This window comes from Streptomyces sp. NPDC014907, assembly GCF_055562975.1.
In genome coordinates, this window is sequence record NZ_JBVHEG010000013.1 from 57,672 (window position 1) to 173,014 (window position 115,343).

Here is a 115,343-nt window from a genome sequence, read left to right on the forward strand (position 1 = left end):
CGACCCGGAGGGCTGGCCGATCGGCGGCCGCTACCGCGACAACCAGGGCTACTACTTCCGCGAGTCCCACCGGAGCGAACTGGAGAGCCGCCTCCCCGGCATCGGCGCCGAGAGCGACACCTTCGTCTCCGACCAGGTCACCGACGAGCGCTTCGCCTACTACCTCGGAATCAACAACGTCCTGGGCCTGATCGGCGCCTTCGGCTCCCAGCACCTCGCCGACGAACGCGTCCTGCTCGCCGCCTTCCGCAGCTTCCTCACCTCCGCCACCGGTCTGGGCTCCCCCCTTCCGCACCGGCTCCTGGAGGCCGCGACCCTGCGGAGCAAGGCCAACCTCCTCACCCGTCTGCACGGCCTGGACGAACTCGTCGGCCCCGTCGACACCCAGTCCGTCTACGTCACCGTCACCAACCCCCTCCGCACCTGAACCCGGCCGCCGTCCCGCGACCCGCACCCCGACCGTCCCGCCGAGAGGAGAGCGACACCGTGTCACCCACCCGCCCCCCGGCCGATCCGTCCGGAGGCGACATCCTCGCCCCGGGAGCCGAAGGCCTCGTCGCCCTCCTCACCGGGGAAGCACCGGACCCGGCCCCCGGCATCCCGGCCGACACGGCCTTCGCCGGTGTCCTTCCGCCGCGCCGCGGCCCCGCCCCCACCGACCGGCCGGTCACCGACCGCCTCACCGCCGGCCCTTTCCGCGCCGGCCGTCCCACCCCCGGCCTCCGGGCCCCCGGCCTCCCGGCCACGGACCTTTCCACGGGACTCTTCGGCCACCGCCCCCCGGACGGCGCTCCTCCGGATGACGACCCGTCGAACGGACTCCTCGACGGCGACCTGCTCGACGCCGTCGCCACCTGGGGCCCCGTCGCCACCCCGGCCGGTTCCTTCCGGCTCGCTCCCGTCCGGCTCGAACGGGACCTGTCACTCCTCACCGGGTGGATGAACGACCCCGCCGTCTCCGCCTTCTGGGAGCTGGCCGGTCCCGCGGCCACGACCGCCCGTCACCTGCGCGCCCAGCTGGAGGGAGACGGCCGGAGCGTCCCCTGCCTCGGAGTGCTCGGTGCGACGCCCATGAGCTACTTCGAGGTCTACCGCGCGGACCTCGACCCGCTCTCCCGGCACTACCCGGCCCGCCCCCACGACACGGGTATCCACCTGTTGATCGGGGGCGCCACGGACCGGGGGAGAGGCATCGGCACCACACTCCTGCGCGCCGTCGCCGACCTGATCCTCGACCACCGTCCCCACTGCACCCGCGTCGTCGCCGAACCCGACATCCGCAACACCCCTTCCGTCTCGGCCTTCCTCGGCGCCGGCTTCCGCTACGCGACGGAAGTCGACCTCCCCGACAAGAGAGCGGCGCTCATGATCCGCGACCGCGCCCTGCGCCACGTCCTGTGACCACCCCTCCGTCCCGCACGCACCGCTGACCCACAGCGGCTTCCATCCCGAGGAGTCCCCGTGTCGACGTCCCCTGCACCCCACGGCTCCGCACGCCCCGCCCCTCTCGCCAGGCCTTCCGAGAGCATCCCGGCCCAGCCCCCCGGAGAGACCCCGCCGGCGCCTGCCCCGGTCTCCACCTCCGTTCCGCCCCCCATTCCCGCCCCGGCCCCCGCGTCCGAACCGTTCCCCCCGTCCGGCCCGCTCGCGTCCCCCGGCCTCTCCACGCCCCCCGGCCCGTCCACGCCCCCCGGCCTGTTCGCGCCCCCGGAACTGAACGCCGCCGCCTGGACCCGGGCGTCCTCCCGCCTCCTCGCCAAGGCCCTCGCCGAGTTCGCGTACGAGGAGATCCTCGAACCCGTCCCCGTCCCTGCCGAAGGCGCTGCCGTCCCCGTCGAAGGCGGTGCCCCCGGCCAGTACGCCCTGCGCCTCGACGACGGCACGACCCTCACCTTCCGGGCCCGCCGCGGCGCCTACGGCGGCTGGCGCGTCGAAGCCGACTCGATCAGCCACGAGGGCCGGCGGACGACCGATCCGTTCGACTTCCTGGTCCGTGCCCGCGGCCTCCTCCGGCTCGACGGCGCCACCCTCGGCCACCTCATCCGTGAGCTTTCCGCCACCCTCGCCGCCGACACCCGCCTGGACCACACGGCCCTCACCGCGGACCGGCTGGCCGACCTCTCCTACGCGGAACTCGAAGGCCACCAGACCGGTCACCCCTGGCTCGTCCTCAACAAGGGGCGCGTCGGTTTCTCCGCCGCCGACGCCGCCCGCTGGGCACCCGAGGCGCGCCGCCCCACCCGGCTGCCGTGGATCGCCGTCAGCAACCGCCTCGCCGCCTACCGGGGCGTCTCCGGCCTCGAAACCCCCGGCCGCCTCTACGCCCGCGAACTCGACCCCGAGGTCCACGCCGCCTTCCGCGAGGCACTGACCGCGCGCGGTCACGAAGCCGACGACTACCTCCTGCTGCCCGTCCACCCCTGGCAGTGGGACGAGATCCTGCTCCCGCTCTACGCGCCGGCCGTCGCCGCCGGAACCATAGTCCCGCTCACCACCGACGGCGACCTCCGTCTGCCGCAGCAGTCCGTCCGTACGTTCCTCAACACCGACCGTCCGGACCGGCACACCGTCAAGCTCCCGCTGTCGGTGCTGAACACCCTCGTCTGGCGCGGTCTGCCCACCGAGCGCACCCTCGCCGCCCCGGCCGTGACCGCCTGGGTGCACGGTCTGCGCGACGCCGACCCGTTCCTGCGGGACGAGTGCCGTGTGGTCCTCCTCGGCGAGGTCGCCTCCGTCACCGTCGAACACCCCCTGTACGACCGGCTGCCCGAAGTGCCGTACCAGTACAAGGAACTGCTCGGCGCCATCTGGCGCGAGCCCCTGACACTGCCCCCGGGCGAGCGCGCCCGCACCCTCGCCTCCCTCCTCCACACGGACCCGGAAGGCCGGGCGTTCGTCGCCGAACTGGTCGAACGCTCCGGGCGCACCCCCGTCGTCTGGCTCCAGCACCTCTTCACCGCTCTGCTCCCCCCTCTGCTGCACTTCCTCTACCGGTACGGCACGGTCTTCTCCCCCCACGGGGAGAACGCCATCGTCGTGTACGACGACGAGGACGTCCCCGTGCGTCTGGCGATCAAGGACTTCGTCGACGATGTGAACATCAGTGCCCAGCCGCTCCCCGAACACGCCACCCTCCCGGATGATGTCCGCGCCGTCCTGTTGACGGAGGAACCCGGGTTCCTGACCCAGTTCATCCATTCGGGACTCTTCGTGGGGGTCTTCCGCTACCTGGCACCCCTCTGCGAAGAACAACTCGGGGTTTCCGAGCGGGACTTCTGGGCCCTCGTCCGCGCCGAGATCCTGCGCCACCAGGCGCGCTTCCCCGGGTTGAAGGAGCGGTTCGAACTCTTCGACCTCCTCGCCCCCCGTATCGAACGGCTCTGCCTCAACCGCAACCGTCTGCATCTGGACGGCTACCGGGACAGGCCGCGGCGCCCCCACGCCGCCGTCCACGGGACGGTCCCCAATCCGCTCGCGTGACCGGGCTGTCGGTGCCGCCCCGTAGGGTGGGAGGGCTATGACGAAGCCATCCCTCCCCGACCTCCTCCACGCCGCCGTCTCCGCCGTCGGCGGCACGGAGCGGCCCGGCCAGGTCGCCATGGCCGAGGCCGTGGCCGAGGCCATCGACGACAATTCCCACCTCCTCGTCCAGGCCGGCACCGGCACCGGCAAGTCGCTCGGCTACCTCGTGCCGGCGCTGGCCCAGGGAGAGCGGGTGGTGGTGGCCACGGCCACCCTGGCGCTGCAGCGCCAGCTCGTCGAGCGCGACCTTCCCCGGACGGTCGACGCGCTGCATCCGCAGCTGCGCCGGCGTCCGCAGTTCGCCATGCTCAAGGGCCGGTCGAACTACCTCTGTCTGCACCGGCTCCACGAGGGAGTGCCGCAGGACGAGGAGGACGGCCTCTTCGACCCGTTCGAGGCGGCCGCGCCCACCAGCAAGCTGGGGCAGGACCTGCTGCGCCTGCGGGACTGGTCGGACGAGACGGAGACCGGTGACCGGGACGACCTGACGCCGGGGGTCTCCGACCGGGCCTGGTCCCAGGTGTCGGTCTCCTCCCGGGAGTGCCTGGGTGCGAGCAAGTGCGCGTACGGGGCGGAGTGCTTCGCCGAGGCGGCCCGGGAGCGCGCCAAGCTCGCGGACGTCGTCGTCACCAACCACGCCCTGCTCGCCATCGACGCCATCGAGGGCGCCCCCGTGCTCCCGCAGCACGAGGTGCTGATCGTCGACGAGGCCCACGAGCTGGTCTCCCGCGTGACCGGCGTCGCCACCGGGGAACTCACCCCCGGTCAGGTCAACCGTGCGGTGCGGCGGGCCGCGAAACTGGTGGACGAGAAGATCGCCGACCAGCTCCAGACCGCCGCCGAGGGTTTCGAGCGGGTCATGGAGCTGGCCCTGCCGGGCCGCCTGGAGAAGATCCCGGAAGACCTCGCGTACGCCCTGATGGCGCTGCGCGACGCGGCCCGCGCCGTGATCACGGCCCTGGGCTCGACCCGTGACCGGGCCGTGCAGGACGAGGACGCCGTGCGCAAGCAGGCCATGGCCTCCGTGGAGACCGTCCACGGCGTCGCCGAGCGGATCACCCAGGCGTCCGAGTACGACGTCGTCTGGTACGAGCGCCACGAGCCCCGGGGCGGAGCCGCCCCCCGGTACAGCGGCGCCTCGCTGCGGGTCGCGCCGCTCACCGTCTCCGGCCTGCTCCGGGAGAAGCTGTTCGCGGAGCGGTCCGTGGTGCTCGCCTCGGCCACGCTCAAGCTGGGCGGTGACTTCAACGGCGTCGGCGCCTCGCTCGGTCTGGCCCCCGAGGGCACCACGGGCGACGACCTGCCCGTCTGGAAGGGCATCGACGTCGGCTCTCCGTTCGATTACCCGAAGCAGGGCATCCTGTACGTCGCCAAGCACCTCTCCCGTCCCGCGCGCGACGGGGAGCGGGGCGACATGCTCGACGAGCTCACCGAACTGATCCAGGCGGCCGGCGGCAGGACCCTGGGCCTCTTCTCCTCCATGCGCGCGGCACAGCAGGCGGCGGAGGAGCTGCGGACCCGCATCCCGGAGCTGCCGATCCTGCTCCAGGGCGAGGACACCCTGGGCGAGTTGATCAAGAACTTCGCCGCCGACCCGAGGACCTGTCTCTTCGGCACCCTCTCGCTCTGGCAGGGTGTGGACGTCCCGGGCCCCAGCTGCCAGCTGGTCGTCATGGACAAGATCCCGTTCCCGCGTCCGGACGATCCGTTGACGAGCGCCCGGCAGAAGGCGGTCGAGGAGGCGGGCGGCAACGGCTTCATGGCGGTGGCGGCGACTCATGCGGCCCTGCTGATGGCCCAGGGCGCGGGCCGGCTCGTACGGGCCACCGGCGACCGGGGGGTCGTGGCGGTCCTCGATCCCCGGCTGGCCACGGCCCGGTACGGCAGCTACCTCAAGGCCTCGCTGCCCGACTTCTGGTACACCACGGACCGCAATCAGGTGCGGAAGTCCCTGGCGGCCATCGACGCCGCCTCGAAGGCGGCGGAGGCCTGAGGGGCCCGCCCCGCCCCGTCCCTCCGGACACGGCAGGACCCCGGAACCGGCGCAGTGGGTTCCGGGGCCCGGTCAGGACCGGCGGGGTGGGTCACACCCGCCGCAGCACCGCCACGACCTTGCCGAGAATGGTGGCCTCGTCGCCGGGGATGGGCTGGTAGGCCGCGTTGTGCGGCAGCAGCCAGACGTGGCCGTCCTCGCGCTTGAAGCGCTTGACCGTGGCTTCGCCGTCCAGCATCGCGGCGACGATGTCACCGTTCTCCGCGACGGGCTGGCGGCGGACGGTGACCCAGTCACCGTCGCAGATGGCGGCCTCGATCATCGAGTCGCCGACGACCTTCAGGACGAACAGCTCGCCGTCGCCGACCAGCTGCCGGGGGAGGGGGAAGACGTCTTCGACCGACTCCTCGGCCAGGATCGGGCCGCCGGCGGCGATCCGGCCGACCAGCGGGACGTAGGACGCGGCGGGCTTGCCGGTGGTGTCCGTGGGCTGGGTGCTCGGCTGGTCGGAGCCGCGCACCTCGTACGCCCGGGGGCGGTGCGGGTCGCGACGGAGGAAGCCCTTGCGTTCGAGAGCCATGAGCTGATGGGCGACCGAAGAGGTGCTGGAGAGGCCCACCGCCTGCCCGATCTCGCGCATCGACGGCGGGTAGCCGCGTCGCTGGACCGAGTCGCGGATGACTTCGATGACCCTGCGCTGCCGGTCGGTGAGGCCGGAGCTGTCGGCCCGGATGCCAGGAGGTCGCCCGGGAAGGGCGCGGGCGGGTCGCCCGGCCTCCTCACCGTTCATGCTTGCGTCACTCATGGCGTGCACCGCCTCGAGTCGGCCCTGGGAGCGGTCCTGGGCGGTGATGGTGGCACTGTCTGCGGTGGTGGTCACGTCGTCGGCCCCTCTCGAATGGTCTCCCTGGCTGGCACAACGGTAGTAGCTTTCGAAAGGTTGCGCCAAACACACGTTCGAGTGAAAATTCGCAGATTGCCCTACGTCCGTACGGGGAGAGGTGTATGCGCGCCGCCGTTCCGGCGCCGTGAACCGGCCGCTCCGGTAGCCTTCGCCGCTGGGCCGTGATCATCCGGCGAGCCCCCTCGGTGTCACACCCGCCGAAGCGGAATCCCGGCAACGGGGGCGCCGCGACACGCGGAAGGTCCGGAAGTACAGCCAACCCAAGATCTAGTGGTTGTATGTCACCGGCCACCCAGGGGTAGTGGTCCCCGGTCTGCCGGGGGTGCCCGTATCGCCTATGCTGGTGGTCGCTTCGCGGGGCCCTCACGGGCAGTGCGAGGCCCGTCAGTCGTGCCGCGAGGGAGGCTCTGGAACCAATGCACTGCCCCTTCTGCAGGCACCCCGACAGCCGTGTCGTCGACAGCCGCACCACCGACGACGGGACGTCGATCCGGCGCCGTCGTCAGTGCCCCGAGTGCTCCCGTCGTTTCACGACGGTGGAGACCTGCTCGCTCATGGTCGTGAAGCGTTCCGGCGTCACCGAGCCCTTCAGCCGCACCAAGGTCATCTCCGGCGTGCGCAAGGCGTGTCAGGGGCGGCCGGTCACCGAGGACGCCCTCGCCAAGCTCGGCCAGCGCGTCGAGGAGGCGGTGCGCGCCACCGGCAGCGCCGAGCTGACCACGCACGACGTGGGACTGGCCATCCTCGGCCCCCTGCGGGAGCTCGACCTCGTCGCGTACCTGCGCTTCGCGTCCGTGTACAAGGCCTTCGACAGCCTCGAGGACTTCGAGGCCGCCATCGCGGAACTCCGCGTGCGGCCTTCCGCCGAGGATTCCGGGAACGGGGCGACCCCAGGGGTCCCCGTTCCCGCCACCGCCGCCGACTGACCGGCGGTGGGGGGGGGGGGGGGGCCCCCCCCCCCCCCCCCCCCCCCGCCGGGCCCCCCCCCCCCGGGGCCCCGGCCCCCCCCCCCGCCGCCGCCGGCCGGGGGGGCGGGGCGGGGGCCGCCCCGCACGACCCGGCCGCCGTCGTGCGGCCCGGCAGACGTGCCCCGAGGCTCCTCCGCGGTCCTCGTGGCAGCAGTACAGAACGACGTACAGAAGACGGTGCCCTGGGACTATCTGGGCGCCAAAGTGTGTTTTGCCCGTATATGGGAGGCGGCATGACAGAGACGGCGAGCGGCCCGGCACGTGGTTCCCGCACCAAGGGAGCCAAGTCGGCGAGCAAGGGTCTGCGCATCGAGCGCATCCACACCACCCCCGGCGTGCATCCGTACGACGAGGTGACGTGGGAGCACCGGGACGTCGTCATGACCAACTGGCGCGACGGCTCGATCAACTTCGAGCAGCGTGGCGTCGAGTTCCCCGACTTCTGGTCGGTGAACGCGGTCAACATCGTCACCAGCAAGTACTTCCGCGGTGCGGTCGGCACCCCGCAGCGCGAGACCGGTCTCAAGCAGCTCATCGACCGGATCGTGAAGACCTACACGAAGGCCGGCGAGGAGCACGGCTACTTCGCCTCGCCCGCCGACGCCGAGATCTTCGAGCACGAGCTGGCCTACGCCCTCCTGCACCAGATCTTCAGCTTCAACTCGCCGGTCTGGTTCAACGTCGGCACGCCGCAGCCCCAGCAGGTCTCCGCCTGCTTCATCCTGTCCGTCGACGACTCCATGGAGTCCATCCTCGACTGGTACAAGGAAGAGGGCATGATCTTCAAGGGCGGCTCCGGCGCCGGCCTGAACCTCTCCCGCATCCGCTCCTCCAAGGAGCTGCTCTCCTCCGGCGGCAACGCCTCCGGCCCGGTCTCCTTCATGCGCGGCGCCGACGCCTCCGCGGGAACGATCAAGTCGGGCGGCGCCACCCGCCGCGCGGCCAAGATGGTCATCCTCGACGTCGACCACCCCGACATCGAGGACTTCATCCAGACCAAGGTCAAGGAGGAGGAGAAGATCCGCGCGCTGCGCGACGCGGGCTTCGACATGGACCTGGGCGGCGACGACATCACGTCCGTCCAGTACCAGAACGCCAACAACTCCGTCCGCGTGAACGACACCTTCATGAAGGCCGTCGAGACCGGCGGGAAGTTCGGCCTCACGTCCCGCATGACCGGCGAGGTCATCGAGGAGGTCGACGCCAAGGCGCTCTTCCGCAAGATGGCCGAGGCCGCGTGGGCCTGCGCCGACCCGGGCATCCAGTACGACGACACGATCAACCGCTGGCACACCTGCCCCGAGTCCGGCCGCATCAACGGCTCGAACCCGTGCAGCGAGTACATGCACCTGGACAACACGTCCTGCAACCTCGCCTCGCTGAACCTGATGAAGTTCCTCAAGGACGACGGCCGGGGCAACCAGTCCTTCGAGATCGAGCGCTTCGCCAAGGTCGTCGAACTCGTCATCACCGCGATGGACATCTCCATCTGCTTCGCCGACTTCCCCACCCAGAAGATCGGCGAGAACACCCGCGCCTTCCGCCAGCTCGGCATCGGCTACGCCAACCTCGGCGCCCTCCTGATGGCGACCGGCCACGCGTACGACTCCGACGGCGGCCGCGCCCTCGCCGGCGCCATCACCTCCCTGATGACCGGCACCTCGTACAAGCGCTCCGCCGAACTCGCCGCCGTCGTCGGCGCGTACGACGGTTACGCCCGCAACGCCGAGCCGCACCAGCGCGTCATGAAGCAGCACGCCGACGCCAACGCCCGGGCCGTCCGCATGGACGACCTGGACTCGCCGATCTGGGCCGCCGCCACGGAGGCCTGGCAGGACGTGATCCACCTCGGCGCCAAGAACGGCTTCCGCAACGCCCAGGCCTCGGTCATCGCCCCCACCGGCACCATCGGCCTCGCGATGTCCTGCGACACCACCGGCCTCGAGCCCGACCTCGCCCTGGTCAAGTTCAAGAAGCTCGTCGGCGGCGGTTCGATGCAGATCGTCAACGGCACCGTCCCGCAGGCCCTGCGCCGCCTGGGCTACCAGGAGGAGCAGATCGAGGCGATCGTCGCCCACATCGCCGAGCACGGCAACGTGATCGACGCTCCCGGCCTCAAGACCGAGCACTACGAGGTCTTCGACTGCGCCATGGGCGAGCGCTCCATCTCCGCGATGGGCCACGTCCGCATGATGGCCGCCATCCAGCCGTGGATCTCCGGCGCCCTCTCCAAGACCGTGAACCTGCCGGAGACGGCCACGGTCGAGGACGTCGAGGAGGTCTACTTCGAGGCCTGGAAGATGGGCGTCAAGGCGCTCGCGATCTACCGCGACAACTGCAAGGTCGGCCAGCCGCTCTCCGCCAAGAAGAAGGAGAAGGAGAAGGCCGAGGTCACCGCGAAGTCCGAGGCGACGATCCGCGAGGCCGTCGAGAAGGTCGTCGAGTACCGTCCGGTCCGCAAGCGCCTGCCCAAGGGCCGCCCGGGGATCACCACCTCCTTCACCGTCGGTGGCGCCGAGGGGTACATGACGGCCAACTCCTACCCGGACGACGGTCTCGGCGAGGTCTTCCTGAAGATGTCCAAGCAGGGCTCGACCCTCGCCGGGATGATGGACGCCTTCTCCATCGCCGTCTCCGTCGGCCTGCAGTACGGCGTTCCGCTCGAGACCTACGTCTCGAAGTTCACCAACATGCGCTTCGAGCCGGCCGGCATGACGGACGACCCGGACGTGCGGATGGCGCAGTCGATCGTCGACTACATCTTCCGCCGCCTGGCGCTCGACTTCCTGCCCTTCGAGACCCGGTCCGCCCTCGGCATCCACTCGGCCGAGGAGCGCCAGCGCCACCTGGACACCGGCTCGTACGAGCAGCCCGAGGACGAGGACGTCGACGTCGAGGGCCTGGCCCAGTCGGCTCCCCGGACCCCGGAACTGAAGGCCGTCGCCACCGCCCCGGCCCCGAAGACCGAGGTCCCGGCTCCCAAGCAGGCGCACACCTCGGCGGAACTCGTCGAGATGCAGCTCGGCATCAGCGCCGACGCCCCGCTCTGCTTCTCCTGCGGCACGAAGATGCAGCGCGCCGGTTCCTGCTACATCTGCGAGGGCTGCGGCTCGACCAGCGGTTGCAGCTGACGCCTGCCGGAACCGCGCCGGACGTCCCGTCCGGCGCGGTTCTTGCAGCCGGCTGACCAGCGGCTCACGAAGGGGACCGGCTTCCGGCCGGTCCCCTTCGCCGTACCCGCCTCCCCCGCCGAACGGTTGGTGCGCCGACGGGGACGATTCGCGCCGTGCGCCACCGGGCCGCCCGTGAGGGGAACCGGCCCCGGGGTCGGCGCCCCTCACGCGTACCGGGGCCGTTCAGGAGACCGGGGAGCCCAGGAGTTCGCCGAAGGCCTGCGGGTCGGCGTCGAAGCCCCGGCTGACCGGACGGTACGTCCAGCCGTCCGTCCCGGCGCGGGTGAATTCCACGACCGTCGCCGACAGGGCGTCCGGTACGTCGGCGAAGTCGTGGGTCAGGAGGTCGGTGTAGCCCTCCCGGACCCGTATGCCGACGCCCGCCACATCGCCGAAGGCCACCCGCCCGCCGTTCTGCTGTATGGCCACGCCCACCACCACGCGCGCGTACCGCGGCGCCAGCCGGTCCAGTTCCAGGGTCATGGCCTCGTCGTAGCCGAAGCCCTGGCCCGTACGGCTGTCGCGGTGCAGCGTGATCGTGCCGTCGGGAGAACGGCTGCCGAAGTGCACCAGGTACACCGGCGCCCCGTGCGGCTCCTCGGTGGTGAAGACGCCGGCGACGAGGTCCAGGTCGTGGGCCGGGGCACCCGTCGGCGCGGGGTCCCACTTGAGCGTCACCTCGACCCGTCCCACTCCTTTGTTGAGTCCGCTCATGGTGCTTCCCCTCTCCGCGTGCGTCCCCGCGCACGCCTCGTCCCGTACGGCCGAACCGCTCGGCGGCCCGTGGTCGCGGACCGGTCACTCATGGTGTCACGCGCCGGTGACAGAGGGACCGGTGCTTCGGGCGGAGAACGGTTCGCGGAGCGGTGACGAGCCGGATCTCGACGCTCGTCTGGCTCGAATCGGACGGGGCGTCGGACGGGCGGGGATCGCGGCGGACGCGGACGGTTCGTGCAGCGGCACCCGGCGTCACGCCGAGGGGCGCACGGGCCCGCGGCGAATGCGCCCGGCGGGAATCCGTCAGGGTCTGCCGGGGCGCCTCCGGGCCCCGTACGATGGCGCGGTGCTGGTCAAGTGGATTCGCTGCACCGTGGTGGACCGTCGGGGGTTCGAGCGGGGGCAGCGGAAATGGGCGGGGCTGCTCGGTGAGCCCGGATTCCGGGGACAGGGCGGCGGTTGGAGCCGGGGCCGGCCGGACGTCGCCCATGTCTTCGCGTTCTGGGAGAGCCGGGCCTTCTACGACTCGTTCATGGCGCGGTCGCACGACCGGCTGGCGTCCTCGCAGGTGGGCACCTTCAAGGACGCCCGGGTCAAGCTGTTCGACCACCGCTTCGACGTGAAGACGGGGTTCGAGCCGCGGTTCTCCGACGCCGACGTGGCGAGGGTGGCGCACTGCCGCGTCCACGAGGAACGCGCCGAGCACTTCGCGCTCATGCAGGAGAAGGTGTGGAACCCGGCGATGGCCGGTTCTCCCGGCATGCTGCGGGGCATGTTCGGTGAGGCGCCCGGCAGTGAGTTCCTGGTCCTCTCGATGTGGCAGTCCGCCGCCGAGCACGGCAAGTACCGGGAGGAGCGGGTGGAGCGGCTCGGGTTGCGGGCCCGGACCGCGGCCGACGTGGCGGCGCTGAGCGGGGACGTGGTGCGGCTCGAGCCGTCCTGGACGGTCTGAGGACGCCCGCTCCGCCACGAACGCGCCCGCCGAGGCCCCCGGGGCCGGGGAGCCCGCCGCCCGGCGCGGGAGCCGAGCCTTCCACGATCGGGTGATTCGCGCGCCCCGGGGGCGGATCGGGGCCGCGGGGAGCGGAGCGCGGACGATCCGGCCCCGCCGTGCCCCCTCGGCCGAGCCTGTCGCGGACCGGCGATCTAGGGTCGGGGTATGGCACGACCGCGGCGCATCGTCCTCGTACGGCACGGAGAATCCGAGGGCAATGCCGATGACACGGTGTACGAACGGGAGCCCGACCATGCCCTGCGGCTCACGGAGACCGGCCGGCGACAGGCGGAGGAGACGGGGGAGCGGCTGAGGGAACTCTTCGGAGGGGAGCCGGTCAGCGTCTACGTCTCGCCGTACCGGCGCACCCACGAAACCCTCCGGGCCTTCCGGTTCCCCCCGGAACAGGTCCGGGTGCGCGAGGAACCGCGCCTGCGGGAGCAGGACTGGGGCAACTGGCAGGACCGGGAGGACGTACGCCTCCAGAAGGCCTACCGCGACGCGTACGGGCACTTCTTCTACCGCTTCGCCCAGGGGGAGTCGGGAGCGGACGTCTACGACCGGGTCGGGTCGTTCCTGGAGAGCCTGTACCGCAGCTTCGAGGCGCCCGACCACCCGCCCAACGTCCTGCTGGTCACCCACGGACTGACCATGCGCCTGTTCTGCATGCGCTGGTTCCACTGGACGGTCGCGGAATTCGAGTCGCTGTCGAACCCCGGCAACGCCGAGACGCGCGTCCTTCTGCTCGGCGACGACGGCAGGTACCGCCTGGACAGGCCCTTCGAGCACTGGCGCACCCCGGAACCGTACGGCCCCACCGGCTAGAGTGGCGGACCGATGACCGCTGACTCCTCACCCGACCGGCGCTTCGAACGCGCCCTGGCCAGCCTGCGCGGGCTGTCCGTGGGAGACGCCCTCGGCTCCCAGTTCTTCGTACCCGCCCACTACCCCCTGCTGAAGCGGCGCGAGACGCCCCCCGGCCGCTGGCAGTGGACCGACGACACCGAGATGGCCTGCTCCGTCCTGGCCGTCCTCGCACGGCACGGCCGGATCGACCAGGACGCCCTGGCCATGTCGTTCGCACAGCACCACGACTTCGACCGTGGCTACGGCCCGGCGGTCAACAGGATGCTCAGGCTCATCCGGGAGGGTGGTGACTGGCGGGAGCTGGCCGCCGCGCTCTTCAAGGGGCAGGGGTCCTGGGGCAACGGCGCCGCGATGCGGATCGCCCCGCTCGGGGCCTGGTACGCGGGCGACCCGGAGCAGGCGACCCACCAGGCGGAGATCTCCGCCTACACGACGCACCAGCACCGCGAGGCCGTCGTGGGCGCCATGGCCGTCGCCGCCGCGGCCGCCCTCGTGGCCGGCCCCGCCGGACCGCCCACGCCCGAAGCGCTGCTCGACGGGGTCATCGCCCTGGTGCCGCGCAGCGCGGTCGGCGCGGGGCTGCGCAGGGCGCGCGACATGCTCGACTACGGCGACGCCGGCACGGTCGCCGCCGTGCTCGGCAGCGGACGGCGGACGAGCGCGCACGACACGGTCCCCTTCGCCCTCTGGTCGGCGGCCCGCGGGCTCGGTGACTTCGAGGGCGTGTTCTGGACGACCGCGCAGGTGGGCGGTGACGTCGACACGACCTGCGCCATCGCCGGAGGGGTGGTGGCCGCCGCGGCGAACGGCGCGCCTCCGGCGGACTGGCTGCGCCGGACCGAGGAACTCCCCGCCTGGGTACCGGCGGAGACGGTCTGACGCCGCCTCGCCCCTCCGGGCGCCGGTGCGCCCGGCCCCGGAGGGCGCCGGCCCTCCCCGACCCCGGACCGGCGGTCCCCCGGGGCGCGACGGCGGCCTCCGGGGGCACGGCGGGGATCTCCCCGGCGCCCGAAGGGGATCCGGGTGTCGCGCGCGGCACCGGGCGGCGTAATCTGTCTGGCGCCATGCCGTACGAACCCCCCACCCACACCGTCGAGCGATCGCTCCGCGCCACCACCGGCGCCAGGATCGTCGCCGGAGTCGACGAGGTCGGCCGCGGGGCGTGGGCCGGGCCCGTCACGGTGTGCGCGGCCGTCACCGGTCTGCGCCGACCCCCCGCCGGACTCACCGATTCCAAACTGATCACCCCCAAGCGCCGTGCCGCGCTGGCGGCGGAACTCGAACAGTGGGTCACGGCGTACGCGCTCGGTGACGCCTCCCCGCGGGAGATCGACGACCTGGGGATGACCGCGGCCCTGCGGCTCGCGGCGGTCCGGGCCCTCGAAGGCCTCCCCGTGCGGCCCGACGCGGTGATCCTCGACGGCAAGCACGACTACCTCGGCAGCCCCTGGCAGGTCCGTACGGTGATCAAGGGCGACCAGTCCTGTGTCTCCGTGGCCGCCGCCTCCGTCCTCGCGAAGGTCCGCCGGGACGACCTCATGGCGGAGCTGGAGGCCGGGGAGTACGCGCCGTACGCCTTCGGGGCCAACGCGGGCTACCCCTCGCCGGTCCACAGGGCGGCCCTCGAAGAGCTGGGGCCCACCCCGTACCACCGGCTCTCCTGGTCCTACCTGGACGCGCTGCCCCGGTGGCGCCACCTCAAGAAGGTCCGCCTCTCCGCCGGGGCGGCCGCACTGGAAAGCGGGGGCCAACTCGGCTTCGACTTCTGAACTTCCGGACGCGGAGCCCTGCCGAAGGGCCGTGCACGCGCCCGGGACGCACCTGTGTGCCCACCCGCCGATGCCCCACGCACCGGCGTTTGATAGACATCCACCCATGCCTCTCATCCCCGAGGAGCCTCAGATTCACGAGAGCGCCCAGGGTCCCCGCGCCACCACGGCCGCCGGCCGCCCCGCGTCGACCCCCCGTCCCGTACCCGGTCCGCGTTCCGCGACCTCCCCGCGTCCCGGACGCCCTGTTCCCGGCCCCGCCAGGCCCGTGCCGCCGCCGCGCCCCGGCCCCGGGAAGACCCCGGCGGGCGGCCCGGAGAATCGTTCCGGTCGGGGTCCCGCCCCGCAGCTCCAGCTGGTCCCCGCCCCGGTCGACGGCGCGCTCGACGCCGCCGAAGAGGCCCTGGACCTCCTTCTGGAGAACGGCCGGGCCCCCGGCGACGTCCTGGTGCTCACCACCGGTGACCAGCACCCCTGGACGGCCCACGAGCTGTCCTTCGGCGAGGCCGCCTACTGGGCGCAGCAGGACACCGGCGACGACGTGTTCTTCGCCGACGCCTCCGCCGTGGAGCGGGCCGCCTCCCGTCCCGTCGTGATCGTCGCCGTCAACGGCGGGGACGACGAGACGGTCGCCCGCGTCCTTCCCGCGGCGATGGCTCGCGCGGGCGCGCTGCTCGTCGTCTGCGGAGACCCGCAGCGCATCACGGCACTGCTCGGAGCGGGCGCCGGCGTCTGACCGACCGGTCCTCCGTCCGCCGGGCCCCACCGGCCCGGCGGACGGAGGACCGTCCGTCCGCTCAGCGGGCGGCGGCCCGGCGCAACGGTTCGCTCGCGCCGCTCGCGGTCCTCGGCGTGAGCCGTCCCAGTTCGGCCGGCCCCTCGCCGATCGGCAGGGGAAGCGAGTCGGAGCTCGGGCGGCGGCCCCCGCGCCCCTCCCCGAGCACCTGCCAGCCCGCCCGGGTCAGCGTGATGTACGCGCCGCAGCGGAGCCCGTGCAGGGTGCAGGCGTCCCGGAGCCCCCACATCCAGGCTCCGTCCTCCTCCGTCCAGCGCTCGTCCCCCTCGCGGCAGTACAGCAGCACCGCGGTCCGTACGGGCGCGCGTCTGCGGAGGTCGTGCGGGACGACGCGCCGCAGATGGGCCAGGAGCGCGTTGCGGAACTCCCACCCGTCCGCCGGGGCGGGGCGGGGGACGAACGAGGCACTGGCGGTGAGCCGCTCCTCGTGGTCCAGGACCGCGATGACCGCCGTCGAGGGCGTGGGCGCGTGACGCGAGTGCAGGCCGCCGACGACCTCACGCGGGTTGCGCAGCAGGGGAATCCCCGCCGCGGCCCACTCGGCCGGTTCCAGCATCCGGGCGAGGCGGCTGGCGGACCCGGACGATGATCTGAACGAGGTGGCTGTGGGCGGAGCGAATCCGAGGGTCACGGTCCTCCCTTCGGATACGCGCCCGTTGGACGGGCAAGGTCGGGTGGGGGCGCACCACGGCACAGTCCTTCCGGACCGCTGACGGGCCGTGCGGGGCGGTGCCCCAATTCTTGCTGGCCCGTGCGCGAGCGGCAATGAGCAATTGAGGCCGCTGAGGGGAATGGGTCGGTATGCCACTCATATCCCTGCCCAGTTGCCCATTGTTCACTCCCCGTTCCCTTGCCGGTTTCCCTTCCGGCGGGAAGTGCCGACGCGAACGTCACCGCTGCCGTGCCCGCGCACGGCGCGCGGCCGGCGAACCCGCGGCTCCGGGAGGCGCGCGGTCGGGACACCGTCCGCGAGAGGCGTGTCACTCCGGGTGAGCTGGTCGATTGTCGGTGCCATCGGGTTGCATGGGGGCATGACCAACCTGGAACTCCGCGCTGAAGCCGACGCCGTCCTCGCCGAGCTGGTCGGCGACCCCGGGGGCTCGACGCGGCTGCGGGAGGACCAGTGGCAGGCGGTGGCGGCCCTGGTGGAGGAGCGCCGGCGCGCGCTGGTGGTGCAGCGCACCGGATGGGGCAAGTCGGCCGTGTACTTCGTCGCCACCGCGCTGCTGCGGCGGCGCGGCGCGGGACCGACGGTGATCGTCTCGCCGCTGCTGGCGCTCATGCGCAACCAGGTCGAGGCGGCGGAGCGGGCCGGCATCCGGGCGCGCACGATCAACTCGGCCAACCCGGAGGAGTGGGACACGATCTACGGGGAGATCGAGAGCGGTGCCACCGACGTCCTCCTCGTGAGCCCGGAGCGCCTCAACTCCGTGGACTTCCGGGAGCAGGTACTGCCCCGGCTCGCGGCCACGACGGGCCTGCTGGTGGTCGACGAGGCGCACTGCATCTCCGACTGGGGCCACGACTTCCGCCCCGACTACCGGCGGCTGAGGGCCATGCTCGGCGAGCTGGCGCCCGGTGTACCGGTGCTCGCCACCACGGCGACGGCGAACGCACGGGTGACGGCGGACGTGGCCGACCAGTTGGGCACCGGCGCGAGCGAGGCCCTGGTGCTGCGCGGTTCACTGGAGCGGGACAGCCTCCGGCTCGGCGTGGTGCGGCTGCCGGACGCGGCACACCGGCTGGCCTGGCTGGCCGAGCACCTGGACGAGCTGCCGGGCTCCGGGATCATCTACACGCTGACGGTGGCCGCGGCCGAGGAGGCCACGGCCTTCCTGCGACAGCGGGGATTCGCCGTGGGCTCCTACACCGGACGGACGGAGAACGCCGACCGCCTCCAGGCCGAGACCGACCTGCAGCAGAACAAGGTCAAGGCGCTCGTGGCCACATCGGCCCTGGGCATGGGCTTCGACAAGCCGGACCTCGGCTTCGTGATCCATCTCGGTTCGCCGTCCTCCCCGATCGCGTACTACCAGCAGGTGGGCCGCGCGGGCCGCGGAGTGGAACACGCGGAGGTGCTCCTGCTGCCGGGGCAGGAGGACGAGGCGATCTGGCGCTACTTCGCCGACACCGCCTTCCCGCCCGAGGCCCAGGTCCGGCAGACCCTGGCGGCCCTCGCCGACGCGGGGCGCCCGCTGTCCGTACCGAGCCTGGAGGCGGCGGTCGACCTGCGGCGCACCCGCCTGGAGACGATGCTCAAGGTCCTCGACGTGGACGGGGCGGTCAAGCGGGTGAAGGGCGGCTGGGAGAGCACCGGGCGGCCCTGGGCCTACGACACCGAACGGTACGCGTGGGTGGCGCGGCAGCGGGCGGCCGAACAGCAGGCCATGCGCGACTACGTCGGCACCTCCCGGTGCCGCATGGAGTTCCTGAGGCGGCAGCTCGACGACGAAGGCGCGGTCCCGTGCGGGCGGTGCGACAACTGCGCGGGTCCGTGGATCGACTCCTCGGTCTCGGCCGACGCGCTGACGGGGGCGGCGAAGGAACTGGACCGCCCCGGTGTGGAGGTCGAGCCCCGCCGCATGTGGCCGACCGGCATGCCCGCACTGGGCATCGACCTCAAGGGACGCATCCCCGCCGGCGAACAGTGCTCCCCCGGCCGCGCCCTGGGCCGGCTCTCGGACATCGGCTGGGGCAACCGGCTGCGCCCCCTCCTGGCCGACAACGCCCCCGACGTCCCCGTCCCCGACGACGTCCTGAAGGCCGCGGTGGCCGTCCTGGCCGACTGGGCGCGTTCTCCCGGCGGCTGGGCGTCCGGCGTTCCGGACGCCACCGCCCGCCCCGTGGGGGTCGTGGCCGTACCGTCCCTCTCCCGCCCGCAATTGGTCGGTTCCCTCGCCCGGGGCATCGCGGCCGTCGGCCGCCTTCCCCACCTCGGCGCCCTGGCGTACACGGGACCGGACGGCGCGCACTCGGCGAGCCGCAGCAACTCCGCCCAGCGCCTCCGGGCGCTCTCCGGGGCCTTCACCGTCCCCGAGGAGCTTGCCGCGGCGCTGGCGGACTCCCCGGGGCCCGTCCTGCTCGTCGACGACCGCACCGACTCCGGCTGGACCCTTGCCGTCGCCGCCCGTCTCCTTCGCCGGGCGGGCAGCGGGCCGGTGCTCCCGCTGGTTCTCGCCGCGGCGGGCTGAGCGGTTCTTCCCCGTCCGCGCGGCCGCTGACGTCGTCCGCGCGGCCCCCGTCGTCGACGACGGGGGCCCCATGGCAGCCGGACACCGGCCCGGACCTCATCGGGTACGGAGAGCGGTTCCACCGGGTGATCGAACCGCGCGGGGCTCGGTGCCGGCGCCGTCGAGGACCCGACGGCATCAGACGGCCGGGCCTCGACGGCGCCGGGCGGCCGGATTCCCGACGGTGCCGGGCGCGGGACGAGAGGCGCGCGACACCGCTGGTCGCACGGAAACCGGTCGCACGGAGACACGGCCCGGCCTTCCGGGGAGCCGCACGAGTCATCCCTCATCCAACCCGATGTCCCGGCCATCATGCGCGTGATCCGCCGAACCTGTGGACAACCGGTGGAACCGACGGATGCCCCGTTCCGGGAGTTATCCACAGGGGTTTCGGATTTCGGGAGATCGCGAGACCGTCCTGACCATGAACGCGAACCACCACGAAACCAGCGCTCCCGCACGCACCCAGCAGATCACCCTGCGGGGCCCGGCCGAATTGGCCGACGCCCTCCCGTTCATGCTGGGCTTCCATCCGACCGATTCCGTCGTCATGGTCGCCCTCCACGGCGAGCACGGCCGTTTCGGCGGCCGGATCAGGCTCGGCATTCCGAGCTCGCCCCGGGAATGGGCCTCCACCGCGGACCACCTCGCCGAGTGCCTCGTGGAAGGAGGGGCCCGGGCCGGCGCCCGGCCCGACGGCATCGTCGTCTTCCTCTGCCAGGACCCGGCGCCCGGTGAGACGGGCCGGAGGGTCATGGAGCGGCTGCGTCCCTTCGCCCAGCGGCTGCGCACCGCCTGCGGGGCCCTCGACATTCCCGTCTACGAGGCCCTCTGCATCTCCGACGGCCTCTACTTCTCCTACTGCTGTCCGAACGCGCGCTGCTGTCCGCCCGACGGCACCCCGCTCGCGCTGAGCGGCACGACGGTGATGGCGGCGACCGCCGCGTACGCCGGAGTGCAGGTACGGGGTTCCCTGAGGGACATGGAGGCCCGGCTGAAGCCACCGGGCGGGCCCGGGGAGGAGGAGCAGCGCGCCGCCCTCGACGCGGCCGCCGCCTCGATCGTCCCCCGCATCCTCGAAGGTTCCGAGGAGCAGGGACGGGAGGAAGTGCGCGAGGGAACGCTGCGCCTCGCCCGTGAGATCCTTCGCCGGTTCGCCGACCCGGAGACCTCGAAGGTCCCGGAGACCTCGAAGACATCGAAGACCTCGGGTGACCCGGAGAACCCCGAGAACCCGAAGGGGCCGGAGGAGCACGAGAGTTCGGCAGGCCTGATGGCTCCGAGGAGCACGGTGGGCCCGGGACGGTACGCCGCCGACGCGGCCGCGGCCGACGCGGCCGACGACGCCCTGGTCACCACCGATGAGGCCGCCGCACTGATCCTGGGTCTTCAGGACCGGGTCACCCGGGACCGTGTCGCCGAATGGATGGAGGGCTGGGAGGGAACCGCCGCCCTGCGGCTCTGGCGCGTACTGGCCCGGCGTTGCGTCACCCCCTACCAGGAGCACGCCGCCGCGCCCCTCACCCTCGCGGGCTGGACGGCATGGTCCACCGGTGACGAGCCGACGGCCCGGGTCGCTCTCGGACTCGCGCTCGTCGCGGACCCCGAGTACGTCTTCGCCCGGCTGCTGCACCAGGCGTGCAACGAGGGACTCGATCCCGAATCGCTCCGCTCCTGCCTGAGGAGCGAGCGGGATGCCCGGGCCGTCCCGGAACGGGACGCGCCGGCCTCCTCCCGGCGGGTCCGGGCGCGCACCGCCCGCCGACAGGCCGTCCGTCAGGGCCTGGCCGGGGCGGGGCGGCAGGCCGGGGCGAGGGACCGGAGGGCCGCCGCCGGAGTCCGGCCCGCCGGACCCGCCACCAGCGGACCCGGGAAGGGTGTCCCCCGGCCCGGCGGCCATCGCGGGACGAGGAGCGGCCGGTGACGACCGTGGCCCGGTCGGCCGCAAGCGTGTTCACCGCTCCGGCGCAGGCGCAGGCGCAGACGCAGGCGTGCGAACCGCGCCACCGGCGCCCCGCCGGCCTCCCCGTCCGCGCGGAGGACGCTCGGTGTTCCTCACGTCCCCCGGCCGTTCCGCCGGACAGTCGTCCGACCGCCCGGCCGGACTCGTACCCGGTGCCCGCCGAGCGTCCCCGCGTGTGGCTCACCGGGCGGAACCCCCTCCGGCGCACGGTGTGTTCATCCGCCGCGTCCTGTCCGCCCACGACGCTCCGCGCGCTTCCGGGAGGGCGGGCCCCGAGGCCGCCTCCGTCGCCGGATCACGCGGAGTGCGGACGGGTGGGTGCGGTCTCGGTATCGTCGGGGTGGCAGCAGAGGCCTTCGACCGGGGGTGGGACGGAATGCCGGGCACGGACATGAGGGAAGCTTCGCGGCGCGTCGGGGAAGTCGTCGCCGGAGATTCCACGAGGCGTGCTTATCGTCAGGAAGACGACTATGATCTCGGCATGCCTCCCTACGACCCGTCGGCCTTTCCGCCCTTCGCCGTCACCGTCGATCTGGTCGTGCTCACCGTGCGGCGCCACGCGCTCTGCGCTCTGGTCGTCAAACGGGGGGAGGCGCCGTTCAGGGGGTGCTGGGCGCTGCCCGGAGGTTTCGTGCGGGCGGAGGAGGACCTCGGTGCCGCGGCGGCGCGCGAGCTGGTCGAGGAGACCGGTCTCCGCGCCCACGATCCGGCCGTCCCGACCCCCGTACCGAGCAACGGCGCGCACCTGGAGCAACTGGCGACGTACGGAGCGCCCGACCGCGATCCCCGGATGCGCGTGGTCAGCGTCGCCCATCTCGCCCTGGCTCCCGACCTTCCCGCGCCCCGGGCGGGCGGCGACGCGAACAGTGCCCGTTGGGCGCCGGTCGAGGAACTGCTCGGAGAAGGCGGGGTCGTCGGCGTCGAGGGAGAGGGGGCGCTCGCCTTCGACCACTCCAGAATCCTCGCCGACGGGGTGGAGCGCGCCCGTTCCAAGATCGAGTACTCCTCCCTGGCCACCGCTTTCTGTCCGCCGGAGTTCACGGTCGGCGAGTTGCGGCGCGTGTACGAGGCCGTCTGGGGGGTGACCCTGGACCCGCGCAACTTCCACCGCAAGGTGACCGGCACGCCGGGCTTCCTGGTTCCGGCCGGCGGTACCACGACCCGTCAGGGAGGGCGTCCCGCGCAGCTCTTCAGGGCGGGCGGGGCGACCCTCCTCAATCCGCCCATGCTGCGTCCCGAGGTCTGAGGGGGCGGAAATCCGCCACCCACGGCGCCCGCCATGCATCTTAAGTCCGAAATATAGCGTTATCTTGCTTCGGTAGCGCCGCTCTGCCGCGGAGCGGTGTCACCTACCGCGGGAGAAGCGATGCTCCAGGCCATCGGACTCACCAGCATTGCCCGCCACGGTCGTCCGCCCTCCGTGGACGATCTGACCTTCGACGCCCGGCCGGGTGCCGTGACCGCACTCCTCGGCCCCCGGGGGTCCGGGAAGACCACCGCCCTCCGTCTCATGCTGGAACTCGAACCGGGGCGCGGGACGACTTGCTTCCGGGGCCGGCCGCTGCACCGCATCGCCCATCCCTCCCGCGAGGTCGGCGTGCTTCTCGGCGACGTTCCCGGGCACCCCGCCCGTACGGTCCGGGGGCAGCTCCGGATGCTCTGTGCCGCTACGGGAGCCCCCGCCTCACGTGCGGAGGAACTGTTGCGGGAGGTCGGTCTCGCCGGACTGGAACACCGGCGGATCGGTACCCTGCCGATCGGGGCGGATCGCCGTCTCGGCCTCGCCGTGGCCCTGTTGGGCGCCCCTCACACGCTGCTGCTCGACGGACCGGGGGCCGGCCTCTCCCCGTCCGAGAGCGCGTGGCTGCACGCGTTTCTGCGTGCCCACGCCTCCGCGGGAGGCACGGTGCTCTACACCACGCGGGACCCCAGGGACGCGGCCCGCAACGCCGACCGGGTCGTCACCGTCGACAACGGCCGGCTCCTCGCCGACCAGGACGCGGCCGAGTTCGCCCGTACCCGGCTGCGTCCACGGGTCGTCGTCCGCACTCCGCACGCCGCGCGTCTGGCCGTGGCCGTGACCCGGGAGGCGAGGGCCGCTCGCCGCCCGGTCGAGGTGGTCGCCGAGGAGGGCAACCGGCTCCTCGTCTACGGCAGCGACTGCGCCTCCGTCGGCGACACCGCCTTCCGGCACGGCGTGCCGGTCCACCGTCTCGCGGAGGAGGTCGGCGACACCGGTGCGCCGGGCGCGGCCGGCGGCGCCCGTGACACCGGCGCCCGTGACGCCGGCGCCCCTGACGGCGGTGGCACCGGGCGGGGTGCCGAACGGGCTGCCGCCTCCGGGAGTTCCGCTTCCGGGAGGCGCGCGGCGTCCGCGTCGCGGGACACCGAACGGCCTCACGTCGCCGCTTCCGCCGCCGCCCCCGACGTCTCGGCCGGGCGGCCGACCGCTCCCCGGAAACCGGCCCGCACGCCCTCGCGTCCGCTCCGCTACGAGGTCCACCGGCTCCTGGGCGTGCCCTCCACGCCGCTCGTGGTGGCCGCCGTCCTGCTCGTCTCCGTGACGCTCGCCCTGCTCCTCGGCCGCGGTGGCCGCGCCGCGCTGCCCGCCGTCCTCGCGGGCTGGCCCGCGATCTCCCCGCTGCCGCCCGCGGCGCTGGGGGCCGGACTGCTCGGGGCCTTCTCCTTCGCGGAGGAGTACCGCTATCCCGCGCTCACCGCCGGCCGCGGAGCCGTGCCCCGTGAACCCGGCCTGCTGCTGGCCAAGCTCGCCGTGACGGCCGTCGTCGCCCTCCTCCTCGGGGTGCTCGTCGTGATGCTGGACCTGGGGGCCCTGCGGCTCGTCCACGGAGCCGAGTTGATCCCCGTGCCGGACAACCGGGGGACACTGTGGGCGAGTTGGCTGGGGCTGATCGTCGGCTGTGCCTGGGCCGGAGTGCTCGGGGCCGGTGTGTTCCGGGCCGCCGCGACCGGGGTGGCGGCGGTCCTCGTCGTCCCGGTCGTTCTCGTGCCGCTGGCGCGGAAGGCGCTGACGGGGCCGTCGGTGCGTTCGGCCGCCGGTCTTCCGGAACGGTTGCGCGAACTCGCGGGTCCGCACTGGCCGCCGGTCCTGGACCACTGGCTGGCGGCGGCACTCCGGGTGGTCGGGCAACCCGCGGGGGTGGCACTCTCGCTGACGTTGACGGGGCTGTTCTGTGCTTATGCGCTCACCGGACCGCGCCGCAGGGCCCGTTGGTGATCATGTGGGGACCGAAAGGGTCCGCATGACGACAACTCTCTTACGTTATGCACTATATGACCGATTAATCGTCAATTGTGTAAGGGGTGCCGATCACCCTTTCGTGTGCTTTTCACCAAAGACCTCAAGGGCCGTCAGGGCGACGCCGACAAAGGATGCGTGAGTACCCTTGCGCACACCATGATGACCGCCGCCCGCTCCGTCGACTCCGGCCTCGGCGCCCCGGGCGATCTCGACCGCTACCCCTACCCGGAGGCGCCCGCCGCCGGCCGCGTGGGTCCGGCCTCCTGGGAGGGGGTGGAGACCGACCTGGGCCGCGTCGGGCGCAGGAGCACCGGCAGCCGGGGCCGGGGACTGCACGGACAGCTCGTCCAGCAGCTCGGCCAGATGATCGTCTCCGGCGACCTCGGTGCCGACCGCCCGCTCGTCCCCGAGGAGATCGGCCAGCGGTTCGAGGTCTCGCGCACCGTCGTGCGCGAGTCGCTCCGCGTGCTCGAGGCCAAGGGGCTCGTCAGCGCCCGTCCCAACGTCGGCACCCGGGTCAGGCCCGTCAGCGACTGGAACCTCCTCGACCCCGACATCATCGAATGGCGCGCCTTCGGTCCCCAGCGGGACGACCAGCGCCGCGAGCTGAACGAGATGCGCTGGACCATCGAGCCCCTGGCCGCCCGGCTCGCCGCCGGGCACGGCCGCGAGGACGTGCAGCAGCGCCTCGCCGACATGGTCGAGATCATGGGGCACGCGTTCACCCAGGGGGACGGCACCACCTTCTCCCGGGCCGACACCGAATTCCACTCCCTCCTCATCCAGCTCGCCGGGAACCGCATGCTGGAGCACCTCTCCGGCATCGTCTCCGCCGCGCTCCAGGTCTCCGGCGGCCCGGCCACCGGCTGCGACCGGCCGAGCGAGGCGTGCCTCGCGCACCACGCCCGGATCGTGGACGCGCTCGCCGACGGGGACGCCCACGGGGCCGAGACGGCCATGCGGCAGCTGCTCATGGTCCACCCCGAGGGGGAGCGTGTCGTCCCCGCTCCCCGTGAACACTGACCCTCGGGCAGCGGCCGGGAACGCCGGGGCGTACGCGTCGGGCGCCGAGGGGCCCGAGTGCCACCCCGGGAGCCCGGCGGGGAACCCCTGTGCGGCTCCGGGGTCCCGATGGCACGAATGTGCAGTGATCAACCGGTTTGGGCCGTTCGTCGCGCATGAGGTGTGACTCGGGCCACGAAGATTGGGCGTAACACTCCTCCGGGCCGTGCGATGACCTAAGAGGTGACAGCCGAGGAAGGAATACAGCAGCCGACGCAGGCGCTGTGCAGTTCCCCGGTCCAGCCCGCGCCGTCGGCACACTCCCCGTCGACGGTCGTCGGCTCCAGCCCGATCCAGGGCGGGGCCGGAAGCCGTTTCCATCGTTCCGAGAGGTTGTTCGTGTCGGCCAGCACATCCCGTACGCTCCCGCCGGAGATCGCCGAGTCCGAGTCTGTGATGGCGCTCATCGAGCGGGGAAAGGCTGATGGGCAGATCGCCGGCGATGACGTGCGTCGGGCCTTCGAGGCTGACCAGATTCCGCCAACCCAGTGGAAGAACGTTCTGCGCAGCCTCAATCAGATCCTCGAGGAAGAGGGTGTGACGCTGATGGTCAGTGCAGCGGAGTCGCCGAAGCGCGCCCGCAAGAGCGTCGCAGCGAAGAGCCCGGCCAAGCGCACCGCCACCAAGACCGTCACCGCCAGGACGACCGTGACGAAGTCCACCGTCTCGGCCCCCGCGGCCGAAGGTGCCGACCCGGCCGACGAAGCGGGTTCGCCCGCGAAGAAGGCGGCGGCGAAGAAGACCGTCGCCAAGAAGGCCGCGGTCAAGAAGACCGTCGCCAAGAAGACGGCCGCCAAGAAGACCGCGTCCAAGAAGGACTCCGACGAGCTCGTCGAGGGCGAGGAGCTGATCGAGGACGTCGTGCCCGGCAAGGGCGAGGAGGAGGAGACCGAGGGCGAGACCAAGGGCTTCGTCCTGTCCGACGAGGACGAGGACGACGCGCCCGCGCAGCAGGTCGCCGTCGCCGGTGCCACCGCCGACCCGGTCAAGGACTACCTCAAGCAGATCGGCAAGGTCCCGCTGCTCAACGCCGAGCAGGAGGTCGAACTCGCCAAGCGCATCGAGGCCGGCCTGTTCGCCGAGGACAAGCTCGCGAACTCCGACAAGCTCGCCCCGAAGCTCAAGCGCGAGCTGGAGATCATCGCCGAGGACGGCCGCCGGGCCAAGAACCACCTCCTGGAGGCCAACCTCCGTCTGGTGGTCTCCCTCGCCAAGCGCTACACCGGCCGGGGCATGCTCTTCCTGGACCTGATCCAGGAGGGCAACCTGGGTCTGATCCGCGCCGTCGAGAAGTTCGACTACACCAAGGGCTACAAGTTCTCCACGTACGCCACCTGGTGGATCCGTCAGGCGATCACCCGCGCCATGGCCGACCAGGCCCGCACCATCCGCATCCCGGTGCACATGGTCGAGGTCATCAACAAGCTCGCCCGCGTCCAGCGGCAGATGCTCCAGGACCTGGGCCGCGAGCCCACCCCGGAGGAGCTGGCCAAGGAACTCGACATGACCCCCGAGAAGGTCATCGAGGTCCAGAAGTACGGCCGTGAGCCCATCTCCCTCCACACTCCGCTGGGTGAGGACGGCGACAGCGAGTTCGGCGACCTCATCGAGGACTCCGAAGCGGTCGTCCCGGCCGACGCGGTGAGCTTCACGCTCCTCCAGGAGCAGCTGCACTCCGTCCTCGACACGCTCTCCGAGCGCGAGGCCGGCGTCGTCTCGATGCGCTTCGGCCTCACCGACGGCCAGCCGAAGACGCTGGACGAGATCGGCAAGGTCTACGGCGTGACGCGGGAGCGGATTCGCCAGATCGAGTCGAAGACGATGTCGAAGCTCCGCCACCCGTCGCGTTCGCAGGTGCTGCGCGACTACCTCGACTGAGCCGTACGAGGCGCGGATCGTCACCGAAGGGCCCGGTTCTCCGAAAGGAGAAGCCGGGCCCTTCGGCGTGCGGGGGTGCGACGGAGCCGCGTGTGGTGGACGCTGGGTGAACAGATGTCACCGGAGAGTCAGGAGGCTCCATGCGCGGTTCCCTCACCCGAGCGCTGACGGGTGTTCTGGGCCTGATCACCGCGGCGGCCGGACAGCTCGCCGTCGCCGCCCCCGCGACCGCCGACGGTGTCGTGGTGGGCGGCAGCCGGGTCCGGATCACGGAGGCGCCATGGGTCGTGGCGCTGTCCAGCCGTGACCGGTTCGGGAGCACGCGCGCGGGACAGTTCTGCGGCGGCGTGGTCGTCGCGCCCACCAAGGTGCTCACCGCGGCCCACTGTCTGGGCAGGGAGGTGCTCGGAGGCGAACCGGGGGAGGCGCGCGACTTCTCGGTCATCGCGGGCCGTACCGCGCTGCGCGGCCAGGGCGGCCAGGAGGTGCGGGTCGCGGACACCTGGATCCATCCCGACTACGATCCGGCGGCCAACACGAGGGATCTGGCGGTGCTGACGCTGGCGGAGGCGCTGCCGGAGTCGTACGTGATCGGCGTCGCCCGCCCGGAGGACACGGCGTACGCGCCCGGGACGGCGGCGGACGTCTACGGCTGGGGGGACACCACCGGAAACGGTTCCTACGCCTCCACCCTGCGCACGGCGCGTGTCCAGGTGCTTCCGGACGCGGCGTGCGAGCGGGCGTATCCGGGCGGCTCCGGGGTGCGGTACCAGAAGGACACGATGATGTGCGCCGGCGATCCGCGGGGCGGCAAGGACGCGTGCCAGGGGGACAGCGGAGGTCCCCTGGTGGCCCGGGGGCGCCTCGTGGGCCTGGTGTCCTGGGGCAGCGGCTGCGGGGAGGCGGAGAACCCCGGCGTCTACACGCGCGTCTCCGGCGTGCTGCCCGGGCGTTTCCGAACGGCTCTCGCAGAGGGTGCCGGGAGCGTCGGGCCCGGCGCCTCCCACGGGTGACCGGAGCGGAGATACGAGAACGGGCGGCCACCCTCCCCGGGGAGAGGGGTGACCGCCCGCCGTCCGGTCAGCGACCGGCCCTGGGCTCGTCGTGGATGCGGGGCGTCAGTGCTCGTCGCCCACCGTGCGGGCCGGCGCATCGGTCAGCCGGTCCGTCTCATCCTGTATCTCAACGGCGATCTTCTTGAGTTCCGGCTCGAACTTACGTCCGTGGTGGGCGCAGAAGAGCAAGTCACCTCCGCTGGTCAGAACGACACGCAGGTAGGCCTGGGCGCCGCAGCGGTCGCAGCGGTCAGCGGCCGTCAGGGGGCTCGCGGGGGTCAGAACAGTAGTCACGTCGCCTCTTCTCTAGCTCGACGAGCTGTCGTACCAGGGTCAACATCCAACCAGGCCGAAAACGTTCCCGCTCGTGGCTTTTCCTTGAAACTTCTTCCAAGGTGGCTGTCTGTTGCCGGTTGCGGCGAATGAGCCGTATTGCGTCGCACTACGGTTTTCGCGTTGCTTGTCTCGGTCGGCCCTCCCGGCGTGGTTGCCGGTTGTTCATGAGGACGTGCCCGGAGCCTAAATGGTTCATGCCTCGAAGGGAACGTGATGTTCGCGTCACCCCATCGAGGGATCGAACATCTATGCGACTCTGGACTAGCATGAGGAAACGGGGAGGGTGGCGTGGCAACGGCTCTACCAGGCATCGGTACGCTCTGAACCGGTGAACCGACGCCGGGCCTTACCCATCGGGCCAGATTTCAAATTCAGCGAGGAGCGAACCGCGTGACCGCCGAAACGTCCGTGCCGTCCAGTGCGCTGCTGACCGCAGACCGTGACGGTTCCAACTACACCGCGCGGCACCTGCTCGTACTCGAAGGGCTCGAAGCGGTCCGCAAGCGCCCCGGCATGTACATCGGGTCCACCGACAGCCGCGGCCTGATGCACTGCATCTGGGAGATCATCGACAACTCGGTCGACGAGGCCCTCGGCGGCTACTGCGACCACATCGAGGTCGTCCTCCACGACGACGGCTCCGTCGAGGTGCGGGACAACGGCAGGGGCATCCCGGTCGACGTCGAGCCGAAGACCGGCCTCTCGGGCGTCGAGGTCGTCATGACCAAGCTGCACGCCGGCGGCAAGTTCGGCGGCGGGTCGTACGCGGCCTCCGGCGGCCTGCACGGCGTCGGCGCCTCCGTGGTCAACGCCCTGTCGGCCCGTCTCGACGTCGAGGTCGACCGGAACGGCGCGACCCACTCGATCAGCTTCCGCCGCGGCGTCCCCGGAGTCTTCACGGAGCAGGGGCCCGACAGCCCCTTCGACCCGGCCAACGGGCTCCGCAAGAGCAAGCGGATTCCCAAGACCCGCACCGGCACCCGCGTCCGTTACTGGGCGGACCGGCAGATCTTCCTCAAGGACGCCAAGCTCTCCCTGGAGACGCTCCACCAGCGCGCCCGGCAGACCGCCTTCCTCGTGCCCGGCCTCACCATCGTCGTCCGCGACGAGCGGGACCTGGCCGGGATCGGCAAGAGCGAGGAGACCTTCCGCTTCGACGGGGGCATCAGCGAGTTCTGCGAGTACCTCGCCCAGGACAAGGCCGTCTGCGACATCCAGCGCCTCACCGGGCAGGGCACCTTCAAGGAGACCGTCCCGGTCCTCGACGACCGCGGCCACATGACCCCCACCGAGGTCACCCGGGAGCTCGCGGTCGACGTCGCCCTGCGATGGGGCACCGGTTACGACACCACGGTCAAGTCCTTCGTCAACATCATCGCCACCCCCAAGGGCGGCACCCACGTCTCGGGCTTCGAGCAGGCCGTCACCAAGACGGTGAACGAGGTGCTGCGCTCGGCCAAGATGCTGCGGGTCGCCGAGGACGACATCGTCAAGGACGACGCCCTGGAAGGACTCACGGCCGTCGTGACCGTCCGTCTCGCGGAGCCGCAGTTCGAGGGGCAGACCAAGGAGGTGCTCGGCACCTCGGCGGCCCGCCGGATCGTGGCGAACGTGGTGGCCAAGGAGCTCAAGGCCTTCCTCACCTCCACCAAGCGGGACGCCAAGGCGCAGGCGCGCGCCGTCCTGGAGAAGGCCGTCGCGGCGGCCCGGACCCGGATCGCGGCCCGCCAGCATAAGGAGGCGCAGCGCAGGAAGACCGCGCTCGAGTCCTCCTCCCTGCCGGCCAAGCTCGCCGACTGCCGCAGCGACGACGTGGAGCGCAGCGAGCTCTTCATCGTCGAGGGGGACTCCGCCCTGGGCACGGCCAAGCTCGCCCGCAACAGCGAGTTCCAGGCCCTGCTGCCGATCCGCGGCAAGATCCTCAACGTGCAGAAGTCGTCCGTCTCGGACATGCTCAAGAACGCCGAGTGCGGTGCGATCATCCAGGTCATAGGAGCGGGCTCGGGCCGCACCTTCGACATCGACGCGGCCCGCTACGGCAAGGTCATCATGATGACCGACGCCGACGTCGACGGCTCCCACATCCGCACCCTGCTGCTGACGCTCTTCCAGCGCTACATGCGGCCCATGGTCGAGGCGGGACGGGTCTTCGCGGCCGTTCCCCCGCTCCACCGCATCGAACTCGTCCAGCCCAAGCGGGGCCAGGACAAGTACGTCTACACGTACTCGGACAACGAGCTGCGGCAGACCCTGCTGGAGTTCCAGCGCAAGGGGGTCCGGTACAAGGACTCCATCCAGCGCTACAAGGGCCTGGGCGAGATGGACGCCGACCAGCTCGCGGAGACCACCATGGACCCGCGCCACCGCACCCTGCGCCGGATCAACATCGGTGACCTGGAAGCGTCGGAACAGGTCTTCGACCTGCTCATGGGCAATGACGTGGCACCCCGCAAGGAGTTCATCACCAGCTCGGCGGCCACCCTGGACCGTTCGCGCATCGACGCCTGAGGCGCCCCACCCGTGGGCGGGGCCGCACGCTCCGCCCACGGGACGGTCACACGGCCGCCCACGCTCCGTAGCTCCGCGACGGGTTCTCGGAGCGGGAGGCGGAGGTGCTCGTGCCCGTCGCGGAAGGCCTCTCCCACCGGGAGGTCGCCGGACGGCCGCGGATCTCCACGGCCGCGGTGAAGACCCGCGTCGGCAATCTCCTCGCCAAGACCGGAGTGCGCGACCGCGCACGGGCCGTGCGGTACGCATATCAGCACGGTCTTGTCAGGACGCCCGGAGGAAAACTCACCTGATGTGGTGAAGTTCGGAGGGAGAAGAGTCCGGGAACTTCCCGCTCTGTCCATCCTTGGGTGCGCGGCCGAAACGGTCCGCTGACAAGGAGAGTTGGACCGGTGGTGCAGGTGGACAAGCAGGAGGGGCGCGGCACTTCGACGGTGCCGGCCGACAACCCCTGGTACGACATGGCGGCCCCGGGCCGGGACGAGCGGGTGGCGTCCGGGACGGCCCGTGACGGCCACGCGGGCACGGTGCCGCGCCAGCGGGTCCCCAGCGCGGCGGAGATCTATCTGGAAGTCCAGCGGAGTCCCGCCTTCCAGGAAGTGCGCGCTCGCTACCGCCGGTTCGTCTTCCCGGCCACCACCGCCTTCCTGCTCTGGTACCTCGCCTATGTCGTGGCGGCGACCGCCGCGCCCGGACTCATGGCCCGGCCGGTCGCCGGAGCGGTGAACGTGGCGATGGTCGCCGGGCTCGGACAGTTCCTCACCACCTTCCTGCTGACCTGGGCCTACGCGCGTCACGCGCGGCTGCGCAGGGACCGGGCGGCGCTGGAACTGCGCTGGGACACGCAGGAGATGACCCGAGGGGCGGTGCGGCGGTGACCGGAGACCACCAGACCCTGGCGCTCGTGCTGTTCAGCGTCTTCGTCGCCGTGACCCTGGGCATCACCACCTGGGTGAGCCGCAGCCGGCAGGGGTCGGCGGAGGAGTTCTACGCCGGAGGACGGTTGTTCTCGCCGATGGAGAACGGCTTCGCGATCGCCGGCGACTACATGTCGGCGGCGTCCTTCCTCGGCATCTCCGGGCTGATCGCGCTCTACGGCTACGACGGCATGCTGTACTCGATCGGCTTCCTCGTCGCCTGGCTGGTCGTCCTCCTGCTGGTGGCCGAACTGGTCCGCAACTGCGGGCGGTTCACACTGGCCGACGTCGTCGCCGCGCGCATGTCGGAGCGCCCCGTGCGGATCGCCGCCGGGACGTCCTCGGTGGCCGTCTCCGTGCTGTACCTCGTGGCGCAGATGGTGGGCGCCGGAAGCCTGGTCGCCCTCCTCCTCGGCGGCACCGGCGAGGCGGCCCGCTCCTGGACGGTGATCGGCGTGGGGGCGCTGATGGTGATCTACGTGTCGCTCGGCGGCATGCGGGCCACCACCTGGATCCAGATCGTCAAGGCGGTCCTGCTCATGGCGGGCACGATCGCGCTCACGGTCCTCGTCCTGCTCCGTTTCCACGGCGACGTGAACGGCCTGCTCTCCACCGCTGCCGAGCGCAGCGGCCACGGCCTCGGCTTCCTCGCCCCCGGGCTCCGCTACGGCGGGGACTGGACGGCCCGCCTCGACTTCATCAGCCTGGGCATCGCCCTCGTCCTGGGCACGGCGGGACTGCCGCACATCCTGTCGCGCTTCTACACCGTGCCGACCGCCCGGGCGGCCCGGCGCTCCGTCGTCTGGTCCATCGGTCTCATCGGCAGCTTCTACCTGATGACCATCGTGCTCGGCTTCGGCGCGGCCGCGCTCATCGGCCCCGACGAGGTCCGCGCGTCCAACGCGGCCGGAAACACCGCCGTACCGCTGCTCGCGCTCGACCTCGGCGGGGGCGCGGGCTCCACCGGGGGCACGGTGCTCTTCGCGGTGGTCGCCGCCGTCGCCTTCGCGACCATCCTCGCCGTCGTCGCGGGGATCACCCTCGCCTCCTCGGCCTCCGTGGCCCACGACCTCTACGCCTCGTTGCGCCGCCGGCACGCGAAGCAGTACAGCGAAGTGGCCGTGGCGCGGGTCGCCGCGGCCGTGATCGGCGCCGCCGCCATCGGCCTCGGGCTGCTCGCCAGCGACCTCAACGTGGCCTTCCTCGTCGGACTGGCCTTCGCGGTCGCGGCCTCCGCCAATCTGCCGGTGCTGCTCTACTCGCTGTTCTGGCGGAAGTTCACGACCAGGGGGGCGGTCTGGTCGGTGTACGGCGGGCTGGTCCCGGCCGTGCTGCTCGTCCTGTTCTCGCCGGTCGTCTCCGGTACCCCGGAGGCGCTGTTCCCCGGCGTCGACTTCCACCTCTTCCCGCTCCAGAACCCGGGCGTGGTGTCCATTCCGCTCGGCTTCCTCGCGGGCTGGATCGGAACGGTCACCTCCACCGAGCCGCCCGACGCGGCGCGGCACGCGGAGACCGAGGTCCGGGCACTGACCGGAGCGGGAGCGGTCTGACCCGGTCGCGCGCCGGGCGTCAGACGCCGGTCGGCGGGGTCGTCCAGGTGTACTGGTGCTCGGGGCGGCCCGTCTCGCCGTACCGGAGCGAGAGGCGTACGCGGTCGGCGCGTTCCAGGAGCTTGAGGTAGCGCTGGGCGGTCTGCCGGCTGACGCCGGAACGCTCGGCGATCTCCTGCGCGGACAGCGGGCCGTCGGAGGCGAGCAGGACCTGCCGGACCAGTTCGGCCGTGGTGGGGGAGTGGCCCTTGGGCAGGTCGGGGGCGACGGAGCCCGCCGACAGGGCCCCGAAGATCCGGTCCACCTCGGCCTGTTCGGCCTCGCCCCCGCCCTCCAGGGTCCGGCGGAGCGTCGCGTAGGCCTCCAGCTTGGCGCGCAGGCCGGCGAAGTTGAACGGCTTGACCAGGTACTGGAGGGCGCCGTGCCGCATCGCCGCCTGCACGGTGGCCATGTCCCTGGCCGCCGTCACCATGATCACGTCGCACTGGTGGCCGCGCGCGCGGAGTTCGCGTACCGCCGCGAGACCGTTCTCGTCCGGCAGGTAGTGGTCCAGGAGGACCAGGTCCACCGGCCGCGCGTCCAGGGCGGCGAGCGCCCCGGCGGTCGAGTGGGCGGTGGCGACGACCCGGAAGCCGGACGTCTTGGCGACGTACGCGGCGTTGATCCGGGCGACCCGTACGTCGTCGTCCACCACGAGTACGTCGATCATCGTGCCTCCTCGGCCGGTTCCGGCGACGCGGCGGGCGTGCCTGGCCCCAGGTCGTTCGGGGGGTCGGACAGGGCGTCGGGGAGGACGACGGTGAACCGGGCGCCGCCGTCGGGGCCCCCGGTCACGGTGACGGTCCCGCCCCGGCGCTCGGCGAGCCGGCGCACCAGGGCGAGACCGAGGCCGCGCTTTCCGTGGGACGGGAGGGACTTCGTCGTCCAGCCCTCGGTGAAGATCAGTTCCCGGCGCTCCTCCGGAACGCCGGGACCGCTGTCCGAGACCCGCAGCACGACCGCCCGGTCCTCGACGCGGAAGGAGACGTCGATCCGGGCGCCGGGAGTGCCGGCGGAGGCGTCCAGGGCGTTGTCGACGAGGTTGCCGACGACGGTGACCAGTTCGCGGGGGTCGACGAGCCGGTCCGGCAGCAGGGAGTCCGGCACGACCCGCAGCGAGACGCCGCGCTCGGCGGCGACGGTGGCCTTGCCGACCAGGAGCGCGGCGAGGAGCGGGTCGTGGATCTTCTCGGTGACCTGCTCGGCGGTGGCCCGGTGCACCCCGACCACCTCGGTGACGAACTCCGCCGCCTCCTCGTACATCTCCAGTTCCAGGAGGCCGAGCAGGGTGTGCATCCGGTTGGCGTGCTCGTGGTCCTGGGCCCGGAGGGCGTCGATCAGGCCCCGGGTGGAGTCCAGCTCGCGGCCGAGGCGTTCCAGCTCGGTGCGGTCGCGGAGGGTCGCCACCGCACCACCGTCGTCCGTGGGCATCCGGTTCGCGATCAGCACCCGGTGCCCCCGGACCGTGACCAGGTCCTCGCCGGTGACCCGGCCCGCGAGGACGTCGGAGGTGCGGCCCCGGCCGAGGACCTCGTCGAGCGGCCGGCCGGCGGCCTCGGGGCCGAGGCCGAGGAGCCGCTGCGCCTCGTCGTTCATGAGCCGCACGGAACCGTTGCGGTCCAGGGCCACGACGCCCTCCCGGATGCCGTGGAGCATGGCCTCCCGCTCGGCGAGGAGGGCGGAGATGTCGGAGAAGGCCAGGTCGTGGGTCTGCCGCTGGAGCCGCCGGGAGATCAGGTACGCGGCCAGGGCCCCGGCCGCGAGCGCCCCGCCGGCGTAGGCCAGGAGACCGGGGATCGCGGCGAGGAGCCGGGCGCGGACGCTGTCGTACTCGATGCCGACGGAGACCGCTCCGACGATGCGCCCGTCCGCGTCGCGCAGGGGCACCTTGCCGCGTGCCGAACGGCCCAGGGTGCCGTCGTCGATCTCCATGACCTCCCGCCCGGCCAGGGCGGTGCTGGGATCGGTGGAGACGAGCCCGCCGATCCGGGCGGGGTCGGGATGCGACCAGCGCACCCCGCGCGTGTCCATGACGACGACGTACTCGGCGCCCGTGGAGGTCCGGACCCGTTCGGCCTCCGTCTGCACCGGGCCCCGCGCGGACGGCGGGCCGGCGCCGAGGCCGGCGGCGAGCCGGGGCGAGGCGGTGGCCCCGGCGATGGCCAGGGCCCGCCGCATGGCCTGGTCGTCGAGCTGCGCGCCGAGCGGGGCGAGGAAGAGTCCGGTGGCGAGGACGGTCACGCCGGTCGCGATGGCCAGCTGCATCAGCAGGACCTGCGAGAACACCCGCTGGGGCCACCCGAACCGCCGACGGCGCGCGAGGGGGCGCGAGAGGCCGGTCTGTGCGGGATTCATGTCCGAAAAGGTACGGGGAGACACCCCGGGACCGGAAACGCGCGGTCCGGACGGCGGGCACCGGGCCGGGCGCGGAGGCCCGCGCGCGTGCGGGTGCGGGGAGGAGTACGGCCACGGCGGGCGGGTGGGACGGCGGAGACCCGCGCGTGCGGGGGCGGGAGCGGGGTAGGACCCGGAGGACCGCGGCCGCGCCCGGGGCACCGCGCCGTTCCGGAGCCCGTCACCGGCCGGTCGCCCGCCTATCCTGGGCTTTTCCGCTCCTGGGCCCTTCCGCGGGGCGGTGCGCCACGGAGACCACGACCGAGTACGACCGGAGGCATGTTCCCTTGACCACACAGCAGATCCCCGTCGTCGTCCTGGCAGGGTTCCTCGGGGCCGGGAAGACCACGCTCCTCAACCATCTGCTGCGCAGCGCCCGGGGCACCCGCATCGGGGTCATGGTCAACGACTTCGGCGACATCGGCATCGACGCGATGACCGTCGCGGGCCAGGTCGGCTCCACGGTCTCCCTCGGCAACGGCTGTCTGTGCTGCGCCGTCGACGCGAGCGAACTCGACGAGTACCTGGAGGTCCTGACCCGGCCCGAGGCCCGGCTGGACGTGATCGTGATCGAGGCGAGCGGACTCGCGGAGCCGCAGGAACTCGTCCGCATGGTGCTCGCCAGCGAGAACGAGCGGATCGTGTACGGGGGGCTCGTCCAGGTCGTCGACGCTGCCGAGTTCGAGGCCACCCGGCAGCGGCACCCCGGGACCGACCGGCACCTCGCCGTCGCCGACCTCGTGGTCGTCAACAAGGTCGACCGGGTGCCCGGGGACGGGCTGCGGACCGTACGGGAGACGGTGGCGGGGCTCGCCGGGCGCGCCGTCGTGATCGAGGCCTCGCACGGACGCGTCGACCCGGAGTTCCTTTTCGACCGGGTCGTACCGGACGGCGAGATCGAGGGCCAGATGTCGATCGAGGACGTCCTCCACGACCTCGACGGAGACGGGCAGGCGCATCCGCACGCGGACTACGAGGCCTTCTCGCTGACCGCCTCGACGCCGCTCCACCCGCGCCGCCTGATGGAGTTCCTCGATTCGCGGCCCGAGGGCGTCTACCGGATCAAGGGCTTCGTCGACCTGGGCACCGCCGACCCGCTCAACCGCTACACCGTCCACGCGGTCGGGCGCTTCCTGCGCTTCTACCCGGAGCCCTGGCCCGCCGGCGAGGAACGCCTCACCCAGCTCGTCCTGATCGGCTCCGGCACCGACACGGCCCGTCTCCGCAAGGACCTCGCCGCCTGCGAACTGAACGGCCCGGAGGACGTGCCCGACGAGCACAGCATGTGGGGCGTCCTGCGGTACGTGCGGCGGACGGAGCAGGACCCGGGGCAGGAGGACGCGGTCTCCTGAGCCGGGCGGGAGGGTCCGCCGGCCCGGAGGCCGGACCGGCCCCCCCGCCGGCCGCGGCCCCCTCGCGCCGGCAGCCCGCAGGTTCGCGGAGCGGGCGGGGCCCCGCCCCGGCCCACGGCGATGTCCGGCGGGCACGCGGAGGCCCCCGCGGGGCGGCGCCTTCGCCCGCCCCGCGGGGGCCCGGGGGGAGCGGGGTCAGACGGCGGGGCCCGCCACCACGTCCACCGGCTTCGCCAGGGGGGTCCCCGAGCCGTCGCGGCGGGGGTCGATCTCCGGCAGGTCGACCGGGGCGCCGGTCTTCTGGGCGGCGCGGGCCGGGGTGGTACCCGCCCAGGCCAGGATCAGGACGTCCTCGCCCTTCAGGAAGCGGTGGCAGCGGACGCCGCCCGTGGCACGGCCCTTGCGCGGGTACTGGTCGAAGGGCGTCAGCTTCGCCGACGTCCCGACGGAGGCGTCCAGGGCGCCCGTGGAGCCCGCGATCGTGAGGACGACGGCGTCCGACGCCGGGTCGACGGCCGTGAACGACAGGACCTCGGCGCCCGCCGCCAGCTTGACGCCCGCCATGCCGCCGGCCGGCCGGCCCTGGGGCCGTACCTGGGAGGCCTGGTACCGCAGCAGCTGGGCGTCGGACGTGATGAAGACCAGGTCCTCCTCGCCCGTCCGCAGCTCGGCCCCGCCGACGATCCGGTCGCCGTCCTTGAGGGTGATGACCTCCAGCTCGTCCTTGTTCGCCGGATAGTCCGGCACCACCCGCTTCACCACGCCCTGCGACGTGCCGAGCGCGAGACCGGGCGAGGACTCGTCGAGCGTGGTGAGGCAGACCACCGTCTCGTCCGCCTCCAGGGAGAGGAACTCCGACAGCGGCGCCCCGCCCGCCAGGTTCGGGACGCTCACGGTGTCCGGCAGCCGCGGCAGGTCGATCACCGCGAGCCGCAGCAGCCGGCCGGCCGAGGTCACCACGCCGACGTCACCGCGCTGGGTGGCCGCCACCGACGACACGATCACGTCGTGCTTGACCCGCTTCGCGTCCGGATCGGCCGCGGGCAGCTCCGCCGTCGCCGTACGGGCCAGCAGGCCGGTCGAGGAGAGCAGCACCCGGCACGGGTCGTCCGCGACCTCCAGGGAGACGGCCGTGACGGGCGCGCCCGCCGACTCCAGGAGGACGGTCCGCCGGTCGGTGGCGAACTTCTTGGCGACCGCGGCCAGCTCCGCCGAGACCAGCTTCCGCAGCTCCGCGTCGGAGTCGAGGATTCCGGTCAGCTCGTCGATCTCGCCGTTGAGCCGGTCGCGCTCGCTCTCCAGCTCGATCCGGTCGAACTTGGTGAGGCGGCGCAGCGGGGTGTCCAGGATGTACTGCGTCTGGATCTCGCTCAGGGAGAAGCGCTCCATCAGGCGCTCCTTGGCCTGCGCGGAGTTGTCGCTCTCCCGGATGAGGCGGATGACCTCGTCGATGTCGAGCAGCGCGACCAGCAGGCCCTCGACCAGGTGGAGCCGGTCGCGCTTCTTGGTGCGGCGGAACTCGGAACGGCGCCGGACGACCTCGAATCGGTGGTCCAGGTAGACCTGGAGGAGCTCCCTGAGGCCGAGGGTGAGCGGCTGCCCGTCGACCAGCGCCACGTTGTTGATGCCGAAGGACTCCTCCATCGGCGTCAGCTTGTAGAGCTGCTCCAGGACCGCCTCGGGCACGAAGCCGTTCTTGATCTCGATGACCAGACGCAGCCCGTGGCTGCGGTCGGTGAGGTCCTTGACGTCCGCGATGCCCTGGAGCTTCTTGGAGCCGACCAGGTCCTTGATCTTGGAGATGACCTTCTCGGGGCCCACCGAGAAGGGCAGCTCGGTCACGACGATGCCCTTGCGGCGCGCCGTCACGTCCGTCACGGTCGCGGTGGCGCGGATCTTGAAGGTGCCGCGACCCGACTCGTACGCGTCCTTGATGCCGGAGAGGCCGACGATGCGGCCGCCGGTCGGCAGGTCCGGGCCGGGGACGAAGCGCATCAGCGCGTCGAGGTCGGCGTTCGGGTACCTGATCAGGTGGCGGGCGGCCGCGACGACCTCGCCCAGGTTGTGCGGGGGCATGTTGGTCGCCATGCCGACCGCGATGCCGGAGGCGCCGTTGACCAGCAGGTTCGGATAGGCGGCGGGCAGCGCCACCGGCTCCTGCTCCTGGCCGTCGTAGTTCGGCGCGAAGTCGACCGTGTCCTCCTCGATGGACTCGGTCATGAGCAGCGCGGCCGGGGCCATCCGCGACTCGGTGTACCGCATGGCGGCCGGCGGGTCGTCGTTCCCGAGGGAGCCGAAGTTGCCGTGGCCGTCGACGAGGGGGAGACGCATGGAGAAGGGCTGTGCCATGCGGACCATCGCGTCGTAGATCGACGCGTCGCCGTGCGGGTGCAGCTTGCCCATCACCTCGCCGACGACACGGGCGCACTTCACGAAGCCGCGGTCGGGCCGCAGCCCCATCTCGTTCATCTGGTAGACGATGCGGCGCTGGACGGGCTTCATGCCGTCGCGGGCGTCGGGAAGCGCGCGCGAGTAGATCACCGAGTACGCGTACTCGAGGAAGGAGCCCTGCATCTCGTCGACGACGTCGATGTCGAGGATCTTCTCCTCGTACGCGTCGTCCGGCGGCGGTGTTTTCGTGCTGCGGCGGGCCATCGCGGCTGCGGCTCCTTCACCAACATGGTTGCTCTGACGCGGACCATTGTGGACCGTGCCACCGACAACGCCGACCGCGACCCGGAAGAGGGACATCTCGAACGGGCGGGAACTTCGCCAGGTGTCGGCGCGCTTGCATACAGTGGCAGGACTTTTTCACATCGCGATCGAAGGGACGTACATGCCCATGGGTCACACGGCCACGGCCGAGGCCGGCTCCGGCGGCCTGACAGCGACCGAGCACCGGCTGGCGAACGGCCTGCGCGTGGTGCTCTCGGAGGACCACCTGACCCCGGTCGCCGCGGTCTGCCTCTGGTACGACGTCGGCTCGCGCCACGAGGTCGAGGGCCGCACGGGCCTGGCCCACCTCTTCGAGCACCTGATGTTCCAGGGGTCGAAGCAGGTCCACGGGAACGGTCACTTCGAACTGGTCCAGGGTGCGGGCGGCTCGCTCAACGGCACGACGAGCTTCGAGCGCACCAACTACTTCGAGACCATGCCCACGCACCAGCTGGAGCTCGCCCTCTGGCTGGAGGCCGACCGCATGGGTTCGCTCCTCGCCGCCCTGGACGACGAGTCCATGGAGAACCAGCGGGACGTCGTCAAGAACGAGCGCCGCCAGCGCTACGACAACGTGCCGTACGGCACGGCCTTCGAGAAGCTGACCGCCCTCGCCTACCCGGAGGGCCACCCCTACCACCACACGCCGATCGGCTCCATGGCCGACCTGGACGCGGCCACCCTGGAGGACGCGCGGAACTTCTTCCGCACGTACTACGCCCCGAACAACGCGGTGCTCTCCGTCGTCGGCGACATCGACCCGGAGCGGACCCTCGCCTGGATCGAGAAGTACTTCGGCTCCATCCCGTCCCACGACGGCAAGCCGGCCCCGCGCGACGGCTCGCTGCCCGACGTCATCGGCGAGCAGCTCCGCGAGGTCGTCGAGGAGGAGGTCCCGGCGCGCGCGCTGATGGCCGCCTACCGGCTGCCGCACGACGGCACGCGCGAGTGCGACGCCGCCGACCTGGCCCTGACGGTCCTGGGCGGCGGGGAGTCCTCCCGTCTGCACAACCGCCTCGTCCGCCGCGACCGCACGGCCGTCGCCGCCGGTTTCGGCCTGCTGCGCCTCGCCGGGGCGCCCTCGCTCGGCTGGCTGGACGTCAAGACGTCCGGGGGCGTCGAGGTCCCGCGGATCGAGGCAGCCGTCGACGAGGAGCTGGCCCGGTTCGCCGCCGAGGGGCCCACGCCCGAGGAGATGGAGCGCGCGCAGGCCCAGTTGGAGCGCGAGTGGCTGGACCGGCTCGGCACCGTCGCGGGCCGCGCCGACGAACTGTGCCGGTTCGCCGTGCTGTTCGGCGACCCGCAGCTCGCCCTCACCGCCGTCGACCGCATCCTCGACATCACCGCCGAGGAGGTGCGGGAGGCCGCCGCGGCCCGGCTGCGTCCCGACAACCGCGCGGTGCTCGTCTACGAGCCGGTGGCCGACGAACAGAGCGACAGCGACGAGGAAGAGGGGGCGGACCAGTGACCGACGCTGCCGTGTCTTTGACGAGCATGGAGTTCCACCCGCGGCCGGCGCCGGGCACCGCCCGGCCCTGGGCCTTCCCGGCCCCGGACCGCGGCGCCCTGGAGAACGGCCTGACCGTGCTCACCAGCCACCGCCCCGGCCAGCAGGTCGTGGCCGTGGAACTGTTCCTGCCGGCCCCGCTGGACGCCGAGCCGGCCGGTCTCGACGGCGTCGCGACCATCATGGCCCGCGCGCTGTCCGAGGGCACGGACAAGCACACCGCCGAGGAGTTCGCGGCCGAGCTGGAGCGCTGCGGCGCCACGCTCGACGCGCACGCCGACCACCCCGGTGTACGGGTCTCCCTGGAGGTCCCGGTCTCCCGGCTGCCCAAGGCGCTCGGTCTGCTCGCCGAGGCCCTGATCGCCCCGGCGTTCCTGGAGACCGAGGTCGAGCGCCTGGTGCGCAACCGTCTCGACGAGATCCCGCACGAGACGGCCAGTCCGGCCCGGCGGGCCGCCAAGCAGCTCTCCAAGGAGCTGTTCCCGGCCGAGTCCCGGATGTCCCGGCCGCGCCAGGGCACCGAGGAGACCGTCGCGGCGATCGACGCCGCCGCGGTCCGCGCCTTCTACGAGAGGCACGTGCGGCCCGCCACGGCGACCGCCGTGGTCGTGGGCGACCTGACCGGGGTGGACCTGGAGAAGGTCCTGGCGGAGACGCTGGGCGCCTGGACCGGCGATCCGGGCGAGCCGCTCCCGATGCCGCCGATCACCGCCGACGACACCGGAAGGGTCGTCATCGTGGACCGTCCCGGCGCCGTCCAGACCCAGCTGCTCATCGGCCGGATCGGCCCCGACCGGCACGCCAGCGTCTGGCCGGCCCAGATCCTCGGCACGTACTGCCTGGGCGGGACCCTGACCTCGCGTCTGGACCGGGTGCTGCGCGAGGAGAAGGGCTACACGTACGGCGTGCGGGCCTTCGGGCAGGTGCTCCGCTCCGACGCCGAGGGGAACGGCGCCGCGATGCTCGCCATCAGCGGCTCCGTCGACACCCCCCACACGGGCCCGGCCCTGGACGACCTGTGGAAGGTGCTGCGCACCCTGGCCGCCGAGGGCCTCACGGACGCCGAACGGGAGACGGCCGTGCAGAACCTGGTGGGGGTGGCGCCGCTCAAGTACGAGACGGCCGCCTCCGTCGCCGGAACGCTCGCCGACCAGGTGGAGCAGCACCTGCCGGACGACTTCCAGGCGCGGTTGTACGCGCGCCTGGCCGAGACCGGCACCGTCGAGGCGACCGCCGCCGTCGTCAGCGCCTTCCCGGTGGACCGGCTCGTCACCGTCCTGGTGGGCGACGCGGCGCAGATCGCGGAGCCGGTGCGCGCGCTCGGCATCGGTGAGGTCACCGTCGTCGGCGGCTGACCGCTCCTCGCGGGGCCGGCGGCCCACCGCCGCCGGCCCCGCGCACGGGGTCCCGGCCCGACGGCCCGTCAAGGGCGCTGTTCCTCCGGGGGAGAAGCGCGCCGTGAGGGACCACCCGCAAGGGAATTGTCCGTATTGGCGGCAAGAGTGATCTTCTGCCCTGTGGCATGTCTTACAAAAGGTCATGTTCGGTTGGTGATCGACTGGCGGCCCGCATACCGTCGATCCGGCTGTTCGCCAGTCGTACCCGCCGCACCCGCGGCACCGGACAGCCATCGCCGAGTCCCCGTCAGGCGCGAGCCCGGGGAGCCGGGGACCCGCACGCAGTCCCTGGGGTGAATCGGACGCCTTCGTCCCGTACGGAGGGGCCCGTAGGAGACCTTCCTGCTCCGAACCCGTCAGCTAACCCGGTAGGCGAGAAGGAGGGAAAGGAAACAGCGTCTTCATGGCGTTCACCCGTGCCACCGGGAAGCATCGTGGACCGAGCCGGATGACGCGCCGCGGCGCGGGCATCGCCGGCGCAGCGACACTGGCCACCACCGGCGTCATCGGAACCCTCGCCTCCCCGGCGCTCGCCGCCGACACGGACCACCGCTCGCCCGAGGACACCGGCCTCGTCGAGGTGATCACCGAGGACTCCCTCGTCGACCGCGTCAACGCCCAGGCCGCCGCCCAGGACCGGCAGGCCTTCGAGGCCGCGGCCGAGGCGAAGCTCCGGGCCGAGGCGAAGCGCAAGGCCGAGGCCCGCGCGAAGGAGATCCGCGAGGCGAAGGAGCGCGCCGCCCGCGAGGCCGAGCGCCGCCGCCTGAACTCCTTCCAGCTCCCCGTCGCCGGTTCGTACGTCTCCACCGGGTACAAGACCGGCGGTTCGCTCTGGTCCTCCGGCAGCCACTCCGGCGTCGACTTCCACGCCGCCTACGGCAGCCGTGTCGTCTCCGTCGGCTCCGGCACCGTCGTCGAGACCGGCTGGGGCGGCGCGTACGGCAACAACATCGTCATCCGGATGAACGACGGCACGTACACCCAGTACGGTCACCTCTCCTCCATCGGGGTGTACGTCGGCCAGACCGTCGAGCCGGGACAGCAGATCGGCGTCTCGGGCTCGTCCGGCAACTCGACCGGCCCGCACCTCCACTTCGAGGCGCGCACGAGCCCCGAGTACGGCTCCGACATCGACCCGGTCGCCTACCTCCGCGCCCGCGGCGTCGCCGTCTGACACCGCCTCCTCCGCGTGCCCCCGGACCCGGGGGGCACCCGCGTCGAGAAAGCCCCGGCTCGCACTGAGCCGGGGCTTTTCTTCGGCCAAAAGAAGCCCATGAAATCCGGTGGGGCATCGGAAATTCCGGCGGGCTGCAATAGAGTCGTGGACCGGGCGCGAAACGGGCGCCGCCCGAATGGGCTCGCGCGGAACGAGGCGGAGGTCGGACATGCGTATTCCCGCGCATTCGGTGTGCACGGCGATCCGGGACGACATCGTCTCCGGCGTCTTCGCGCGGGGGAGCCGGCTGACCGAGGAGCAGCTCGCCCGCCGGTACGGGGTCTCCCGCGTCCCGGTCCGCGAGGCGCTGCGCACCCTGGAGTCGGAGGGCTTCGTCCTCACCCGGCGCCACGCGGGGGCACACGTGGCCGAACCCACCGAGCGGGAGGCGGCCGACCTGCTCGACATGCGGGCGCTGCTCGAACCGCTGGGGGCGGCGCGGGCCGCGCAGCGGCGCACCGAGGCCCATCTCAAGGTGCTGCGCGGTCTGGTCAGGCTGGGTCAGGAACGGGCCGAGCGGAGCCCGGGCGAGGATCTGCGCCCGCTCGGCGGCTGGTTCCACGAGACGCTCGCGCAGGCCTGCGGCAGCCCGGCCCTGACGGCGCTGCTCACCCAGTTGCGGTACAAGATCGCCTGGGTGTACGCGATCGAGCAGCCCGGACGGCCGGTGGACGCCTGGGCCGAGCACGGCGCGATCGTGGACGCCGTGGCGCGCGGTGACGCGGAGCGGGCGAGGGTGCTGACCGCGCTGCACACGGAGCGCTCGCTGCCGCTGCACCGGCTCAAGGGGGCGGAGCGGGGCCGTGTGAGGGTTCCGCAACATGCCGTCAACACGACGAGCGCCCGGAATTAACACGTCCACCGTATACAAGACCGTGGGCAAGGGGGCGGAATTCGGCGGACGCTTTTCGTGCTGCCCGAAAAAAGGGGGACGGGAAAGGAGAAATGCCGTGCCCCGCGATTGCGGCGGTCACGGCATTTCAGGATGCGAAAAGAGCGAAGGCGCGAGGGGGACGGGAGTCGTTCCCGGCTCGGGCGCCCGGCCGGGCCCCGGCCCGGACCCGACCCGGAACGATTCCGGCCCGACTCGCCCCAGAGCGGTCCGACCCGACCCGATCCGGCTCGACCCGGTCCGGAGCGGCCCCGGTCCGGGCCCGCTCGTGAACCGGACGGTTCAGACGGTCTCGGGGAGCTCGTCCAGGCCCTCGGCGACCAGCTTCGCGAGGCGGTCCAGCGCGGCCTCGGCGCCCTCGGCGTCCGAGGCGAGCACGATCTCCTCGCCGCCCTGCGCGCCCAGGCCGAGCACCGAGAGCATGGAAGCGGCGTTCACGGGGGCGCCGTCGGACTTGGCGATCGTCACCGGAACGCCGGAAGCCGTGGCGGCACGGACGAAGATGGACGCGGGGCGGGCGTGCAGGCCCTCGGCCCATCCGACGTTGACGCGGCGCTCAGCCATGGTGTTGCCCTTCAAGTCTCAAGCGGGTTGTCTAGACCAGTCTCTCACGGGATGAGAGGTGCTCACACCGGTCCCCGGCCCGGTCCGGACCGCCTTCCGGCCCTCTCACCTTGCAACGGGCGACCCCGCCGCGCGACCGGTGCCCCACCCGTGCCACGGCCGTAGGCTGACCCCATGCAGAGCGCGTCGGAACAGCCGGAAGCGACGGAACCGCAGGTGGCGCCGGAGCACGCCTACCCCGACCACTGGGAGGCGGACGTGGTGCTCCGCGACGGTGGCACCGCGCTCGTCCGGCCCATCACCACCGATGACGCCGACCGGCTCGTCAGCTTCTACGAACAGGTCTCGGACGAGTCGAAGTACTACCGCTTCTTCGCCCCCTACCCGCGCCTCTCCGCCAAGGACGTGCGCCGCTTCACCCACCATGACTTCGTGAACCGGGTGGGGCTCGCGGCGACCGTCGGCGGCGAGTTCATCGCCACCGTCCGCTACGACCGCATCGACGACCGGGGACTGCCCGCCTCCGCCCCGGCCGACGAGGCCGAGGTCGCCTTCCTCGTCCAGGACGCGCACCAGGGCCGCGGCGTCGCCTCCGCCCTGCTCGAACACATCGCGGCGGTGGCCCGTGAACGGGGCATCCGGCGCTTCGCCGCCGAGGTGCTTCCCGCCAACAACAAGATGATCAAGGTCTTCACCGACGCGGGCTACACCCAGAAGCGCAGCTTCGAGGACGGTTCCGTCCGCCTCCACCTCGACCTCGAACCCACCGACCGCTCCCTCGCCGTCCAGCGGGCCCGGGAGCAGCGGGCGGAGGCCCGCTCCGTGCAACGGCTGCTCGCTCCCGCCTCGGTCGCCGTCGTCGGCGCCGGCCGCACCCCCGGCGGCGTCGGCCGGACCGTCCTGCGCAACCTCCTCGGCGCGGGCTTCGCCGGACGCGTGTACGCGGTGAACTCCGCGCTCCCCGAAGCCGGCGACGGGGACGGCGGCCCGGTCGAGCTCGACGGCGTCCCCGCCCACCGCTCCGTCGGCGCCATCGGCGAACCCGTGGACCTGGCGATCGTCGCCGTCCCCGCCGAACGGGTCCCGGAGGCCGTCGCGGACTGCGGCGAGCACGGCGTGCGGGGCCTGGTCGTGCTCTCCGCCGGATACGCCGAGAGCGGCCCGGACGGCCGCGAGCGGCAGCGCCGGCTCGTGCGGCAGGCCCGCTCCCACGGCATGCGGATCATCGGGCCCAACGCCTTCGGCATCATCAACACCGCCGCCGACGTCCGGCTCAACGCCTCGCTCGCGCCGCGGCTGCCGGCCACCGGGCGCATCGGGCTCTTCACCCAGTCCGGCGCGATCGGGATCGCGCTCCTCTCCGGACTGCACCGCCGGGGCGCCGGGCTCTCCTCCTTCATCTCGGCCGGCAACCGCGCCGACGTCTCCGGCAACGACTTCCTCCAGTACTGGTACGACGACCCCGGCACCGACGTCGTCCTCCTCTACCTGGAGTCGATCGGCAACCCCCGGAAGTTCGCCCGGCTCGCCCGCCGCACCGCCGCCGTCAAGCCGGTCGTCGTGGTCAAGGGCGCCCGGCACAGCGGCAGCGCCCCGCCCGGACACCGGGTGCCCGTCACCCGCGTTCCGCACGCCACGGTCTCCGCGCTGCTCCGGCAGGCCGGGGTGATCCCCGTCGACACCGTCACCGAACTCGTCGACGCCGGACTGCTCCTGTCGGCCCAGCCCCTGCCCGCAGGACCCCGGGTCGCGATCCTCGGCAACTCCGAGTCGCTCGGCCTCCTCACCTACGACGCCTGCCTGACCGAGGGGCTGCGGCCGCTGCGGCCACTGGACCTGACGACCGCGGCGACCCCGGAGGACTTCCGGGACGCGCTGGCGGCGGCCCTCGCGGACGAGGCGTCCGACGCGGTCGTCGTGACCGCGATCCCCTGGGTCGGCGAGGACGGCGCCACCGAGTCCGGCGACGGCGAGGTCCTGGCGGCCGCGCTCCGCGAGGCCGCCGCCTCCGCCCCGGCGAAGCCGGTCGTCGTCGTCCACGTCGAGATGGGCGGCCTCGCGGAGGCCCTGGCGGTGGCCACCAGCACCCGGCCCGCCCCGGCGGGGCGGGAGACCGGGGAGGGAACCGCGACCGGACCGTCCCCGTCGGCCGGCCCCTCCCCGTCGTCCGGCCCGGGGCGGACCCCCGGCCCGGAACGGACCCCCGGCCCGCCGTCCGCCACCGGGACCGCGTTCGCCACCACGACCACGCCCACCACCGGAACCGCGTCCGCCACCACGACCACGCCCACCACCGGAACCGCGTCCGTCCCCGCGACCACGCCCGTCACCGCGACCGCGACCGCGCCCGCTCCCGGAGGTCCGCCCTCCCCGGACGCCCCCTCCGCCCCCGCTCCCGCCCGTCCCCCGATCACCATCCCCTCCTATCCCGCCGCCGAGCGGGCCGTGCGGGCGCTGGCCGAGGCCGTGCGGTACGGGCAGTGGCGGCGGCAGGCGGCCGAGCCCGGCCGGGTGCCCGAGTACGAGGACGTCGACGAGGCCGGGGCCGCCGCCCTGATCGCGCGGGTGCTCACCGCCGGGGACGCGGACGCGCGGGGCGTGACCCTCGGCCCCCGGGAAGCGGGCGAACTGCTCGCCCGGTACGGGATCGCCGTCCTGCCGTCCCTGCCCGCGCCCGCGCCCGACGCCGCCGTCGCGGCCGCCGCCCGGCTCGGCTATCCCGTCGCCCTCAAGACGACCGCCCCGCACCTCCGCCACCGCCCCGACCTCGGAGGGGTCCGGCTCGACCTGGCCACCGAGGAACAGCTCCGCACGGCCTACGCCGAGCTGACCGACGTCCTCGGCAAGCCCGAGGAGCTCCAGCCGGTCGTCCAGGCCATGGTGCCCCGGGGCGTCGACACCGTCGTCCGCTCCGCGATCGACCCGGCCGTGGGCGCCGTCCTCTCCTTCGGCCTGTCGGGCGCGGCCTCCGAACTCCTCGGCGACACGGCCCACCGGCTGGTCCCGGCCACCGACCGGGACGTCGCCGAACTCGTCCGCTCCCTCCGGACCGCCCCGCTGCTCTTCGGATGGCGCGGCTCCGCCCCCGTGGACACCCCGGCCCTGGAGGACCTGCTGCTGCGGGTCTCCCGGCTCGTCGACGACCACCCCGAGGTGGTCGCCGTCTCCCTGGAGCCCGTGGTCGTGGCGCCCCGGGGCCTCTCCGTCCTCGGGGCGACCGTCCGCCTGGCCCCGCCCCCGCCCCGGACGGACCTCGGCCCGCGCAGCCTGCCGAGGTACTGAGCGGGCCGAGGGGGGCCCGGGGCCCCGTAGGATGGAGTCCATGGCGAAGACCGGTACGACGACCCAGGGGCTGCGCGCGGCGATCGAGCGCAGCGGCTACTACCCGGCCCTCGTGGCCGAGGCGGTGGAGGCCGCCGTCGGCGGCGAGGCCGTCGCGTCGTACGTGGTGCACCAGGAGACCACCTTCGACGCGAACGAGGTCCGCCGCCACGTCACCGTCCTCGTCCTGACCCCGAACCGCTTCATCGTCAGCCACACCGACGAGCAGGCCGCCGACACCAGCTCCCCGACCCCGTACGCCACGACCTCCACCGAGTCCGTGAAGCTCGACCGGATCTCGTCGGTCGTCGTCAGCCGCGTGGTCGCCAACCCCGAGTCGTACACCCCGGGCACGCTGCCCCGCGAGGTGGTCCTCACCATCGGCTGGGGCGCCGTCTCCCGGATCGACCTGGAGCCCGCCGCCTGCGGCGACCCGGACTGCGACGCCGACCACGGCTACACCGGCAACTCCACCGCCGACGACCTCAGCCTGCGCGTGAGCGACGCCGGGGACGGCCCGGACACCGTCCGCCAGACCCTCGCCTTCGCCCAGGCGCTCTCCGAGGCGACCGCGGCCACCGCCGCCCCCACCCGCTGATGGAGCGGTCCACCGAGGCGTCCTACGGCTGGCCCGACGACCCGGTTCCGCTCGCCCCGGAGAGCGCGCCGGTGCCCGAGTACGGCTCCGGCTCCCTCGGTGACCTCCTCCCCACGCTGGTCGCGGGCCAGGAGGTGCCCGGCTTCGCCCCGCGGATCGCGGAGCTGACCCCCGCCGACCGGAACTGCGTCTTCCTGATCGACGGGCTCGGCTGGGAGCAGATCAGGGCCCACCCCGACGAGGCCCCCTATCTGACCTCGCTCCTCGGCTCCTCGCGGGGCGGCACGGGACGGCCGGTCACCGCCGGGTTCCCCGCCACCACCGCGACCTCCCTCGCCTCCGTCGGCACCGGCCGCCAGCCCGGCACGCACGGACTGCTCGGCTACACCGTGCGCGACCCCGGCACCGGCGGGCTGATGAACCAGCTCCGCTGGAAGCCGTGGACCGCGCCGCGCGTCTGGCAGCCGTACCCCACCGTCTTCCGGCTCGCCCACGAGGCCGGTGTCCACACCGCCCAGGTCTCCTCCCCGGTCTTCGAGCAGACCCCGCTCACCCAGATCGCGCTCAGCGGCGGAACGTTCCACGGGCGGCTCTCCGGCGAGGAGCGGATGGACTTCGCCGCCGAGCAGCTCGCCGCCGGCGACCGCTCGCTCGTCTACACGTACTACAGCGAACTCGACGGCGCGGGGCACCGCTTCGGCATCGACTCCGACGCCTGGCGCGGCCAGCTGATGTTCGTCGACCGGCTGGTGCGGCGGCTCGCCGAGCAACTGCCGCCCCGCTCGGCGCTGTACGTCACGGCGGACCACGGCATGGTCGACATCCCCTTCGACGAGCGGCACCGCATCGACTTCGACGAGGACTGGGAGCTGAGCGCCGGCGTCGCCCTCCTCGGCGGCGAGGGGCGCGCCCGTCACGTCTACGCCGTGCCCGGCGCCGAGGCGGACGTCCTCACCTGCTGGCGCGAGGTGATCGGCGAGCAGTTCTGGGTGGCGAGCCGCGACGAGGCCGTCTCCCTCGGCTGGTTCGGCGACGAGATCGACGAACGCGTCCACGGGCGGATCGGGGACGTCGTCGCCGCGGCCCGCGACGACGTGGCCATCACCGCCTCCGTCAACGAGCCCCACGAGTCCGCGATGGCCGGCATGCACGGGTCCATGACCCCCGCCGAGCAGCTCGTCCCGCTGCTCGAAGTGCGTTCCTGACCCTCCCGGCACCTGCCCTCCCACGCCCCCGAAAGGTCCCCGTCCCGTCATGCCCGAGCTGGTCTTCTTCTCCGGAACCATGGATTGCGGGAAGAGCACCCTGGCGCTCCAGATCGCTCACAACCGCGACGCGCGGGGGCTCCAGGGCGTGATCTTCACCCGTGACGACCGGGCGGGCGAGGGCAAGCTGTCCTCCCGGCTCGGCCTGGTGACGGAGGCGGTCGAGGCGCCGCGGGGCATGGACCTGTACGCGTACCTCGTCGGCCAGCTCTCCCAGGGCGGCAAGGCCGACTACGTGATCGTGGACGAGGCGCAGTTCCTCGCCCCGGAGCAGATCGACCAGCTCGCCCGCATCGTCGACGACCTGGGCCTGGACGTCTTCGCCTTCGGCATCACCACCGACTTCCGCACGAAGCTGTTCCCCGGCTCGCAGCGGCTGATCGAGCTGGCCGACCGCATAGAACAGCTCCAGGTCGAGGCCCTGTGCTGGTGCGGGGCCCGCGCCACGCACAACGCCCGTACGGTGGGCGGGGAGATGGTCGTGGAGGGCGAGCAGGTCGTGGTCGGCGACGTGAACCGCCCGGCGGAGGAGATCGGTTACGAGGTCCTCTGCCGCCGTCACCACCGCCGCCGCGTGACCTCGGCGTCCGCCCGCGCCGGCGTCCTCTCCCCGGACGTGCTCCCCGTCAACCACGTCTGAGGGCCCGGGGGGCGCGACCGGAAGGGGTACGGGCCCCGGGGCGCGGCCGACCGGCACCCGGTTCCGGGGCGTGGCCGGCGGGTTCACGGTTCCGGGATGCGGCCGACCGGGTTCACGGTTCCAGGGTGCGGTCGGCCGGAGGGACGGCGACCGCGCGGCCGGGGCGTTCACGGTTCCGGGGGCGCGGCCGGCGGCCGCAGGGCGCGGGCCAGGCCGTCGAGAGCGGCGGCGTCCACCGGCGCCGTCCCCGCGAGGGTGCCGACCAGGGCCTGGGCGAGGACGGTCGCGGTGCCGAGCCGGGGGTCCTCCCGCTCGTCGCCGGTGACCCTGTCGATCACGGCGTCCCGCACCGCCTCCGAGGTTCCGGGGTCCCCGAAGAGGTCGGGGAAGGACAGCGCCATCACGCACACGCCCACGTTGGCGGAGAGGATGGACCGGCCGGCCTGTTCGGGGGGCATCCGCAGGCGCCCGGCGTCCCGGCACCGCTCCAGGACCGTCAGCAGGATCGCCTGCGCCTCCCTGATGCCTCCCGGCCCGGAGCCGCCGGCCGGCGTGAACATCAGGCGGTAGAGGTGCGGGTTGCGCAGCGCGAACGCGACGTGGCTGTCCCAGGCCGTGCGGAGGTCCGCCACCGGGTCGTCGGTGAGCGGATTGAGCCTCTTGGCGGCGAGGAAGCGCTCGAAGCCGATGTCGGCCACCGCCGTGAGCAGTCCCTGCTTGTCGCCGAACCGGCGGTAGATCTCGGGCATGCCCACCTTCGCCCGGTCGCAGATGGCCCGGGTCGAGATCGCCGGCGCGTCCTTGGTGGCGAGCAGTTCCTCGGTGGCTTCCAGGATGCGCTCGCGGGCAGTCGACATGGCTTCACGGTATCAGCGCTAACAGGGCGGACCTGGGGGAACCTCCCGCCGTGGCCTTCGGGGCGGTGCGGCGCGCACACGTCTGTTAACGCTGATTACGAAGTGTGTTAGCGTTGAAAACAGCCGGGGGGACGTCACCGCAGCCCCCCGTCGCCCGACCCCGCCCGAAAGGAACCGCCATGACCGCGTCCACCCCCCTCCGCGAGCTGACCGGCCTCTCCCGGGAGCTGCCGCGCCTGAGCGAATCGGTCCTGATCATGATCGACTTCCAGAACACCTACCGCACCGGCGTCATGCGGCTCGACGGCGCCGAGGAGGCCGTGGCCGCCGGGGCCCGCCTGCTCGCGGCCGCCCGAGCCGCGGGCACCCCGGTCGTCCACGTCGTCAACGACGGAGGCGAGGGCACCCCGTACGACATCCGCGCCGAGATCGGCTCGATCAGCGACGAGGTCGCCCCGGCCGAGGGGGAGCCGGTGGTCGTCAAGCGGTTCCCCGACGCCTTCCACGCCACGGACCTGGAGGAGGTCCTGAAGGAGCTCGGCGCCGGCGGCGATCTGGTCCTCGCCGGGTTCATGACGCACATGTGCGTCCTGTCCACGGCGCAGGGCGCCTTCCACCGGGGCCACCGCCCGGCCGTCGTCGCCGAGGCCACCGCCACCCGTTCCCTGGAGGCGCCGGACGGCACCGTCCTGTCCTCCGGCGCGCTGGAGGCCGCCGCCCTGACGACCGTCTCCGACCTGTTCGGCACGGTGGCCCGTACGGTCGACGAACTCCTGGCCGCCGCACCGGCCGCCTGACCCGCCCCGGGCCGCCGCACCGGGCCGCACGGCACCGGCCCCGAACCTCCCCGGACCGCACGGCACTGGCCCCCGCCCCCCACCGGGCCGCACGGCACCGGGAGTTCACCCGGGGTGTACCCGGACCATCCCCGGTGATCGGCCACGGGTCGCCCGCCTCGGTGGTAATGGCGGTCGGCCCGTGCGTGACGACCCCACCTCCGGGCGTTCCCGCGCCGTACGACCCCTGGAGGACGTGTGCCCCCCGCTCCCGAGACCGCGCCCGTGGGGGCCGAGACCGAGACCGGCGCGAAGGCCGGGGACACGGGAGCGGACGCGGGCGGGGAGGAGACGGACGGCACCCGGCGCCGGTCCGGAGCGCTCCGGACCCGGTTCCGCCGCCCGGGGCCCCGGGCCGCGACCGCCGCCGCCCTGCTCACCACCGCGCTGTTCTGCCTCGCCACCGGGCTCGCCCGCGCCCACCCCTTCGGCCCGATGACCAGGAACTCCGTCGACCTGGGCCAGCAGTACCTGCCGTACCACACCTACTGGCGCGCCTTCCTGCGCGGCGAGACCCACGGGGACGCCCTCCTCAACTGGAACACCGGGTTCGGCTCCCCCTTCCTCGGCGACATCGGCACGTACCTGAGCAGTCCTTTCAGCCTGCTCGTCGTGCTCTTCCCGGCGGACCGCGTCGAACTCGCCCTGTACGCGATCACCACCGCCAAGATCGCCGCCGCCGGGGCCGCCATGGCCGTGCTCCTCCTGCGGCTGCGCCCCGGCCCCTGGCCGGTCGCCGCCGTGCTCGGCACCGCGTACGCCCTCTCCGGCTGGACCCTCGACCACGGGTCCACCGTCCCCATGTGGCTCGACGGGCTCGTCGCCCTCCCCCTGCTCTGCCTGGTCGGGGAGTGGGCCCGCACCGGCCGCCGGCCCGTCCTCGGGCCGCTCGTCGTCGCGCTGGCCTGGACCGCCAACTTCTACACCGCGTACATGGCGACCCTCGGCGCCGCCGTCGTCCTCGCCGTCCGGCTGCTCACCGCCGAGGAGTCCGCGACCGCGCGGCAGCGCCTCGCGGGGCTGCTGCGGGCCGCCCGGGGCGTCCTCGTCGGCATCGGGCTCGCCGCGCCGCTCGTCGTGGTCGTCTTCCTCGCCACCGGGGCCGCCGCCCCCACCCCGGAGACCGTCTTCGCCCCCGCCGCCCGGACGGACGTCCTCGCCCGGTTCCTGCCCGCCACCGCGAGCGTGTCCACCCCCGCGCTCTTCATCGGCACCTCCGCCCTCGCCCTCGCCCTGACGCTGCCGTTCAACCGGGCCGTCGCCCCGCGCGTCCGGGCCGGCTGGACGGCGGCGGCCGTCCTGGTGACCCTCTCCCTCCAGTGGGAACCCACCCATCTGCTCTGGCACGCGGGCGCCTCGCCCAACGGCATCCCGTACCGTCAGTCCTTCGTCCTGTGCGGCCTGTTGCTGATCGGCGCCTGGTTCTCGGCCGCCGGGGGAGTGCCCCGCCCGGCGGCGCTCCTCGCGGCCGGCGGGCTGCTCGGCGCCCTCGCGTGGGCGGCCCGGGGAAGCGCCGACGTCGACCGGTGGACCTTCCCCGCCTCCGGCGCGGCCGCGCTCCTGGCGCTCGCCGCCGCCCTCGCCGCCCTGGCGGCCGCCCGCTCCGGCACCGCCCGCCCCCGCGCCGCCCGCGCCCTCACCGTCCTGGCCGTGGTCCTGCTCGCCGCCGCCCAGGCGGGTGAGGCGGCCGTCACCGGGAAGCGGGCCGAGGAGCAGCGGCGGAACGAGGTCGCCTGGTCGCCCCGGACCGGCCCCTGGCACGAGGCCGTGGCGCGCGAGACGGCCCGCGCGGACGCCTGGCCCCGGTACCGCACGGAGCCCGGCGAGGTCCCCGGCGGCAACGACGCCCTGCTCGTCGGCGGGCAGGGCGCCGACCACTACAGCAGCCTCACCGCAGACGTGACCTCGCGGACCCTCACCGGCCTGGGCTTCGGCCACTACGCCAAGGGCCGGCACCCCGTCACCCTCGACAACCCCGTGACCGACGCCCTCTTCTCCATCGGCACCCGGGTGCGCTCGAAACCCCTGGAGCCGGTGCGGCAGGACGCCCCGCCCCGCGCCGCGGTCACCGCCACGACCGTCCCCGTACCGCCGCTGGTCACCGTCCGCCCGACGCCGCGCCCCACGGGACGCCCGGGGGACTCCGCCTTCGCCCGGCAGGAACGCCTGCTCGGCACCACCGTGTACGAGCTGCCCGCGCCCCGCCGCACCGGACGCGTCCTCACCGCCCGCTGCCCGGCCGGCTCCGAGGTCTGGTTCTGGGCGCCCGGGTACCGGGGCACGGCCGCCCTCGCGGGGGAGGGGCCCGTGGCGTTCGGGGGCGGGCCGCCCGCCGTCCGCGCCGCCATGGCCGCCCTCGGCACCGTACCCGCCTCGGGGGAGGTGCGGATCGACCTGCGCCCGGAGGCCCGGCCGGAGCTGCCCCGGCAGCCCGTCGGCTGCCTGGTCCGCGCCCGCCTCGCCGCCGCCGTGGAACGGCTCACCGCCACCGGCGCCACCCGGGTCCGCGCCACCGGACACACCGTCACGGCCGTTCTCCCGCGGGGCAGTACGGGCATCGCCGTCCTCGCCGTCCCCCGCGTCCCCGGCTGGCGCTGCGCCGCCGGCGACGCCGGCCTCCGTCCCGCGCGCGCGTACGGCGGGCTCGTCGCCGTCCCCCTCGACGGGCGGGCGGACACGGTCCGCTGCTCCTTCCGGCCCCCGGGACTCCGCCCCGGCGCCGCCGTCGGGGCCGGGGCCCTCCTGGCCCTGGCCGTGACCGGGGCCCTGCACCGCCGGCGTGCCCGTGCCTGACGGACCCGCCGCCGGCGCACCGTCCCGGCCCCCCGGGAGGGCGGGGAGAGTTCACCGGGCGTACACGCGCGCCTCGTCCGGCCGGGGAGGCGGAGCGCTACCGTACGCGCCACCACGGCGTTTGACCGTCCGATTCAGTGTGGGGAACCCGAGTGCCGAAACTGTCCGTCGTCGTACCGTTCCACAACGTCGGGGCGTACGCCCCCGACACCCTGCGCAGTCTCGCGAACAACGCGGACCCGGAGTTCGAGTTCCTGCTGATCGACGACTGCTCGACGGACGACACCCCGGAGGTCCTCGACCGCTGGCGCGACCGCCTGCCGAACGCCACGGTCGTCCGGCACGAGACGAACCTCGGCGTCGCCCAGGCGCGCAACACCGGCATCGACGCGGCACGCGGCGACTACCTCACCTTCCTCGACGGGGACGACTGGTACGCGCCCGGCCACCTGAGCGCCGCCGTCGCCGGAATCTCCCGGCTGGGCTGCGACTTCGCCCGCACCGACCACGTCCTCGCGGAGGGCCGCAAGCGCCAGATCCGCTACGCCCCCGCCCAGCGGCGCGACACCGTGATGGACCCCAGGGACGGCATCTCGCCGGCCGGCATGGTGACGATGGTGGACTATCCCTTCGTCCCCTTCGGCATCTACGGCCGGCGCCTCTTCGAGAACGGGGAGTCCCGCTTCGAGACGTCCCTGCGGACCGCCGAGGACCGCCTCTGGGTGTGGCGGCTCCACCTCAGGGCCCGCACCTTCGCGGCGCTCTCCCTGCACGGCGTCTTCTACCGGCGGGGCGTCACCACCTCGCTCACCCAGATCACCGACAACCGGCAGCTGGACTTCATCCCCTCCTACGACCTCCTGCTTGACGAGGTCTCCCGGGACGCCGACGCCGACCGCTTCCTCCCGAAGGCGGTCCGCACGTACTGCGCGATGATCGCCTTCCACGTGGGCAAGGCCGGGAAGTACGAGCCCGCCGTCGCCGACCGGCTGCGCGCCGGCGTCCGCGACGCGCTGCGCCGCATGCCCCAGCGGGTCCTGGACGAGACCCTGGCCACCATGGACACCCCGCGCAGCACCCTCCTCCGGAGCCTGCGCGACACCGGAAGGACCGCCTGAACCATGGCTCCCGACAAGGACGTCACGACGGACGCCGGCACCCGGCCGGTGCAGGTCTTCCAGGTGTCCACCCTGTACGGCGCGGCCACCCTCGCCGCCGCCCTGGACGCCGGCCTGTTCGGGCCCCGCGAGGACGCCCGCCGGCTCCTGCTGATCTCGCGCAACGCCGAGATCCCGGAGACGGCGCCGCGCCTGGAGGACATGACCGGTTACGGGCGGATCGCCGCCCGCTTCGACGGGACCCTCGACTGGAACGAGACGATCCACCCGTACCACCCCGCCGCCTGGGCCCCCCGCCCCGAGGAGGCGCCGCTCTGGCAGCGCGTGCTGCGCACCGCCTGGGACCTCGGCACGGCTCCGGTCGAGCTGGCCGTCGAGTCCATCCAGGTCAACCCCGCGAAGGCACTCGCCGTCGCCTTCCCCGAGAGCTCCCTGCACGTCTACGCGGACGGCCTGATGAGCTACGGCCCCACCCGCAACGACCTCGCGCAGTCGGTCGCCTGCCGCGTCCGGCGGGTCCTCCACCCCGATCTGGTCCCGGGCCTGCGTCCCCTCCTCCTGAGCGAGTACGGGGTCGAGCCCGAACGGGTCCCCGACGACGCCTTCCGCGCGGTCCTCGCCGAGATCGCCGAGGAGGCCGCCGGCGACCCGGCGATCTCGCGGGCGGCCGCCGCCGGGCCCACGGCCCTCCTGCTCGGCCAGTACCTCGCGGCCCTGAACCTCCTCACCGCCGAAGAGGAGGAGGACCTGCACGTGCGGATGCTGCGCGGGGCCGCGGCCGCCGGGCACCGGTCGGTCGTCTTCAAGCCGCACCCGTCCGCCCCCGTCCGCTACTCCCGGGCCCTGGAGGAGGAGGCGGAACGGTCCGGCGTCCGTCTGACGGTCCTCGACGGGCCGCTGCTCGCCGAGACCTTCTACGAGCGGTGCCGGCCCCGGCTCGTCGTCGGCTGCTTCTCCACGGCGATGCTCACCGCCGCCGTTCACTACGGCGTGCCCGTGGCCCGCGTGGGCACGGCCGAGGTCCTCGAACGGCTCACCCCCTACGAGAACAGCAACCGCGTCCCGCTCACCGTCGTCGACCACCTCGTCGCCGACCTGGAGGGGGGCGGGGAACCCGCCGTCCCCGGACCGGCCCCCGCCTCGCTCACGCCCCTGGTCCGGGCCGTCGGCTACTGCATGCGCCCCACGAGCCACCCGGGACTCCGGGAGGAGGCCGTCCGCTTCCTCGCCGCCCACCACGACGACCCCGGCACCGCCCACCACTTCACCGCCGAACGGCTGGCCCGGCTCGGTCTGCCGGGCGGAACGGAGGACCCCGCCCGGGGCGGGGCGTCCCGGCCGCGCCGGAGCCTCCTGCGGGGCCGCCGGGGCTGAGCCCGCCGCACCGGCACGGGCGGGTCAGCGCCCGGCGGACCCGATCAGGGTGAAGACCGCCCCCTCCGGGTCCGCCACCGGGACGAGCCGCCCCGCCGTGCCGTCGCGCGGCGGGTCCAGGACCCGCCCGCCCAGCTCCACGACGAGCCGGGCGGCCGCGTCCGCGTCGGCGACCTCGAAGTACGTCATCCAGTGCGGGCCCCGGTCCCGGGGCAGCGCGTCGCCGACGCCGTGCAGGGAGGCCACCGGGACCCCGTCCACGTGCAGCGCCGCGTAGTCGCGCCCGGCGGAGGGGACGGACACCACCTCGAAGCCGAAGACCGCCCGGTAGAACTCGCCGGTCGAGGAGGTCTCGTACGTGAGGAGCTCGTTCCACACCGGGGTCCCCGGCCCCGCCGTCGCCGTGCCGTGGTGCGCCTCCGCCTGCCAGACGCCGAAGACGGCGCCCGTCGGGTCCGAGCAGATCGCCAGGCGGCCCGCCTCCGCCGCGTCCAGCGGGCCCACCGCGACGGTGCCGCCGCAGCTGCGGATGTTCTCGGTGGTCTTGTCGGCGTCCTCGGTGGCCAGATAGGGGGTCCAGGCGATGCGCAGCTGCCGGTCGTCCGGCAGCCGGCCGATGCCCGCCACCTCCCTGCCGCCGAGCAGGGCGCGGACGTACGGGCCGAGCTGCTCGGGTCCGGGCACGAACTCCCAGCCGAAGAGCGCGTGGTAGAACTCCCGCGTGGCGTCGAGCCCGTGCACCATCAGGCTCACCCAGCAGGGCGTGCCGGGTGTGCGCCGGGTCGCCTCGGTCATCGTCACCCTCTCCTCGGACCGTCGTCGTGGCCGTGCCCCCGCCCGGTGGCGGCACCGGAGGGGACGCGGCGGACCCCGGCCGCACCGCGCGCGGGCGCGATCCCGGGGGCGGAAGGCCGGGTCCGTCCCCCGCGGCCGTGCGGCTGCGCGAGTATGGCACCCATGAAGCCCATCATCTCCGCAAGTGAACTGCTCAGCGAGTCGGCCGGGCCCCGGCCGCCGGTCCTCCTGGACGTCCGCTGGACGCTCGGCGGCCCGCCCGGACGGCCCGCCTACGAGGCCGGCCACCTGCCCGGAGCGGTCTACGTCGACCTGGACACGGAACTGGCGGGACCGCCCGGGAGCGGCGGACGCCACCCCCTGCCCGACCCGGAGACCTTCGGCGCCGCGATGCGCCGCGCGGGCGTCTCGGCGGACCGGCCGGTCGTCGTGTACGACGGCGGTTCCGGCTGGGGCGCGGCCCGCGCCTGGTGGCTGCTCCGCTGGGCGGGCCACCCGGACGTACGGGTCCTGGACGGGGGGCTCGCGGCCTGGACGGGCGGGCTCACGGAGAAGGTCCCCGCGCCGGAGCCGGGCGACTTCCTGCCGCGGCCGGGCGCGCTCGGACTGCTCGACGCCGACGGCGCGGCGGCCCTGGCCGGCGCGGGGCTGCTCCTGGACGCGCGGGCGGCCGAGCGCTACCGGGGGGACGTGGAGCCGATCGACCGGGTCGGCGGGCACATCCCGGGCGCGGTCTCCGCGCCGACGACCGGGAACGTCGGCGCCGACGGGCTGTTCCTGCCGGCCGGCGTCCTGCGGGACCGGTTCGCCGCGCTGGGCGCGGCCGGGGGGACGCCGGTCGGGGTGTACTGCGGTTCGGGCGTCTCCGGCGCCCACGAGGTGCTCGCCCTGGAGATCGCGGGCATCCCGGCCGCCCTCTACGCGGGCTCCTGGTCGGAGTGGTCCGCCGACCCGTCCCGCCCGGTGGCCACGGGCCCGGACCCCCGGTAGCGCGCACGGCACCGGCCCGGACGCCTGTGCGGAAGGGCCCGCGCCGTCACGGCGCGGGCCCTTCCGTGCGGATCTCGGCGGAGCGGCGTACGAAGGTCAGTCCTGCTTCTTCCTGCGGGTGCCGAACACGATCTCGTCCCAGCTGGGCACCGCCGCGCGGCGGCCCGGACGGACGCCGTCCGCCTCGGCCTGGCGGTCCGTGGTGCCGGTGAGCCGGTCGCGGTGGCCCGACACCGCGCGCGGCATCAGGACGTCGGCGTACGCGGCGCCCGCTCCCGCCGACGCGGCGGGCGCCGGCGGCTCCTCCGCCTCGGGCTCCTCCGCGTGGTCCGAGGAGTCCGGCTGCTCGGGCACGACCATGTCGCCGCGGAAGCTCGGCACGGCCTCCAGGAGGCTCGTCAGGGAGTCCCGCTCGTCCTCCGGCTCGGCGGGCGCGGGCGTCCGCTCCGGCTGGTGGCGGTCGAGCTGGCGGTCCAGGGCGCGGTCGAGCGGCCGGTCCCGGGGCAGCCGGGCGATGCGCGGCACGAACGGGAAGCTGGGCTCGGGAGCGGCGGCGATCGTGTCGTCCGTCTCGCCGATCAGGGCGCGCGCCTCGTCGTCCACGGCCTGGACGAGCCGCCGGGGCGGGTCGTACGTCCAGCTGGCGGTGTGGACCTCGCCCGCGACCCGGTAGACGAGCAGCACCTCCCAGGTGCCGTCGTCCCGGCGCCAGGAGTCCCACTGCACGGTGTCCTTCTCGGCCCCGCGCAGCAGCAGCCGCTCCTGCACCGCCTCGCCGAGCTGGGGGCCGCTGTTCTCCCCGGGCCTGCGGACCGGGGTCTTGCGGGCCCGCTCCGCCATGAAGGCGCGCTCGGCGAGCACGGGGCCCTCGAAGCGGCGCACGCGGTCGACGGGGATGCCGGCGAGCTGGGCGACCTCCTCCGCGGAGGCACCGGCTCGTATCCGCGCCTGGATGTCACGGGGGCGGAGGTGGCTCTCCACCTCGATCTCGATCTGGCCGAGGCGCGCGCGGTCGTTGCGCACGGCGGCGCGCAGCCGCTCGTCGATCGGAAGTGTGTACTCCGTGCTGTCAGCAGCCTTCAGCACCAGTCGTGTGCCGTCGTTGGAGACGGCCACGACACGCAGTTCGGGCATGGGTACCTCCCGGGTGGTGCCTGCCGACGTCACGTGCGTCGCTGCTTCCGCTAGTCGAGTGTGGCCTGCCCGGGTGCAGCCTGCCACTACTTGCCGAGTTGCCCGGCGTGTCGGGCGTGGACCCTGGAACGCCGTGGTGACACGGTGGCCGGATCGCCACGCCGAGTGACTGGCGGTCACTCTGTGCAGCCGGTTCCCGTGTGATGCCGAAGCGCCGCCGGTTCGGGCGCCGTCCCCGGCTCCCGCCCCATGATCCGGGGCACCCGTGAGGGCGTCCGGACCCAGGGTTCGTCAATGTACTCCATTCGGGCCACCTGGGTGGACAGGCGCGCCGTCCGAGTTGCCGGGCGGTGCGGGAGCGGGTCCCCACGATTCCCCTCCGTACGTGTCGCTCTTCACAGAAAGGGCGAAAACGGAACTATTCCCCTCTCTCGCGTGTCCCTTCTGGGTGCACAGCACTCGATCAGTCGGCAGGGGTTGGAGATGGGGCAGAGGCCGAGCACCGGCACGGACGGACCGGAGGAGGCACGGGAGGCGGAAACGGTGGGGACGGCAGGGACGGCGGAGGACACCGGCAGGAGGAAGATCGACCTGAGCATGGCCCAGGTGTCGGGCAGCGCCCTGGCCGCGGTCGTCGCCGCCAAACTCGCCTCCACCCTCGGCGTGTACGGCACGATCGTCGGCGCCGGAGTGATCAGCGTGATCGCCACCTGCGGCGGCCCGTTCTTCCAGTACGCCCTCCGGCGCACGGGCGAACAGGTCCGCGACGTGACCACGGCGGCCAGGCCGAAGGCGCGCCGCATCCGGCTCGTCGACACGACCTCGCCCGAGGGGGAGGACCGGACCCTGCTGCTCCGCACGGTCCCGTCGTCCGGCGGGGAGGCTCCCGGCGGGGAGGAGTTCGGGGAGGCGACCACCCACGGCACCCGCGTCCGGGGCTGGAGGCGCCCGGTGGTCGCCGCCGCCCTGGTCTTCGGCGTCACCATGAGCGGCATCACCGCCTACGAACTGGTTGCCGGGGAGGACTTCGGCGGCAGGCAGGGGACCACCACCTTCGGCTCGGCCGTCCGCGGCGACGGCGGCACGGGCAAGGAGGCGCCGGACCCGGGCGGGGAGACCACGCCCGCGCCGTCCGGGACGGGCGACGCCACCGGGCGGCCGGACGGCGGGGACACCAGCTCCGCGCCGGGCTCCACGCCGGCCCCGGACGACCGGGGTACCGGGCGGCCGGACGCCGGGCGGAGCGGGAGCGCGGCCCCGTCGACGGAGCCGGCCCCCTCCGGTTCCGCCGGGAGCGGGACGGCGTCCCCGGCGGAGCCGACCGGCCCCGCGACGGAGCCGACCTCCCCGGCCGGGGAGCCCTCCGCCGGGACGGAACCGTCCGGGACCCCGCCGGCCCCGGCCCCGACCGGCACCGGCGCCGACCCCGGTTCCAGGACCGGGACGGAGCCCGGAGGGGAGTGAGGAACGGCCGCCACGCGCCCGCGTGGCGGCCGTTCCCGTCAGTCGCCGAGGACCCGCCGCAGGTAGTCGTTGCCGAACAGGCGGTCCGGGTCGAGCCGGTCGCGCAGCGCCGTGAACTCGGCGAAGCGCGGATAGACCCCGGAGAGGTACGCGGCGTCCCGGGTGTGGATCTTGCCCCAGTGCGGGCGTCCCCCGTGCGCCGTCATGATGCGTTCCACCGCGGTGAAGTACGCCCGGTGGGGCGTCCCCCTGTAGAGGTGGACGGCGATGTAGGCGGTCTCCCGCCCGGAGGCCGTGGAGAGCGCGATGTCGTCGGCCGGGGCCGTGCGCACCTCCACCGGGAAGCTGATCTTGAGCGGCGACCGCTCGGTCATCGCCTTCAGCTCGCGCAGCGCGGCGACGGCCGTCTCGCGCGGCAGCGCGTACTCCATCTCCACGAAGCGCACCCGGCGCGGCGAGGTGAAGACCTTGTACGGGATGTCGGTGTACGTACGGGCCGACAGGGCCCGGCTGGAGATCCTGGCGAGCGGCGGGACGACCGGCGGTACCGCCCGGCCCAGCGAGCAGGCGAGCTGGAAGATCCCGTTCGAGAGGAGCTCGTCGTCGACCCAGCCCCTGATCCGCCCGGGGGGAGCGGCGGGACCCGCGCTGCGGTTGTTGCGCTTGGTGTTGCAGTTGTCCGTGTGGGGGAACCAGTAGAACTCGAAGTGCTCGTTCTCCGCGTGCAGCGCGTCGAACTCCGAGGTGACCCGGTCGAAGGACATCGGCTCCTCGCGCGCCGTGAGGAGGAAGACCGGTTCCACCGCGAAGGTGATCGCGGTGATCACGCCGAGGGCGCCGAGCCCGATCCGGGCGGCCGCGAAGACCGCGCGCTCCTCCTCGTTCCCCTCCGCCGAGCAGGTGAGCAGCCGCCCGTCCGCGGTCACCATCTCGAGACCGCGGATCTGCGCGGCTATCGACGCCGAATCGCGGCCGGTGCCGTGGGTGCCGGTGGAGACGGCGCCGGCGACGGTCTGCTCCATGATGTCGCCCATGTTCGTGAGCGACAGGCCCTCCCGGGCCAGCGCCACGTTGAGCCGCTTCAGCGTCGTGCCCGACTCGACGGTCACGGTCATCGCCTCGCGGTCGATCCGCCGGATTCCGCTCAGCAGCTCCGGCCGGATCAGTACGCCGTCGGTGGCCGCGATCGAGGTGAAGGAGTGGCCGGTGCCGACCGTCTTCACCCGCAGCCCGTCCTCGGCCGCCCGGCGCACCGTCTCGGCGAGCTCCTCGGCCGAGGCCGGACTCGCCTCCCGGACCGGGCGGGAGGTGACGTTCCCCGCCCAGTTACGCCACGGACCGGCCGTCGTCCTGGTGCTCCCCGGTCCCGCTGTTGTCGTCCCGCTCACGCTGCCCCTCCCGGTTCGGCGCCGGCCTGCGCAGCCGGCGGTGTCCGAGGAGACCCACCGCGACCGCGGCCGCACCCGCGAGGACGGGCACCACGTACCCCGTTCCGGCGCCCTCCGCGTCGACGACCCAGCCGGCCGCGGAGGAGCCGAGCGCCACGCCGACCGCGAGCCCGGTACTCGTCCAGGTCATGCCCTCGGTCAGTTCGGCGCGCGGTACGTGCGCTTCGACGAGGGCCATCGTGGTCACCATGGTGGGCGCGATGGAGAGGCCCGCGACGAAGAGCGCCACGGCCAGCAACGGCAGGTTCCCGGCCAGTAGGAGGGGGATCATACTCACGGCCATCGCGCAGACGCCCAGCAGCCACCTGCGGGACGGTTCCCCTTCGGGGCGGAGCAGGCCGAAGACGGCTCCGGCCAGGCAGGACCCCAGCGCGTAGACGGCCAGGACGAGGCTGGCGGCGCCCGGCCGTCCCTGCTCCTCGGCGAAGGCCACGGTCACCACGTCCACCGAGCCGAAGACGGCGCCGGTGGCGACGAAGGCGAGGACCAGGACCTGGAGGCCGGGGGAGCGGAGCGGGGAACCGCGCCGCTCCCCGTCCTTCCGGGGGTGGGGCCGGGGCTCCGTGGCGCGCTGCGCGGTCAGCCAGAAGACGCCGACGGCGAGGAACACCCCGGCGAACAGCGGGCCCGCCTCGGGGAACCAGTTCGTGGACAGGCCGATGGAGACGATCGGGCCGAAGATGAAGCACACCTCGTCGACGATCGACTCCCAGGCGTACGCCGTGTGCAGGTGGCGTCCCCCGTCCCGGTGGATCTCCGCCCAGCGGGCCCGGACCATCGCCCCCACGCTGGGCACGCAGCCGATCACGGCCGTGAACGCGAAGAGGGTCCAGACCGGGGCGTCCCGCTGCACGCAGACGAGGAGCCCGGCGGCCCCGGCGAGCGACACCAGCGTCACCGGCCGGAGCACCGCGCGCTGACCGTGCCGGTCGACCAGACGGGAGACCAGCGGGCCGAGGACCGCGGCCGACATCGCGAGCGTCGCCGCGAGCGCCCCGGCGAGCCCGTAAGCGCCGGTGACCCGGGAGATCATGGTGACGATGCCGATGCCCATCATGGACAGGGGCATCCGCCCGAGGAAGCCGGCCACGGAGAACGCGGCGGTTCCGGGCGCCGCGAAGATCGCGCGGTAGGGACTGGGCAAGGGGACTCCGTACGTGCTGCGCGTCCGGTCCCGCACGACGGCTCGTCCCGTGCGGGCGCCGGCACCCGGCCGGTGTAGTTAACAGCTAAAGCCTACAGTTCTGAAGTCGATGGCGCGGCTCCTCCTCCCCGGTCCGGCCGGATCGGCCTCCCCGGCCGGTCGCCCCGCTCGGCGGCGCTCCCGGACGGGCCGCGCCCCCGCCGGCCGGAGCGGGTGGGAGGATCGGTGCCATGTCCGATCAGCACGATCCCGCCCCGTACGACGCCCTGCTGCTGCTCTCCTTCGGCGGCCCCGAGGGGCCGGACGACGTGGTCCCGTTCCTGGAGAACGTGACGCGCGGCCGCGGCATCCCGAAGGAACGCCTCAAGGAAGTGGGGCAGCACTACTTCCTCTTCGGCGGCGTCTCCCCGATCAACGACCAGAACCGCGCGCTCCTCGACGCACTGCGGCGGGACTTCGCGGAGTCCGGGCTCGACCTCCCGGTCTACTGGGGGAACCGCAACTGGGCCCCCTACCTCACCGACACCCTCCGGGAGATGGTCACCGACGGCCGGCGCCGCGTCGCGGTCCTCACCACCAGCGCCTACGCCTCCTACTCCGGCTGCCGCCAGTACCGCGAGAACCTCGCCGACGCGCTCGCCGCCCTGGAGGCGGAGGGCCTCCCGCTGCCCCGGGTCGACAAGCTCCGGCACTACTTCAACCACCCCGGTTTCGTGGAACCCATGGTCGAGGGCGTCCTCGCCGCCCTCGACGAGCTGGACCCCGCCGTCCGGGACGGCGCCCACCTCGCCTTCACCACCCACTCCATCCCCGAGTCCGCCGCCGACACCTCGGGACCGGCCACCGGCCACGGCGAGGGCGGGGCCTACGTGCGCCAGCACCTCGACGTGGCACGGGTGATCGCCGACGCCGTCCGCGAGCGGACCGGCACCGACCGGCCCTGGAAGCTCGTCTACCAGTCCCGCAGCGGCGCCCCCCACATCCCGTGGCTGGAGCCCGACGTCTGCGACCACCTGGAGGAGCTGCACGCGGCCGGGGCCCCCGCCGCCGTCATGGTCCCGATCGGCTTCGTCTCCGACCACATGGAGGTCCTGTACGACCTCGACACCGAGGCCACCGCCAAGGCCGCCGAACTGGGCCTGCCCGTCCGCCGCTCGGCCACCGTCGGCGCCGACCCGCGCTTCGCCGCCGCCGTCCGCGACCTGGTCCTGGAGCGGGCCGCCGCGGAACGGGGCGTCCGGACGGAGCGGTGCGCCCTCGGCGCGCTCGGGCCGTCCCACGACCTGTGCCCGATCGGCTGCTGCCCGGCCAGGACGGAACGGCCCGCGGCGGCCGGCGCCGACAGCCCGTACGCGTAGGGAGGGCCCGCGCCCCCGTACGCGCGGGAAGATCCGCGACCGACCCGTACGCGCAAGAAGATCCGCGACCGACCCGTACGCGCAAGGAGATCCCGTGACCGATCCGTCAGAGCCCCTCCTCACCGAGCTGCACGACCTCGCCCTGGAAGCCGCGCGGCGGGCCGGAGCGCTGCTGCGCGACGGCCGCCCCGACGACCTGGCCGTGGCGAGGACCAAGAGCAGCCCCATCGACGTGGTCACCGAGATGGACATCGCCGCCGAGAAACTGATCACCGGCTTCCTCGCCGAGCACCGTCCGCACGACGGCTTCCTCGGCGAGGAGGGCGCGTCGAGCCCCGGCACGAGCGGGGTCCGCTGGGTCATCGACCCCCTCGACGGCACCGTGAACTACCTGTACGGCCTGCCCACCTGGGCCGTCTCGATCGCCGCCGAACGGGACGGCGAGACCGTCGTCGGCGTGGTCGGGGCACCGATGCGCGGCGAGACGTACCACGCGGTGCTCGGCCGCGGCGCGTACGCCGGGGACCGGCGCCTCGCCGTCCGCCCCACGCCCCCGTTCGACCAGGCCCTCCTCGGCACCGGCTTCGGCTACCTGCGGGCCCGGCGCGAGCGGCAGGCCGACGTCGTCCGGCGGATGATCCCCCGCGTCCGCGACATCCGGCGCGGCGGCTCGGCGGCCATCGACCTCTGCGACGTCGCCGCGGGGCGCCTCGACGCCTACTACGAGCGCGGCCTCAACCCCTGGGACCTCGCGGCGGGCGCGCTCGTCGCCCGCGAGGCGGGGGCGCTGACGGGCGGCCGCCCGGGGGAGCCGGAGTCGGGCGAGCTGACGGTCGCGGCCTCCCCCGGCCTCTTCGGGCCGCTCCAGGAGCTCCTGGAGGAGCTGGGGGCCTGGCACGACTGACGCGGGCGCCGGACCGCGGGCGGACGCGCGGGGGCCCCGGAGCCTGGACCGGCTCCGGGGCCCCCGCGCGGCCCCACGGGGCCGCGGACGGTACGGGTCAGGCGATCGGCGCGGCCACCTCCACACCGTGCTCGGCGGCCAGGCGGTGCAGGTCCTCCAGCTCCGCCTGCTCCACCTCCGCCAGATAGTCGTCGCCCGTCTCGCGCGCCCGCGTGAGATCCGTCTGCGTGGTCCTGATGCGGTGCAGCAGGCCGGCGGTGAAAGCGTCCATCGTGCGCCCCCTCGTCGTGGGTCGGCTGGCACGGGGGTGTGCCGAGGGTGGGTCGGATCACACCCTGTGGCCCCTGGGACGGGGAGCGACGGGTGGCGTGCCACATACAGGGCGTGATCGCGGGGTGTGCAGTCGTCCTCCCCAAGCCTTTCCTCAGAGAAACCTCAACCGGCCCGGGAATCGGCCGAATTCCCGGAGCGTCCCCGGGCCTCCCGCCCGGTCCCTCCGCCCGCGGGCCGCCCGGGAAGCGCGCGACCGCCGCCTTACAGCCGGTTTACGCGCGTACGGGGCAGGATGGACACCCACAGTCAACGCTCAGGCCCGGCCGGTCCCCTCCGGGCCGCGCCCCCACGGGAAGGATGTACGACGTGCGCGTACTCGTCGTCGAGGACGAGCAGCTGCTCGCCGATGCGGTGGCCACCGGACTGCGCCGGGAGGCCATGGCCGTCGACGTCGTGTACGACGGCGCGGCGGCCCTGGAGCGCGTGGGGGTCAACGACTACGACGTCGTCGTCCTCGACCGCGACCTCCCGCTCGTGCACGGCGACGACGTCTGCCGCAGGATCGTCGAACTCGGCATGCCCACCCGCATCCTGATGCTCACCGCCTCCGGCGACGTCAGCGACCGCGTGGAGGGCCTCGAACTCGGCGCGGACGACTACCTCCCCAAGCCCTTCGCCTTCACCGAGCTCACCGCGCGCGTGCGCGCCCTCGGCCGCCGCACGTCCGTGCCCCTCCCGCCCGTCCTGGAGCGCGCCGGCATCAGGCTCGACCCGAACCGCCGCGAGGTCTTCCGCGAGGGCAGGGAGGTCCAGCTCGCGCCGAAGGAGTTCGCCGTCCTGGAGGTCCTCATGCGCAGCGAGGGCGCCGTGGTCTCGGCCGAGCAGCTCCTGGAGAAGGCCTGGGACGAGAACACCGACCCGTTCACCAACGTGGTGCGCGTCACCGTGATGACCCTGCGCCGCAAGCTCGGCGAACCGCCCGTCATCGTCACCGTGCCCGGCTCCGGATACCGGATCTGACCGATGGCCGCCACCCCCGTGCCCCACCCCCACGTGCCCCCCAAGCCGACCTGGGACCCCAGGGACCCGGTCCGCCCGCTCCTGCGCCCCACCATCCGGATACGGCTCACCCTGCTGTACGGCGGGATGTTCCTGATCGCGGGCATCCTGCTGCTCTCGATCATCTACCTGTTCACCGCGCAGGCCCTCGGCGACAGCGCGGCCCATCTGCCCTTCAAGTTCGTCAAGGGCGAGGTCCAGCCCACCACCTCGTGGTGCGACCTGCCCAGCACGGGCACCGGCGAGCAGTTCAACGACGCGGTGTCCGTCTGCCTCCAGCACCAGAGCGACCGGGCCCTGGACGACCTGCTGCGCCGCTCGCTCTTCGCCCTGCTCGGCCTCAGCATCATCGCCTTCGCCTTCGGCTACGCCATGGCGGGACGGGTCCTCTCCCCGCTCGGCCGGATCACCCGCACCGCCCGCCAGGTGGCCGGTTCGGACCTGTCCCGGCGGATCGAGCTGGACGGCCCGGACGACGAGCTGAAGGAGCTGGCCGACACCTTCGACGAGATGCTGGAGCGCCTGGAGCGGGCCTTCACCGCCCAGCAGCGGTTCGTCGCGAACGCCTCGCACGAGCTGCGGACCCCGCTCGCGATCAACCGGACCCTCCTGGAGGTGCACCTGTCGGACCCCGGGGCGCCCGTGGAGCTCCAGCAGCTCGGCAAGACGCTGCTCGCCACCAACGAACGCAGCGAACAGCTCGTCGAGGGCCTGCTCCTGCTGGCCCGCAGCGACAACGAGATCATCGAGCGCAAACCCGTGGACCTCGCCGAGGTCGCCGAGCGGGGCGTCGACCAGGTGCGCGCCGAGGCCGAGGCCAAGGGCGTCGAGATCCGGGGCGGGCGCGCGCCCGCCGTCGTCCAGGGCAACGGCGTCCTGCTCGAACGGATCACGCTGAACCTGCTCCAGAACGCCGTGCGCTACAACGTGCCGGAGGACGGCTGGGTGGAGGTCACCACCGACACCCTGCACGACCAGGCGGTCCTGGTCGTCGCGAACACGGGGCCCGTGGTCCCCGCGTACGAGACCGACAACCTCTTCGAGCCGTTCCGGCGGCTCCGGCAGGAACGGACCGGCAGCGACAAGGGGGTCGGTCTCGGCCTGTCGATCGCCCGGTCCGTGGCCCGGGCCCACGGAGGCCGTATCATCGCGGAGCCCCGTGCGGGCGGCGGTCTCGTGATGCGCGTCACTCTGCCGATCTGACAGACTGCGCGACCCGACCCTTTCTGTTCGCTTTGCGCGGAATTCCGTAACCCCGCTCCTGAGACGCCCGTGTGTGATCGATCACAGGAGCGGGTGGGTGGACCTCCACTCTCCGTGACCGGGAAATCCCTCGGAAAACCTGGAAAAGTCCGGGTTTCCGGGCCCCCTCATGACGGGAAGTACACGGGGTGGCGCCTGTGAGGAACGCCCGAAGGACCGTGTACGGTCCGCATCGCCACCCGAAGCCGATCACTCGCGAGAAGGCGCGACGGGTGTCGATTCAGTAACAGACCTTGATGTGAGGCAAAATCTCCGCCTCAGGTCGGGCACAAGTCCGACCTCTCACGCGTTACGTGCGCTGGAGACACCGCAACCACCCAGAGGGGGAGAGCGACATGGCAACGGATTACGACACCCCACGCAAGACCGACGACGACGTCGACTCGGACAGCCTTGAAGAACTGAAGGCCCGCCGCAACGACAAGTCGACCTCGACCGTCGACGTCGACGAGTTCGAGGCCGCCGAAGGCCTGGAGCTTCCCGGCGCCGACCTCTCGAACGAGGAGCTGGCCGTCCGGGTCCTGCCCAAGCAGGCCGACGAGTTCACCTGCATGAGCTGCTTCCTCGTGCACCACCGCAGCCAGCTGGCCAGGGAGAAGAACGGTCAGCCCATCTGCCGCGACTGCGACTGAGAAGGCCCGGCCGTGGCAGGCGACACACCGTCCCGGAAGCGGCGTTCGTGGCTCCCCGGGAGCCCGCGGACGCACAAGGGCGGCCCGGACCCGGCGGAGGGTGCCCAGGAGGCCCCTGAAGCCGAGCCCACCGCCTCCCTGCCCCCTCTCGGCGCACGTGACGACGAGCGGGGCCTGCCGGCCTCGCTCGAAGCGGCCCCCGGGCCGGAGCGGGCATCCCTTCCCGCGGAACGGGACGACGGGACCGTCGAAGTCCTACAGGACGGTCTCCCCGACGCCGGACGTCCGGCCGCCCCCGCCCGGGGCCGGTTCGACAGGTTCAAGGTCGACCCGCGCCGGATCGACGCCGTGCGGCGCGGCGTCGCGTACGGCGTGAAGCGCGGCGGAGACGGCGCCAGGGCCGGCGTCGGCCACCTGGCCGACCGCCTGATCGACCTCGCCCCGCGGATTCCCGTCCGCGACCTGGCGACCCTCCGCGCCCAGTTCCCCGGCCTCGGCCCCGAGGAACTGGCCGACAAGCTCGTCGCCGGCGCGGCGAACGCGGCCTCGACCGTGGGAGCCGGCGTCGGCGCCGCCGCCATGCTCCCCGTCCCCCCGGCCCTGCCGGCCGAACTGGCGGCCGAGATCACCGGCGTCGCCGCCGTGGAACTCAAACTCATCGCCGAACTGCACGAGGTGTACGGACTGCGGCCCCCCGGCCGGCTCCCGCAGCGCTCGACGGCCTATCTGACCTCCTGGACCGAGGAACGGGGCATCGACCCCGCCAAACCCACCACCGTCAACGCGGCGCTCGGCGGACAGCTGAAGCGCGAACTGCGCCAGCAGATCATGAAGCGGATGGTGCGCAACCTGCCGAACCTCATGCCCTTTATGGTGGGCGCCGCCGTCGGCGCCGTCATGAACCGCCGCGACACCAGGAAGCTCGCCTCGCACATCCGCGAGGACCTGCGCCGCCGCCAGGTCCCCTGGGACGCCCTCCAGGAGCTGCCCGCGCTGGACCGGCCCGCCGCCCCCGGGGAACCGGCCCCCTAGGGCGTGTGTCGAAAGTCCCGTCTGCCCGGCGGCGCCCGGCACGCACTCCCCCGTGGCCCTTCGGGCCCGGGGGTGCCCCCAGCCGCGTTGTCGGGATCACCCCGATACACCCGGTATCGGGGTGACCCTCCGCCTTGCGATCGCACGCACCGGACACCGCCGGGCCTGCCCTCCGGGCAGACGACGCCACTTTCGACACACGCCCTAGCCCGGACCCGGCGGCCCGGGAACCCGCGCCGCGTTCAGCTCTCCGCGCCGTCCCGCACGGCGTCCAGCGCCGCCACCAGGGCCTCCGGCTCGCGGCTGGAGAGGTACACGTACGGCGTGGGGTCCGCCGGGTCCGTCACCGCGATCCGTACCGCCCGGGGCACGTACCCGCGCATCAGCATGAAGGCGCGCGGGTCCGCCTTGTGCGTGCGCCAGGCGCGCGCCTCCTCCTCGTCCAGCACCTCGGCCGCCCCCAGGGCGGAGACCGGGATGCGTGCGTCGCCCGCCACCAGCGAACCGGCCACCACCCGGATCCGGGCGGAGCCGTACGAGGAGACCGCGATTCCGGCGAGCACCGTCGCCGCGATCAGGCCGCCCAGCGTCGGGACCGTGCCCAGCGGGAACATGATCAGACCGCCGGACAGGCCGAGCAGGCCCGCGATCGCCCACCAGGAGCGGGGGGCCGTCAGCCGCTCGTCGAAGAGCGGGGCGGCGGAGGGCGCGGGGGAGGAGGCCGGCGACGGTACGGAAGGCTGCATGCGTCCAAGCTTGGCACGGCGCGTCACGCGTCCGTCCGCGCGGGTGAGGCCCGTGTTCCCCGGGGGGACCGGTCGGCAATCGCGGTCCCGGGCCGTGGACCAGGCGTGAGGCCCGCGTTCCCCGGGGGACCGGCCACCGCCGCCCCGCGCCCGCCCGCGCGGGTAAGGTCTGCGCCTGTGACTGCAACATCTGCCGCCCTCACCCCGCCGGCCGACGCCATACCGCCGGTGCGCCACCCCGACGCGCCGGCCCCCGGCGAGCCGCTCGGCTCGCACTACGGCCACTGCTTCGGATGCGGCGGCGGACAGCCCCACGGCCTCCACCTGGAGGCACGGGCGGGCGAGGGCGTGACCGTCACCGCCGAGTTCACGGTCACCCCCGACCACCAGGGCGCCCCCGGCCTCGCGCACGGCGGCGTCCTCGCCACCGCGCTCGACGAGACCCTCGGCTCCCTCAACTGGCTGCTGCGGGTCATCGCCGTGACCGGACGCCTGGAGACCGACTTCGTCCGGCCCGTACCGGTCGGCACCGTGCTCCACCTGGAGGCCGCCGTCACCGCCGTGCACGGCCGCAAGCTCTACTCGACCGCCGTCGGCCGGATCGGCGGACCGGACGGCCCCGTCGCCGTCCGCGCCGACGCCCTCTTCATCGAGGTCAAGGTCGACCACTTCATCGACAACGGCCGCCCGGAGGAGATCCGGGCCGCCATGTCCGACCCCGACCAGGCCAGGCGCGCACGCGCCTTCGAGGTGAACCCCTGATGCGCAACCCCGTGGACGTACTGATCCGGCGCGTGGACCCCGAGGTCCCGCTTCCGGCCTACGGGCACCCCGGCGACGCCGGCGCCGACCTCGTGACCACGGAGGCCGCCGTACTGGCCCCCGGAGAGCGCGCCGTGCTCCCCACCGGGATCTCCCTCGCCCTCCCCGACGGGTACGCGGCCTTCGTGCACCCGCGCTCCGGACTCGCGGCCCGCTGCGGAGTGGCGCTCGTGAATGCCCCGGGGACGGTGGATGCCGGGTACCGTGGAGAGATCAAGGTGATCGTGGTCAATCTCGACCCGCGCGAGAGCGTGCGGTTCGAGCGATTCGACCGGATTGCCCAACTCGTCGTCCAGCAGGTCGAGAAGGTGCGCTTCCACGAGGTGGCGGAGCTTCCCGGCTCTGCGCGGGCCGAGGGGGGCTTCGGGTCCACCGGCGGTCACGCCGCCGTGGACGGCACAACGGGTGGGAATCGATACGCTTCGGCCGTATCCGACCGGGAAGGACAGTGACGTGTTCGGACGTCGCAAGAAGAGTGGTGCCGCCGAGGACGCGGCGAGCGAGGCCGAGCAGGTCGTCGACGCGGTGGAGGACGACGAGGACGCGGCCGGTGCGCCGCGCCGCGTGAACCTCCCGCCGGCGCCCCGGCCCGACGGGCCCTGGGACATCTCCGAGGTCACCACGCCCGAGGAGGGCCGCGTGGACCTCGGCGGGATCTTCGTGCCGGGTGTCGAGGGCATGGAGCTCCGGGTGGAGGTGGCGGGCGACGCGATCGTCGCGGCCACCGTCGTGCTGCGCGACAGCGCCGTACAGCTGCAGGCCTTCGCCGCCCCCAAGAACGAGGGCATCTGGGGCGAGGTCCGCGACGAGATCGCCACGGGCATCATCCAGCAGGGCGGTGTCATCGACGAGGTCGAGGGACCGCTGGGCTGGGAGCTGCGCGCGCAGGTCCCCGTGCAGCTGCCGGACGGCAACCGCGGCGTCCAGCTCGTCCGCTTCGTGGGCGTCGACGGCCCCCGCTGGTTCCTGCGCGGGGTGATCTCCGGACAGGGCGCGGTCCAGCCGGAGGCGGCCGGGCTCCTGGAGCAGATCGTCCGCGACACCGTGGTGGTCCGCGGCGAGGCCCCCATGGCCCCGCGCGACCCGATCGTCCTCAAGCTGCCGAACGACGCCCAGATGGTGCCGGACGGCGTCCAGCAGGAGGAGCAGGAGGGCTCCCGCTTCTCCGGCGGCATGGGCCAGCTCCAGCGCGGCCCGGAGATCTCCGAGATCCGCTGAGCCGTCCGGCCGCGGCGCGGCCCGGCGTCCCCGCCCACTCCGGCGGGGCGGCCGGCGGTGCCTCCGGGGCCGGCGAGGAACGAACGGCGGGCCGTTCTCCGTACGCGAGGTACGGGGGCGGCCCGCCGGCCGTTCCCCCAGGTCCTCCACGGGCCCGGCCCTCCGCCCGTTCCCCCCGGTTCTCCACAGGTCCGGCCCTCCGGCTCTGGTCCTCGGGCCCGGTGGCGGACCATACTGGCGAGCGCACATGTTCGAGGAGGGGGAACACCGGGTGAGTGAGAGCAGCACGAGGTCCGCGACGGCCGTCATCGAGGACCCGGCCGGACCCCCCATGGTCCGCGTCGAGAACCTGCGCCGTTCCTACGGCACGGGCGAGGCCGCGGTGCACGCCCTGCGCGGCGTCTCCTTCGACATCCCGCGCGGCCAGCTCGTCGCCCTCAAGGGCCGCTCGGGCTCCGGCAAGACGACCCTGCTCAACCTCGTGGGCGGCCTCGACTCCGCCGACGGCGGCCGGATCGTCATCGACGGCACCGACCTCTCCACGCTCGGCGAGGACGGGCTCCTGGAGCTGCGCCGCGACCGGATCGGCTTCATCTTCCAGTCCTTCGGCCTGCTCCCGATCCTCTCCGCCGCCGAGAACGTGGGCGTCCCCCTGCGGCTGCGCAAGGCGGACCCGAAGGAGCGCGAGGAGCGGGTGGCCCTGCTGCTCGGCCTGGTGGGCCTCGCCGACCACGCGGCCCAGCGGCCCGGCGAACTCTCCGGCGGCCAGCAGCAGCGGGTCGCCATCGCCCGGGCCCTCGCCAACAGGCCGGCCCTGCTGATAGCCGACGAGCCCACGGGCCAGCTGGACGCGGAGACCGGGCTCGCCGTCATGCAGCTCCTGCGCGCGGTGGTCCGCAGCGAGGGCTGCACGGCCCTGGTCGCCACCCACGACCCCCAGCTCCTGGGGCTCGCGGACCGGGTCCTGGAGCTGCGGGACGGCGAGATCGCCGAGTCCTGATCCGGGTCGGCGGGGTGCCGGGGAGCACCGGGACCGGACGGTCCCGGCCCGGCCGGCGGGACGTAGGGTCGAGCCATGGGACGCGGCAAGCTACGCATCTACCTCGGCGCTGCGCCGGGCGTCGGCAAGACCTACGCGATGCTCTCCGAGGGCCACCGCCGGGTGGAGCGCGGCACGGACTGCGTGGTGGCGTTCGTGGAGCACCACGGGCGGCCGCGCACGGAAGCGGTGCTGCATGGTCTGGAGCGGGTCCCGCCCCGCGCCGTGGAGCACCGGGGGGCCGTCCTCGCCGAGATGGACGTCGACGCCGTCCTGGACCGCCGCCCCGCCGTCGCCCTCGTCGACGAACTGGCCCACACGAACGCGCCCGGTTCCCGGAACCCCAAGCGGTGGCAGGACGTCGCCGAACTGCTCGCGGCCGGCATCGACGTCGTCTCGACCGTCAACATCCAGCACCTGGAGTCGCTCGGCGACGTGGTCGAGGCGATCACGGGCGTACGGCAGCGGGAGACCGTCCCCGACGAGGTCGTGCGCCGGGCGGACCAGATCGAACTGGTCGACATGAGCCCGGAGGCCCTGCGGCGCCGGATGGCCCACGGCAACGTCTACACCCCCGACAAGGTCGACGCGGCCCTCTCCAACTACTTCCGCCCCGGCAACCTCACCGCCCTGCGCGAGCTGGCCCTCCTCTGGACCGCCGACCGGGTCGACGAGTACCTCCGGCGGTACCGGGGCGAGCACAACATCCGTTCCACCTGGCAGGCCCGGGAACGCATCGTCGTCGGCCTCACCGGCGGCCCCGAGGGCCGCACCCTCATACGCCGGGCCACCCGGCTCGCCGAGAAGGGCGCGGGCGGCGAGGTCCTCGCCGTCTACATCGCCCGCAGCGACGGGCTCACCGCGGCCTCCCCGAAGGAGCTGGCCGTCCAGCGCACCCTCGTCGAGGACCTCGGCGGAACGTTCCACCACGTCATCGGCGACGACATCCCCTCCGCGCTCCTGGAATTCGCCCGCGGGGTCAACGCCACCCAGATCGTCCTCGGCTCCAGCCGCCGCCGGACCTGGCAGTACATCCTCGGCCCCGGGGTCGGCCAGACCGTGGCCCGTGACTCCGGACCCGACCTGGACGTCCACATCGTCACCCACGGCGAGGTCGCCAAGGGGCGCGGTCTGCCGGTCGCGCGCGGTTCCCGCCTCGGCCGCTCGCGCATCCTCGCCGCCTGGGTCGTCGGCGTCGCGGGACCCGGCTGCCTCGCCCTGCTGCTCACCCACGTCGACGCCGATCTCGGGCTCGCCAACGACATGCTGCTCTTCCTCGCCCTGACCGTGGCCGCCGCGCTGCTCGGCGGGTTCCTGCCGGCGCTCGGCTCCGCCGCCGCCGGCTCGCTCCTCCTCAACTGGTTCTTCACCCCGCCCGTCCACCGGCTCACCGTCGCCGACCCCAAGAACATCGTCGCCATCGCCGTCTTCCTCGGCGTCGCGATGTCGGTCGCCTCCGTGGTGGACCTGGCAGCCCGCCGCACCCACCAGGCCGCCCGGCTCCGCGCGGAGGCCGACGTGCTCTCGTACCTCGCGGGCAGCGTCCTGCGCGGCGAGACCAGCCTGGACGCCCTCCTGGAACGCGTCCGCGAGACCTTCTCCATGGAGTCGGTCGCCCTCCTGCAACGCGAGAACGAGCTCGAACCGTGGACGCCCGCCGCGAGCGTCGGCCCCCACCCGGCCGCCCGCCCGGAGGAGGCCGACGTGGACATGCCGGTCGGGGACCACCTGGCGCTCGCCCTGTCCGGCCGGGTGCTGCCCGCCGAGGACCGGCGGGTGCTCGGCGCCTTCGCCGCCCAGGCCGCCGTCGTGCTCGACCGCCGGCGGCTCGTCGGCGAGGCGGAGGAGGCGCGGAAGCTGGCCGAGGGCAACAAGATCCGCACGTCCCTGCTCGCCGCCGTCAGCCACGACCTGCGGACCCCGCTCGCGAGCATCAAGGCCTCCGTCTCCTCCCTCCGCTCCGGGGACGTCGAATGGTCCGAGCGGGACCGGGCCGAACTCCTGGAGGGCATCGAGGACGGGGCCGACCGCCTCGACCTCCTCGTCGGCAACCTCCTCGACATGTCCCGCCTCAGGACCGGCACCGTCAAGCCCCTCATGCGCGTCGTCGACCTCGACGAAGTGGTGCCCATGGCCCTGGGAGGAGTGCCGGACGGCAGCGCCTGGCTCGACATACCCGAGACCCTGCCCATGGTCGAGGTCGACAAGGGCCTCCTGGAACGGGCCGTCGCCAACATCGTGGAGAACGCCGTGAAGTACAGCCCCGAGGGCGTGCCCGTCGCCGTCGCCGCCAGCGCCCTGGGGGACAGGGTCGAACTGCGGGTGGTGGACCGCGGACCCGGCGTCCCCGACGAGGCCAAGGACGGCATCTTCGAACCCTTCCAGCGCTTCGGCGACGCCCCGCGCGGCTCCGGCGTCGGCCTCGGCCTCGCGGTGGCCCGCGGCTTCGTGGAGGCGATGGGCGGGACCCTCGGCGCCGAGGACACCCCGGGCGGCGGGCTGACCATGGTGCTCACCCTCCGCGCCGCGCCCGGCGCCCCTCCGGCACCGGACGGGGACGCGGCAGCAGGTGCCGTGACCTGAACCGGACGCCCGTCCCCGTCCCGTACGCACCGCCCCGTACGCACGCACCGCACGCACCGCCCCTCCCGCCCGCACGGGCGGCCGGAAGCGGCGCGAGAACCGCACGAACCGCACGAACCGAAAGAAAGGCCCCCCTCCATGACCCGGGTCCTCGTGGTCGACGACGAGCCGCACATCGTCCGCGCCCTGGTGATCAACCTCAAGGCGCGGAAGTACGAGGTCGACTCCGCACCCGACGGCGCCACCGCCCTCCGTCTCGCCGCCACCCGGCACCCGGACGTCGTCGTCCTCGACCTCGGCCTGCCCGACATGGACGGCGTCGACGTCATCAGGGACCTGCGCGGCCGGACCCGGGTGCCGATCCTGGTCCTCTCGGCCCGGCAGACCTCCGGCGAGAAGGTCCAGGCCCTCGACGCGGGCGCCGACGACTACGTCACCAAGCCCTTCGGCATGGACGAGCTGCTCGCCCGGCTGCGGGCGGCCGTGCGCCGGGCCGAGCCGGTCGGCGGCGCCGGGGAGGGGCCCGCGGTGGTCGAGGCCGGGAGCTTCACCGTCGACCTCGCGGCGAAGAAGGTCCACCGCGACGGGCGGGACGTCCGGCTCACCCCCACCGAATGGCACCTCCTCGAAGTCCTCGTCCGCAACGCCGGCCGCCTGGTCGGCCAGAAGCAGCTGCTCCAGGAGGTCTGGGGGCCGTCGTACGGCACGGAGACCAACTACCTCCGGGTGTACATGGCGCAGCTCCGCCGCAAGCTGGAGAGCGACCCCTCCCACCCCCGGCACTTCGTCACCGAACCGGGCATGGGATACCGCTTCGAACGGTGAACCGGACACCCCGCGGAGGGGCGCCCCGGGGCCGTGCGGCGGGAGCCGCCCGGAGCGGTCTCCGCGCGGCGCCGGGACCGCCTCCCGCGGCAGTGGCGGCCGGTAGGCTTTCTGTATGAGTGCTGCACCGCGTACAGAGAAGCCGGCCGGCAGGTTCCGCCGGATGCTCGACCGGCTCTCCTCCTCGTCCGAGGACCTGGAGTCGGAGGAGCTCCAGGAGGACACCGAGGCGTCGGGGTGCACGCGCATCTGCGACTGCTCCGACCGCCAGGTGGTCATGGTGACTGGTACCTTGCGCACGGTCACGCTGCGCCCCCGGGCGGGCGTGCCCGCCCTGGAGGCCGAACTCTTCGACGGCACGGCACCGCTGGACGTCGTCTGGCTCGGCCGCCGCTCCATCGTGGGCATCGAGCCGGGCCGCAAGCTGATCGCCTCCGGCCGCGTCTCCATGAGCCACGGCCGGCGGGTCCTCTTCAACCCCAAATACGAGCTCCGACCGCTCGGACAGGAGTAGCCGGTGACGTCCCTCGACAAGCCGACCAGCACGGACCAGGACGACCGGACCTCGAAGGAGGTCACCGAGGCCGCGCTGTTCGAGGCCTTCGGCGGCCTGCGGGGCATGGTCGAGACGGTCCTGCCGGGCCTGCTCTTCGTCACGATCTTCACGGTCGACAAGGACCTGCACGTCTCGGCGATCGCCGCGCTCGCGGTCTCGCTGGTCCTCGTCGCCGTCCGCCTGATCCGCCGCGACACCGTCAAGCACGCCTTCAGCGGCGTCTTCGGCGTCGCCTTCGGCGTGGTCTTCGCGATGATGACGGGCAACGCCAAGGACTTCTACCTGCCGGGCATGCTGTACACGCTCGGTTTGGCCCTCGCGTACATCGTCACCGCCGCCGCCGGAGTGCCCCTGATCGGACTGATCCTCGGTCCGGTCTTCAAGGAGAACCTCTCCTGGCGCACCCGCAACCCCGGCCGCAAGAAGGCGTACACGAAGGCGAGCTGGGCCTGGGGCCTGATCCTGCTCGGCAAGTGCGCGGTGCTCTTCCCGCTGTACTGGTGGGCCGACCCGACCAAGTTCGGCTGGGTGTCGGTCGCCCTGAAGATCCCGCCGTTCCTGCTCGCGGTCTACCTCACCTGGGTCTTCCTCGCGAAGGCCCCGGCGCCGATCGACGTCTTCGCCGAGATGGAGGCCGAGGAGCGCGCCGAGAAGGCCCGCGAGGCGGCGTCCGGAGGACGGCCGGAGGCCTGAGCACGGCGCCCCGGGACTCCCGTCGTACGCGCGGGGGCCCCGGAGCGCGGGAGTGCGCCCGGGACCCCGGGCACGTACGGGGAGGGCCCGGACCCGGTGAACAGGTCCGGGCCCTCCCCGTACGCGTACGGCCGCGGCCGGTCAGGAAGGCTCGCGGCGGACCTGCAGCAGGTCCTCCAACTGCTCCTCGCGCGCCTGCGCGGCCACGAACAGCAGCTCGTCACCGGCCTCCAGGGTCTCCTCGGTGCTCGGCGTCAGCACCCGCGAACCGCGGATGATCGTCACGAGCGAGGTGTCCTGCGGCCAGTCCACGTCCCCGACCGACGTGCCGGCGAGCGCCGACTCCGGCGGAAGCGTCAGTTCGACCAGGTTCGCGTCGCCGTGGCTGAAGCGCAGCAGCCGGACCAGGTCGCCGACGCTCACCGCCTCCTCCACCAGGGCCGACATCAGGCGCGGGGTCGAGACGGCCACGTCCACGCCCCAGGCCTCGTTGAACAGCCACTCGTTCTTCGGGTTGTTCACCCGGGCGACCACCCGCGGCACCGCGTACTCGGTCTTGGCCAGCAGCGAGACGACCAGGTTCACCTTGTCGTCACCGGTCGCCGCGATCACCACGTTGCAGCGCTGGAGCGCCGCCTCGTCCAGGGAGGTGATCTCGCAGGCGTCGGCGAGCAGCCATTCCGCCTGCGGCACCCGCTCCACCGAGATGGCGGTCGGGGCCTTGTCGATCAGCAGCACCTCGTGGCCGTTCTCCAGCAGTTCGCCGGCGATGGAACGGCCCACCGCACCCGCGCCCGCAATAGCGACACGCATCAGTGACCGCCCTCCTCGGGACCCTCGGCGAAGGCCTCCTCGACCTTCGCGATCTCGTCCGTACGCATCATCACGTGCACCAGGTCGCCCTCCTGGAGCACCGTCTGGGACGTGGGGATGACCGCCTCGCCGAGCCGGGTGAGGAACGCGACCCGCACGCCCGTCTCGTCCTGCAGCCGGCTGATCTTGTGGCCGATCCAGGACGGCGAGGTGTGCACCTCGGCGAGCTGCACCCCGCCGCTCGGGTCCGTCCACAGCGGCTCGGCGCCCGAGGGCAGCAGCCGCCGCAGCATCTGGTCGGCGGTCCAGCGGACCGTCGCGACCGTCGGGATGCCGAGCCGCTGGTAGACCTCGGCACGGCGCGGGTCGTAGATCCGCGCCGCCACGTTCTCGATGCCGAACATCTCGCGCGCGACCCGCGCCGCGATGATGTTCGAGTTGTCACCGCTGCTCACCGCGGCGAAGGCGCCGGCGTCCTCGATCCCGGCCTCGCGCAGCGTGTCCTGGTCGAACCCCACGCCCGTGACGCGGCGACCGCCGAAACCCGACCCCAGGCGGCGGAAGGCCGTCGGGTCCTGGTCCACGACCGCGACCGTGTGCCCCTGCTGCTCGAGGGTCTGCGCGAGAGCGGCTCCCACTCGCCCGCAGCCCATGATGACGATGTGCACGTCCCCTTACCCCGCACTCCTGATCGCCTTGCTGACCTGCGAAAACACCCTGCTCACAACTTTCCTCGCCCGATCCGCCCGGGCCGCGGCGGGCGACGCCCTGCCGGGTCGCCCGGTCCGAGCTTAAGCGTCAACACTGGCGGGGACCGCATCCGAGGTGGTAGACGGAAAGATTCCGTATGGATCGGGGGTGCCGGTGAGCATGGCGAATTTCGAACGCTTACGATCCTCTCCGTGTCCAAACTGACCGACGTGCCCAAACGCATCCTGATCGGGCGGGCCCTGCGCAGCGACAAGCTCGGAGAGACGCTCCTCTCGAAGCGGATCGCCCTCCCCGTCTTCGCCTCCGACCCGCTCTCCTCGGTGGCGTACGCGCCCGGCGAGGTGCTCCTCGTCCTCTCCGTCGCCGGTCTGTCGGCCTACCACTTCAGCCCCTGGATCGCGCTCGCGGTCGTCGTCCTGATGTTCACGGTCGTCGCCTCCTACCGGCAGAACGTCCACGCGTACCCCAGCGGCGGCGGCGACTACGAGGTCGCCACCACCAACCTGGGGCCGAAGGCCGGACTCACCGTGGCGAGCGCCCTGCTCGTCGACTACGTCCTGACCGTCGCCGTCTCCATCGCCTCCGGCATCGAGAACCTCGGCTCGGCCGTCCCCTTCGTCGTGGAGCACAAGGTCGCCTCCGCGGTCGCCGTCATCCTGCTGCTCACCCTGATGAACCTGCGCGGGGTGAAGGAGTCGGGCACCCTCTTCGCCATCCCGACGTACGTCTTCGTCGCCGGCGTCTTCCTCATGATCGTCTGGGGCGCCTACAGGGGGATCGTCCTCGACGAGACCATGAAGGCCCCCACGGCCGACTTCGAGATCAAGGCCGAACACCAGGGCCTGGCCGGCTTCGCCCTGGTCTTCCTGCTGCTGCGCGCCTTCTCCTCCGGCTGCGCCGCCCTCACCGGCGTCGAGGCCATCTCCAACGGCGTCCCCGCCTTCCGCAAGCCGAAGTCGAAGAACGCCGCCACCACCCTCGCCCTCATGGGCGGCCTGGCCGTCACCATGTTCTGCGGCATCATCTTCCTGGCCATGGCCACCGACGTGCGGATGGCCGAGAAGCCCGCCCACGACCTGCTCCACAACGGCGTCCCGGTCGGCGAGGGCTACGTCCAGGACCCGGTGATCTCCCAGGTCGCGGCCGCCGTCTTCGGCGACGGGACGTTCTTCTTCGTCATCCTCGCCGCCGCCACCGCGCTCGTCCTCTTCCTGGCCGCCAACACCGCGTACAACGGCTTCCCGCTCCTCGGCTCGATCCTCGCCCAGGACCGCTACCTGCCGCGCCAGCTGCACACCCGCGGCGACCGCCTCACCTTCTCCAACGGCATCGTGCTCCTCGCCGGCGCCGCCGCCCTCCTCGTCTGGATCTACGGGGCGGACTCGACCCGCCTGATCCAGCTGTACATCGTCGGCGTCTTCGTCTCCTTCACCCTCAGCCAGATCGGCATGGTCCGGCACTGGAACCGGCACCTCGCGACGGAACGCGAGCCCGCCAAGCGCCGCCACATGATCCGCTCCCGCGCGATCAACGCCTTCGGCGCCTTCTTCACCGGCCTCGTCCTCGTCGTCGTCCTCGCCACCAAGTTCACCCACGGCGCCTGGGTCGCCCTGCTCGGCATGGTGATCTTCTACGGCACGATGACCGCGATCCGTAAGCACTACGACTCGGTGGCGGCGGAGATCGCCGCGGCCGAGGAGAAGCCCGACGAGTACGTGCGCCCCTCCCGGGTCCGCTCCATCGTCCTCGTCTCCAAGCTCCACAAGCCCACCCTCCGCGCCCTGGCCTACGCCAAGCTCGTGCACGCCAGCGAGGTCGAGGCGCTGACCGTCAACGTCGACCCGGCCGAGACGAAGGCGCTCAAGGAGGAGTGGGAACGCCGCGGCATCAACGTCCCGCTGAAGATCCTCGACTCCCCGTACCGCGAGATCACCCGCCCGGTGATCGAGTACGTGAAGAGCATCCGCCGCGAGAGCCCGCGCGACGCCGTCTCCGTCTACATCCCCGAGTACGTCGTCGGCCACTGGTACGAGCACCTGCTGCACAACCAGAGCGCCCTGCGCCTCAAGGGCCGGCTCCTCTTCACCCCGGGCGTCATGGTGACCTCGGTCCCGTACCAGCTCCAGTCCTCCGAGGCCGCCAAGAAGCGGGCCCGGAAGCGGCAGGAGTGGAACGCGCCGGGCTCGGTCCGCCGCGGTCCCGTGGAGAAGGGGCACAAGGAACCGGCCGCGAAGAACGGCTAGACTGGTGGGCTGCCGTCCGAACGGCAGCCCACCCCCGCTTCCCTTGGAGACCCCCCACCATGCAGAACACCCCTGTTGCGTCGCTGGTCGGGGAGGAGTACGAGGTCGAGGTCGGCCCGGTCGCCCACGGCGGTCACTGCATCGCCCGCACCGGCGAGGGCCGCGTCCTCTTCGTCCGCCACGCGCTGCCCGGCGAGAGGATCGTCGCCCGCGTCACCGAGGGCGAGGAGACCTCCCGCTTCCTGCGCGCCGACGCGGTCACGATCCTGGAGCCCTCCAAGGACCGGGTCGAGGCCCCCTGCCCGTTCGCGGGCCCCGGCAAGTGCGGCGGCTGCGACTGGCAGCACGCCAAGCCCGGCGCCCAGCGCCGCCTGAAGGGCGAGGTCGTCGCGGAACAGCTCCAGCGCCTGGCCGGGCTCACCCCGGAGGAGGCCGGCTGGGACGGCACGGTCATGCCGGCCGAGGGCGACAAGCTGCCCGCGGGCGAGGTCCCGCAGTGGCGCACCCGCGTTCAGTACGCGATCGACGACGAGGGCCGCGCGGGCCTGCGCAAGCACCGCTCCCACGACGTGGAGGTCATCGACCACTGCATGATCGCCGCCGAGGGGGTCTCGGAGCTGGGAGTCGAGAAGCGCACCTGGGAGGGCATGGCCTCGGTCGAGGCCATCGCCGCCTCGGGCTCGAACGACCGCCAGGTCATCCTCACCCCCCGCCCCGGCGCCCGCCTCCCCCTCGTGGAACTGGACAAGCCGGTCTCCGTGATGCGCGTGGACGAGAAGGACGGCGGCGTCCACCGCGTCCACGGCCGCGCCTTCGTCCGCGAGCGCGCCGACGACCGCACCCACCGCGTCGGCAGCGGCGGCTTCTGGCAGATCCACCCGAAGGCCGCCGACACCCTCATGAAGGCCGTCATGCAGGGCCTCCTCCCGCGCAAGGGCGACACCGCCCTCGACCTCTACTGCGGCGTCGGCCTCTTCGCGGGCGCCCTCGCCGACCGGGTCGGCGACCAGGGCGCGGTCCTCGGCATCGAGTCCGGCAAGCGCGCGGTGGAGGACGCCCGCCACAACCTGGCCGGCTTCCCGCGCGTCCGCATCGAACAGGGCAAGGTCGAGTCGGTCCTCCCGCGCACCGGCATCACCGAGGTGGACCTCATCGTCCTGGACCCGCCCCGCGCCGGCGCCGGCAAGCAGACCGTCCACCACCTGACCACCCTGGGCGCCCGCCGCATCGCCTACGTCGCCTGCGACCCGGCGGCCCTGGCCCGCGACCTGGGGTACTTCCGGGAGCGGGGATACCGGGTGCGGACGCTGAGGGCGTTCGACCTGTTCCCGATGACGCACCACGTGGAGTGCGTGGCGATCCTGGAGCCGGTGAAGAAGGACGCCTGAGCGGCGGTCGGTGGGTGTGCCCCGTGGGCACGCCCACCGACCGCCGGGGGCGGGTGGTCCGTGTTTTCGAGGGCGGCTTCCGTTCCTGGGGGCTCCCGCACCCCCGATCCGCCGTCGGAAGGGCCCGTTCGAGGGGTGCGGATCACCCGTTTGCTGTACGTTCCCGGCATGGTCACGGGAAAAGTGAGCGAGACCGCGGAGTCGCGTTTCTCCGCTCTTCTGGTCGGCGCGGCAAGGCTTCCGGGTGTGCGGATCGACAGGGAGGCGTATCTCCGGGCGGCGCTGGCCCGGCATTGTTCGGAGGACGAACTGCGCAGGGCGACGGAGGAGACCCCCGCGGCGGCGGGCATCCCGCTGGATGTTCTGGACAGGGTGGCCGACGAGTCCATCCGCTACGAGACCGCCAAGGTGAGCGCGATCTCCGCGGCTGCCGGGATTCCCGGCTTCATCGCCCTGCCCGCCACGGTGCCGGCCGATGTGGCCCAGTACGCCGCCCACATGCTGCGCATCGCGCAGAAGCTCGCCTACCTCTACAGCTGGCCCGACCTGTTCTCCCTCGACGACGACGACCTGGACGACGCGACCAAGGGAGTGCTCACGCTCTTCTTCGGAGTGATGTTCGGAACCCAGTCCGCGAACGCCGCCGTGGGGAAGGTGGCGGGGATGATGTCCGAGCAGGTGGCCAAGAAGCTGCCGCAGAAGGCACTGACCCAGGGCGTCGTCTACCCCGTCGTGAAGAAGGTCGCCCAGTACCTCGGCGTCGAGATGACGAAGCAGACCTTCGCCAAGTCCGTCTCGAAGGCCATTCCCCTCGTCGGGGCCGCGGTGTCCGGCGGGCTCACCTTCGCGACCTTCCGGCCCATGTCCAGGAGGCTCAAGACGCATCTTTCCGGCCTGGAACTCGCCAGGCCCGCCGGCCAGGTCATCACGGGGGAGGTCGTCCGGGACGAGGACTCCCCGGCCGCGGGCGGGTCGCGGGTCCCGCGGCCGGGTCGTGAAGGGCATGCCCTGAGGCGTTGGCGGAGGACGGACCAGGCCGTGGACGAGGGCGGTCGGGCCTCCTCGGACTGATCGCGCCCCCGCCGTGGCCGTGCGGTCTCCCTTCCGGCCCCGGTCCCGGGGCTCGCGGTCCGGCGCCGTGGAGCCCTCCCGGACCCGTTCCGGAGCGCCTGTCCGCGCGGGTCCGGTCACGACCCGCGCGTTCGCGCCGTCGTGGCGGTGCCGGTGCGCGTGGCTGGCCCGTCCGCCGCCCGCGCGGCCGCACCCGGCGGGGGGCCCGTCGGGCAGGACGTCCTTCCGGTTCACCCCCGCGCGGGGCCTCGACCGGGCCGGGCGGCCGGGCGGCCGATGACCCCTGCGGTGCGGGCCCGGACGGTGCCGACCGGCGACCGGCGCCCTCTCCGGCGAGGGCCCGCCCTCACCTCGTTCGCGGCGGCGGGTGCTACCAGATCGTGATCTTCGTGATCTTGTGGATGGTCCCGCCGGGGGCGTTGCCGAAGTGCCACTTGTCCACGGTCGCGCTGGTCGCCGGCGCGCCCAGCCTCGGCACGAACTCCAGCGTGACCTTGTTGTCTCCGGTCCAGATCCGGTCCACGCCGTAGATCGCCACGCTCTGCGTGCCCGCGTTGGCGAAGCAGAGGGAGCCGCCCGCGTTGTGGAGCGACAGGAGACCCAGGCCGTTGCAATCGGTGCGGTTGATGGCGAACGCCGACGAAGCCGGCAGCGTGACGGCCATGGCTCCGGCCGCCGCGACCACCGCGAGGCGTGCGATGAAGCGCTTCATTGGTGAGTTGTTCCTTCCGTGGTGGTGTGGTGCCGCCGGGGGCCGCAGCGCACGGCGGCGTCGAGGGGGCGCACGCGCGCCCCATCGACGCAACGGGGGAAAAGGCGCTCCGGTTCACCGGGGGAGCGCCTTCCTTCGGACGCGGTCGCGATCTCCCTCCACTTCCGCCGGTCCTTCGCCCGGAGTCGCGTGCCCCTCGCCCCGGTCCCCCGACCCGACGACGCGAGGCCTTCCGGCCGTGGGCCGGGTCTTTCGCCGGGGTGTCCGGTCGCGTTGGATGGCCCGGAGAAGACACGACGTACGAAGGGGGTGCGCCATGGGGCGCGTCATGGAGAAGCGGTGGTGGGCGGGGGCGGTGGTCGTCGCGGTGATCGTGGGGGCCGGGCTGGTGTGGTTCAAGCCCTGGGCGCTGTGGGTGGACGAGACCGTCAGCGAGGCGCTGCCCTCGGCGACCGCGCCGGCCGGGACGCGAGCGGCGCCCACGGGCCCGTCCTCCTCCGCGCAGGCCGCACCGCCCGCCGGCCCGGCCACCGTGGCGCGGGGTTCGTTCATCAGCCACGAGCACACGACGACCGGCACGGTGAAGATCGTCCGGCTCGCCGACGGCTCCCACACGCTCCGGCTCGAAGGACTCGACACGAGCAACGGCCCCGACCTGCGCGTGTGGTTGAGCGACGCGCCGGTGAAGGAGGGGAAGGCCGGCTGGGGCGTCTTCGACGACGGGAAGTACGTCAACCTCGCCAAGCTCAAGGGGAACAAGGGTGACCAGAACTATCCGCTGCCGGCGGACCTCGACCTCTCGGCGTACACGAGCGTGAGCATCTGGTGCGACCGTTTCGACGTCTCGTTCGGTGCCGCGAAGATCGTCCGCACCTGACACCGTACGAGGGGCGTGGCCGGGATGTCCCCGGCCAACGCCCCCGCACCCGGGCGGAGTTCCTGATTCCGCAACCGAAATGATCACACCGTCACGTTGCGGAACGGCGTGGACGCGGTACGAGTACGGCTGACAGGCTGCGGCGCGTCTATTTCTTCTTGATCAGAAGGAGTACCGCGTGCGCAGAACCACCGGCCGGTCCCGTGGACCGGCTCGGCACGACAGGGCCCGAACCCTGGCCCTGCCCCTCGCCCTGGCCCTCCTCGCCCCCGTGGGCGTGCTGGCGGCCGGCCCCCTGTCCCCGGCGTCGGCGTCCCCGGCGCCGGAGGCCGCGAAGACCTCCGCCGCCCCGTCCTCCGCCTCCTCCCCGTCCTCCGCGTCCTCCCGCGAGGAGGTGAACGCGCGGCTCACCGCCCAGGCCCAGGGCCGGCGGATCGAAGTCACCGGCGCCCGCACCGAGGGCACGACCCTGTGGGCGAACCCCGACGGCACCATGTCCGTCGAGTCCTCCGCCGGTCCCGTGCGGTACCGGGAGAACGGCCGCTGGGTCGGGATCGACCTCACGCTCGTCAAGGACGCCGACGGCACCGTCCGCCCCAAGGCCCACCCGCGCGGCCTGCGTCTCGCCGGGCGCACCGGAGCCGCCGGAGGCGACCTCGCCGTCCTGGGGCGCGGGGAGCAGGAACTCGCCCTCGGCTGGAGGGGCGCGCTGCCCGAGCCGCGGCTGAGCGGTTCGAAGGCGACGTACGAGAACGTCCTGCCGGGCACCGACCTCGTCGTCGAGGCCACCCGCACCGGCTTCGAACAGTTCCTGGTGGTCGCCGACCGGCGGGCCGCCGAGCGCGCGGCGGCCCTGACGCTGCCCGTTCGTTCCGAGGGGCTGGAGGCCCGCCAGGGCGAGGACGAGACGCTCACCCTGACCGATCCCCGCACCGGTGCCACGGTCGGGCGGGGCTCCACCCCGTACATGTGGGACGCCTCGGCGGGCGGCGAGAACGCTCCCGGCGCCCGCACCGCCCGTGTCGACCTGGACGTCACCGAACGGGGACAGGGCTTCGACCTCACGGTCCGGGCGGACCGGGCCTTCCTGGCCGACAAAGCCACCCGCTACCCGGTCACCATCGACCCGGCCGTCTACTTCGGCACCGACTTCGACACCTACGTCCGCAACGGCGACACCGCCGACTTCTCCGCCGCGCCCGACCTGCGGGTCGGCCGCGAGTGGCAGAAGGGCGAGGCCCGCTCCTTCGTCAACTTCCCCCGGAACTCCGCCGTCACCGGCCAGGACGTCCTCAACGCGGAGCTGAACCTCTACGCCACCTGGTCCGACGGCTGCGCGCCGCGCTCCTGGGAGATATGGGACACCGGCAACGCGTCGTCCGCCACCCGCTGGAACAGCCAGCCCGCCTGGCGCTCCAAGGTGACCTCCTCCACCCAGACGCACGGGCACACCGACTGCGGCCCGCGCTGGATATCCGAGGACATCACCCCGCTGGTGAAGCAGTGGTCCAGGACGGCCAACACGGTCGACACCGTCGGCCTGCGGGCGACCGACGAGAACGACGCCACGGCGTTCAAGGTCTTCGCCTCCGCCCAGACCACCACCGCGCCCTCGATCCTCGTCACCTACGAGTCCCCCGCGGACCCGGTCAAGGACCACGTCGTCTACTGGAACGACGTCCTGCAGGAGACCTACCGCCAGGTCGGCGGCGCCCCCGGCCCGCTCGCCCGGGCGGGCGCCATGATGCACGGCGCGATCTACGACGCGGCCAACTCCGCCCGGTGCGCGGAAGGCCCGCTCAAGTGCCTCGGTGACCCCTACCTGGTGAAGGCCACGGCCTCCAACGGGGCACTGCCCGACGTGAACAGCGCCATCGACCACGCCGCCTTCGACGTCCTGCGCTCGCTCTACCCGGCGCTGAACTTCGACGACGAGATCGCCGCCGCCCGCTCCACCATCCCCGCCGCCGTCACGGCCGCCCAGCGCGCCGCCGGCACGGAGGTCGGCCAGAAGGCCGCCGCCGCGATGAACGCCGCCCGCCAGAACGACGGTTCGGCCCCCGTCGCCCCGTACACCGGCTCCACCCAGCCCGGCTACTGGCGGCCGACGGGCACGGGCGACGGCGCCACCCCGCAGTGGGGCCTGGTCAAGCCCTTCGGCATGGCGAGCAGCTCCCAGTTCCGCTCCTCCGGCCCGGCCGGGCACACGCAGATGAGCACGCTGCTGCCGAGCCAGGCGTACGCCGACCAGGTCAACGACGTGAAGAGCCTGGGCGCGGCGGAGTCCACGGCCCGTACGGCCGACCAGACCAAGGCGGCCCTGTTCTGGGCCAACGACCTCGACGGCACCTACAAGCCGCCGGGCCAGCTCTTCGAGCACACCCAGACCCTGTCCCGCCAGTACGGCACCACCGTCGCCGGCAACGCCAAGCTCTTCGCCCTGACCGCCTTCGCCATGGCCGACGCGTCGATCGTCTCCTGGGACCAGAAGTACCGGACGAGCATCGACCTGTGGCGGCCGGAGAGCGCGATCCGCCTCGACGGCGACGGCAACGCGAACACCACCGCCGACGCCAACTGGCAGCCGCTGTCCCAGGACCGCAACGGCCAGCACTTCTCCCCGCCCTTCCCCGCGTACATCTCCGGCCACGCCACCTTCGCGGGCGCGTGGTCGAAGGCGACGCAGACGTGGTTCGGCACCGACCAGGTCACCTGGACCGCCACCACCGAGGACCCCAACGCCCTCGGCGTCACCCGCACCTTCACCTCGATCTCCGCCGCGGCGACCGAGAACGCCGTCGGCCGGGTCTGGCTCGGCGTGCACTACCGGTGGGACGGCACCGACGGCGTCACCGCCGGAGGCAACGCCGCCGCGTACGGGGTGACGAACAGGCTCAAGCCGAACACGGCCGCGAGCTGGACCGCGTACGAGACGCTGCACAACCTCGCCGGCTGCCAGGAGGTCGGCAAGCGGCTCGTCGCCGAACACCGCTGGACCTCCTACCAGTGCACACAGGTGCAGGCGCCCGGGCCCGACCACACGCTGTACGTGAAGTAGCCGGCCGATGAGGAGAGGAGACAAGGACATGCGCGCGCGCACCCAGCAGCCCCAGCAGCCCCAGCACCGGAAGGGGGTGCGAAGGGCGGTCGTCGCCCTGGTCGCGACCTGCGCCGCCGGCGCCGTCGCGGCCCCGATCGCCCTCGCCGCCGCCTCCGCCGACCGTGCCCCGGCGGCGGTCGCCGGGGACGACCGGCTGCTGCCGACGCCCGAGGCGCCGAGGATCTCGGACGGCTCGTACGCGGGCTTCCAGTTCTGCGGCGGCCCGGCCGGAGACCCGGTCGTCACGACCGGCACCCCGACGCTCGCGGCCACCCTGGAGTCGGTCGCCCCGCCCGGCACCGTCGAGCCGGCCCGGCCCGGCCCGCGCCGCAAGGTGACCTTCGAGGTCGACACCGCCACCGGCAAGCCCGTGCTCCACCGGCAGCTCACCAGCGACACCAGTCACGCCGCCGCCCTCCAGCTGCCCGAGGGCACCCTCGCCGACGGCGCCTACCGCTGGCGCGTCCGCGTGAAGGACGGCGGCACGTCCTCCGCCTGGACCGCCTGGTGCTCCTTCACCGTCAAGCACGGCTGAGGGAACCACCGGACCACCGGCGCCCGGTGCCCCGGAACGCCCTCCGCGTTCCGGGGCACCACCGCGTCCGCACCACCGCGTCCGCACCACCGCGTCCGCACCACCGCGTCCGCACCACCGCGTCCGCACCACCGCGTCCGCACCACCGCGTCCGCACCGTCACGGCGGCGCCCACCGTCAAGGCCTGCGGGTACGGTCCGGGGGCGCTCCCGCCGGTCACGACCGCGTCGGGTGTGACCGGGGACTTCGAGGCGCGGGTTCCTGTGCCCGGCCGTCAGGCGAGGAGGGCCATCAGGAGCAGGGGGGCGGTGGTGGGCCGGGGGGAGCCTCCGTCGGGTTCGAGGGTCAGGCCGACGGCGCCCGCGCCGGCGGGGCCTCCGGTGAGGACCACGGTGCCGTCGCGGTCGATCAGTCCGGCCGGGCGCATGGTGCCGTCGTGGTCGAGCCACAGCTGGTACGTCCTGCCCGGTCCCGGGGCGGGCAGGTTCGCGGCGGTGAAGACGGCCTTGTTCCGCCGGCCGGAGGTCACGACGGTGGTCAGGGCCCCGTTGGCGGCCCTGCCGCGGACGGTGCGCGCGTCCGGGGCCGCCAGCACGGCGCCGACCTCGTCGAGCCGCTGCTGGGCCTGCCGGGCCCGCTGTTCGAGCTCGTGTCCGTTCTGCGCCTGCCACACCGCGAGTCCGCCGAGCACGGCGGCGGACACGCCGGCGGCGAGCGCCAGGGGCACCGCCCGTCGGCGCGGTGTGCCGCCGGACACGGGCACCGGGCGGGGCGCGGGGACGCGCGGGGGCAGCTGGCGCACGCCGTCGAGGGCGGCCATGACCTGTGCCTTGGCCGCCGCCGGGGGCGTCCGGGAGACGGCGGCGGCGAGGCGCGCCGCGGTCGCCCGGAACTCGGCGACTTCCTGGCGGCAGGCCTCGCACGCCCGGAGGTGGGCGTCGAAGTCCTCGCGTTCGGTGTCGTCGAGCGCGCCGAGGGCGTGGGCGGCGACGAGGGTGTGGACGTCGGTGGCGTGGTGTCTCACGTGGTCACCCCCATGCAGTCGCGGAGCCGGACGAGCCCGTCGCGCATGCGTGTCTTGACGGTGGGAAGCGGTGTGCGCAGGGCTTCGGCGACTTCGCGGTAGGTCAGCCCCCGGTAGTAGGCCAGGCCCACGGCCTGGCGCTGGAGTTCGGTCAGGCCGCGCAGGCAGCGGCGCACCTGTTCCGATTCGAGCCGGGTCTCGACCTGTTCGGTGACGTCGTCGTAGGCGACGGCGTGTTCGCGGGCGGCCCGGGCGTGCTCGCGGTCGGTCGCGGCCTGCGCGGAGCGGACCCGGTCCACGGCCCGCCGGTGGGCGATGGTCGCCGCCCACGTCCTGACGGAGGCGGTGCCGGGCCGGTAGCGGGCGGCCTGGCGCCAGAGGTCGATCATGACCTCCTGGGCGACCTCCTCCGACTGCGCCCGGTCGCGCACGACCTTGAGCACGATGCCGAAGACCAGGGGCGCGAGGGCGTCGTAGAGGGTGGAGAACGCCTGTTTGTCGCCGTGGGCGACCTGTCGCATCACGTCGCCGAGTTCGTCGCGGCCGGTGTCGGCGGGACGGCCGGCGCCGAAGGGGATCGGTTGGTTCACCCGCGCCGCTCCGGCCGTGGGGAGAAGGCGAAGGGCCGGCCCGGGGAGGCCGTCGGGGGGCGGGGCTTCCATCGCATGCCGCTCCTTTGTCGTCGTTCGTGCGGTTCCGGCCGCCCCCGGGGGCGGCGGGGGCCGGGGAATCCGCTCGTGTGCCGTCTGTTCTTCGGAGCGGACGGGCCCCCGGATGGGGTGACTCTTCACTTCCGGCCGTTTCCTTCGGAGAAGGGCGGGGCGGGGCGGCCGGAGACCGGTCGCGACGACGGTGTGCGGGGAGCGGACGACTCACTCTTTCGGGGGACGCACCCATCCGCCGGGCGGGGGCCGCCGAATGCCCGGTGTGAGCAGCTTCCGCAGCAGAATCGTCCGCGCCGCACGGGGCGCGACGGCCGGACTCCTGGCCGCCTTCACGGCTCTGGCGACGGCCGGGCTCGTGGCCGGGACGGCGCGGCCCGCGACCGGGCCGGTGACCGTCGTGGGCGGCGCCCTGATCGACCGGACGCCGGCCGCGGTGAAGGACTTCGCGATCCGTGCCTTCGGGGAGGACGACAAGACGGTCCTGCGGCTGGGCATCCTCGTGGTCCTCGGCCTGTTCGCCGTCGCCCTGGGCGTCTCCGCCCTGTCCCACCGGCGGGCGGGCGCCGCGGGCGTGCTGCTGTTCGGGGCCGTCGGAGCCGCGGCGGCCCTCGGCCGCCCCGACTCGGGCGGCACCGGCGACGCACTGCCCTCGGTCGTCGGGTCCGTCGCGGGTGCCCTCGTCCTGTACGTACTGGCGTCCAAAGCCGCGTCCGGTTCGGAGGCGTGCGGTTCGGAGGCGTGCGGGTCGGAGGCGTGCGGTCCGGAGGCGTGCGGTTCGGACTCGTCCGGTCCGGAGCCGGCCGCTTCGGAGCCGTCCGGCCCGGAGACGCCGGGTCCGGAAGCGCCCGGTCCGGAGCCGTCCGCCGTGGACGGCCGGAGCGCCGGAGGACGGAGCAGGCGCGGCTTCCTCACCGCCGCCGGCGCGACGGCCGTGGCGGCGACCTCGGCCGGAGCGCTGGGGCGGTTCCTCGCCGGCCGGCGGGGCCGGGGGGCCGTGGCCTCCCGCGAGTCCCTGGTCCTGCCCGAACCGGCCTCGCCCGCACCCGCCGTCCCGCCCGGCGCCCAACTGAAGGTCTCCGGCATCACCGCCTTCACCACCCCCAACCCCGACTTCTACCGCGTCGACACCGCCCTGACCGTTCCCCGGATCGACGCCGGGACCTGGCGGCTGCGCATCCACGGCGAGGGGGTCGCCCGGCCGCGCGTCCACACCCTCGCCCAGCTCCTGGCCCGTCCGCTCGTCGAGCGCGACATCACCCTGACGTGCGTGTCGAACGAGGTGGGCGGCCCCTACACCGGCAACGCCCGCTGGCTGGGCGTCCCCCTCGCCGGCCTCCTCCGGGAGGCCGGCGTGAGGCCCCCCTCCGAGGGCGGGACGGCGGACCAGCTGGTGGCGCGCTCGGTGGACGGGATGACCTTCGGTTCACCGGTCGAGGACGTCATGGACGGACGCGACGCGATGCTCGCCGTCGGCATGAACGGGGAACCCCTGCCCTTCGAGCACGGCTTCCCCGTCCGCATGCTCGTCCCCGGCCTCTACGGCTACGTGTCGGCCTGCAAGTGGATCACCGGCATCGAGCTGACCGCCTTCGGCGCCTACGACCCGTACTGGGTGAAACGCGGATGGGCCCGCGAGGCGCCGGTCAAGACCCAGTCCCGCATCGACACCCCCCGGCCGTTCGCCCGCCCGGCCGCGGGCACCGTCGTCGTCGCCGGTGTCGCCTGGGCCCAGCGCCGCGGCGTCGACCGCGTCCAGGTCCGTGTCGACGACGGGCCCTGGCGGGACGCCGACCTCGCCGCGCGGGCGGGCGTCGACACCTGGCGCCAGTGGTCCTACCGCTGGGACGCCACCCCCGGCGGGCACCGCCTGACCGTCCGCGCCACCGACGGCACCGGGCGGGTCCAGACCGAGCGGCGCGCGCGGACCGTCCCCGACGGGGCGAGCGGCCGGCACAGCGTCTTCGTCACCGTCACCTAGACCACCCGGACGGCCAACAGGCCGCGCCCGGGTCAGCACCACCAGCCACGTCAACACCCCATGAAAACGACCCCCGTGAAAACGACCCCTGTGAGAACAGCCCCATGAGAACAGCCCCCATGAGAACAACCCCCGTGAAGACGACCCCCGTGGAAACGACCCCCGAGGAGCACCCCACCATGAACAGCACGAAGTTCCGCCGTATCGCGATCGCCGTCGCCGCGGCGGCCCTGCTGCCCTTCTCCCTGGCCGCGTGCTCCGACTCCGGCGGTGACACCAAGGCCGCCTCCACCGCGACCGCCGGGGACGAGGCGAAGACGGAGCCGCGTACCCCCTCCGAGGAGCCGGCGACCGGCGACCGGCCCTTCGGCCCCGCCTGCGCGGGCGTCCCGAAGGAGGGCGCCGGCTCCTTCGACGGGATGGCGAAGGACCCGGTGGCGACCGCGGCGTCGAACAATCCGGCGCTGTCCACCCTGGTCACCGCGGTGAAGCGGGCCGGCCTGGTCGACACCCTCAACAACGCCCGGAACATCACGGTCTTCGCGCCGACGAACGACGCCTTCGCCAAGATCCCGAAGGCCGACCTCGACAAGGTCCTCGCCGACAGGGCCGCGCTCACCAAGATCCTCACCCACCACGTCGTCGGCCGGAAGCTCGACCCGGCGCAGCTGGAGAACGGCTCCTTCGAGACGCTGCAGAAGGGCACGATCACCACCAAGGGGTCCGGCGAGGAGTACACCGTCGACGACACCTCGAAGGTCGTCTGCGGCAACGTGCGGACCTCCAACGCCACCGTCTACATCGTCGACACCGTCCTCATGCCCGACTAGGACTTCCGCCTTCCGGGGGCGGAGGCTCAACGGGGCCGTCCGCGACGGCGCCCCCGGAGGGCTTCCGCCCGCTTCCGGAGGATCGCGACCGCCCGGGCTCCGGGAGCGAGGCCGCGCTGCGTGCCCCTCCCCCCCCCGCGGCGGGGGAGCCGCGCGCCGGAGCCCGAGGCGCGTACGGACGCCGGAGTTCCGGGGCGCCCGGTGTCACGCGGCCGGTGCGCCGGGTTCCCGGCCGTGCGCCGACAGTCCGGCCCACAGGGCGCGGCCCCGCGGGGTGAGGCGTCCGTCGTGCCGCAGCACGTCCAGGGCGTCGCGGACGCGTCCGGAGAGGTCCGGCGCGGAGTCCGGCGCTGAGTCCGGCGCGCCGTCGTGGCGCCGCAGGAACTCCCGTTCGTTCACGGTCGCGTACGTGTCCCGCAGCAGTGCCGCGACCGTCAGGCCGGTCCCGGCCGGCGACGGGCGCACGACGGCCCCCGGCTCCTCGCTCAGCGCGTACAGGTCGCCGATCGCGTCGTAGCGCGTCTGGGCGGCCGCGCGGCACAGGTGCCGGGCGATCTCCAGGGGGCCGGTCCCGGCGACGGCGGCCGCGCCGCGGAACGCGGGCACCGTCTCCGGCGCGGAGGGCGCCGGCGCGGGGGCGATCCGGCGCAGGGAGGTGCGGACGTCGTCCGCGGCCGGTGGCCACGCCTTCCCGATCAGGGCCAGGGCCTCCGCCACCGTCTCCAGGAACTCCTCCGCGCGTTCGCCCCTCGGCGGAGGCGGGGAGCGGTGGCCCGCCGGGTGGAAGGCGGTGTACCAGGAATGCGCCGGCAGCACGCAGGGGCCGCCCCCGGGAAGGGCCGGCAGCACGGTCACGCGCGGGCCCGCCGTCTCCCCGGTCAGGTCCGCCGACGCTATGCGGACGCCGTCCGCCTCGACGTGCGACGCGTACGCCTCGACCGTCACCGTCGCGTCCGCCGCCTCCGGCAGCGCGATCACCCGGCCCGCCGAGGGAAGGACCAGTTCCCCCGGGGCGCCGAGGGCGGCCACCAGGCGGGTTCCCGGTGCGAGCACCTCGTGGCGGACCAGTTCGGGCAGGCAGAACGACGTGAGGTGGGCGAGCAGGGTGTCCGGCGCGCGCCGGTAGCCGGCCTCGCGCTCGCGTTCCGCCTGCCGCACCCAGGACGTCACCTCGGGGCCGCCGCACCAGGCCAGCAGGACGGGGTGCGGCAGCCGCGTCAGTCCGTCCACCACCGCCTGCACCGAGCCGGCGAGCCGGGCGTCGCCGCAGGCTCCCGCCCGGTCCCGCGCCAGGATCAGCAGCCGCTTGAGGTGGCGCGGGGCGGCCGCGTCCCCCAGCCGGGCGGCCGCCCCGCCGGGCAGCACCGCCTCCCCGGGGTCGATCGCGGGCGCGGCGCCCGTGAACAGCGGTCTGATCGGGGTGACGTCGACGGTCACCGGGCCGGCCCGGACGGGTTCCGGCCGGGCCGGGTGCGCTTCGGGACGGTGCCGGGCCACGGCGGAGCGGCGGGCCTCCCGCCACCGGGCCAGGACGCGCCGCCGCACCCCGGGGTCCGCGAGCAGGCCGAGGAGTTCGTCGAGGGACCGCTCGTCGGGGGCGGCCGGCAGGGGCGAGGGGTGCCACCACGGCCGGAGCCCGGACAGTTCCTCGTGGAGCACCGGCCAGAGTTCGGTGAGCGGGGTGACCAGGTTGCAGGTCATGGTGAGGGAGAGGGAACGGCCGGTGGAGGTGCCCCAGTGGGGGTGGAAGAGCGGGATGTACAGGAGGTCGCCCGCCTCGACCACGAACTCCTCGTAGTCGTCGGTGAGGTAGAACTGCCCCGAGATCGTCGGGTCCTCCAGGACGCGCCGCCGCCGGTCCGCCTCCGGCACGGCGGTGGGGGAGCCGACGCGCCAGATCTTGCTGCCGTCCTGCTGGAGGGTGAAGTTGTCGTCGTAGTCGAAGTGGCAGCCGATGCTGCCGGGGGCGTGGGTGCGCGACACGTCGAAGGTGACGCGCGGCCACCCCAGCGCCCGCTGGAGTTCCCCGGCGCGCCGGGCCAGTTCGGGGCTCACGGCGTCGGCCCCCTTGACGAACTCGATGCGCCCCGGGTCGCGGGCGAGCCGGTCGGGTGCCTCCTCGCCGACCCGCGCGACGATCGCGTCCGCCTCCTCGTAGGTCAGCGTCCGCTCCAGGAGGTCGTGCGCGCCGCCCTTCACGAACAGCGGCTTCCGGCGCCAGTACTCGGCCAGGAACCGTTCGTAGGTCAGGCCCCTCACGAACTCCGTCATGGTGTCCCTCCGTCCGGATACAGCAGCAGGTCGTCGAAGAGCAGGTGGGGGGCCTCCAGGGAGACGGAGACGCCCTGCCCCTTCTTGTCGCAGCGGTGGTACGGGTCGTTCATCACCACCCGGTCGCCGACCCCGCGCAGCCTCCTCATGAGCTGCACCTTGTGGGCGCGCAGCACCAGGTCGCCGTACACCTCGTCGGTGATCCGGCCGTCGCGGATGCGCCGGGCCCAGGCCGGTTTGAGCAGGGCGTACTCCCGTACGGAGCCGCCCTCGCGCGGAGCGCCGAGCAGGAACCCGTCCGTGACCGACGCGACGAGGTCCTCGGCGCGGTGCTCGCCCGGCCCCACGCTCAGCACGCCCATCCGGGGGAGGACCTCGCGGGCGGCGGGGGCGCGGCGGCCGTGGCCGTTGCTGCCGGCCGGGCCCGGGTGGGAACGGCTGGTCAGCAGTCCGCTCCAGCGGCCGTCCTCGACGAGCCGGACGGGGGCCGCCGCGACGCCCTCGTCGTCGTGGACGTAGGAGCCGCAGTGCCCGGGCCGGGTCGGGTCGTCGGTCACCGTCAGCGGAATCCGGGTCCAGCGGTCTCCGAGGCCGATGCCCAGCCGGTGCCCGTAGGCGGCGTGGTTGTCGGCCTCGCTGGTGTGTCCGACGCACTCGTGCAGGGCGATGGCGGCCATCAGCGGTGTCATCACCACGGGCGCGGCCGTCCGGGCGGGCAGGGGGCGGGCGGCGCGGCAGGCGTCCAGGTCGGTGCGGAGCGAGTCCAGTCCCTCCGACAGGAGCGCCGTCCGCAGGCCGGCCGCGTCCGGCGAGCGGACGCCCCACTGGACGCGGCCCGTGCCGCCGTGCGTCACCAGCACGGCCCACCCGGTGGTGTCCGTCTCCACGGTGACCCGCATGGCGGGCAACCGGGCGCACAGGCCGGTCAGTTCGGCGGCCAGCGAGCGGGCCGTCGCCGCCGTGCTCATTCGGTCTTGCCCCCTCCGGCGGTGAGCGGGGCCTGTGCGGCGGTGTCGGGCGGGAGGGGGCCGGGGCCGTCGCCGGCGCCGCCGAGGGTCGCCACGTCCCGTACGGCCAGCGGCAGGAGGGTGGTGACGAAGACGACGGCACCGGCCGCGGCCATCGCGGTGGCGGCCTGGTCGGCGCCCACCACCAGGAGGCCGGCCAGCATCTGCCCGGCCGGCATCCCGACGAAGGAGGCGAAGAAGTCGAGGGCGAAGACGCGGCCGAGGAGCGAGCGGGGGACGTGCCGCTGGATGGCGCTCGTCTTGAGCACGTCGAAGAACTGCACGCCCGCGCCGCCGAGCACGAACAGCGCCACCAGCACGGGCAGGGAGGAGGTCACCGCGAAGGCGAGGCAGGCCACGCCGAACAGGCTGATCGCGGCCAGCGCCCACAGTCCGGGCCGCCGGAAGAGCTTCTGGGTCAGGCCCGCGAGGGCCGCGCCGCCGAGGCCGCCGAGGGCGAACGCGGACAGGACGAAACCGTATCCGGCCGGGCCGCCGAGGCGGTCGTCGGCGATCAGCGGGACCAGGACGAACCAGGGGCCGACGGCGAGCAGCACGTGGACGACGGCCATCGCCTCCAGTGCCATCAGCCACCGCATCCGCACCACCACCCGGATGCCGGCGACGGCCTCGGCGAACATCGACTCCTCCTGCCGGGCGGCGGGACGGCGCCGGTCGCCGAGCCGCCGTCCGACCATCAGCAGGGTGAGCGAGGAGACGGCGAAGGTCGCCGCGTCGGCCCACAGGGCGCTGCGCGGGCCGACGGCCGCCACCAGCAGGCCGGCGCCGGCCGGGCCCGCGACCTGGCCGATGTTCTTCAGCATGTTCGTGGCGGCGTTGGCCTGTTCCAGCGTTTGTTCCGGCACGAGGGACGGCACGAGGGAGTCGTGGGCCGGCTGGAAGATCGACTCGCCCGCGCCCATCAGGAAGGTGATGAGGGCCAGGGCCCACAGCGGGGCGCCGTTCCCCAGGGCGATGAGCAGCAGGACGGCGGCGAGCCGGACCACGTCGCTGGACATCATCAGGCGGAGCTTGTCCATCCGGTCGGCGAGCACGCCGCCCACCAGGATGAGCAGCGCGAGCGCGCCGAAGCGGGAGCCGAAGACGACGCCGAGCGAGAAGGCGGACTCGTCCCTGCCCAGGGCCAGGGCGACGACGGCCATGGGGAACAGCTGGTCGCCGATGATGCTGATCAGCTGGCCGGACCACAGCCAGCGGTAACCAGGATGCGAGAAGGGCCCACGCCCCACGATTCCCCCTTGTGACGGATCATTTTCGGTCGATGCGTTCAGGACATTCGTTCACGCGACCGCGCCGGCCGAGCTTACGGGCCGGTGCGCGCGTCTGTCACGACGTCCTCCCTTTTCGGCGCCGCCCCGCCGGCGGGCATTCGGGGCCGTGGGGGCGCAAGGGTGCGACAGGAATTGTTGAATCCTGATCGAGTTGCGAAAGGTCACCATTGACAGCCCCGGAAACCCTCTCTAACGTTTTCGTGTCAGGAGCCCGGCGCCGGGTTCCACAGGGGCATCGCACACACCGCGATGCCGGACCACGGGGGCTTTCTTGTGATTCCTGCCGTTCGTACCGGGCTCTGAGCGCGACACCCTCTCCTGCTGATCCGCGCGTCTTTCCGTCGCATTCCCGGCGTCGCCGCATCCGTACGGGCAGAGCCGTTCCGATTCTACTTCTCAGCGAGATCCGCCAGGCCGCCGCATGCCCGGAAGGAAAACCTCCCGCAGCGGCGGCGGCATGATGGCGCCCTTTATCTCTTCGGGTTTCCCCGGTTTTCTCTTTCCGCCGGAGTCGCGCCGAGGAGCAGGAAAGAAATCGATTGTGGGGTCAGGTGTGTCCGCACGCCCTCCCTCGCCTGCCGAGAAAGGAATTGCCATGAACGAAGAGCAGATCCAGAAGGACGTGAACGAGGACCTGCTGACCGAGCTGGACGGTCTGGAGGTCGTCGAGGCCGCCGAGCTCCAGGACGGCGCGGCGTTCCACGCCTTCCGCTTCGCGGTCTGACGCACGGCCGTGGCCGGCGAGCGGCTCCCCGACCCGGGACCCCCTCGCCGGCTCCGGCGCCCGAACCGAATCCCGCCGGCCCGACGAGGAGAAACGGTGCCCCACCGGACGCCTCAGGCAGCGGTGCACCTGGTCTTCCCCGGGGTGACCGAGGCACGCCTGTTCCCCTATCTCAGCCTCCCCATGCTCGTCGCCCACCTGCGCCGGCACGGGATCGACGCGGCCCAGAGCGACCTCAACATCGCGCTGACGCACCGGCTGCTGGAGCCCGCGGCGCTGAGGGAACGGCTGCGGCTGGGCGGACTGGACGAGTTCGACGAGACCCTGCTGTCCTACGCGGAACAGCGGCACGACCTGCTCCACCGGACCGTCGTCCGCAAGGAGAGCACCCCGCTGCCCTGGGACGTGGGATTCCGGCTGGTCAACAACGTCCTCGACGTCATGCTGCGGGACAGCGCGCTGACCCGGACCGTGACCGGCCTGTCCGAGGTCTTCGGCCTCGCCGGACGGCAGGCGGAGGCCGGCGACCTCGCCACCCGCCTGTACGACGAACTGACCCTCGCCGCGCTCGCCGACCGCCCGGCCCGCGTCGTCGGCCTCTCCGTCGCGTACTTCAGCCAGCTCGCGCCCGCCCTCCGCGTCGCGCGGCTGGTGAAACAGCGGGACCCCGGGACGACCGTCGTCCTCGGCGGCCAGCAGCTGATGATGCGCGGCACGGAACTGGCCGCCCGGCCCGAGACGTTCCGCCACGTCGACGCCCTCGTCACCACCCAGGGCGAAGCGGTCCTGCGCGGACTCGCCGAAGCGGTCGACGCGGGACGCCCCGTCGACGGCGTGCCCGGACTGCTCACCGCGCGGGGCGCCACCGGGCCCGCGCCGGACCACCACCTCGCGGACAACCCGCCCCCCGACTTCGACGGCCTGCCCTTCGCCTCGTACCTCAGCCCCGAACCGCAGCTCCCCCTCATCTCCTGCGTGGGCTGCTACTGGGGCCGCTGCACCTTCTGCTCGTACGGCAACCGCAGCCGCGGCCGCTACCAGCAGCTCACCCAGGAACAGCTCGCCGACCACGTCGAGCACGGTCTGCGCGGGACGGGCGCGCGCTTCGTGGCGTTCGTCGACGAGAACTGCAACCTGCGGCTCGTCCTCGGCGCCGCCGAACTGGTGCGCGCCCGCGGCCACACCTTCACCTGGTCGACCCGCAACCGGCTGGAACCCCTGCTCGCCGACCGGGCCTTCGTCCGGCGCATGTACGACGCGGGCTGCCGGCTGATGAGCGTCGGCTACGAGACCAACTCCCAGCGACTGCTCGACCTCGTCGACAAGGGCGTGCGGGCCGACCTGTACCAGCGGATCGTCGAGGTGCTCGACGAGACGGGCATCGTGCTGCGGCTCAGCGTCATGGGCGGACTGCCCGGCGAGACGGAGGAGGAGGCCAGGGAGAGCCGGGACTTCCTCGTGCGCAACTCGGCCCGGCTCGGCATCGACGCCGCCCAGATGATGATCGCCGAACCGACCTCCCTGCTCGCCGCGGAACCCCGCCACCGCACCGGCCTCGCCCTGGCCGACGACGACGCCCTCCAGTCCAACAGCGGCTTCAGCTACCTGGCCGGACGGCACGGCAGGACCCTCACCTACGAGGGCGCCACCCGCGAGGAACGGGCCGACTGGCTCCGCGAGACCGTCCGCACGGTGCTCCCCGGCAAGAACGACGAGAAACACCCGCGGTGGAAGAAGGCCGGCGGCGCCGTCCCCACGGACGAACTGGTCCTGCACCCCTGGATCGTGCCGCTGGAGGGACGCCTGATCGACCTGCGCTGGCGCATGCGGTACGGCATCGGACCCGGACACGTCACCCTCCGCGCGTCCGGTGCCGCGAGCCGCCTGACGGCCCGTACCGAACTCGGCCGCACACTGCTCGGCCTGCTGAAGGAGGCGGATGTCGGTGACCACAGCTGAACCCCTGCCCCGCCCCGGCCGCACGGGCCGCCCCGTGCGCCGGGGACTGGGCGCCGGGATGGACCTGCCCTGGGGAGCCCCGATCGGCTTCGACCCCGACGACCCGGGCCCCAACGAACGCGTCCGCAACTTCCTCGCCCGCCACGGCGCCGACTACGCCTACTACGCCTTCGCCTTCCAGCCCCGCGGGCCGGTGCCGCTGCTCGCCGCGCACTACCTGGAGCCCTACCGGCGCCTGATGGCCGAACTCCCCGCCGGCACCCCGGTCGCCCTGCACCAGACCATGCTCAACCTGGGCACCGTGGAACCCTACGACCGCACCCCCGTCTACGAGTTCACCAACGAGACGCACCGGCACTTCGGCTGGCAGTGGGTCGTCGAGGACCTCGGCATGTGGTCCCTCGGCGGCATCCCCATGCCCTACCCGCTGCCGCCCTACCTCGTGGAGGAGAACGTCGCCCACGTGGCCGGCGCCATCCGCGAGGCGAGGCGGGAACTCGACCCGGTGCTGCGGGTGGAGTTCCCGGGCTTCACCGACGGCGTCACCGTGGTGGTGGGCGACATGGACGCCTACGACTTCTTCCGCCGGGTCGCCGAACTCGGCGACGTCGACGTCACCCTGGACGTCGGGCACCTGATCAGCTGGCGGTGGTGGCGGGGCGAACGGGGCGCCGGGCTCTACGCCGACCTGGACCGGCTGCCGCTGGACCGGTGCACCGAACTCCACCTCTCCGGATCGGCGTTCAGCCGCGGCCGCTTCCTCGACCTCCACCACGGCGTCCTGCTGGACGAACAGCTGGTCCTCGCGGACATGCTCATGGAGCGGTGCCCCCGGCTGGAAGCGGTCACCTACGAGGACCCCACCTACGACAAGACCGGCCGGCTGGTGCCCAGGAGCCTCCCCAACCTCGAACGCCTCCGGAAGGCGGTGAGCCGGTGGCAGGCGGCGGACTGACCGAACTCAACCGCGCGTTCAGGGAACGGCTCACCCACCCGGCCCCCCGCCGCACCGGCGGCGTGGACGGCGTCGCCCCGGTGGACCCGGCCGCGCCGGCCGCCCTGCGCGCGGTCGACGCCGAACAGCTCGCCCGGGTCGCGCACGAACTCACCCAGGGCATCTCCCAGGGCGCCATCGGCGGAGTCCCCCTGCGCGAGCACTTCGCGGGCAGCCTGCGCGCGCTCTACCCCGACCGGCACAACGCGGGACAGCGCGCGGTGGCGGAGTTCCTGCGCGGACCCCACTGCCACGACGTCGACATGCTCGGACTGCGCCGCGGCCGGTCGGTGACCGAGGCGTTCGGGGAGTTCCTGCTCGACAGGGCCGGACACGACGCGCCCACCGCGCTCCTCGTCGAACGGGAACTGCTGGCCGCCCTGGTCAAGACGCTGGCACGGCACCCCGAACCGGGCTACCTGATCCGCCACCCGCACCTGCGCCGCACCGGCGCGGACGCCTGGGTCGCCTGGACGGACAGCACCCGGCCGCTGCGCGACGCCGACCGCGAACCCGCGGCGCCGGCCGTCTTCGCCGCCCGCGGCGGCCGGTACGTCGCGGGCGCGCTGAGCACCCCCCTGGTCGCCGCCCTGCTGTGGAACGCCGAGCCCCGGCCGGGCTGGCTGAGCGCCTGGACCACCGGTGAACGCGCCGGGGCCGTCGACCGTGCCCGCGAGGCGCTCCGGAGGAAGGGACTGATCCCGTGATCGCGCTGCACGAGGAACACGGCGAGGTCGTGGCGAGCTGGACACGGCTGGGCTACCGCGCGGAGTCGGTCGTCTGCTTCGACCGGCACCTCGACCTCAAGCCGCTCACCCGCGCGGCGGCCGCCCGGCTGACCCGCCCCGGCGCCGGGCGGACCGTCGAGGACGAGAACCGCAAACTGCCCATCAGGGAGGTGGAGGGCAGCTACGGCCTCGACGACTTCTACGCGGCCGGCGCCACCCTCGGCCTGGTGTCCAGGCTGACCTGGGTCCGGGCCACGCGGGAGGAGGACTCGCCGGCCGCCCGGCGCAGACTGCTCGCCGCGCTCGGCGTGATCGCCGCGGAACCCGACGCGCTCGACACCACCCGCTTCGACGGGCGCGGCGCGCTGCACACCCGCGTCTGCGGACTCGACCTGGCGATCCACACCCCGGACACCTTCGGCGCCACGCCCCAGGACCCGGCCAGCCGGGTCGACCTCGACCTGGACTGGTTCGCCGACGTGCGCACCGGACAGGACCACCGGCCGGAGGAACTCCTCCACCTCCTCGACCGGCACGGCCTCCTCGGCAACGTCGACTCCATGACGTACTCGGTGCGCAGCGGCTTCCTGCCCGAGTCCCGGCGCGACCTCGCCCCGCTGCTCGCCGGCGAGCTGGCGCGCGGCCTGCGGCAGCGCGAACGCGACGCCCTCCCCCTGCCGCAGGCCACCTTCACCGCCCTGCGCGGCGCGGCGGACCCCCTGCCGCCGGAGCGGTACGAGAGCGAACTGGCCCCGCTCGGGGCGGTCGGCACCGCCCTGATGGGCCTGCTGCACCTGCACACCGCCGGCGACACCGACCGGGCCGGCCGGCACTGGCACGAGGCGGCCCGGGAGGGCTGCCGCTCCTCCTGGCTGGCGTACGGCATCGGCCTGTCCCACTACGGAAGGCGGGCCTTCGCGGAGGCGGGGGAGTGGTTCCGCCGCGCCACCGGGGAACGCACGGACACCATCGAGGTCAAGTCCGCGTTCCTCGCGGCCCTGTGCGCCCTGCGGACCGGCGCGCACGAGGAGGCGCACCGGGCCCTCCTCGACTTCTCCCGGCACTATCCGCTCCACGCCGACGCGGCCCGGCTCGCGGCCGGGCTCGGCGACCGTCTGGGAATCGGGCGGCAGCCGTGGCTGTCACGGCGGATCGACGCGCACGAACGGCTGATCGGGAACGGAGCGGCAGCATGAACCCCACCACGGCGCGACGGCCGGAACCGCTGGCCGTCCTCGACGAGGAGTTCTTCGGCACCCACTGGCGCCGCACCCCCGTCGTCCTGCGCGGCGCGGCCGGCGACTTCCTCGCCCGGGCCCCGCGACGCGAGGAGGTCAGGGCCCTGGCCGGCGCCACCACCGGGGTGCGGACGGACGGCCGTTCCATCTGGTTCCTCGAAGCGCTCCGCGAGGGACTGCCCGGCGTGGCCGGATTGTGCGGGGCGGCCCGGGAGAAGTTCGACTGGGACGACCTGTGGTGCGACGTGTTCCTCACCGAGGGCGGCTCCTCGATCGGCTCGCACATCGACAACAGCGACAACTTCACCGTCCAGCTCGAAGGCAGCAAACGCTGGCGCCTGGCCCCTCCCGCCACCCTGGACGCCGAGCAGCGGCGGCTGCGCATGCTCGGCGAACCCGGCGTCGGCGACGCACCGATGACCGGGGACGCGCGGGAGTTCACCCTCCACCCGGGGGACGTGCTGTACATCCCGCTGCTGTGGCGGCACTGGGGCGTCTCGGACGGGGACAGCCTCAGCGTCAGCCTGGTGGTGAACGCCAGGACCGTCTGGCAGGCCCTGCACCGCACCCTCGGCGCCGAACTGCGCCACGAGGAGGCCTGGCAACTGCCCCTGCCGGTGGGGCCCGGGACCGGCGGAGCCAGGAGGGCCCGGCTCGCCGAGGCCGTCACGGGCCTCGCCCGGGGTGACGCGCTGGAACGGACCAGGAGAAAGGCGGAGGGCGAAGTGGCGACGCGTACGACACGGGGACCGGTCGACAGGCTCGACATCGACATGGCGGCGGTGAGGGAGTTCGTCGCCGCGGCGCCCGCCCTTCCGGCGGACGGTCTCGTCCTGCCGGGCGGCACCCCGGACGCGGTCGCGCCGCTCAACGCGCTGCTCGCCCGCAAGAACCTGCGCGACCTGCTGAAACTGGTGCTCCGCCGGTTCGGCCAGGCCGCCGGGGAGGCGGAACGCGAGCTGTACCAGGCCGTGGTGACGGCCCTCACCGCCACGCCCCGCACCACCCTGGAGGGACTGCTCGCCGGACCCGACGTCACGTCGTGGATCGCCGTGGCCAAGCAGGAGCCGGGCGAACTGCCCGTCGCACGGCAGGAGGACCCGCTCGCCCACTGGCTCGCCTTCTTCCTGTTGCCCGAACTGGCGGCGTCCGCGGGCACGGTGCCGGTTCCGGAGATCCGCGTCCCCGCCGACCGCGACGGAGGACTGGCCGTGCCCCGGCTGGGCCGTGCGATCGGCGCGCGCTCGGCGACCGGCACCTGGTCGCTGGCCGTCGGTGCGGACGGTGCCGTCCTCGCCCGCGACGGCGCCGCCACCGTCCCCCTCTTCGAGGACGGGCCGGGCGCGCGGACGCTGGACCGCGTCCTCGACGGGCCGTGGATCGTGCCCGGCCCCTCGCGGTGGCTGGACCGGCACCTGCCGCCGACCGAGGTGCTGCCCACCACGGAACCGGCCGACGTGGCGCGCTTCCGGGACGAGTTCACCGAGGCGGCGGAGCTGCTGCGCGCGGTGTGGCCCGAGGCCTGGGACGAGACCCGGGCGTGCGTCGAGCGCCTGCTGCCGATGCCGTGGGCCGGCCTGAGGCCGCACAACTACAGCATCCACGCCTTCCGGGGCCAGATCGTCAGCAGCCCCCGCCCGGCCCTGATGGCGGCGCAGACCCTGGTCCACGAGACGGGGCACAACCGGATGAGCACCCTCATCGACCTGGTGCCGCTGTGCGCCAACCCCGACGACCGTGCCATCAGCCCCGTCGTCGACGCCGACCGGCCGCTGACCGCCGTCTTCCACGGCTGCTACTCCTTCGCCCGGGAGATCCACCTGACCGCCCTGCTGATCGACAAGGGCGTTCCCGAGGTGCCCACCACCGACATCCGCGGCTACCTCGCCCGGCGCACCGAGATCGTGCGGGCCGCCTGGACCCTGCTGCGCGAACGGGCGCGGCCGGAGCCGGCGGGCGCGGCGATCCTCGCGGAGGTGGAGGGAATCCTGGACCGGCTGTCCTGACGCACGGGACCGGGGGAGGGGCGGGAACGACCGGCCCCCTCCGGTCCCGCCGTCCGGGCCTCCGACCCCGCCGTCCGAGCCGCGACCCCGCCGTCCGGGCCCCCGGGTGCGGGAGCGGCGTCCGGCGGACACCGCGCCCCGGCGCACACGGGGGAGCCGGTCACGAGGGTGCCACCGCGCTTGACGTCCACCAGAGTGAGTGATTGAGTACTCACATGACGACGGAACGCCGCAGACTGTCCACCGCCGAAGAGCGCCGGGAGACGGTGCTGCGCACGGCCATCGGGGCGTTCGCGGCCCGCGGGTACTTCGGCACCACCACCACGGAGGTGGCCAAGGCCGCCGGCATCTCACAGGCCTACGTGTACCGCCTCTTCCCGAACAAGGAGGCGCTGTTCACCGCGGTCGTCGAGCATTGCTTCGTCCGGGTCCGCGCCGCCCTCGAAGGCGGCGCGGCGGATGCCGGGAGCAGCGCCCCCGAAGCGGTCCTCGCCTCGATGGGCGACGCCTATGCCCGCTTGATCAGCGACAACGACCTCATGCTGGTCCAGCTGCACGCCCAGGCGGCCGCCGTCTCCGAGCCGGGGATCAGGGAGGCGGTGCGGGCGGGGTACGCCCGCACCGTCGAGTACGTCCGCGGCGCCTCGGGAGGCGACGACGGGCAGGTCCAGCAGTTCTTCGCCACCGGCATGCTCTGCCACCTGCTGGTCTCCGTCGACGCCGAGGCGGTCTCCGCGCCCTGGACCCGTACCCTGTCCGCCGGGATCACGCACTACTGAGCGCGCTCCCGGCCGGCGGCCCCGTGCTCGTGCGCCGGTGGGCGCCCTTTTTTCGCCCCAATTAGTGAGTGGTCAACCACACACTTCACTCTCATCGGCTCCTTCCTCTCGAAACCGAGGTTTCTCATGGCCGGCAAGCCCCGCCCGAACGACCACCACGCCCCCGCCCCGGCGCCGTCCACCGTCACCGAGGCGGTGCTGCCCGGAGTCGTCGAGCCGGACGGCATCCGGGTGCGCGTCCGGCCCGCCCGCCCGGCCGGGCCCGGACAGGTGGTGCTGGCGATGGAGGCCGCCGGGATCTCCTTCGCCGAGCAGCAGATGCGCCGCGGCAAGTACTACGACCAGCCGCCCTTCCCCTTCGTCCCCGGCTACGACCTCGTCGGACGGGCCGTCGAGGTGGGGGAGGGCGTCCCCGGCGACCTGCTGGGACGGCGCTTCGCGGCCCTGACCAAGACCGGGGCCTGGGCCGGCCGCGTCACCGTCGACGCGGCCGACCTGACCGCGGTGCCCGATCCGGTCGACTCCGCCGACGCCGAGACCTTCGTGGTCAACGGCGTCACCGCCTGGCAGATGCTCCACCGCGTCGCGAAGGTCCGCCCCGGGCAGACCGTCCTCGTGCACGGCGCGAACGGCGGCGTCGGCTCCACCCTCGTACAGCTCGCCCGCGTCGCCGGCGCCCGGGTCGTCGGCACCGCCTCGGCGAGGCACCACGACGCCGTCCGGGCGCTGGGCGCGACCCCCGTCGACTACCGGGACCCCGCCATGGACCGGCGGCTGCGCGCCCACGCCCCGCAGGGCTACGACGCGGTGTTCGACCACGTCGGCGGCGAGGGCGTCGTCGCCTCGTACCGCCTGCTCGCCGCCGGGGGCACCCTCGTCTCCTACGGCACCGCCTCGACCCGCGACGTCCGGGGCTCCTCGAGGCTCCCGGTCCTCAAGCTGTTCGCCCGCCTGGCGCTCCGGAACGCGCTGCCGGACGGCAGGAGCGCCCACTTCTACAACATCTGGGCCGGCCGGCGCAGGCGCGACGCCTTCCGCGCCAGGCTGCGCGCCGACCTGACCGAGGTCTTCGCCCTGCTCGCCCGGGGCGAGATCGTCCCCCAGGTCGCCGCCCGCGTCCCGCTCGCCGAGGTCGGCGAAGCGGTACGGCTGGCGGAATCCGGCACCGTGGTCGGCAAGGTCGTCCTGGTGCCGTAGGGACCCCGCGCCCGGGGCCGCCGCGGAGGGACGGACGGCGCTCGGCGGCCGGATCCGGTCACGGTCCGTCGCGGCCGCGCACTCCCGGGCCCGGTCTCCCGGACGGTCCCGCGCCGGGACCGTCCGTGGGCCGTGAGGACCATTCGTGGCATGCTCGTCCCATGAAGGGTAGGCGCGTCGAGCCGGACATGCCCGAGCCGGGAGACCGCGGCTCCGGGGGAGTCGCCGCGCTCTCCGGCACGGCCGGCGACGACTCGGTGTTCTCCTCGGAGCGCTATGTGGCCCGCCGCCGGCGGACGGCCGGGGACGCCCCCGTCCCCGCCCTGTCGGCGCCCGCGGTCCAGGAACTGCTCGACGGCCTTCCGGGCTCGGTGATCTTCCTCCTGCCGCTGTTCGGCGAGGACGGCGGGGTCGAGGACTTCCGGATCGCCGCGGCCTCGCCCGAGGCGCTGGACGTCGGGGGCCGCTCCGGGGCGGAGCTGGTGGGGCTCAGCGTCCTGGAGACCTACCCGACGGTGTTCGGCACCTCCCTGTGGCGCGGGTACCTCGAAGCGCTGGAGAACGGCGTCCGTTACGAGGGGGAGCCGTTCGAGTACGAGGAGCTCCTCGCCGGCATCCCCCGCCTCTCCCGGTTCGCCGTCCGCGTGGCGCCCGGCCAGGGCGGGCTGGTCGTCTCCTGGGTGCGCCTCGACGACGGGGCGCGCGAGCGCCGCCGCCTCGACGTCATGCAGCGCCTGGGGAACATGGGCTGGGCGCACTGGGACCTCGTCCGGGACACCCTCGTCTGGTCCGAACAGGTCTACGACATCTTCGGCCGCGACCCCTCCCTCGGCCCGATGCCCCTGGAGGAGCTGCCCCGGCACGTCCCGGACGAGGACCTTCCCGCCCTGGGCGCCACGGTCCGGCGCCTCCTCGGGGCGGGTCTGCCCGTCGACCACACCTTCCGCGTCGTCACGCCCACCGGGGAGGTGCGGTACCTCCGGATCGTCGCGGAGGCCGAGGCGGACGCCCACGGTTCGCCGGTCGAGGTCCACGGCTTCTTCCAGGACCTCACCGCCGTGGAGCGGGCCAAGGAAGAGCTGGTGGAACGCGAGCGGACCGCCCTGGCCCAGCAGGAGATGCTGGCGGCCGAACGCGCGCTGGCCGCCCGGCTCCAGCACGCCCTGCTGCCCCTTCCCCAGCAGTCGCTGCGTCTGGCCGGGCTCACCGTCGACGTCGCCTACCAGCCCCTCCAGCAGGGTCTCAACGTCGGGGGCGACTGGTACAGCGCCATCGAACTGCCCGACGGCAGCGCCCTGCTCGTCGTCGGCGACGTGGCCGGCCACGGACTCGACGCCGTGGCCACGATGGCCCAGCTGCGCTTCACGGCCAAGGGCATGGCCATCACCGGGACCCCGCTCGCCACCATCCTCGCCCGGCTCAACACCCTCCTGTGGCACAGCTCGGACCGCGCCTTCAGCACGGCCACGATGATCATGGCCCGTTACGAACCCGGGGAGGGGCTCCTCACCTGGGTGCGGGCCGGACACCTGCCGCCCCTGCTCCTGCGCCGGGGGGAGACCCGGTACCTCCCCTCGCCCCACGGCGTCCTCCTGGGCGCCACGATCGCGCCGCGCTACGAGGAGTCCACGATCCGGCTGCTGCCCGGCGACCACCTGCTGTTCTTCACCGACGGCCTGATCGAGACCCCCGGGGAACTCCTCGACGAGGGGTTCGGCCAGCTGGCCCGCGCGGTGGCCGGGGCCTGCCAGGGCGAACGCCCCCTGGAGGGAATCCTGGACGCCCTCGTCGACCCGGCCACCCGCCGCGACGACATCTGCGTCCTGCACGTCTGCGTCTGATCCGGCAGCCCCGCGAGCCGCCTCCGCGAGCACGGGCCCGCCGGGAGCCCGTGCCCTCAGTCCGCGTGCCGTCCGGCCCTCGACCCCGCGTACGCGGCGACGCGCAGGGAGCGGAGCCGCTCGACGGGACGGAAGCCGGGCAGGGAGTTCCGGTAGGGGTCGAACGCGTACGGGCCCGGGGCGGTCTCCTCGTGCAGGAGGAGAAGCCGGGCCAGGGGCCACCACCCGGTGGCCGTGCCGAACCCCAGCCGGAACGCGAGGGGACGCGCCCCCACGGCGGTGTGACGGCCGGGCGCGCCCCCGGGCCCCGGCACCGGGAACGCGGCCACCACGCCCCGCGCCCCGCCGACGACGTAGGACAGGAGCGTGCTGTACGGGCCCGAGGTGGCGGACGCGCGCGGCACCGGCAGGTGCCGGGCCAGACGGCCGCTGCCGCTGCTGGTGAGGAGCAGTTCCAGGGGGTGGCCCGGACCGCCCGCGTCCTCCACCCGCAGCGCGAGCCCGAGCCCGTCGGGCAGCGGACTCGGCAGCCCGGCGCCCCGGGACCACCGCGCCGTCACCCGGTAGGAGCCCGGTTCGTCCAGCCACGGCACGCCCCACCGGAACCGGTGGTCGGGCACGACGAGGCTCGCGGCGAGCACCACCCCCCGGGGGTGGAGGGCCGGCCGCGCCCCCCGGCGGCGGGCGAGGACCCGCGCCGCGCGGAAGGCGGCGCGGTCGAGGCGGCCGGGCGAGTGCACCGGAGGGTCCGGCGCCGACGGCGGTGCGCGGTGGTCCGTACTCATGCCCGCCGCCTACCCCGGACGGAGCGGATCGATTCGCCCTCCCGCCCCGGCGGCGGGACCGATGCCCCGGCCCGTCCTCACCGTGCCACCGGTGTTCTGTCCATCCGTGCCCACACCCGTGTTCCGGGCTTCCGCGCGGATGGCACCATAACGGGGTCACGGGGTGGGGAGCGGCGCCGTTCCCCCCGTGGCCATTCCTTTCCACGCACGGGCCCGAACCGGCCCCGGCCGGCCGTGACCCGGCCACGACGACAGGAGGCGACGGGCCTGTGCCTGCTCCGCGGACGAGAACGACACCCCTGCCCGGCATCGGAGTCCAGTACGACTTCACCACGCGCGAGCACCGCCAGCTCTCGGTCATCGCGCACCGCGACGGGACCCGGACGGTGAACGTCTACCGGGCCGACGACCCCGACGCGTGCGCCCAGTCCCTCCACCTCACCGAGGGGGAGACGGCCTCCCTGATCGACGCGCTCATGCCGGCGCACCACAGCCCCAACGTCCTGCACACCACCGATCTCGGGCTCGTCGCCGAGCGGATCGAACTGTCGGGCCACTCGCACTGGAACGGCCGCGTCCTCGGTGACACGCGGATGCGCACCGAGGCGGGCGCCTCCGTCGTCGCCGTGCTGCGCCGTTCCGGAGCGATTCCGTCCCCGACGCCGGACTTCCGGCTCGCGGGCGGCGACACGCTCATCGTGATCGGCACCCGCGAGGGCGTCGACGCCGCCGCCGCGATCCTCGGCCGGGAGTGAGGGGCGCGTGCACTCCGCTGTCTTCCTGATCGAGTTCGGCGCCATCATCCTCGGGCTCGGCCTGCTCGGCCGGCTCGCGGGCCGGTTCAGCTTCTCCCCGATCCCGCTCTACCTCCTCGCGGGGCTCGCCTTCGGCAAGGGCGGTCTGCTGCCGTTCGGCGCGAGCGAGGAGTTCGTCGCCATCGGCGCCGAGATCGGGGTCATCCTCCTGCTCCTGATGCTCGGCCTCGAGTACACCGCGAGCGACCTCGTCTCCAACCTCAAGACCCAGTACCCGGCCGGACTCGTCGACTTCGCCCTCAACGCCCTGCCCGGCGCGGCCGCCGCGCTGCTGCTCGGCTGGGGGCCCGTGGCCGCCGTCGTCCTGGCGGGCGTCACCTGGGTCTCCTCGTCCGGGGTCATCGCCAAGGTCCTCGGCGACCTCGGCCGCCTGGGCAACCGCGAGACGCCGGCGATCCTCAGCATCCTGGTCCTCGAGGACCTGGCGATGGCCGTCTACCTGCCGATTATCACGGCCCTGCTCGCCGGCGTCGGCCTCGCCGCGGGCAGCGCGACGCTCGCGATCGCCCTGGGCGTGGCCGGGCTCGTGCTCTTCGTCGCCCTCCGGTACGGGCGGCTGATCTCCCGTTTCGTCTCCAGCGACGACCCGGAGAAGCTGCTCCTCGTCGTCCTCGGCCTGACCCTGCTGGTCGCCGGTGTCGCGCAGCAGCTCCAGGTCTCCGCCGCCGTCGGCGCGTTCCTCGTCGGCATCGCCCTCTCCGGCGAGGCCGCGGAGGGCGCCCACATCCTGCTGAGCCCGCTGCGGGACCTGTTCGCCGCGGTCTTCTTCGTCTTCTTCGGCCTGCACACCGATCCCGCCAGCATCCCGCCGGTGATCCTCCCGGCGTTCGCCCTGGCGGTCGTCACCGCGCTGACCAAGATCGCCACCGGGTACTGGGCGGCGCGCCGGGCCGGGATCGGGACCAAGGGCCGCTGGCGGGCGGGCGGCACGCTGGTCGCGCGCGGCGAGTTCTCCATCGTCATCGCCGGACTGGCCGTCAGCGCCGGGGTGCAGCCGCAGCTGGGGCCCTTCGCCACCGCCTACGTCCTGGTCCTCGTCGTGATCGGGCCGCTGACCGCCCGCTACACCGAACCGGTCGCCGCGTACGTCGCCCGCCGCCGGGGCGCGCCGGCGGCGCGGGCGGCGGACGGAGCCGTGCCCCCGGGTGCGGAGTCCTCGCTGGGGAACGCCGTTGGAGCCGTGGAGAAGGACGGCGACGGCGTGGGCGTGGCGGAGGGGCGCGACGCGGCCGGCCGCGTCTGACCCGGCACCGCGCCTCCCTCCCGCGGGCGGGGGAGAGGTGCCGTGGGGGGGCACGTCCGGTGGACGTGCCCCCCCACGGCGTTCCGGACCCCGGCCGGGCCGGCTGATCGGGTTCGATCGGTCCGGCTGATCGGGTCCGGTCGGCCGGTTCAGCCGGTTATCTCGACGGTCTCGCCCTGCGGGCCGTGCGGGCCGTG

General features: G+C 73.5%; 95 protein-coding genes, 1 pseudogene and 1 riboswitch (2 of these 97 cut by a window edge). Of the genes and pseudogenes, 70 read left to right on the plus strand and 26 right to left on the minus strand.

The window, feature by feature from the left end; all coding sequences use genetic code 11:
• From ACZ3IL_RS26135 to ACZ3IL_RS26150, 4 genes are all read left to right on the plus strand, one after another.
• Positions 1-427, plus strand: partial view of an IucA/IucC family protein gene (locus tag ACZ3IL_RS26135; RefSeq protein WP_467394215.1) — the final stretch only. It extends 1,379 nt beyond the left edge of the window; 427 of the gene's 1,806 nt are visible here — the last part of the coding sequence; its start codon lies beyond the left edge, outside the window; it ends in the stop codon at positions 425-427.
• Positions 428-486: 59 nt separating this feature from the next.
• Entirely contained in the window at positions 487-1,401 is a 915-nt protein-coding gene (locus ACZ3IL_RS26140; protein WP_467394042.1) for a GNAT family N-acetyltransferase, read from the plus strand.
• 294 nt (positions 1,402-1,695) lie between these two features.
• Positions 1,696-3,480, plus strand: a complete 1,785-nt coding sequence (locus ACZ3IL_RS26145; RefSeq protein ID WP_467394217.1) for an IucA/IucC family protein — start codon at positions 1,696-1,698, stop codon at positions 3,478-3,480.
• Between the two features lie 37 nt (positions 3,481-3,517).
• On the plus strand, positions 3,518-5,515 hold the full coding sequence (locus tag ACZ3IL_RS26150; RefSeq protein ID WP_467394044.1) for an ATP-dependent DNA helicase: 1,998 nt from the start codon (positions 3,518-3,520) through the stop codon (positions 5,513-5,515).
• A 91-nt stretch (positions 5,516-5,606) separates the two neighbouring features.
• Here the strand turns inward: ACZ3IL_RS26150 and lexA are convergent, their stop codons facing one another.
• A complete protein-coding gene (gene lexA / locus ACZ3IL_RS26155) occupies positions 5,607-6,395 on the minus strand; it encodes a transcriptional repressor LexA (RefSeq protein ID WP_467394046.1) in 789 nt (262 codons plus the stop codon).
• A 440-nt stretch (positions 6,396-6,835) separates the two neighbouring features.
• Here lexA and nrdR point away from each other — a divergent pair, with 440 nt between their 5' ends.
• Both nrdR and ACZ3IL_RS26165 read left to right on the plus strand, forming a co-directional pair.
• Positions 6,836-7,345, plus strand: coding sequence for a transcriptional regulator NrdR (gene nrdR / locus ACZ3IL_RS26160; protein WP_467394048.1), 510 nt, complete (start codon positions 6,836-6,838; stop codon positions 7,343-7,345).
• 275 nt (positions 7,346-7,620) lie between these two features.
• Positions 7,621-10,518 (plus strand): vitamin B12-dependent ribonucleotide reductase, encoded by a 2,898-nt coding sequence (locus tag ACZ3IL_RS26165; RefSeq protein WP_467394050.1) that lies wholly within the window; start codon positions 7,621-7,623, stop codon positions 10,516-10,518.
• 225 nt (positions 10,519-10,743) lie between these two features.
• Here ACZ3IL_RS26165 and ACZ3IL_RS26170 read toward each other — a convergent pair whose 3' ends face one another.
• Positions 10,744-11,274, minus strand: coding sequence for a TerD family protein (locus ACZ3IL_RS26170; RefSeq protein ID WP_467394052.1), 531 nt, complete (start codon positions 11,272-11,274; stop codon positions 10,744-10,746).
• A 349-nt stretch (positions 11,275-11,623) separates the two neighbouring features.
• Here ACZ3IL_RS26170 and ACZ3IL_RS26175 point away from each other — a divergent pair, with 349 nt between their 5' ends.
• The 5 genes from ACZ3IL_RS26175 to ACZ3IL_RS26195 all read left to right on the plus strand — a co-directional run bounded on the left by ACZ3IL_RS26175 (position 11,624) and on the right by ACZ3IL_RS26195 (position 15,643).
• Entirely contained in the window at positions 11,624-12,229 is a 606-nt protein-coding gene (locus ACZ3IL_RS26175; RefSeq protein ID WP_467394054.1) for a YdbC family protein, read from the plus strand.
• 207 nt (positions 12,230-12,436) lie between these two features.
• On the plus strand, positions 12,437-13,096 hold the full coding sequence (locus ACZ3IL_RS26180; protein WP_467394056.1) for a histidine phosphatase family protein: 660 nt from the start codon (positions 12,437-12,439) through the stop codon (positions 13,094-13,096).
• A gap of 12 nt (positions 13,097-13,108) precedes the next feature.
• A complete protein-coding gene (locus ACZ3IL_RS26185; RefSeq protein WP_467394058.1) occupies positions 13,109-14,017 on the plus strand; it encodes an ADP-ribosylglycohydrolase family protein in 909 nt (302 codons plus the stop codon).
• Between the two features lie 185 nt (positions 14,018-14,202).
• Positions 14,203-14,907 carry a ribonuclease HII gene (locus ACZ3IL_RS26190; RefSeq protein ID WP_467394059.1) on the plus strand — a complete coding sequence of 235 codons (705 nt, stop codon included), beginning with the start codon at positions 14,203-14,205 and terminating at the stop codon, positions 14,905-14,907.
• Between the two features lie 106 nt (positions 14,908-15,013).
• Positions 15,014-15,643 carry a hypothetical protein gene (locus ACZ3IL_RS26195; RefSeq protein WP_467394060.1) on the plus strand — a complete coding sequence of 210 codons (630 nt, stop codon included), beginning with the start codon at positions 15,014-15,016 and terminating at the stop codon, positions 15,641-15,643.
• 61 nt (positions 15,644-15,704) lie between these two features.
• On the opposite strand, the gene ACZ3IL_RS26200 is transcribed toward ACZ3IL_RS26195, so the two are convergent.
• Positions 15,705-16,334: a hypothetical protein gene (locus tag ACZ3IL_RS26200; protein WP_467394062.1), complete on the minus strand. Its 630-nt coding sequence runs from the start codon at positions 16,332-16,334 to the stop codon at positions 15,705-15,707.
• Positions 16,335-16,734: 400 nt separating this feature from the next.
• Here ACZ3IL_RS26200 and ACZ3IL_RS26205 point away from each other — a divergent pair, with 400 nt between their 5' ends.
• From ACZ3IL_RS26205 to ACZ3IL_RS26225, 5 genes are all read left to right on the plus strand, one after another.
• Positions 16,735-18,894 (plus strand): RecQ family ATP-dependent DNA helicase, encoded by a 2,160-nt coding sequence (locus ACZ3IL_RS26205; protein WP_467394064.1) that lies wholly within the window; start codon positions 16,735-16,737, stop codon positions 18,892-18,894.
• A gap of 463 nt (positions 18,895-19,357) precedes the next feature.
• Positions 19,358-20,857 (plus strand): DUF4192 domain-containing protein, encoded by a 1,500-nt coding sequence (locus ACZ3IL_RS26210; RefSeq protein ID WP_467394065.1) that lies wholly within the window; start codon positions 19,358-19,360, stop codon positions 20,855-20,857.
• Between the two features lie 520 nt (positions 20,858-21,377).
• Positions 21,378-22,142: an NUDIX hydrolase gene (locus ACZ3IL_RS26215; RefSeq protein ID WP_467394066.1), complete on the plus strand. Its 765-nt coding sequence runs from the start codon at positions 21,378-21,380 to the stop codon at positions 22,140-22,142.
• A gap of 120 nt (positions 22,143-22,262) precedes the next feature.
• Complete coding sequence (locus tag ACZ3IL_RS26220; RefSeq protein ID WP_467394068.1) at positions 22,263-24,134, plus strand: ATP-binding cassette domain-containing protein; 1,872 nt, start codon at positions 22,263-22,265, stop codon at positions 24,132-24,134.
• Positions 24,135-24,293: 159 nt separating this feature from the next.
• The gene (locus tag ACZ3IL_RS26225) at positions 24,294-25,181 is read left to right on the plus strand and encodes a FadR/GntR family transcriptional regulator (protein ID WP_467394070.1); all 888 of its coding nucleotides are present in this window, start codon (positions 24,294-24,296) and stop codon (positions 25,179-25,181) included.
• A gap of 215 nt (positions 25,182-25,396) precedes the next feature.
• Here ACZ3IL_RS26225 and ACZ3IL_RS26230 read toward each other — a convergent pair whose 3' ends face one another.
• Positions 25,397-25,627, minus strand: coding sequence for a hypothetical protein (locus tag ACZ3IL_RS26230; RefSeq protein WP_467394225.1), 231 nt, complete (start codon positions 25,625-25,627; stop codon positions 25,397-25,399).
• On the opposite strand from ACZ3IL_RS26230, the gene ACZ3IL_RS26235 reads away from it, so the two are divergent.
• Complete coding sequence (locus ACZ3IL_RS26235) at positions 25,560-27,098, plus strand: RNA polymerase sigma factor (protein ID WP_467394072.1); 1,539 nt, start codon at positions 25,560-25,562, stop codon at positions 27,096-27,098. The genes ACZ3IL_RS26230 and ACZ3IL_RS26235 overlap by 68 nt on opposite strands.
• A 140-nt stretch (positions 27,099-27,238) precedes the next feature.
• Positions 27,239-28,111 carry a serine protease gene (locus tag ACZ3IL_RS26240; RefSeq protein ID WP_467394074.1) on the plus strand — a complete coding sequence of 291 codons (873 nt, stop codon included), beginning with the start codon at positions 27,239-27,241 and terminating at the stop codon, positions 28,109-28,111.
• Positions 28,112-28,216: 105 nt separating this feature from the next.
• Here ACZ3IL_RS26240 and ACZ3IL_RS26245 read toward each other — a convergent pair whose 3' ends face one another.
• Entirely contained in the window at positions 28,217-28,447 is a 231-nt protein-coding gene (locus ACZ3IL_RS26245) for a DUF7455 domain-containing protein (protein ID WP_384863293.1), read from the minus strand.
• A 432-nt stretch (positions 28,448-28,879) separates the two neighbouring features.
• Between ACZ3IL_RS26245 and ACZ3IL_RS26250 the strand changes: the two genes are divergently transcribed.
• From ACZ3IL_RS26250 to ACZ3IL_RS26265, 4 genes and pseudogenes are all read left to right on the plus strand, one after another.
• On the plus strand, positions 28,880-30,997 hold the full coding sequence (locus ACZ3IL_RS26250; RefSeq protein WP_467394076.1) for a DNA gyrase/topoisomerase IV subunit B: 2,118 nt from the start codon (positions 28,880-28,882) through the stop codon (positions 30,995-30,997).
• A 95-nt stretch (positions 30,998-31,092) separates the two neighbouring features.
• Positions 31,093-31,290 (plus strand): annotated as a pseudogene (locus tag ACZ3IL_RS26255) (response regulator transcription factor); the annotation flags it as partial.
• A gap of 141 nt (positions 31,291-31,431) precedes the next feature.
• Positions 31,432-31,875 carry a DUF485 domain-containing protein gene (locus ACZ3IL_RS26260; protein ID WP_467394219.1) on the plus strand — a complete coding sequence of 148 codons (444 nt, stop codon included), beginning with the start codon at positions 31,432-31,434 and terminating at the stop codon, positions 31,873-31,875.
• Entirely contained in the window at positions 31,872-33,464 is a 1,593-nt protein-coding gene (locus ACZ3IL_RS26265; protein ID WP_467394078.1) for a solute symporter family protein, read from the plus strand. Before ACZ3IL_RS26260 ends, ACZ3IL_RS26265 begins: the two co-directional genes overlap by 4 nt.
• 19 nt (positions 33,465-33,483) lie before the next feature.
• Here ACZ3IL_RS26265 and ACZ3IL_RS26270 read toward each other — a convergent pair whose 3' ends face one another.
• Both ACZ3IL_RS26270 and ACZ3IL_RS26275 read right to left on the minus strand, forming a co-directional pair.
• The gene (locus ACZ3IL_RS26270) at positions 33,484-34,173 is read right to left on the minus strand and encodes a response regulator (protein WP_467394080.1); all 690 of its coding nucleotides are present in this window, start codon (positions 34,171-34,173) and stop codon (positions 33,484-33,486) included.
• A complete protein-coding gene (locus tag ACZ3IL_RS26275) occupies positions 34,170-35,858 on the minus strand; it encodes a sensor histidine kinase (protein WP_467394082.1) in 1,689 nt (562 codons plus the stop codon). Before ACZ3IL_RS26275 ends, ACZ3IL_RS26270 begins: the two co-directional genes overlap by 4 nt.
• Positions 35,859-36,184: 326 nt before the next feature.
• On the opposite strand from ACZ3IL_RS26275, the gene ACZ3IL_RS26280 reads away from it, so the two are divergent.
• Positions 36,185-37,249: a CobW family GTP-binding protein gene (locus ACZ3IL_RS26280; RefSeq protein ID WP_467394084.1), complete on the plus strand. Its 1,065-nt coding sequence runs from the start codon at positions 36,185-36,187 to the stop codon at positions 37,247-37,249.
• A gap of 195 nt (positions 37,250-37,444) precedes the next feature.
• Here ACZ3IL_RS26280 and ACZ3IL_RS26285 read toward each other — a convergent pair whose 3' ends face one another.
• Positions 37,445-39,904, minus strand: a complete 2,460-nt coding sequence (locus ACZ3IL_RS26285) for a DNA gyrase/topoisomerase IV subunit A (protein WP_467394086.1) — start codon at positions 39,902-39,904, stop codon at positions 37,445-37,447.
• A 181-nt stretch (positions 39,905-40,085) separates the two neighbouring features.
• Between ACZ3IL_RS26285 and ACZ3IL_RS26290 the strand changes: the two genes are divergently transcribed.
• The 4 genes from ACZ3IL_RS26290 to ACZ3IL_RS26305 all read left to right on the plus strand — a co-directional run bounded on the left by ACZ3IL_RS26290 (position 40,086) and on the right by ACZ3IL_RS26305 (position 44,937).
• A complete protein-coding gene (locus tag ACZ3IL_RS26290; RefSeq protein ID WP_467394088.1) occupies positions 40,086-41,432 on the plus strand; it encodes a M16 family metallopeptidase in 1,347 nt (448 codons plus the stop codon).
• 26 nt (positions 41,433-41,458) lie between these two features.
• Complete coding sequence (locus ACZ3IL_RS26295; protein ID WP_467394221.1) at positions 41,459-42,826, plus strand: M16 family metallopeptidase; 1,368 nt, start codon at positions 41,459-41,461, stop codon at positions 42,824-42,826.
• Between the two features lie 266 nt (positions 42,827-43,092).
• Positions 43,093-43,258: riboswitch (cyclic di-AMP (ydaO/yuaA leader) on the plus strand.
• Between the two features lie 13 nt (positions 43,259-43,271).
• Entirely contained in the window at positions 43,272-44,042 is a 771-nt protein-coding gene (locus ACZ3IL_RS26300; RefSeq protein ID WP_467394091.1) for a M23 family metallopeptidase, read from the plus strand.
• 211 nt (positions 44,043-44,253) lie between these two features.
• Positions 44,254-44,937, plus strand: a complete 684-nt coding sequence (locus tag ACZ3IL_RS26305) for a GntR family transcriptional regulator (protein WP_467394093.1) — start codon at positions 44,254-44,256, stop codon at positions 44,935-44,937.
• A gap of 321 nt (positions 44,938-45,258) precedes the next feature.
• Here ACZ3IL_RS26305 and ACZ3IL_RS26310 read toward each other — a convergent pair whose 3' ends face one another.
• The gene (locus tag ACZ3IL_RS26310) at positions 45,259-45,540 is read right to left on the minus strand and encodes an HPr family phosphocarrier protein (protein WP_388694198.1); all 282 of its coding nucleotides are present in this window, start codon (positions 45,538-45,540) and stop codon (positions 45,259-45,261) included.
• Positions 45,541-45,714: 174 nt separating this feature from the next.
• Here ACZ3IL_RS26310 and ACZ3IL_RS26315 point away from each other — a divergent pair, with 174 nt between their 5' ends.
• Genes ACZ3IL_RS26315 through ACZ3IL_RS26330 form a run of 4 tightly spaced genes read left to right on the plus strand, consistent with a single transcriptional unit; the run spans position 45,715 to position 51,364 of the window.
• Positions 45,715-48,822, plus strand: a complete 3,108-nt coding sequence (locus tag ACZ3IL_RS26315) for a bifunctional acetate--CoA ligase family protein/GNAT family N-acetyltransferase (RefSeq protein ID WP_467394095.1) — start codon at positions 45,715-45,717, stop codon at positions 48,820-48,822.
• Positions 48,823-48,862: 40 nt separating this feature from the next.
• On the plus strand, positions 48,863-49,459 hold the full coding sequence (locus ACZ3IL_RS26320; protein ID WP_467394097.1) for a DUF5998 family protein: 597 nt from the start codon (positions 48,863-48,865) through the stop codon (positions 49,457-49,459).
• Positions 49,459-50,664 carry an alkaline phosphatase family protein gene (locus ACZ3IL_RS26325; protein WP_467394099.1) on the plus strand — a complete coding sequence of 402 codons (1,206 nt, stop codon included), beginning with the start codon at positions 49,459-49,461 and terminating at the stop codon, positions 50,662-50,664. Before ACZ3IL_RS26320 ends, ACZ3IL_RS26325 begins: the two co-directional genes overlap by 1 nt.
• A gap of 49 nt (positions 50,665-50,713) precedes the next feature.
• Positions 50,714-51,364 (plus strand): thymidine kinase, encoded by a 651-nt coding sequence (locus ACZ3IL_RS26330; protein WP_467394101.1) that lies wholly within the window; start codon positions 50,714-50,716, stop codon positions 51,362-51,364.
• A 167-nt stretch (positions 51,365-51,531) separates the two neighbouring features.
• Here ACZ3IL_RS26330 and ACZ3IL_RS26335 read toward each other — a convergent pair whose 3' ends face one another.
• A complete protein-coding gene (locus tag ACZ3IL_RS26335; RefSeq protein WP_467394103.1) occupies positions 51,532-52,221 on the minus strand; it encodes a TetR/AcrR family transcriptional regulator in 690 nt (229 codons plus the stop codon).
• Positions 52,222-52,400: 179 nt separating this feature from the next.
• Between ACZ3IL_RS26335 and ACZ3IL_RS26340 the strand changes: the two genes are divergently transcribed.
• The 4 genes from ACZ3IL_RS26340 to ACZ3IL_RS26355 all read left to right on the plus strand — a co-directional run bounded on the left by ACZ3IL_RS26340 (position 52,401) and on the right by ACZ3IL_RS26355 (position 58,342).
• Positions 52,401-53,018: an isochorismatase family protein gene (locus ACZ3IL_RS26340; RefSeq protein WP_467394105.1), complete on the plus strand. Its 618-nt coding sequence runs from the start codon at positions 52,401-52,403 to the stop codon at positions 53,016-53,018.
• A 237-nt stretch (positions 53,019-53,255) separates the two neighbouring features.
• Positions 53,256-55,850, plus strand: coding sequence for a YfhO family protein (locus ACZ3IL_RS26345; RefSeq protein ID WP_467394107.1), 2,595 nt, complete (start codon positions 53,256-53,258; stop codon positions 55,848-55,850).
• 152 nt (positions 55,851-56,002) lie between these two features.
• Positions 56,003-56,968 carry a glycosyltransferase family 2 protein gene (locus ACZ3IL_RS26350; RefSeq protein WP_467394109.1) on the plus strand — a complete coding sequence of 322 codons (966 nt, stop codon included), beginning with the start codon at positions 56,003-56,005 and terminating at the stop codon, positions 56,966-56,968.
• A 3-nt stretch (positions 56,969-56,971) separates the two neighbouring features.
• Complete coding sequence (locus ACZ3IL_RS26355) at positions 56,972-58,342, plus strand: polysialyltransferase family glycosyltransferase (protein ID WP_467394111.1); 1,371 nt, start codon at positions 56,972-56,974, stop codon at positions 58,340-58,342.
• 24 nt (positions 58,343-58,366) lie between these two features.
• Here ACZ3IL_RS26355 and ACZ3IL_RS26360 read toward each other — a convergent pair whose 3' ends face one another.
• Positions 58,367-59,137 carry a VOC family protein gene (locus ACZ3IL_RS26360; RefSeq protein WP_467394113.1) on the minus strand — a complete coding sequence of 257 codons (771 nt, stop codon included), beginning with the start codon at positions 59,135-59,137 and terminating at the stop codon, positions 58,367-58,369.
• 162 nt (positions 59,138-59,299) lie between these two features.
• On the opposite strand from ACZ3IL_RS26360, the gene ACZ3IL_RS26365 reads away from it, so the two are divergent.
• Positions 59,300-60,127 (plus strand): sulfurtransferase, encoded by an 828-nt coding sequence (locus ACZ3IL_RS26365; RefSeq protein ID WP_467394115.1) that lies wholly within the window; start codon positions 59,300-59,302, stop codon positions 60,125-60,127.
• 96 nt (positions 60,128-60,223) lie between these two features.
• Here the strand turns inward: ACZ3IL_RS26365 and sepH are convergent, their stop codons facing one another.
• The gene (gene sepH, locus ACZ3IL_RS26370; RefSeq protein WP_467394117.1) at positions 60,224-61,294 is read right to left on the minus strand and encodes a septation protein SepH; all 1,071 of its coding nucleotides are present in this window, start codon (positions 61,292-61,294) and stop codon (positions 60,224-60,226) included.
• A gap of 450 nt (positions 61,295-61,744) precedes the next feature.
• On the opposite strand from sepH, the gene ACZ3IL_RS26375 reads away from it, so the two are divergent.
• Positions 61,745-62,725 carry a hypothetical protein gene (locus ACZ3IL_RS26375; RefSeq protein ID WP_467394119.1) on the plus strand — a complete coding sequence of 327 codons (981 nt, stop codon included), beginning with the start codon at positions 61,745-61,747 and terminating at the stop codon, positions 62,723-62,725.
• 38 nt (positions 62,726-62,763) lie between these two features.
• Here ACZ3IL_RS26375 and ACZ3IL_RS26380 read toward each other — a convergent pair whose 3' ends face one another.
• Both ACZ3IL_RS26380 and ACZ3IL_RS26385 read right to left on the minus strand, forming a co-directional pair.
• Positions 62,764-64,113, minus strand: coding sequence for a D-arabinono-1,4-lactone oxidase (locus ACZ3IL_RS26380; protein WP_467394121.1), 1,350 nt, complete (start codon positions 64,111-64,113; stop codon positions 62,764-62,766).
• Entirely contained in the window at positions 64,052-65,317 is a 1,266-nt protein-coding gene (locus ACZ3IL_RS26385) for an MFS transporter (protein ID WP_467394123.1), read from the minus strand. Before ACZ3IL_RS26385 ends, ACZ3IL_RS26380 begins: the two co-directional genes overlap by 62 nt.
• A gap of 230 nt (positions 65,318-65,547) precedes the next feature.
• Between ACZ3IL_RS26385 and ACZ3IL_RS26390 the strand changes: the two genes are divergently transcribed.
• Together ACZ3IL_RS26390 and ACZ3IL_RS26395 are read left to right on the plus strand one after the other, a co-directional pair.
• Positions 65,548-66,675, plus strand: coding sequence for a ferrochelatase (locus ACZ3IL_RS26390; RefSeq protein WP_467394125.1), 1,128 nt, complete (start codon positions 65,548-65,550; stop codon positions 66,673-66,675).
• Between the two features lie 94 nt (positions 66,676-66,769).
• Positions 66,770-67,579 (plus strand): inositol monophosphatase family protein, encoded by an 810-nt coding sequence (locus ACZ3IL_RS26395; RefSeq protein WP_467394127.1) that lies wholly within the window; start codon positions 66,770-66,772, stop codon positions 67,577-67,579.
• Positions 67,580-67,676: 97 nt separating this feature from the next.
• Here ACZ3IL_RS26395 and ACZ3IL_RS26400 read toward each other — a convergent pair whose 3' ends face one another.
• Positions 67,677-67,850 (minus strand): hypothetical protein, encoded by a 174-nt coding sequence (locus ACZ3IL_RS26400; protein ID WP_467394130.1) that lies wholly within the window; start codon positions 67,848-67,850, stop codon positions 67,677-67,679.
• Between the two features lie 368 nt (positions 67,851-68,218).
• Here ACZ3IL_RS26400 and ACZ3IL_RS26405 point away from each other — a divergent pair, with 368 nt between their 5' ends.
• The 4 genes from ACZ3IL_RS26405 to ACZ3IL_RS26420 all read left to right on the plus strand — a co-directional run bounded on the left by ACZ3IL_RS26405 (position 68,219) and on the right by ACZ3IL_RS26420 (position 71,838).
• Positions 68,219-68,872, plus strand: a complete 654-nt coding sequence (locus ACZ3IL_RS26405) for a response regulator transcription factor (protein ID WP_467394132.1) — start codon at positions 68,219-68,221, stop codon at positions 68,870-68,872.
• Between the two features lie 3 nt (positions 68,873-68,875).
• Positions 68,876-70,114 carry a sensor histidine kinase gene (locus ACZ3IL_RS26410; RefSeq protein ID WP_467394134.1) on the plus strand — a complete coding sequence of 413 codons (1,239 nt, stop codon included), beginning with the start codon at positions 68,876-68,878 and terminating at the stop codon, positions 70,112-70,114.
• A 395-nt stretch (positions 70,115-70,509) separates the two neighbouring features.
• Positions 70,510-70,806 (plus strand): DUF4193 domain-containing protein, encoded by a 297-nt coding sequence (locus tag ACZ3IL_RS26415; RefSeq protein ID WP_003955561.1) that lies wholly within the window; start codon positions 70,510-70,512, stop codon positions 70,804-70,806.
• Positions 70,807-70,818: 12 nt separating this feature from the next.
• Positions 70,819-71,838 (plus strand): hypothetical protein, encoded by a 1,020-nt coding sequence (locus ACZ3IL_RS26420; RefSeq protein WP_467394136.1) that lies wholly within the window; start codon positions 70,819-70,821, stop codon positions 71,836-71,838.
• Positions 71,839-72,080: 242 nt separating this feature from the next.
• Here ACZ3IL_RS26420 and ACZ3IL_RS26425 read toward each other — a convergent pair whose 3' ends face one another.
• Entirely contained in the window at positions 72,081-72,584 is a 504-nt protein-coding gene (locus ACZ3IL_RS26425) for a DUF3093 domain-containing protein (RefSeq protein WP_467394138.1), read from the minus strand.
• Positions 72,585-72,761: 177 nt separating this feature from the next.
• On the opposite strand from ACZ3IL_RS26425, the gene ACZ3IL_RS26430 reads away from it, so the two are divergent.
• The 8 genes from ACZ3IL_RS26430 (at position 72,762) to ACZ3IL_RS26465 (ending at position 80,320) form a co-directional block, all read left to right on the plus strand.
• Positions 72,762-73,346 (plus strand): PaaI family thioesterase, encoded by a 585-nt coding sequence (locus ACZ3IL_RS26430; RefSeq protein ID WP_467394140.1) that lies wholly within the window; start codon positions 72,762-72,764, stop codon positions 73,344-73,346.
• Positions 73,346-73,858 carry a dUTP diphosphatase gene (gene dut / locus ACZ3IL_RS26435; RefSeq protein ID WP_467394142.1) on the plus strand — a complete coding sequence of 171 codons (513 nt, stop codon included), beginning with the start codon at positions 73,346-73,348 and terminating at the stop codon, positions 73,856-73,858. Before ACZ3IL_RS26430 ends, dut begins: the two co-directional genes overlap by 1 nt.
• A gap of 1 nt (position 73,859) precedes the next feature.
• Positions 73,860-74,624, plus strand: a complete 765-nt coding sequence (locus tag ACZ3IL_RS26440; protein ID WP_467394144.1) for a DUF3710 domain-containing protein — start codon at positions 73,860-73,862, stop codon at positions 74,622-74,624.
• 331 nt (positions 74,625-74,955) lie between these two features.
• Positions 74,956-75,624, plus strand: a complete 669-nt coding sequence (locus ACZ3IL_RS26445; RefSeq protein ID WP_467394223.1) for an ABC transporter ATP-binding protein — start codon at positions 74,956-74,958, stop codon at positions 75,622-75,624.
• Between the two features lie 75 nt (positions 75,625-75,699).
• Entirely contained in the window at positions 75,700-78,246 is a 2,547-nt protein-coding gene (locus ACZ3IL_RS26450) for a DUF4118 domain-containing protein (protein WP_467394146.1), read from the plus strand.
• Positions 78,247-78,384: 138 nt separating this feature from the next.
• Positions 78,385-79,071 carry a response regulator gene (locus tag ACZ3IL_RS26455; protein WP_467394148.1) on the plus strand — a complete coding sequence of 229 codons (687 nt, stop codon included), beginning with the start codon at positions 78,385-78,387 and terminating at the stop codon, positions 79,069-79,071.
• Between the two features lie 115 nt (positions 79,072-79,186).
• Positions 79,187-79,585: an OB-fold nucleic acid binding domain-containing protein gene (locus ACZ3IL_RS26460; RefSeq protein ID WP_467394150.1), complete on the plus strand. Its 399-nt coding sequence runs from the start codon at positions 79,187-79,189 to the stop codon at positions 79,583-79,585.
• Positions 79,586-79,588: 3 nt separating this feature from the next.
• The gene (locus ACZ3IL_RS26465) at positions 79,589-80,320 is read left to right on the plus strand and encodes a DUF3159 domain-containing protein (RefSeq protein WP_467394152.1); all 732 of its coding nucleotides are present in this window, start codon (positions 79,589-79,591) and stop codon (positions 80,318-80,320) included.
• A 141-nt stretch (positions 80,321-80,461) separates the two neighbouring features.
• Here the strand turns inward: ACZ3IL_RS26465 and ACZ3IL_RS26470 are convergent, their stop codons facing one another.
• A complete protein-coding gene (locus tag ACZ3IL_RS26470; RefSeq protein WP_467394154.1) occupies positions 80,462-81,133 on the minus strand; it encodes a potassium channel family protein in 672 nt (223 codons plus the stop codon).
• A complete protein-coding gene (locus ACZ3IL_RS26475) occupies positions 81,133-81,801 on the minus strand; it encodes a potassium channel family protein (RefSeq protein ID WP_388694119.1) in 669 nt (222 codons plus the stop codon). The genes ACZ3IL_RS26470 and ACZ3IL_RS26475 overlap by 1 nt, the downstream gene beginning before the upstream one ends.
• A gap of 234 nt (positions 81,802-82,035) precedes the next feature.
• Here ACZ3IL_RS26475 and ACZ3IL_RS26480 point away from each other — a divergent pair, with 234 nt between their 5' ends.
• From ACZ3IL_RS26480 to ACZ3IL_RS26490, 3 genes are all read left to right on the plus strand, one after another.
• Complete coding sequence (locus ACZ3IL_RS26480; RefSeq protein ID WP_467394156.1) at positions 82,036-84,087, plus strand: APC family permease; 2,052 nt, start codon at positions 82,036-82,038, stop codon at positions 84,085-84,087.
• Positions 84,088-84,146: 59 nt separating this feature from the next.
• Positions 84,147-85,475: a class I SAM-dependent RNA methyltransferase gene (locus tag ACZ3IL_RS26485; protein WP_467394158.1), complete on the plus strand. Its 1,329-nt coding sequence runs from the start codon at positions 84,147-84,149 to the stop codon at positions 85,473-85,475.
• Between the two features lie 168 nt (positions 85,476-85,643).
• The gene (locus tag ACZ3IL_RS26490; protein ID WP_467394160.1) at positions 85,644-86,546 is read left to right on the plus strand and encodes a hypothetical protein; all 903 of its coding nucleotides are present in this window, start codon (positions 85,644-85,646) and stop codon (positions 86,544-86,546) included.
• 370 nt (positions 86,547-86,916) lie between these two features.
• Here the strand turns inward: ACZ3IL_RS26490 and ACZ3IL_RS26495 are convergent, their stop codons facing one another.
• Positions 86,917-87,258 carry a beta/gamma crystallin domain-containing protein gene (locus ACZ3IL_RS26495; RefSeq protein WP_467394162.1) on the minus strand — a complete coding sequence of 114 codons (342 nt, stop codon included), beginning with the start codon at positions 87,256-87,258 and terminating at the stop codon, positions 86,917-86,919.
• Positions 87,259-87,574: 316 nt separating this feature from the next.
• Here ACZ3IL_RS26495 and ACZ3IL_RS26500 point away from each other — a divergent pair, with 316 nt between their 5' ends.
• The 3 genes from ACZ3IL_RS26500 to ACZ3IL_RS26510 all read left to right on the plus strand — a co-directional run bounded on the left by ACZ3IL_RS26500 (position 87,575) and on the right by ACZ3IL_RS26510 (position 91,770).
• Positions 87,575-88,135, plus strand: coding sequence for a DM13 domain-containing protein (locus ACZ3IL_RS26500; RefSeq protein ID WP_467394164.1), 561 nt, complete (start codon positions 87,575-87,577; stop codon positions 88,133-88,135).
• Between the two features lie 178 nt (positions 88,136-88,313).
• A complete protein-coding gene (locus tag ACZ3IL_RS26505) occupies positions 88,314-91,193 on the plus strand; it encodes a DNRLRE domain-containing protein (protein ID WP_467394166.1) in 2,880 nt (959 codons plus the stop codon).
• Positions 91,194-91,221: 28 nt separating this feature from the next.
• A complete protein-coding gene (locus ACZ3IL_RS26510; protein WP_467394168.1) occupies positions 91,222-91,770 on the plus strand; it encodes a hypothetical protein in 549 nt (182 codons plus the stop codon).
• Between the two features lie 274 nt (positions 91,771-92,044).
• Here the strand turns inward: ACZ3IL_RS26510 and ACZ3IL_RS26515 are convergent, their stop codons facing one another.
• Positions 92,045-92,794, minus strand: a complete 750-nt coding sequence (locus tag ACZ3IL_RS26515; protein ID WP_467394170.1) for an anti-sigma factor — start codon at positions 92,792-92,794, stop codon at positions 92,045-92,047.
• Positions 92,791-93,384, minus strand: a complete 594-nt coding sequence (gene sigK, locus ACZ3IL_RS26520; RefSeq protein WP_467394171.1) for an ECF RNA polymerase sigma factor SigK — start codon at positions 93,382-93,384, stop codon at positions 92,791-92,793. Before sigK ends, ACZ3IL_RS26515 begins: the two co-directional genes overlap by 4 nt.
• 328 nt (positions 93,385-93,712) lie before the next feature.
• Here sigK and ACZ3IL_RS26525 point away from each other — a divergent pair, with 328 nt between their 5' ends.
• Positions 93,713-95,437, plus strand: coding sequence for a molybdopterin-dependent oxidoreductase (locus ACZ3IL_RS26525; RefSeq protein ID WP_467394173.1), 1,725 nt, complete (start codon positions 93,713-93,715; stop codon positions 95,435-95,437).
• Between the two features lie 179 nt (positions 95,438-95,616).
• Positions 95,617-96,267 carry a fasciclin domain-containing protein gene (locus tag ACZ3IL_RS26530; protein ID WP_467394175.1) on the plus strand — a complete coding sequence of 217 codons (651 nt, stop codon included), beginning with the start codon at positions 95,617-95,619 and terminating at the stop codon, positions 96,265-96,267.
• Positions 96,268-96,471: 204 nt separating this feature from the next.
• On the opposite strand, the gene ACZ3IL_RS26535 is transcribed toward ACZ3IL_RS26530, so the two are convergent.
• From ACZ3IL_RS26535 to ACZ3IL_RS26545, 3 genes are read right to left on the minus strand one after another with little or no spacing between them, the layout of a single operon-like run.
• Positions 96,472-98,538 carry a JmjC domain-containing protein gene (locus ACZ3IL_RS26535; protein ID WP_467394177.1) on the minus strand — a complete coding sequence of 689 codons (2,067 nt, stop codon included), beginning with the start codon at positions 98,536-98,538 and terminating at the stop codon, positions 96,472-96,474.
• On the minus strand, positions 98,535-99,506 hold the full coding sequence (locus tag ACZ3IL_RS26540; RefSeq protein ID WP_467394179.1) for a metallopeptidase TldD-related protein: 972 nt from the start codon (positions 99,504-99,506) through the stop codon (positions 98,535-98,537). The genes ACZ3IL_RS26535 and ACZ3IL_RS26540 overlap by 4 nt, the downstream gene beginning before the upstream one ends.
• The gene (locus tag ACZ3IL_RS26545) at positions 99,503-100,795 is read right to left on the minus strand and encodes an MFS transporter (RefSeq protein ID WP_467394181.1); all 1,293 of its coding nucleotides are present in this window, start codon (positions 100,793-100,795) and stop codon (positions 99,503-99,505) included. Before ACZ3IL_RS26545 ends, ACZ3IL_RS26540 begins: the two co-directional genes overlap by 4 nt.
• 637 nt (positions 100,796-101,432) lie before the next feature.
• Between ACZ3IL_RS26545 and ACZ3IL_RS26550 the strand changes: the two genes are divergently transcribed.
• The 9 genes from ACZ3IL_RS26550 (at position 101,433) to ACZ3IL_RS26590 (ending at position 112,303) form a co-directional block, all read left to right on the plus strand.
• Positions 101,433-101,561, plus strand: coding sequence for a hypothetical protein (locus tag ACZ3IL_RS26550; RefSeq protein WP_360737009.1), 129 nt, complete (start codon positions 101,433-101,435; stop codon positions 101,559-101,561).
• Between the two features lie 96 nt (positions 101,562-101,657).
• On the plus strand, positions 101,658-103,520 hold the full coding sequence (locus ACZ3IL_RS26555) for a radical SAM protein (RefSeq protein WP_467394184.1): 1,863 nt from the start codon (positions 101,658-101,660) through the stop codon (positions 103,518-103,520).
• Positions 103,507-104,475: a multinuclear nonheme iron-dependent oxidase gene (locus ACZ3IL_RS26560; RefSeq protein ID WP_467394186.1), complete on the plus strand. Its 969-nt coding sequence runs from the start codon at positions 103,507-103,509 to the stop codon at positions 104,473-104,475. The genes ACZ3IL_RS26555 and ACZ3IL_RS26560 overlap by 14 nt, the downstream gene beginning before the upstream one ends.
• Positions 104,457-105,221 carry a hypothetical protein gene (locus ACZ3IL_RS26565; protein WP_467394188.1) on the plus strand — a complete coding sequence of 255 codons (765 nt, stop codon included), beginning with the start codon at positions 104,457-104,459 and terminating at the stop codon, positions 105,219-105,221. The genes ACZ3IL_RS26560 and ACZ3IL_RS26565 overlap by 19 nt, the downstream gene beginning before the upstream one ends.
• Complete coding sequence (locus tag ACZ3IL_RS26570) at positions 105,218-106,438, plus strand: tetratricopeptide repeat protein (protein ID WP_467394190.1); 1,221 nt, start codon at positions 105,218-105,220, stop codon at positions 106,436-106,438. Before ACZ3IL_RS26565 ends, ACZ3IL_RS26570 begins: the two co-directional genes overlap by 4 nt.
• Positions 106,435-108,486, plus strand: a complete 2,052-nt coding sequence (locus tag ACZ3IL_RS26575) for an aKG-HExxH-type peptide beta-hydroxylase (protein WP_467394192.1) — start codon at positions 106,435-106,437, stop codon at positions 108,484-108,486. The genes ACZ3IL_RS26570 and ACZ3IL_RS26575 overlap by 4 nt, the downstream gene beginning before the upstream one ends.
• A gap of 215 nt (positions 108,487-108,701) precedes the next feature.
• Entirely contained in the window at positions 108,702-109,265 is a 564-nt protein-coding gene (locus ACZ3IL_RS26580; RefSeq protein WP_467394194.1) for a TetR/AcrR family transcriptional regulator, read from the plus strand.
• Between the two features lie 126 nt (positions 109,266-109,391).
• Positions 109,392-110,462: a medium chain dehydrogenase/reductase family protein gene (locus ACZ3IL_RS26585; RefSeq protein WP_467394196.1), complete on the plus strand. Its 1,071-nt coding sequence runs from the start codon at positions 109,392-109,394 to the stop codon at positions 110,460-110,462.
• Positions 110,463-110,623: 161 nt separating this feature from the next.
• Positions 110,624-112,303 (plus strand): PP2C family protein-serine/threonine phosphatase, encoded by a 1,680-nt coding sequence (locus ACZ3IL_RS26590; protein ID WP_467394198.1) that lies wholly within the window; start codon positions 110,624-110,626, stop codon positions 112,301-112,303.
• Between the two features lie 56 nt (positions 112,304-112,359).
• Here the strand turns inward: ACZ3IL_RS26590 and ACZ3IL_RS26595 are convergent, their stop codons facing one another.
• Positions 112,360-113,088 (minus strand): phosphodiesterase, encoded by a 729-nt coding sequence (locus ACZ3IL_RS26595; protein WP_467394200.1) that lies wholly within the window; start codon positions 113,086-113,088, stop codon positions 112,360-112,362.
• A gap of 269 nt (positions 113,089-113,357) precedes the next feature.
• Here ACZ3IL_RS26595 and ACZ3IL_RS26600 point away from each other — a divergent pair, with 269 nt between their 5' ends.
• A complete protein-coding gene (locus ACZ3IL_RS26600; RefSeq protein WP_467394202.1) occupies positions 113,358-113,843 on the plus strand; it encodes a cation:proton antiporter regulatory subunit in 486 nt (161 codons plus the stop codon).
• Between the two features lie 7 nt (positions 113,844-113,850).
• Positions 113,851-115,146 carry a cation:proton antiporter gene (locus ACZ3IL_RS26605; protein WP_467394204.1) on the plus strand — a complete coding sequence of 432 codons (1,296 nt, stop codon included), beginning with the start codon at positions 113,851-113,853 and terminating at the stop codon, positions 115,144-115,146.
• A 149-nt stretch (positions 115,147-115,295) separates the two neighbouring features.
• Here ACZ3IL_RS26605 and ACZ3IL_RS26610 read toward each other — a convergent pair.
• Positions 115,296-115,343, minus strand: part of the annotated coding region (locus ACZ3IL_RS26610) for a flotillin domain-containing protein (protein WP_467394206.1) (this coding region is incomplete at its 5' end). The annotated region continues 461 nt past the right edge of the window; 48 of its 509 annotated nt are in view.

Coding starts and splice junctions, on each gene's coding strand:
- ACZ3IL_RS26150 (WP_467394044.1), top strand. CDS start 3,518: ATGACGAAGCCATCCCTCCCCGACCTCCTCCACGCCGCCGTCTCCGCC.
- nrdR (WP_467394048.1), top strand. CDS start 6,836: ATGCACTGCCCCTTCTGCAGGCACCCCGACAGCCGTGTCGTCGACAGC.
- ACZ3IL_RS26165 (WP_467394050.1), top strand. CDS start 7,621: ATGACAGAGACGGCGAGCGGCCCGGCACGTGGTTCCCGCACCAAGGGA.
- ACZ3IL_RS26170 (WP_467394052.1), bottom strand. CDS start 11,274: ATGAGCGGACTCAACAAAGGAGTGGGACGGGTCGAGGTGACGCTCAAG.
- ACZ3IL_RS26180 (WP_467394056.1), top strand. CDS start 12,437: ATGGCACGACCGCGGCGCATCGTCCTCGTACGGCACGGAGAATCCGAG.
- ACZ3IL_RS26185 (WP_467394058.1), top strand. CDS start 13,109: ATGACCGCTGACTCCTCACCCGACCGGCGCTTCGAACGCGCCCTGGCC.
- ACZ3IL_RS26190 (WP_467394059.1), top strand. CDS start 14,203: ATGCCGTACGAACCCCCCACCCACACCGTCGAGCGATCGCTCCGCGCC.
- ACZ3IL_RS26195 (WP_467394060.1), top strand. CDS start 15,014: ATGCCTCTCATCCCCGAGGAGCCTCAGATTCACGAGAGCGCCCAGGGT.
- ACZ3IL_RS26205 (WP_467394064.1), top strand. CDS start 16,735: ATGACCAACCTGGAACTCCGCGCTGAAGCCGACGCCGTCCTCGCCGAG.
- ACZ3IL_RS26210 (WP_467394065.1), top strand. CDS start 19,358: ATGAACGCGAACCACCACGAAACCAGCGCTCCCGCACGCACCCAGCAG.
- ACZ3IL_RS26215 (WP_467394066.1), top strand. CDS start 21,378: ATGCCTCCCTACGACCCGTCGGCCTTTCCGCCCTTCGCCGTCACCGTC.
- ACZ3IL_RS26220 (WP_467394068.1), top strand. CDS start 22,263: ATGCTCCAGGCCATCGGACTCACCAGCATTGCCCGCCACGGTCGTCCG.
- ACZ3IL_RS26230 (WP_467394225.1), bottom strand. CDS start 25,627: ATGAGCGCCATCACAGACTCGGACTCGGCGATCTCCGGCGGGAGCGTA.
- ACZ3IL_RS26240 (WP_467394074.1), top strand. CDS start 27,239: ATGCGCGGTTCCCTCACCCGAGCGCTGACGGGTGTTCTGGGCCTGATC.
- ACZ3IL_RS26270 (WP_467394080.1), bottom strand. CDS start 34,173: ATGATCGACGTACTCGTGGTGGACGACGACGTACGGGTCGCCCGGATC.
- ACZ3IL_RS26275 (WP_467394082.1), bottom strand. CDS start 35,858: ATGAATCCCGCACAGACCGGCCTCTCGCGCCCCCTCGCGCGCCGTCGG.
- ACZ3IL_RS26285 (WP_467394086.1), bottom strand. CDS start 39,904: ATGGCCCGCCGCAGCACGAAAACACCGCCGCCGGACGACGCGTACGAG.
- ACZ3IL_RS26290 (WP_467394088.1), top strand. CDS start 40,086: ATGCCCATGGGTCACACGGCCACGGCCGAGGCCGGCTCCGGCGGCCTG.
- ACZ3IL_RS26295 (WP_467394221.1), top strand. CDS start 41,459: ATGGAGTTCCACCCGCGGCCGGCGCCGGGCACCGCCCGGCCCTGGGCC.
- ACZ3IL_RS26300 (WP_467394091.1), top strand. CDS start 43,272: ATGGCGTTCACCCGTGCCACCGGGAAGCATCGTGGACCGAGCCGGATG.
- ACZ3IL_RS26305 (WP_467394093.1), top strand. CDS start 44,254: ATGCGTATTCCCGCGCATTCGGTGTGCACGGCGATCCGGGACGACATC.
- ACZ3IL_RS26310 (WP_388694198.1), bottom strand. CDS start 45,540: ATGGCTGAGCGCCGCGTCAACGTCGGATGGGCCGAGGGCCTGCACGCC.
- ACZ3IL_RS26315 (WP_467394095.1), top strand. CDS start 45,715: ATGCAGAGCGCGTCGGAACAGCCGGAAGCGACGGAACCGCAGGTGGCG.
- ACZ3IL_RS26320 (WP_467394097.1), top strand. CDS start 48,863: ATGGCGAAGACCGGTACGACGACCCAGGGGCTGCGCGCGGCGATCGAG.
- ACZ3IL_RS26325 (WP_467394099.1), top strand. CDS start 49,459: ATGGAGCGGTCCACCGAGGCGTCCTACGGCTGGCCCGACGACCCGGTT.
- ACZ3IL_RS26330 (WP_467394101.1), top strand. CDS start 50,714: ATGCCCGAGCTGGTCTTCTTCTCCGGAACCATGGATTGCGGGAAGAGC.
- ACZ3IL_RS26335 (WP_467394103.1), bottom strand. CDS start 52,221: ATGTCGACTGCCCGCGAGCGCATCCTGGAAGCCACCGAGGAACTGCTC.
- ACZ3IL_RS26340 (WP_467394105.1), top strand. CDS start 52,401: ATGACCGCGTCCACCCCCCTCCGCGAGCTGACCGGCCTCTCCCGGGAG.
- ACZ3IL_RS26355 (WP_467394111.1), top strand. CDS start 56,972: ATGGCTCCCGACAAGGACGTCACGACGGACGCCGGCACCCGGCCGGTG.
- ACZ3IL_RS26360 (WP_467394113.1), bottom strand. CDS start 59,137: ATGACCGAGGCGACCCGGCGCACACCCGGCACGCCCTGCTGGGTGAGC.
- ACZ3IL_RS26365 (WP_467394115.1), top strand. CDS start 59,300: ATGAAGCCCATCATCTCCGCAAGTGAACTGCTCAGCGAGTCGGCCGGG.
- ACZ3IL_RS26375 (WP_467394119.1), top strand. CDS start 61,745: ATGGGGCAGAGGCCGAGCACCGGCACGGACGGACCGGAGGAGGCACGG.
- ACZ3IL_RS26390 (WP_467394125.1), top strand. CDS start 65,548: ATGTCCGATCAGCACGATCCCGCCCCGTACGACGCCCTGCTGCTGCTC.
- ACZ3IL_RS26400 (WP_467394130.1), bottom strand. CDS start 67,850: ATGGACGCTTTCACCGCCGGCCTGCTGCACCGCATCAGGACCACGCAG.
- ACZ3IL_RS26410 (WP_467394134.1), top strand. CDS start 68,876: ATGGCCGCCACCCCCGTGCCCCACCCCCACGTGCCCCCCAAGCCGACC.
- ACZ3IL_RS26415 (WP_003955561.1), top strand. CDS start 70,510: ATGGCAACGGATTACGACACCCCACGCAAGACCGACGACGACGTCGAC.
- ACZ3IL_RS26425 (WP_467394138.1), bottom strand. CDS start 72,584: ATGCAGCCTTCCGTACCGTCGCCGGCCTCCTCCCCCGCGCCCTCCGCC.
- dut (WP_467394142.1), top strand. CDS start 73,346: ATGCGCAACCCCGTGGACGTACTGATCCGGCGCGTGGACCCCGAGGTC.
- ACZ3IL_RS26445 (WP_467394223.1), top strand. CDS start 74,956: ATGGTCCGCGTCGAGAACCTGCGCCGTTCCTACGGCACGGGCGAGGCC.
- ACZ3IL_RS26450 (WP_467394146.1), top strand. CDS start 75,700: ATGGGACGCGGCAAGCTACGCATCTACCTCGGCGCTGCGCCGGGCGTC.
- ACZ3IL_RS26455 (WP_467394148.1), top strand. CDS start 78,385: ATGACCCGGGTCCTCGTGGTCGACGACGAGCCGCACATCGTCCGCGCC.
- ACZ3IL_RS26460 (WP_467394150.1), top strand. CDS start 79,187: ATGAGTGCTGCACCGCGTACAGAGAAGCCGGCCGGCAGGTTCCGCCGG.
- ACZ3IL_RS26470 (WP_467394154.1), bottom strand. CDS start 81,133: ATGCGTGTCGCTATTGCGGGCGCGGGTGCGGTGGGCCGTTCCATCGCC.
- ACZ3IL_RS26485 (WP_467394158.1), top strand. CDS start 84,147: ATGCAGAACACCCCTGTTGCGTCGCTGGTCGGGGAGGAGTACGAGGTC.
- ACZ3IL_RS26490 (WP_467394160.1), top strand. CDS start 85,644: ATGGTCACGGGAAAAGTGAGCGAGACCGCGGAGTCGCGTTTCTCCGCT.
- ACZ3IL_RS26495 (WP_467394162.1), bottom strand. CDS start 87,258: ATGAAGCGCTTCATCGCACGCCTCGCGGTGGTCGCGGCGGCCGGAGCC.
- ACZ3IL_RS26500 (WP_467394164.1), top strand. CDS start 87,575: ATGGGGCGCGTCATGGAGAAGCGGTGGTGGGCGGGGGCGGTGGTCGTC.
- ACZ3IL_RS26510 (WP_467394168.1), top strand. CDS start 91,222: ATGCGCGCGCGCACCCAGCAGCCCCAGCAGCCCCAGCACCGGAAGGGG.
- ACZ3IL_RS26525 (WP_467394173.1), top strand. CDS start 93,713: ATGCCCGGTGTGAGCAGCTTCCGCAGCAGAATCGTCCGCGCCGCACGG.
- ACZ3IL_RS26530 (WP_467394175.1), top strand. CDS start 95,617: ATGAACAGCACGAAGTTCCGCCGTATCGCGATCGCCGTCGCCGCGGCG.
- ACZ3IL_RS26535 (WP_467394177.1), bottom strand. CDS start 98,538: ATGACGGAGTTCGTGAGGGGCCTGACCTACGAACGGTTCCTGGCCGAG.
- ACZ3IL_RS26540 (WP_467394179.1), bottom strand. CDS start 99,506: ATGAGCACGGCGGCGACGGCCCGCTCGCTGGCCGCCGAACTGACCGGC.
- ACZ3IL_RS26550 (WP_360737009.1), top strand. CDS start 101,433: ATGAACGAAGAGCAGATCCAGAAGGACGTGAACGAGGACCTGCTGACC.
- ACZ3IL_RS26575 (WP_467394192.1), top strand. CDS start 106,435: ATGAACCCCACCACGGCGCGACGGCCGGAACCGCTGGCCGTCCTCGAC.
- ACZ3IL_RS26580 (WP_467394194.1), top strand. CDS start 108,702: ATGACGACGGAACGCCGCAGACTGTCCACCGCCGAAGAGCGCCGGGAG.
- ACZ3IL_RS26585 (WP_467394196.1), top strand. CDS start 109,392: ATGGCCGGCAAGCCCCGCCCGAACGACCACCACGCCCCCGCCCCGGCG.
- ACZ3IL_RS26590 (WP_467394198.1), top strand. CDS start 110,624: ATGAAGGGTAGGCGCGTCGAGCCGGACATGCCCGAGCCGGGAGACCGC.
- ACZ3IL_RS26595 (WP_467394200.1), bottom strand. CDS start 113,088: ATGAGTACGGACCACCGCGCACCGCCGTCGGCGCCGGACCCTCCGGTG.